The following is a 111089-nucleotide window of genomic DNA, read 5'->3' as shown; positions in this document are numbered from 1 at the left end:
GCTCCGGCGGTTCGGGCAGGGGCCGGTAGTCGCCCACGCCCACGGCCTGGGTGCCGCCCGCCAGGCTGAGCAGCGGGCGCACCAGCCGCTTGGACAGCGACAGCGCCACCGCGATGGCGCCGAAGGCCGCCAGCAGCAGGGCCAGCGTCAGAGTGATGCCGTACAGCTTGCGCAGGCCCAGCCGCGACAGCGCCAGCTCCTGGTAGTCGCGAAAGCCCTGCTGCACCAGATTGGCGTTGTGGGCGATCTGCTCGGGCACGGGCTGCAACAGCTGCAGCCAGCGCGGCTCGGACGCCGGTCCCAGCAGATTGTCGTAGCGGTCGGGACCCGTCAGCGGGATCACCACCCGCAGATGCAAGCCGCCCTCGGCGCCAGGCGTGACAGGGTCATCGGCTTCGGCGGCGGAATAGCCGCGCGCCAGCCGCAGCTGGTTCATGACCGTGGATGGCGGCATCGCCGGCAGCAACTGGCCGTACTGGCTGGTGGAGAACGCGACCATGCGCCCGCTGCCGGTGAAGACCATGGCTTCCTGCACGCCATTGGCCTCGCGCAGCCGCGTCAAGGCCAGCGTTACGCCGCTATCGGAGTTGCGGTTCAGCTCCACGGCCATGGAGCGCGCGCGGGCGTCCAGATCGGCCAGCAGCGAGTCCAGCGCGGCGCGGCCCAGGTTCAGGCCCGCTTCCAGCGCCGTGTCCACCCGCACGTTGAACCAGGATTCGATCGAGCGCGACATGAACTGCACCGACACGGTGTAGATCAGGGCGCCGGGCACCACGCCGATCAGGGCGAAGGCCAGGGAAAACCGGGCCGTGAGCCTCGCGCCGAACTGGCGCCGCCGGATCTGGCGGGCCAGCCGCACGGTCAGCGCCACCACCCAGACAAAGAGCGCCAGCGCGAAAATGCCGTTCAGCACCAGCAGCGTGTCGTAGTAGCGCGCAAAGCGCGAGGCATTGCCGGTGGACCACGCCAGCAGGCCCAGCAATGCCAGGCCGCTCGCGGCGCCAACCATCAGGGCCAGCCGAAGCAAAAGCCTCATGATGGGTCTTTCTCCTTGTCGCTGAGCACGAAGGTGAAGTCCAGCCAGGGCGTCGCCTGCACCCACGAACTGCTGTTCAAGGCGTTGACCTGGAAGGGCCGCGGCAACAGCGAAGTATCCAGGCGCAAGCGCAACTGGCCGCCGTAAAGCACGCCCGCGTCGAACTCGTCGGCGTCACCCACCGGCCAGTTGCGGATGTGGCGGATGACGCCCATGGCGTCGTCCAGGGAGGCGACCGGGAAGCTCAGCTCACCCACGCCGACCCGCCATTGCCGGGTCAGGGCGTTGTAGATGATGCGCCAGGTGCGGGAGGTGTCGACCAGGGATTTGTCGAACCACCACCAGCGCTCACGGTTGATATTGAGATCAGCTGTGAAGTAGAGCGGAACCCCGCGCTGGGCCGCGTCCCGCAGTTGCTGGTTCAGTTCGAACTCGATGTCCGCGTCGATTTCCAGCTTGCCGTCGCGCACCGCCGGGCGAACTTCGGAGACCTTGGGTTCGGCCCCATGCGCCTGCCCGCCCGGCACGAAGGAAAGCAAGGCAGATACGAGCAACAACCCGAGAAATAAGCGCGGAATAATGGACATACGGCACCAGAACTACGTCATGCCCCCTATTCTTGGCGATTCAGGACTGCTTGGCAAACAGGGCGTAGAAAAACCCATCGTGCTGGGCCGCAGGTGTTGCATCGACCGCAACAGGCAGCAATTGCCCGGGCGCCTCCAGGCGCTGCGCGTCGGGGTGGCGCTGCATGAACTCCAGCGCCTGGCGCGTACCCTCGATCGGGAAAATCGAGCAGGTCACGTAGAGCAGCCGGCCGCCGGGCGCCACGGTGCGCCAGAGCGCGTCCAGGATGCTGGCCTGCAGGGTGGCCGTGCGGCGCACGTCGTTCTCGCGCCGCAGCCAGCGGATGTCGGGGTGGCGGCGCACGATGCCCGAGGCCGTGCAGGGCACGTCGGCCAGCACGGCGTCGAATGGCTTGCCGTCCCACCAGGCATCCAGATCCGCGGCATCAGCCGCTTGCAACTGGACACGATCGCTTGCCAGGCCCAGCCGGTCCAGGTTCTGCCCGACGCGGGCCAGCCGGCCGGCGTCGGCATCCAGGGCCAGCAGGTCGATATCGGCCAGCTCCAGCAGATGGGCGGTCTTGCCGCCCGGGGCCGAGCAGGCGTCCAGCACCCGCATGCCGTCGGCGGGCGCCAGCAGCTCGGCCGCCAATTGCGCGCCGGCGTCCTGCACCGACCACCACCCCTCGGCGAAGCCGGGCAATTGCGTGACCGGCTTGGGCGTGGCCAGCACCAGGCCGGACTGGCCCACGGGCTCGGCCGCGAGGCCGGCGGCCTGGAAGGCGGCCAGCACCTGCTCGCGGCTGGCGCGGCGGCGGTTGACGCGCAGGGTCAGCGGCGCGGGCAGGTTGGCCGCGGCCAGGATCTCGCGCCATTCCTGCGGATAGGCCACGCTCAGCTGCTTGACCCACCAGCCGGGATGGTTCCATTGGGCTTCGGGACTGTTGGCGACCGCGGCTTCGAGCGCCGCGCGTTCCCGCAGGAAGCGGCGCAGGCAGGCGTTGAGCATGCCCTTGAAGGAGGCCAGGGCGCGGCTGCGGGACGCGGCCGTCACCGCCTGGTCCACCACCGTGTGCGCCGCGTAGACCGGCATGCCCGGCAGGGCCGCCGCGGCATCGCCCTCTTCCTTCAGCAGGGTCAGCGAGACCAGCAACAGGGATTCAAACAGCACGCTGGGATAGCGCTGCACCATCTCGCGGCCCACGGCGTCGGCCCAGCCCAGATAGCGCATCGCATGGAACGACACGGCCTGCGTGGCGGGCCGCAGGGACGATTCCACGTCGGCCAGCGCGTCGGTCAGGGAGCGGCCGTCCAGCACGCCCTCGACCACCTCCGCGCTGGAAAGCAGGACGGAGGACAGCGGAGGGGCCAGATTGGGGGAGTCGGAACGCGTGGACATGGTGCAAATTCAGGAGATAAGACCGCTATGGTAGCCGGACCTGGACGAACCGCGGCCGCCACGGCACACTGGCCCCAGCCACGGAGCCCCTCATGACCCTTGCCACCCTGCTGCTCTTCATCCTGGCCTCGGCCGTCACCATCATCACGCCAGGCCCCACCGTCCTGCTCGCCATGAACAACGGTTCGCGCCACGGCGTGCGCGCCGCCTGCTGGGGCATGGCCGGCGCGGTGCTGGCCGACCTGGTCCTGATCGCCGCGGTGGCCTCGGGCCTGGGCGTGGTGCTGGCGGCCTCCGAAATCGCATTCCAGCTCATCAAATGGGTGGGCGCGGCCTATCTGGCCTACCTGGGCTGGAAAATGCTGCGCTCGGACGCCGCGCTGGTCATGCCCGCCGCCCAGCCGGACGCCCGGCGTCCGGCCGGCCTGGCGCTGGGCCTGCGCAGCTTCGCCGTGGCGCTGACCAACCCCAAGGCGCTGCTGTTCATGTCCGCCTTCCTGCCCCAGTTCATCAATCCGGCCGCGCCCCTGCTGGCGCAGTACGCCGTGCTGGCCGGCGTCATGGCGCTGATGAACATCGCCGTGATGCTGGCCTATGCGGCGCTGGGCGCGCAAATGGTGCGCGCCTTCCAGGGCGCCGGCCTGCGCTGGCTGAACCGCGTCTGCGGGGGGCTGCTGATCGGGCTGGCCGGGACGCTGGCGCTGTATCGGCGCAGCGCGCCTTGAGCGGCATTCCGCTCAATAAGCAGCGGCGCACTGCCCTGCACCGACGGCATTAACCCGACGGTGCGACAGTACCTCAACCGGCTCGCGGATCTGATGTTCGTGTTGGCCCGCTACGTGAATCTGCAGCTGGGCGTGTCGGATGTGTACTGGAGCAGCAAGCATTCGCGGTAAGCGCGGCAGCAATTACCGACGAAGATGGAACGGTGTCTTTCATTTTTGGCGCCGAAACTCGCACTACTATGTCCGAAAAAGATCATCTCTCGCGGGGAGGATGGTACACATGGACATACAACTCAATGATCTCGCCGCATTCGTGCACATCGCGGATGCCGGGAATTTTTCCAAGGCATCCGAAGCATTCGGCATCCCTAGCTCGACCTTGTCGCGCCGGCTCGCCTACCTGGAACGGCAGCTAGGGGCGCCGCTGTTTCGGCGCACCACCCGCCGGCTGACGCTCACCGATTTCGGACAGGCATATCTCGACCGCTGCAAGCCGATTGTCGAAGGAATATATTCCGCGCATCGGCATCTGACGGATATGCACGAAGTCCCTGCGGGCAGGCTGCGCGTTTCGATGCCGGCGGGAATCGGCCAATTGATCCTGCCCACCGTCGCCAGCGAGTTTCGCTACAAATACCCCACTATCGAATGCGAAATCGACCTCAGCACCAGACCGGTCGATCCGATCGAGAATCCGTTCGATATCGTTTTCCGGCTGGGTGAACAGCCGGATTCGAGCCTCATCGGACGGCGGGTCGCCGAATTCAATTGCTTTCTTTTTGCGGCGCAGAGCTACGTATCCGCCCGTGGCGCACCCATCGCCGTCAGCGACTTGCGGCGCCATGAATGCCTGCGCTTCGGGATGAGCCGGTACGACTCGACCTGGATCCTCAATCGAGGCACGGTCACGGAATCGATTGGGGTGAACGGAAAGCTGTGCGCGAACAACTTCGGCCTGCTTGCCCGGTTTGCGGCGGCGGGGCTGGGCATAGCGCCTGTCCCCGTTCTGAAGGCCGTCGAGCCGCAGCTGCACGAAGCAGGCCTGGTACGCGTATTGCCCGAATGGGATTTCGGAATCGTTCCCTTGATTGCGCTGGTTCAGTCACGTCGGCTGCCCGCGAAGATCCGCGCATTCCTGGATTTTTTCGAACCGCGGCTCAAAAAGGCCTAGCGTTTCCGAAACCCAGCTCCTCGAACGGAGGCTCCAGCTTGCCCTGGGCAATCCAACGTTAGCCTGGAGCGGATTGCTGGCGGGCCTCGGCGCGCAGGCGCAAGTAAGTGGCGTAGCGCTCGCGATACTCCGCGCCATAGATGTCAGGCGAGCTTTCCCCACGAGAAAGCTCGTCCAAGCCGGATGCTCGCCATGCCTGCAAGTCCGCGACACGGTCCGCGCGGGTCAGTTCGCTGGGTTTGGGCGGCGGGACTTGGGTTTCTTCAGAGGCCGTCGCGCTGCTGGAAAAGATTCCAATGACGATGGCGGCCGCCGAAGCAAGAGAAAAGGTCTTGATGCGCATGGTGAAAGTCTCCGGTAAGCGGAAAGTTGCGGAATTGAATCGGCTTCGCTGAAGCCTTGAAGCCATTCTGCGCAACCACAGCTGACCTGAGCATGACCCGCAAATAACGTCGTTGTCAGGCGGCGCGGCCACGTCATTTTCGACGGGCCATTTCGGTTATCTCCATGTCAGCAAGGCGTCAGCGCCGGGACAGTGCGGGATCTATAGAGTGCTCTCATGCCGGCATTGGATGCAGCGCCGCTCCAGCCGCGCCTTGTGCGGGAGGCAGTCGCGTGCCGGCAACTCCACCTTTCCTGCGGGAGCCTGACAGTCATGGCGTACTCATCGAGATTCTTCACGCGGCGGCGCGCGATCGCGTCGGCATCTGCACTGGCCGCAGGGGCCGCCTTCGCCGCCTACCTGTGGTGGCAGGCGGACACCGGCGCGGTCGCACTGACCGAGCGGCCGCTGATCCCCGTGCGAACCGCCATGGTGGAGCAGCGCGCGGAGATGCCGATGCTGCACAGATCGCCGGGCGACGTCCGTTCGCTGCGCAGCGTCGATGTGCGCAGCCAGGTTGACGGCGTGCTGAACCAAATCGTGGCACAGGAAGGCATGACGGTGAAGGCGGGAGACGTCCTGGCCCGCATCGACGACCGGTTGATTGTGTCTGCGCTGGCGCAGGCGCGTGCGCAGCACGCCATGGCGGCCGCGCAATTGCGGGTGGCGCGGCTGGACCTGGCGCGCTATCGCAGCCTGCGCAAAGAGGAAGCGGTATCCGCCCAGGTGCTCGAACAGCAGGCGGCTCGCGTGAGCGAGCTGGACGCCTCCGCGCGCAATCTGGAGGCTGCGGTGCAAACCCAGCAAGTCCTCCTTTCGCACACGGAAATCCGTTCGCCATTGAACGGGCGGGTTGGTATCCAGATGCTGCATGCGGGCAATGTATTGCGTTCGGCCGAAGCGCAGGTGCTGTTCACGATTGTCCAGATGGATCCGATTTCGGTGGAGATTTCCCTGCCCCAGGCCCTGCTCCCGCGCATCCGCGAGGCGCTTGCTGGCGCATCCCCGGTGCCGGTGCAGGCCTACGCCAGCGATGGCGGCGAACTGCTGGCGCAGGGGCGGCTGGCCCTGGTGGACAACCAGGTCTCCACGGTCAGCGGCACCGTGCGCCTGAAGGCGCTGTTCGACAATCCACAGGCGCGGCTCTGGCCGGGGCAGTCGGTTGTGGCAACGGTGGCGCTGCAGGTCATGAACGACGTACAGGTGGTCCCGACCAGGGCAGTGCAGCGTGGCGAGGACGGCAGGTTCGTCTGGCGCGTCGACGACGCCACGACGCATCCGGTTCCCGTGCAGGTGCTGTACGGCACCGATGCGTGGACGGCGGTCGCGGGCGTGGACCAGGGCGCGTCCGTCGTGGTGGATGGCGCCTCGCGGCTCTACCCCGGGGCGCGGGTGCGCGCGGAAGCAGTGGATAGCGCGGCCGGCGAATCCCGCATGGCGGCCGCGGGCAAATCAAAGGCGGGCGGCGATGCAACGCGCTAGCCTCTATGCGTGGTGCATCGCGCACCCCGTGGGTACCGTGCTGCTGACACTCGCCACGGTGCTGCTGGGCGCTCTCGCCTATCTGCGGCTGCCCGTCGCGCCGTTGCCCGAAGTGGACTTCCCCACGATCCAGGTCGAGGCGCGGCTGCCGGGAGCCAGCGCCCAGACCATGGCGTCGTCGGTGGCCACGCCGCTGGAAGTGCAGTTCAGCGCAATTCCGGGCGTGACCGAAATGACGTCGTCCAGTTCCATCGGAGCCACCACACTGACGTTGCAGTTTTCGCTGGACAAGGACATCGATGTGGCTGCCCAGGAAATTCAGGCGGCTATCAATACCGCGGCGGGCCGGCTGCCGGCCGACCTTCCCAACCTGCCGACCTGGCGCAAGGTGAATCCGGCCGACAGCCCGGTCCTCATCCTCAGCGCCACCTCCGAGACCCTGTCGCTGACCGAACTGAGCGACCAGGTCGAGACGGTGCTGGCGCGCCAATTGAGCCAGGTGGAGGGCGTGGGCCAGATATCGCTGACCGGGCTGCGCCGGCCGGCGATACGGATACGCGCCAATCCGGAAGCCTTGGCGGCGACGCGCAGCACCTTGCAAGACGTGCGCGAGGCGATACAACGCAGCAGCGTGAACTTGCCCAAGGGCGCGTTGTTCAGTGCCGACCGGGTCGCGACGCTGGACGTGAACGATCAGTTGTTCGATGCCGCGGACTACGGCGCGCTGGTCATCGGCTACCGCGAGGGCGAGCCGGTGTTGCTGCGGGACGTGGCCACGGTAGAGCACGGCGCCGAGGATGACTACACCGCCGTCTGGCCTGATGGCAAACCCGGCGTGGTATTGCTCATCCGGCGCCAGCCCGGCGCCAACATCGTTGCCACGGCAGACCGGATCACCCGGGCGCTGCCCGCCCTGCAGGCGGCGCTGCCGGCGGACGTGGCGGTGGCGGTCTACAACGACCGCACCCGCACCATACGCTCGTCCCTGCACGAGGTACAGCTGGCCTTGGCCATCGCCATCGTCCTGGTGATTGGCGTCATGGCGGTGTTCCTGCGGCAGACTTCGGCCACGCTGATCGTGGCGGCGGTGCTGGGGGTGTCGCTGGTCGCGACTTTCGCGCTGATGTCCTTGGTCGGGTTCAGCCTGAACAATCTGACTCTGGTGGCGATCGTGGTGGCAGTGGGCTTCATCGTGGACGACGCCATCGTGGTCATCGAGAACATCCACCGCCATCTCGAAGCCGGCGCCGGCATGCGGGAGGCCGCCTTGAAAGGAACCCAGGAAATTGGCTTTACCGTCATGTCCATCAGCGTATCGTTGGTGGCGGCCTTCACCCCGCTGCTGTTCATGGAGGGGATAGTCGGCCGCCTGTTCAGCGAGTTCGCGCTGACCGCGACGGCCGCGATCATGATTTCCTTGATCGTCTGCCTGACGCTCGCCCCCACGCTGGCCAGCCTTTTCATGAAACCTCAGCATCACGGAGCCTCGCCCGGCCGGCCAAGCCGCTTGCTCGGGCTCTACACGCATGCGCTGGACTGGGTGCTGGCGCACCAGCGCATTACGCTGCTGGCGTTCCTGCTGACCGTACTTGCCAGCGTCGCCAGCTTCATGGCGATTCCGAAAGGCTTCTTCCCGCTGCAGGACACCGGGTTCATCGTGGGCGTGACGCGCGCGGCTTCCGATATTTCATACGAAAACATGGTGCAAAAGCACAAGCAGATAGAAGCCATCGTCCAGGCCGATCCGGACATCGTGGGCCTCAACCACGCGGTCGGCGGCGCCGCCACGCTAGGCAACGGTCGCATCTGGCTGGTACTGAACGACCCGGGCGACCGCGACGCCAGCGCCAGCGAAATCATCGACCGGCTACGGCCGCAGTTGGCGCAGATCCCCGGCATACAGGTATTCCTGCGCGCCGCCCAGGACATCAACATCGGCGCGGGCCAGCCGCGGGCCCAATATCTCTACGTAATGCGCGCGCAAGACAGCGCAAGACTGGCCGAGTGGGCGGAGAAGCTGACCAGCGCGATGCAGCGCGACCCGATCTTCCGCGATGCCTCGCACGATTTGCAGTGGGACGCGCAAATCACGCGGCTGACGCTGGACCGGACGGTCGCGGCGCGCTATGGATTCAGCGCCAGCGACGTGGACAATGCGCTGTACGACGCGTTCGGCCAGCGTCAGGTCAACCAGATCCAGACCGAGGCCAATCAATATTACGTGGTGCTGGAGATCGACCGCCACCAGCGCGGTACGGCTGAAAGCCTGGCGTACTTCCAACTGCGCTCGCCCCTGACCGGGGAGATGGTCCCGTTACTGAGCTTCGCGCAAATCGAAGAGCCAACAAGGGGGCCCGCTGTGATCGTGCACGATTCGCTGCTGCCCGCCGCCAACCTGTCTTTCAACCTGGCGCCCGGCGTCGCGCTAGGCGAGGCGGTGCAGCGGCTGGAACAGATCCGCGAGACGCTGGACATGCCCGCGAGCGTGACCGGTACCTTCCAGGGTGCGGCCCAGGCTTTCCAGGACTCGCTCGCCAGCCAGCCATGGCTGATCCTGGCGGCGCTGCTGGCTGTCTACATCATCCTGGGCGTACTTTACGAGAGCTTCGTGCATCCCCTGGCGATACTTTCCACGCTGCCGTCGGCCGGGCTCGGCGCCATCCTGTTCCTGTGGCTGTGGGGACTGGATTTCTCGGTAATGGCGCTGATCGGCCTGATCCTGCTGATCGGCATCGTCAAGAAGAACGGCATCCTGCTGGTCGACTTCGCCTTGCAGGCACAGCGCGAGCGCGGCCTGCCAGCGCGGCAAGCCATGCGCGAAGCCTGCCTGGTGCGGTTCCGTCCGATCATGATGACGACCCTGGCGGCTGCACTGGGCGCGGTGCCACTGATGCTGGCGTTCGGCACCGGCGCGGAGCTGCGCGAGCCGCTGGGCGTCGCCATTGTGGGCGGATTGGCCATCAGCCAGCTGCTGACCCTGCTGACCACGCCGGTGGTATTCCTGGCATTGAACCGCCTATTCCTGCGGGACAAGGGGCCAGTTCCATCGGCACCGCAAGCGTTGACAAAGAGCCGCCAAGCATGAGGAAGAGACACGTGAAAGCAGGCACCGCCATCGTCCTGGCGGCGTTCCTGGCCGGCTGCTCGGCCGTGGCTCCCGAGCCATCCGCCCAAGACCTGGGCCAACCCGCGGATGTACTGCTGGCGCAGGCCGGTATGCCGCTGCGCTGGTGGGACGGCTTCGAGGATGCGGCGCTGAACCACCTGCTTGAACAGGTGCTGGCGTCGAATCTCGACCTGGCGGTGGCGGCTGAACGTATCCGGGAACAACGCGCGCAGCGCCGGCTGGCCGGCGCTGCGCTGTTCCCGGCACTGGGCGCGGGAGCCAGTGCGCAACGCGCCTCTGGCCTAGAGCCCGCCTCCTGGTATGGCGCGGACCTGGCCTGGGAGATCGACCTGTTCGGACGGCTGCGGGCTCAGCGCGATGCCGCCGGGGCCCTGGCGCAGGCCACCGTGCATGACTACGAAGCCCTACGGCTGAGCTTGATGGCGGAGGTCGCCGTCGTCTACCTCCAGTTGCGCCTGGCGCAGCGGCAGGCGCAACTGGCGCAAAGAACGGGCGAGGTGCTCGGACGCACCAGCCAGCTTGTCGAGGCGCGACGACGCATGGGAATGGCGAACCGGCTCGACGCCGAGCGCATGCTGGCGGAGCACGAATCCACCCTGGCTGAAATCCCGGTGGCGCAGCAGCAGATCACCAGCGCCCGCTATGCACTGGCCTACCTGCTGGCGACCGACGTCGCGACGATCGATCGCCTGCTGGAACTTGGATCGGAACAACCGCGGGTGCCGCAACGGGTAGCGGCAAACGCCCTGTTGGCCATGCCCGCCGAGACGTTGCGCTGGCGGCCGGATGTCCGGGCCGCCGAGCGGCGCATGGCTGCCGCGGGGGGAGAGCTGGCGGCGGAACGGGCCGCGAGGTTTCCGCAGTTGACCCTGGGCGCGCTCGGAGGCTTCGAGCGGGGCGTCGGCAGTCCAGGATGGTCCCTCAGTCTGCAGCTCCTGCAGCCGCTGTTCGATTTCGGCGCAATCCGGGCCCGAGTGGAAAGCGCGGACGCCAGATTGGCGCAGAGCCGCCTGGCTTATGAGTCCGCTTTACGGTCGGCGTTCAGGGAGAGCCAGACCAGCATCCACGCCTACGGGCAATCCATGCTGCGCCAGGCGCGGCTGGACGCCGCCGCGGCAGCCGCCCAAACGGCGTCGGATCTGGCGCGCAGGCAATACGAGGAAGGCATGGTGTCGCTGCTCGAAGTCCTGGATGCGCAGCGCAGCGCCTATGACATCGAACGCACGCTTTCAAGCGCCACGATAGATGTGGCGCTACGCTGGGTGGACATCTACCGGACGCTGGGAGTGGCGAGCGGCATGCAAGGCGGGTAGGCGGGCTGAAGGTGGGCCAGGCGAAGGTTCGTCCGGGCTCGCGCCGGATCTAGGCAGCCAGCAGCTCGTCGTACACGGCCAGCGTCTGCCCGACGAATCTCTCGACGCCGAATTTGGCCACGCTCTTGGCGCGCGCTTCCCGGCCCATGGCCCGGAGCTGTTGCCTTTGCGGGATGATCCGGGCGAGGCATTGCGCGATGCCGCCAGGCGAGGATGGCTCCACGACCCAGCCATCGACGCCATGGTCGATGTTTTCAGGCAATCCCGCATAGCGGCTCACCATGACAGGTTTGCCCATTGCCATCATTTCCCGGCATGCGAAGGATATGGTCTCGATGCGGGTGGACAGGACGAAACCCAGGTCGAACGCGGCCACGAAAGGCCGAACATCGGACAAGAGGCCAGCGTAATAGACTTGGCCGGCCATGCCCAGCTCCATGATCCGGGCCTGCTGCTCGATGCTGGGCGGCAGTCCGGCTATCGCCACCAGCACCTGCCGCCGCAGTTGCGGCGGCAGCAACGAGACCCCCTCGACCATGTGCAGCCAGTTCTTGTAGTTGGCGGTGCCGGCGTTGCTGCCGATGATGAGGCGATCCTCGGTATCGACCGGCCAGGCGCGCCGCAAGGCCTCGCATTCCAACGCTGGGTAAGGCTGGTAGCGCCCCGTATCCACGCCATTCTTGACCGTGCTGATCGGGCAACGGGCATAGGGCGAGGCCAGCAGCTTGCGCGCCGAGTCGTCGCAGACCGCGATGACGTGGTCGGTCGCCATGTGGGCGCGCAGCAAGGGCCCCAGTCCGGAGATTTCGTGATTGTCGTGCTTGGTGTAGACCACTGGGGGCCGAGGCCCGCGCAGCCTCATCCTGGCGAGCATCACGCTGCGGTGATCCAGGGAACCATTCACGTGCACGATGTCGAATCTATCCGCCGCCATGATGTTCACCAGGTGCGAGACCACCGCGGGAGTGTTCCAGATGCGGCTGGAATATTCCACGGCCACATTCCGGCTCAAGTCCGCCACGTCCGTTTCGCTATACAGCCGGCTGGATGCCGGCACGGCCAAGGTCACATTATGATGAACCCCAAGGTGGCGGATAAGCGTGGCGAGATAAGTGGTGTGGCCGCCGCCGTCGCCCTTGTGGTAGTTGGTGTAGAGGATCTTCATGAGTGTCCGGCGCGGCGGCCGCCCCAGCGAGGCAGGGGCGCCGCAAAGTGTTCATGCGGTGCACTCTAGCCAGGGGCCGCTGACCTCAGCGTGACCCTTTCCTGACGCGAATATGTCTCCTGGCTGACGGAGCGGTTCCTGACAATGGCGTCAGTTTCGGGTCACGTTGGCGACGGCGGCGGCGGTCTACAGTGTCGCGGCGCATCCGCTCTGGGCGGATCGGCGGAAGACCATGCAGGCCCCGGCACAGGCGGCTGCCGCCATGGACAATTGCAAAGAAGCAGCGAGGGGAAAAAATGCGCCTGCTGGTAGTGGAAGACGAGCCGAAGACGGCCTCGTACATCAAGCGCGGGCTGACCGGCCTGGGCTATACCGTGGACGTGTCCGGCGATGGAGCGGAAGGCCTGTTCCTGGCCCTGGAGCATGACTACGACGGCATCATCCTGGACGTCATGCTGCCTGGCCAGGACGGCTATGCGGTCCTGGGGCTGCTGCGCGCGCGCAAGCAGACGCCGGTGCTGATGCTGTCTGCCCGCGGTTCCGTGGATGAACGGGTCAAAGGTCTGCGCCAGGGCGCGGACGATTATTTACCCAAGCCGTTCTCCTTCACCGAGCTGGTGGCGCGGATCCAGGCCCTGCTGCGGCGCCGGAGTGGCGCGGGCGGCGAGTCGACCCTGCTGCAGGCGGACGACCTGCAGGTCGACATGATGGCGCGGCGCGCCACCCGCGCCGGGCAGCGGCTGGACCTGACCGCCAAGGAGTTCGCGCTGCTCAGCCTGCTGGTGCGGCACCAGGGCGAGATCCTGTCCAAGCTGATGATCGCGGAACAGGTCTGGGACATGAATTTCGACAGCGACGCCAATGTGGTCGAAGTGGCCATGCGGCGCTTGCGCCTCAAGGTTGACGCTCCCTACGAGAAGAAGCTGCTGCATACCGTCAGAGGCATGGGTTATCTGCTCGAAAGCCGCAACGAATCCGCCGCCGAGCAGCCATGATTTCCTCCATATCGACGCGCTTGGCGCTGATGTTCGCCCTGTCGGTGGCGCTGATCGTCTCGGTATGCGCCGTCCTGCTGCAGGAGTCGCTCAGGCTCTCCCTGCAGCAGCAGATGCACAACGAACTCGAGCTGCGCCACTCGTTCCTGGATCCGCTGGTGATGTCGCGGCAATCTCCGGAGACATGGCATAAGGTTGTCTCCAAGCTCAGCGCCATGGCGCCGGACGACGGGCCCGACGCGCAGCACTGGATCGTAAGCGACGATCCCTTCTACAGCTATGGCGGCGCGGCGCCCGACGGCGTGACATGGAGCCAGGTGCCGGACGGATTTTCTATCTTGCCGGGCAATAGCGGCTGCTGTCCGCTGAACGTGCTCGTCACGACCATTCCCCCCGCAGGCAGCCGCCCGGCCGTGCGCTTGGTCGTCGCGCTGGATTCGACACCCTACATGAAGACGCTGGACGACTTCACCAACGTCTTGATCGCGATATCGATCGCAGGCGCCTTGTTGGTGGCTTTCCTGGGCTACGGCATCGCGCGGCTGGGACTTTTGCCTGTCAGGCGCTTGGGCGGACAGGCGCAAGGTCTGGCGCCGGGAAGTACCGGGCAGCGGCTGGGCATCGAGCAGCTTCCGGCGGAGATCAAGGACCTGGCCATTTCCTTCAATGGCGTGCTGGAGCGGCAGGAAGTGGCCTGGCGCCAGCTCGAGAGCTTCAATGCCGACGTCGCGCATGAACTGCGCACGCCACTGACCAACCTGATCGGCCAGACACAACTCGGACTGGCGGTGTGCAAGGACGAACACGAATTCAAGGAGCTGCTGCAGTCCAACATGGAGGAACTTGAACGGATGACCTCCATCGTCAACGACATGCTGTTCCTGTCACATGCGCAGGTCGGCCGGATGGCCATGGACATGGGCGACGTGTCGTTGCGGGATGAGGCGGCCAAGACCATGGAATATCTTGAGCCGCTGTTCGTGGAAAAAGAACTGACCGTCGCCCTTGAAGGCGACGCCCACGCCTGCGCGGACCGCCGATTGTTCCATCGGGCGCTGGCAAACCTGCTGGAAAACGCGGCCTGCTACACCGCCGCGCAAACCGGGATCCGCGTGGAACTGGAGGAAAAGGATGGACTCGCCTACGTTTCCGTCACCAATCAGGGCGCTCCCATCGCGCCACAGGTTCTGCCGCGTCTGTTCGAGCGCTTTTTCAGAGTGGAAACCGCGCGCAGCCACAGCGACAGGCATCACGGGCTGGGCCTGGCCATCGTGAAGGCCATCGCCTCGATCCACCAGGGCGACGTGTTCGTACGCAGCGAGGGTGGCGTCAATACTTTCGGGTTCTCGATGGCGTGCCGCCCCTCGATCGGCCAGGCAAATGGGGACGCAGCAATTCGACCGATGGCCGTCGCAACCCGGTAAAACGGTGCCCCTGCGATGCCGCGGCTACATCGGACGAGCGCGCCCCCACTTGACCTACGGCAATGCCGTATAATCAAAAATTCGCCTTCTTCGCCATCATGGTACGAAGGCCTGACCCCCAGGGACGCCCTAAGCAGGCGCCACCCGACTTTTGAAGAGCCATGAAGAATGCTGCCCCGACGGCGCGCGGCGCATCGTGGCAGGCGTCGCATATCAGCGAAGCACGCAACCGCGTGGGCCTGCCGCAAACGGATTTCGCTGAACTGCTGGGCGTGAGCGTACGCACGCTGCAAGATTGGGAGCAAGGACGGCGCACCCCCTCGGGCGCGGCGAAGACCCTGCTGCAGGTAGCCATGCTGCACCCCGAGACCTTGCGAGAACTGCCCCCCTGGCGCGCCAACGAACACGCTGAATCTTGAGGCCTGCCGCCCCGGCCTCCCCCGACACGAACAACACATCCGCCGCGCGACACGCTCGCCGCGCGATTTTTTGGTGAACGACATTGGAAATCCTCGAAACCTCCCGGCCTGGCAAGGGCCCCGGCAAGGCCAACAGCGCTGACGCGAACGCGGCGGCCGCCTCCACCCTGGCCGACACCATCGCCGCCGCCAACGCCGACGGCCGAACCCCGCGCGTGGGGTTCGTCTCCCTGGGCTGTCCCAAAGCCCTGGTCGACTCCGAACGCATCCTGACCCAACTGCGCACCGAAGGGTACGAAGTCACGCCCGAGTACAACGACGCGGACGTGGTCGTCGTCAATACCTGTGGCTTCATCGACAGCGCCAAGGCGGAATCGCTGGAGGCCATCGGCGAAGCCCTCGCCGAGAACGGCAAGGTCATCGTGACCGGCTGCATGGGCGTCGAGGAATCGGTGATCCGCGACGTGCACCCCAGCGTGCTGGCCGTGACCGGCCCGCAGCAATACGAAGAGGTGGTGCGCGCAGTGCACCAGGCCGCACCGCCCAAGAAGGACCACAACCCCTACCTGGACCTGGTGCCGCCGCAAGGCATCAAGCTCACGCCGCGCCACTACGCCTATCTGAAGATCTCGGAAGGCTGTAATCACCGCTGCAGCTTCTGCATCATCCCGTCGATGCGCGGCGACCTGGTCAGCCGACCGGTGGGCGACGTGCTGAGCGAGGCCGAGCGCCTGGTCAAGGCGGGCGTGAAGGAATTGCTGGTGATCTCGCAGGACACCAGCGCCTATGGCGTGGACGTGAAGTACCGCAGCGGCTTCTGGAACGGCCGCCCGGTGAAGACCCGCATGACCGAGCTCTGTATGGCCTTGTCCGAAATGGGCGTGTGGACGCGCCTGCACTACGTGTATCCGTACCCGCACGTGGACGAAGTCATTCCGCTGATGGCCGAAGGCAAGATCCTGCCCTACCTGGACATCCCGTTCCAGCACGCCAGCCCGCGCATCCTGAAGGCCATGAAGCGCCCCGCCTTCGAGGACAAGACCCTGGCCCGCATCAAGCGCTGGCGCGAGATCTGCCCGGACCTGACGATACGCTCGACCTTCATCGTCGGCTTCCCCGGCGAAACCGAGGAAGACTTCCAGTACCTGCTGGACTGGATGCAGGAAGCGCAGCTGGACCGCGTGGGCTGTTTCCAGTATTCGCCGGTGGAAGGAGCGCCTGCCAACCTGCTGGACAATCCGGTGCCGGACGAGGTCAAGCAAGAGCGCTGGGAACGCTTCATGGAACTGCAGCAATCGATCTCCGCCGCCCGCCTGGCCAGGAAGGTGGGCCGCGAGATCGACGTGCTGATCGACGAAGTGGACGAAGACGGCGCCGTGGGCCGCAGCAGCGCCGATGCGCCCGAGATCGACGGCTGTGTCTACGTCAGTTCCGACAAGCCGCTGAAGGCGGGCGACCTGGTGCGCGCCCGCGTCACCGATTCCGACGAATACGACCTCTGGGCCGACGCGATCTGAGCCCGGTCCCGCGCGCGGCGCCTGCCGCGCGCGCGGCTCAGGCTTCCAACAGCTTGAGCCCCGCCACCCCACCCACGATCAGCGCAATGCACAGCAGGCGCGCGGCGGACGGCGAATCCCCGAACAGCATGATCCCCAGCACGGTAATGCCCACGGACCCGATGCCGGTCCAGATGGCATACGCCGTGCCCGCGGGCAGCTGCTTCATCGCCAGCGTCAACAGGAAAACGCTGCCCAGCGCGGCGGCGATGCCGATCACGCTGGGCCACAAGCGCGTCCAGCCGTCCGCGTACTTCAAGGCCAGCGCCATCACGATTTCGACCGCGCTCGCGGCGACCAGAATCAACCAGGCCATCTCGGCCTCCTGCCAGGACTAGGGAACGGCTAGCGTAGAGGCTATAGTTACCCAGAGACAAGTACGCACCTTTAGGTAACTATGAAAAAAATGACCACGCTGTCGCCCGCAGGCGACGTGTTCGACGCCTCGTGCCCGTCGCGCCGCGCCCTGGAACTGATCGCAGGCAAGTGGGTTCCGCTGATCCTGCCCGCGCTGGAACACGGCCCCCTGCGCAACAACGAGCTGCTGCGCCGGCTGGACGGGATCTCGCAAAAGGTCATGACGCAGACGCTCAGGGAGCTGGAACGCCACGGCCTGGTGCTGCGCGAAGACCTGGGCACCGTGCCGCCGCACGTGAGCTACCGGCTGAGCGAACTGGGTCAGTCCCTGAACGTGGCCTTGATCGCGCTGGACCGCTGGGCCGAGACCCATCATGCGGCGCTGGACGCGGCGGCGCGCCGCCACGACGCGAGCCAATCCAGGCGCGGCGTTTCCGCACCCCGCGCGTAGCGGCCGGGCGCCCAGGCGCTTGTTGCGTAAACTATGGGCTTCCCGGAATCCCGTGACGCAATCTGTAACGGGAACAGGCATCACCCGAAGATCTATGACTCTGAAGAACATTTGCGTGTATTGCGGCTCGAACCCCGGCGCCCGACCGGATTACGTGGAACAGGCTCGCGTGCTGGCTCGCGAACTGGTGCGGCGCGATCTTGGACTGGTGTACGGCGGTTCGGTCGTGGGCATCATGGGCGTGGTGGCCAATGAAGTACTGGCCGGCGGCGGCCGCGTGATCGGCGTGATCCCGGAACTGCTGATGAAGAAGGAGCAGGCACACCGCGGCCTGACCGAACTGCATCTGGTGCAGAACATGCACGAGCGCAAGGCCATGATGATGGAAAAGGCCGACGGCTTCATCGCGCTGCCAGGCGGCGCGGGCACGCTGGAAGAGTTCTTCGAGGTCTGGACCTGGGCGCAATTGAACATGCACCAGAAGCCCTGCGGCCTGCTGAACATCGCCGGCTACTACGACGCGCTGGTCCAGTTCGTGGACCATGCGGTCGAGGAAGAATTCATCCGCCCCCAGCATCGCGACATGCTGGTGGTGGAAGAGGACCCTGCTTTGCTGCTGGACCGCTACGCCATGTACGAACCGCCCAATGTCTCGAAGTGGTTCGAACAGATCAAGGCCTGACGTCATCCCTCCACCAGACCACCACGGAAGCCCCGCAATGCCCACCCATGCGTTGACTCCCGCCAGCACCGAGTCCGTACTGCGCGACTACTTTCACGCCAAGGACGAGAACCGCCCGCACTACATGGCGCGCGCGTTCGCGCCGGACGCGGTGCTGAAGATGGCCTTGCGCACGCAGGCCATCGCCTTTCCGCCCGAGTCGCACGGCCTGGCCGCCATTGCCGACACGCTGGTGCGCAAGTTCGGCCAGACCTACGAAAACGTCTACACCTTCTACCTGGCGCGGCCCGAGGCAGGCGCGCGCCTGCCCGCCTACCAGTGCGACTGGATCGTGGGCATGACGGAAAAGGCCACGGGCAACGTCCGCGTGGGCTGTGGCCGCTATGACTGGGAGTTCCAGCCGGAGCCCTATCGCGCCAGCAATCTCGTCATCACCATCGAAACCATGGTAACGCTGCCCGCGCACGACACCGAAGCGGTGTTCGGCTGGCTGCTGGGGCTGGACTATCCCTGGACCAGCGCCGCCCGCGTCGTGGCCGGCGCGCCGCCGCTCGAAGGCCTGGCTCCCGTCGTGCACTATCTGCTGCACCCGAACGGCATCTAAGGGCCCGCGCAAGCCATCTTTCCGTATCAACAGGCTCTAGAGATCCGCGACTTGAAATACGACATCGCCGCTTTTGATTTCGATGGCACCCTGGCCGACACCATGCCATGGTTCAACTCCATCCTGAACACGGTGGCCGACAAATACGGCTTCCGCAAGATCGACGCTTCCGAACGCGACCAGCTGCGGCACCGCGACGCCGCCGAGATTCTCAAATTCCTCGGCATTCCGCTGTGGAAGCTGCCGGCCATCATGGCGCACGTGCGCACGCTGATGCAGGAGATCGATCCCAGCGTGCACCTGTTCGACGGCATCCCCGATGCGCTGGCGCGCCTGAAGACGAGCGGGCTGCGCCTGGCGGTGGTCAGCTCGAACTCCATCGAGAACGTGCAGCGCGTGCTGGGCGCGGAAACCGCCGCCCTGTTCGACGATTACGAATGCGGCACCGACCTGTTCGGCAAATCCGCCAAGATCGACCGCTTGCTCAAACAGCACGGCACCGCCCCCGAGCGCTTCCTGCTGGTGGGCGACGAAATGCGCGACATCGACGCCGCCCGCAAGGCCGGCGTGCGCATCGGTTCCGTCGCCTGGGGTTATAACCATGTCGAGGCACTGCGCGAACGCGGCCCCGACGAGCTGTTCCTGACCGTTGCCGACTTGCCAGCCGCGCTGGCCTGAACCTGGAACCCGAAGCCATGCACATCGATCCCGCCCATCTGGTCACCGACGCAGACGCCTTGCAGGCGCTGTATGGCGCATCCGGCGAAGCCTCCATCAAGAAGGAAGTGGATCACGTGCATCCGCACTACCGCGCCTTCATCGAGGCGGCGCCTTTCGCGGTGCTGGCCACCGCGGGCCCCGATGGCTTGGACGCTTCGCCGCGCGGCGATCCCGCCGGCTTCGTGGTGGTGGAGGACGACAAGACGCTGCTGCTGCCGGACCGCCGCGGCAACAACCGCATCGACAGCCTGCGCAACATCCTGGCCGATCCGCGGGTCGCGCTGCTGTTCCTGGTGCCAGGGGTGGGCGAGACCCTGCGGGTCAACGGCGCGGCACGCATCAGCGTGGACCCTGCGCTGCTGGCGCGCTTCGAGATGGACGGCAAGCTGCCGCGCTCGGTGCTGGTGGTGGACGTGCACACCGTGTACTTCCAGTGTTCGCGCGCCTTGCTGCGCGCCAAGCTATGGGATCCGGCGGCACAGGTGCCGCGCACCGCGCTGCCCAGCGTGGGCCGTATCTTGTCGGACCTGACGGCGGGCACCTTCGACGGCGTCACCTATGACCGCGAACTGCCTGCCCGCGTGGCCAGCACTTTGTATTGATGAAAGATCCCGGGGCCGCCTGGCCCCGGCGGGTTCAGGCCGGCTGCCAGCCCCGCACGAACACATCCACGGGCTGGCGCTTGCCGCCCGCTTTCTGCAGTTCCAACAGGCGTAGCACGCCGCTGCCAGTGGCGATATCGATGCCGGCAGCCTCGGCGCGCAGCACGCTGCCGGGCGCGGCCGTGGCGGCCTCATCCAGCGCCTGCGCGCGCCAGACCTTCACCGGGTCTGCCAGGCCGGGCAGGCGGATGCTGGCGCCCGGCACGGGATTGAAGGCGCGCACGCGGCGCGCCAGCAGTTCGGCAGGCTGGGTGCAGTCGAGCGCGCCCTCGGCCTTGTCGAGCTTGGCGGCATAGGTCACGCCCGCCTCCGGCTGCTTGCGCGGCGTCAGGCCACCCTGGGCCAGGGCCGCCAAGGCAGCGACGATGGCTTCCCCGCCCGCCAGCGCCAGCGCATCGTGCAGCTCGGCTGCGGTCGTGTCGCCGCCTATGGGCACCACGCGTTCCAGCAGCATGTCGCCGGTATCCAGTCCCTGGTCCATCTGCATGATGGTCACGCCGGTCTGCGCGTCGCCGGCTTCGATGGCGCGCTGGATGGGCGCGGCGCCGCGCCAGCGCGGCAGCAGGCTGGCATGGATGTTCAGGCAGCCCAGGCGCGGCAGGTCCAGCACCCACTGCGGCAGGATCAGGCCGTAGGCCGCCACCACCATCACGTCGGGCGCCACGCGTTGCAACAGGGCCTGGGCCTCGCTGGCTTCTTCGGGATAGCGGCCGTCCAGGCGCAGGCTGCGCGGCTGGGCGACCTCGATGCCGGCGTCCAACGCCGCCTGCTTGACCGGGCTGGGCGTCAACTTCAGCCCGCGCCCGGCCGGGCGGTCGGGCTGGGTCATGACCAGCGGGATCTCATGGCCGGCGGCGCGCAGGGCGTCAAAGGCGATACGGGCGAATTCCGGCGTGCCGGCAAAAACTAGGCGCATGGGAGAAGACCAGGGAGTGGAAAAAGACTTTAGGCGCGGAGCGCTTCGCGCTCGGCTTTCTTGAGCCTGGTCTTGATGCGGTTCTGCTTCAGGCTGGACAGGTATTCCACGAACACCTTGCCTTCCAGATGGTCGAGCTCGTGCTGCACGCACACGGCCAGCAGGCCGTCGGCTTCGAACTCGAAGGGCTTGCCGTCGATGTCCAACGCCTTGCAGCGGATGCGGGAGGCGCGCTCGACATCGTCATAGACGCCAGGCACGGACAGGCAACCCTCTTCGTAGATCTTGTAGTCGTCGCTGTGCCAGGTGATCTCGGGATTGATCAGGACCAGCAGCTGGTTGCTTTCCTCGGACACGTCGATCACGACGACGCGCTCATGCACGTCGACCTGGGTCGCGGCCAAGCCTACGCCCGGCGCGTCGTACATGGTCTCGGCCATGTCGCGCACCAGTTGGCGGATGCGGTCGTCGACCTCGGCGACCGGCTTGGCCTTTTTGTGCAAGCGCGGGTCCGGGTAGCGAAGAATAGGAAGTAAAGCCATTGCGGGGGAAATGCCAGTAGTCAGGTTTACATAAGAGTTTAATTCATTAGACTCTTGATTTCTAATAGTTTTCGGCTAATCCCGGGATTGGCCGGATTGCCATGTGCCCCGGGGTTTCCTGGCCGCGCCGCGCGGCAAATCAGTCCGCCCCGGCCCGCGACCGCGCGCCCCGCATGCGACACTCTCGCACCACCGACGCCCTTACGCGCCCGCCTCATGCCGCTCACGCAATCCCCCTCCGAACTGGCCGCCTGGTTGCGCCTGTCCCTGGAACCGAACATAGGCTCCGCCACCGCCTGCACACTGCTGGGCGCGCTCGGCCTGCCGGAACAGATCTATGCGCAACGGGCCACGGCGCTGTCGCGCCACTTGCCCGAGGCGCTGGCGCGGCAACTGGCCGCCCCGATGCCGGCGGAGATGGCAGCGCAGGTCGACAGCGCGCTGGAATGGGTGGCCGCGCCCGGCCGGCATATCCTGACGCTGGCCGATCCCACCTATCCGCAAAGCCTGCTCACCATCGCCGACCCGCCCATCCTGCTCTATGTGGCCGGCGACCCGGCCTTTCTACAGGGTCCCTCGCTGGCGGTGGTGGGCGCGCGCAATGCCACACCCGGCGGCCAGGAAAACGCCCGCGCCTTTGCCCGGCATCTGGCCGCGCACGGCTGGCGCGTGGTCAGCGGACTGGCGCTAGGCATCGACGGCGCGGCCCATGAAGGCGCGCTGGACGCCGGCCCCGAAGGCGCCGGCACGGTGGCGGTCATGGGCACCGGCATAGACCGCATCTACCCCGCCAAGCATCGCGACCTGGCGCACCGCATCGCGGCGCACGGCGCGCTGGTGTCGGAACTGCCGCTGGGCACGGGCGCGCTGCCGCAGCATTTCCCCAAGCGCAACCGCATCGTGGCGGGGCTGGCGCGCGGCGTGCTGGTGGTGGAAGCCGCCCGCCAGAGCGGATCGCTGATCACGGCCAGGCTGGCCGCCGAAGGCGGGCGCGAGGTCTTCGCCATTCCCGGATCCATCCATTCGCCGCTTTCGCGCGGCTGCCACGCGCTGATCCGCCAGGGGGCCAAGCTCGTGGAAACCGCCCGCGACATCACCGATGAGCTCGGCGGCGATCCGACGCCGGCCGCGCGCGCCCAGCCCCCTGCCGTGGAAACCTTGCCTGACCACCCCGTGCTCGACGCGCTGGGCTACGATCCGCTGCACCTGGACGCGATCCAGGCCCGCTGCGAAATGAACACCGCCGACCTGCAGACGCAGTTGGTCGAACTGGAGCTGCAAGGCCGTATCGTCCGGCTGGACGATGGCCGTTACCAGCGCATGAAATAGGGTTGTTCCCCTTGGACCGCCCCGCAAAACAGGGTCGGCGCTATGGCGCTAATATTGTGTAGATAGCGCCGCCGCCCTGCCGCGCCGCTTACCCCATCCCGAGACAGGAATAGACATGGCTTTGCCCTCCCGCGTGAAGATCGTCGAGGTGTCGCCCCGCGATGGCCTGCAGAACGAAAAGGAATTCGTGCCCACCGACATCAAGGTGGAACTGGTCAACCGCCTGGCGGCCGCAGGCTTCCCCAATGTGGAAGCCGCCTCGTTCGTGTCGCCCAAGTGGGTGCCGCAAATGGCCGACGGCGCGGAAGTCATGGCCCGCATCGAGCGCCGCCCCGGCACGATCTATTCCGTGCTGACGCCCAACATGAAGGGTTTCGAAGGGGCATTGGCCGCAGGCGCCGACGAGATCGTGATCTTCGGCGCGGCCAGCGAAGCCTTCTCGCAAAAGAACATCAACTGTTCCATCGCCGAATCGATCGCGCGCTTCGAACCCGTGGTGCAGGCTGCGCGCGCAGCGGGCATCCGTGTGCGCGGCAGCATCAGCTGCGCGCTGGGCTGTCCCTACCAGGGCGAAGTGCCGGTGGAAGCGGTGGTTGACGTGGTGCAGCGCTACCTGGCGATGCAGGTCGACGAGATCGACGTGGCCGACACCATCGGCGTCGGCACGCCCAAGCGCGTGCGCGAAGTGATGACGGCGGTAACGCGCGTGGCCGACCCGGCGCGCATCTCGGGCCACTTCCACGACACCTACGGGCAGGCGCTGGCCAATATCCTGGCGGCGCTGGAAACCGGCATCTCGATTTTCCATACCTCGGTGGCCGGCCTGGGCGGCTGCCCCTATGCCAAGGGCGCCACCGGCAACGTCGCCACCGAAGACGTGCTGTACATGCTGCGCGGCCTGGACATCGACACCGGCGTGGACTTCGACGCCGTGGTCGACATCGGCCAATGGATGTCGGCCCACCTGAACCGCAAGGGTTCGAGCCGGGCCGGCAACGCCATCGCCGCCAAACGGGCGGCATGACGGACCGCATGAACGCTTCCGCCAGTACGCCCTCGGCCGAGGAACACGCGGCGCTGCTGCGGACCATCGGTCCCCTGCCCTTGTCGGGCCAGGCCTGGCCCGACTGGGTGCGCATCCTGACCTGGGTCATCCTGGCGGTGCTGGGCGTGCAGGTGGTCACCACTGCCATCCGCGCCCCCTCGCAACCCTTCGACACCTTGCTGGCCGCCGTGGTGGCGCTGTGCTTCCTGGGGCTGCTGTTCGTGTCCTGGCATATGCAGACGTCCATCACCACCATCGACGAACGCGGCCTGCGCCAGACCTGGTTCACACGCCGCGAAGTCGCCTGGGAAGACGTGCGCTATGCGCGCTTCGTGCCGATGCTGTTTTCCAAGCGGCTGGTGGTGTTCACGCACCGCGGCCGGCCGATGATCTTCCAGGGCGGCACGCGGGAATTGCGCGCCGCGTTCGTGAAGATCGCCGAACTTTACCGGCGCGGCTGACGCCTCGGGATTCCGCGGGCCGGCAATCGATAGCCCGGCGCGCGAGACCCGTCAGCATCACCGTATCGGCAACGCGTACATCAGGCCACCCTGCGTCCATTGCGCATTCAGGCCGCGCTTGATCTTCAGGGGGCTGCCCTGGCCGACGTTACGCTCGAAGCTCTCGCCGTAGTTGCCCACCTGCTTGACGATGTTGTAGGCCCACTTCTCGTCCAGCCCCAGGTTGGCGCCGCTGCCGGGCGTGACGCCCAGGATGCGCTTGATGTTGGGGTTGGCGCCCTTGGCCTGTTCGTCCACGTTGGCGGACGACACGCCGTATTCCTCGGCCTCGATCATGGCCGACAGCGACCAGCGCACGATGTTCAGCCAGGCATCATCGCCCTGGCGCACGAACGGACCCAAGGGTTCCTTGGAGATGATTTCCGGCAGCACCACGTAGTCGTCGGGGTTCTGCAGCTTGGAGATGCGGATCGAGGCCAGACCCGAGGCGTCGGTGCTGAAGACGTCGCAACGGCCCGCGGCGAAGGCGTTGACCACCTCGTTGAAGGTCTCGATCACGACCGGCTTGTAGCTCACGTTGTTGGCGCGCGCCCAATCAGCCAGCGTGTTTTCGTTGGAGGTGCCGGTCTGCAGGCAGATGGTGGCGCCGTTGATCTCCTTGGCGCTCTTCACGCCCAGGGACTTGGGCACCAGGAAGCCCTGGCCATCATAGAAGTTGATGCCGGCGTGGATGATGCCCAGCGCGGTGTCGCGCTGCTGCGTCACGGTGGTGTTGCGCGTCAGCACGTCCACCTCGCCGGATTGCAGGGCGGTGAAGCGCTGCTGCGAATTCAGCGGCACCACCTTGATCTTGCTGGCGTCGCCGAAAACCGCGGCGGCAATGGCGCGGCACAGGTCCACGTCCAGCCCCTGCCACTTGCCCTGCGCGTCGGGCGCGGAGAAACCCGCGAAACCCGTGGTCGTGCCGCAAGCCACCGCGCCGCGCTGGCGCACCACATCCAGCGTGGCCGCTTGCGCGCCCTGCGCCGCTGCCGCCAGCAACGCCGCGCCGATCAACCCTTTTGCAATGTTCATGACCTCGTTTCCTGTTCTGCTTTGCGGGCGCGGGGGACGCGCCGAGGCAAGAAGCTTATAGACATGAAGCGCCCAAACCAAATAACGAGCGCTTATTTAGGTATGCGCGTCCCGGTGCACGAGCGCCGGGACGGACAGGCAAGAAAGCATAGCAACTGGCGCGACGGCGGCGGCTGCGCGCCGTCAAGCCGGCATCAGGCGGCCAGCGAAATCGAGACGGGTTCGTTGGCCTCGCAGGCGTCCAGCGCGCGGCCCAGCCGCACCATGCCCTGGGCGATCTGGCTTTCATTCATGGTGGCGAACGACATGCGCATGGCGTGCAGGTCGGCCTGCGCCGCGTCCGCGTAGAACGCCTTGCCCGGCACGTAGACGACCTCGTGCTCGATGGCATAGGGCAACAGGCGCGTGGCGTCGATCTCGCCGGTCAGGCGGGCCCAGAAGAACATGCCGCCCTCGGGCTTGCTGAAGGTGACGCGGCCATTGAGTTCGCGGGCCAGCGACTCCGCCATGGCGTCGCAGCGCAGGCCGTAGGCCGCGCGGATGCGCGGCACGTGTTCGCCATAGCGGCCGTTGGCCAGGTACTGGGCCACGACTTCCTGGATCCAGGCGGACGAAGCCATGTCGTCGGCCGCCTTGGCGCTGACGCAGCGGCGGCGGACCTCTGGCGGCGCCACCAGCCAGCCGATGCGCAGCGCGGGCGCCATGGTCTTGGACATGCTGGCCAGGTACACGGCCCAGTGGCGGGCTTCGCCCTCGGCCAGCGCGGCGATGGGCGGCACCGCCTCGCCAGCGAAACGCAGCTCGCTGTAGGGATCATCCTCGACGATCAAAAAGCGGTGCTTGACCGCCAGTTCCAGGAGCCGCAGGCGGCGCTCGCGCGTCAGGGTCGCGCCGCAGGGATTGGAGAACGATGCAACCACGCAGACCATCTTGGGCTTGATGCGGCCGGCCAGTTCATCCAGCGCGTCCACGTCAATGCCTTCGGGACCCGACTGCACCGTATGCACCGTTGCGCCGGTGTAACGCAGCGCCTGCACGGAATTCGGGAAAGCGGGCGATTCGATGATGGCGTGATCCCCCGGCTGCAGCATGACGCGGGTCAGCAGGGCCAGCGCCTGTTGCGAGCCGCCGGTCACGACCAGCTCGGTATCGGCGTTGCAGATCAGGCCGCGCTCGGCGGACAGGCGTGCCAGCTCGTGGCGCAGGCTGGCCTGGCCGTCGATGTTGGAATATTGCAGACAGGCGCCCAGGCGGGCCATGACCTGGGTCGACGCGATCGACAGGCCTTCCACATCGAACAGTTCCTGCGCGGGATAGCCGCCCGCCAGTGAAATGGTGCCCGGCCGCATTGCATACGGCATGAGCGATCGGATGGGGGAAGCGGGAGGATTCAGGAAAGGCGTGGCGAAAGCGTATTCAGGCGCTGCGGTAGACATGGCGGGAGACTGGAAAGGTGGGGAACCGTGACGCCCGCTGGGGCGGCGCCGGATGGCATAGAACATTGAAATATAAACAAATATCTTCAAATTCTAAGCCTGCCGATCAGACAGGGTCAACGACGCACGCGGGCGTTGTGGCGAAACGATCCGGCGCAGTCCTACACTATGGGACATCCCGTTCCTACCAGAGAGCTGAATGACCGCCGTAGACACCATGGCCGGGCGCCTTGCCCAGATCCAGCAACGCATCGCCGACGCCTGCGCGCGCGCCGGCCGCAGTCCGGACAGCGTGACGCTGCTGCCCGTCAGCAAGACCTTCGGCGTGGACACCATCCGCGAGGCCATGGCGCTGGGACTGACCCGCTACGGCGAGAACAAGACGCAGGAGATCCGCCAGAAAACCGCGGCGCTGGACGGCCTGGGCCTGCAATGGGTGCTGATCGGCCACCTGCAGACCAACAAGGCCCGCGACGCGGCGCGCGACGCGGCCGAAGTCCAGTCGCTGGACCGGGTGGAACTGGCCGAAGCCCTGCACCGCCGCCTGGCGAACGAAGGCCGGACCCTGGACGTGCTGGTACAGGTCAAGACCTCGTCCGAACCGAGCAAGTACGGCATGGATCCCGCCGACGTGTCCGCCTTCCTGCGCCGCATCGCCGCCGACTTCCCGACGCTGCGCGTGCAGGGCCTGATGACGCTGGCCGTGAATTCGCCGGACCCCGCCGAAGTGCGCGCCTGCTTCCGCGCCCTGCGCGAATTGCGCGACCGCCTGCGCCAGGAGAACCTGCCGGGCGTATCGCTGGAACGCCTGTCCATGGGCATGAGCGGGGACTTCGAGCTGGCGATCGAGGAAGGCTCCACCGAGGTGCGCATCGGCTCGGCGATCTTCGGCGTCCGCAGCTACCCCGATCCGCAATAAGCCGCTGAAAACAGGGCACAAAACATCTGCCGATTGCCGGGGACGCAAGGCATAATAACGGCGCATAACAGGCCCCCGCACACCCTGCGGCGCCGGCCCATACTCAATTCCGCACTTGGAGACACCCCATGCATAAGCACGCGAAACGCCTGTTGGCGCTAGCCGCCCTGTCCCTGGCCGCCGGCACGGCCGCCGCCCAGTCCTGGCCCGCCCAGCCGATCCGCTGGATCGTGCCTTACCCGGCCGGCGGCGGCACCGACGTCGTGGCGCGCACGGTGGCAAGCGGCCTGGAAAAGCCGCTGGGCCAGACCATCGTCGTCGAGAACCGGCCCGGCGCGGCCACCATCATCGGCGCCACCGCCATCGCTCAGGCAGAGGCCAACGGCTACATGGTCGGCACGGCCGACTCGGGCACGCTGGCCTTCAATCCGTCGCTGTACGCCAAGCTGTCCTACGATCCGTCCAAGTTCACCTACATCGGCGGCATCGCCAAGTTCCCGCTGCTGCTGGCCGTGAACGTCAACTCGCCGTTCAAGACGGTGGACGACGTGATCCAGGCCGCCAAGAAAGAGCCGGGCAAGTTGTCGGCGGCCTCCGCCGGCGCGGGCTCGCCGCATCACCTGGCGCTGGAACTGTTCAAGCAGCGCACCAACGCCAACGTGCTGCACGTACCCTACAAGGGCGCAGCTCCCGCCGTCCAGGATCTGCTGGGCGGACAGGTGGACCTGATGTTCATCGACCTGGCCTCGGGCCTGCCCAACGTCAAGGCCGGCAAGCTGCGCGTGTTGGCCGCGGCCACCCCGGAACGCGTCGCCGCGCTGCCGGATGTGCCCACCATGGCCGAGCAAGGCGTGCCGAACTTCACCGCCTATGCCTGGCAAGGCCTGGTCGGCCCGGCCGGCCTGCCGGAGCCCGTCGTCAAGAAGCTGGCTGCTGACCTGGAGGCCACGCTGAAGTCGCCCGCCGTGTCGCAGAAGATCCTGGACATGGGCGTCATCCCGATGCCGCTGTCCTCGCAGGAGTTCAAGGCCTACGCCGAACAGGAACGCGCCGCCTGGGCGGACGTGATCAAGAAGGCCGGCATCAAGCTGGAGTAGTCCTTCCGGCGCCTTGCCACAGCTGAAAAAAAAACCGCGGCCAGCAATGGCCGCGGTTTTTTCTTGCGGGTATCTTGCGTGGACTGCCAGCCTAGACCAGCACCCGCTCGATGCCGCCCGCGTTGGCGCGGCGCACGTACTCTTCCATCCAGCCTTCGCCCAGGATATGACGCGCCATCTCGACCACGATGTAGTCCGCGTCCATGCCGGTGTCGCCTTCATAGCGCGACAGGCCTTGCAGGCACGACGGGCAGGAAGTCAGCACCTTCACGTCGCCGGTGAAACCGTCGCTGCGCAGCGCGGCATCGCCCTTGAGCAGCTCTTCCTGCTTGCGGAAGCGCACCTGCGTGGAGATGTCGGGACGGCTGACGGCCAGCGTGCCCGATTCGCCGCAGCAACGATCGCTCTTGATGGCGTCGTCGCCGACCAGGGCGCGCACGGTCTTCATGGGCTCCTGCAGCTTCATGGGCGTGTGGCAGGGGTCGTGGTACATGTAGCGCACACCCTTGGCCCCTTCCAGCTTGATGCCCTTTTCCAGCAGGTATTCGTGGATGTCGATCAGGCGGCAGCCGGGGAAGATCTTGTCGAACTCGTAGCCCGCCAGCTGGTCGTAGCAGGTGCCACAGCTGACCACCACCGTCTTGATGTCCAGGTAGTTCAGCGTGTTGGCGACGCGGTGGAACAGCACCCGGTTGTCGGTGATGATCTGCTCGGCCTTGTCCGTCATGCCGTTGCCGCGCTGGGGATAGCCGCAGCACAGGTAGCCCGGCGGCAGCACGGTTTGCACGCCGGCGTGCCACAGCATGGCCTGCGTGGCCAGGCCCACCTGCGAGAACAGGCGCTCCGAGCCGCAGCCCGGGAAGTAGAACACCGCTTCCGTGTCGGCCGTGGTGGCCTTGGGATCGCGGATGATGGGCACGTAGTCCGCGTCCTCGATGTCCAACAGCTTGCGCGCCGCCTGCTTGGGCAGCCCGCCGGGCATCTTCTTGTTCACGAAGTGGATCACCTGCTCGCGCAGCGGCGGCTTGCCCACCGTGGCCGGAGGCGCGGCGGTCTGTTTCTTCACCAGGCCCGACAGCAAATCGTGCGCGGCGCGCTGGACCTTGTAGCCCACGCCCACCATCGCCTTGCGGGTGGCGTTGATGGTGGCCGGATCCTTGGCGTTCAGGAAGAACATGGCGCTGGCCGTGCCCGGATTGAACGACTTGCGGCCCATGCGGCGCAGCACGGCGCGCATGTTCATCGACACGTCGCCAAAGTCGATGTCGACCGGACAGGGGTTGTAGCACTTGTGGCAGACCGTGCAATGGTCGGCCACGTCCTCGAACTCTTCCCAGTGCTTGAGGCTGACGCCGCGCCGGGTCTGTTCTTCGTACAGGAAGGCCTCCACCAGCAGCGAGGTGGCCAGGATCTTGTTGCGCGGCGAATACAGCAGGTTGGCGCGCGGCACGTGGGTGGCGCACACCGGTTTGCACTTGCCGCAGCGCAGGCAGTCCTTGATGGATTCGGAGATCGCGCCGATGTCGCTTTGCTGCATGATGAGCGACTCGTGGCCCATCAAGTTGAAGCTGGGCGTCCAGGCGTGGCGCAGGTCCGCGCCGGGCATGAGCTTGCCGGCGTTGAAGTGGCCGTTGGGATCGACGCGGCGCTTGTAGTCCTGGAACGGCGCCAGTTCGGCCTCGGTCAGGAATTCATACTTGGTCAGGCCGATGCCGTGTTCGCCCGAGATCACGCCATCCAGGTCGCGGGCGATCTGCATGATGCGCTCGACGGCCTGGTGGGCCTCCTGCAGCATCTCGTAGTCGTCCGAGTTGACCGGGATGTTGGTGTGCACGTTGCCGTCGCCGGCGTGCATGTGCAGCGCCACGAACACACGGCTCTTGAGCACGCGGCCATGGATGGCGATCATCTCGTCGATGATCTTCTTGTAGGCCGCACCCGAGAACGTGCGCTGCAAGCCGGCCAGCACTTCGGTCTTCCAGGACAGGCGGATGGTGCGATCCTGCACCACGTCGAAGACGCACGCGCCCGGCTTCGCCGCGAGACGGTCCGACAAGGCCGGCTGCAATTCGCCCAGGCCCAGGCCATGCAGCTCGGGCAGCGCCTGCAACAACGGCAGGTCTAGGTTGTCCAGCAGCCACTGCCAACGCTGCCTGACGGCGGCCACCAGCTCCAGCGCCTGGCGGGTGCGCTCGGCCAGCATTTCGGCGCGGGTGGTATCGATGTCGGTGTCGTCGATCTTGCCGACCGGCAGCGGCGTGCACAGATAGGCGTCCAACTCGCCCAGCAGCTTGAGCTTGTTGCGGGTCGAGAGCTCGATGTTGATGCGTTCGATGTGATCCGTGTATTCGCCCATGCGCGGCAGCGGGATCACCACGTCTTCGTTGATCTTGAAGGCGTTGGTGTGGCGCGCGATGGCGGCGGTGCGCGAACGGTCCAGCCAGAACTTCTTGCGCGCCTCGGGGCTGACGGCCACGAAGCCTTCGCCATGGCGGGTATTGGCCAGGCGCACCACTTCGCTGGACGCCGCGGCCACGGCGTCTTCGTCGTCGCCGACGATGTCGCCGATCAGGACCATCTTGGGCAGCACGCCGCGCTTGCTCTTGGTGGCGTAGCCCACCGCGCGCAGATAGCGCTCGTCCAGGTGCTCAAGACCGGCCAGGATGGCGCCGCGGGCGCGGCCTTCGCCGTCCAGGTAGCCCTTGACCTCGACAATCGACGGAATCGCGTCGCGCGCCTGGCCGAAGAACTCCATACAGACGGTGCGCGTGTGGCGCGGCATGCGGTGCAGCACCCAGCGCGCCGACGTGATCAGGCCGTCGCAGCCTTCCTTCTGGATGCCGGGCAGGCCGGCCAGGAACTTGTCGGTAACGTCCTTGCCCAGGCCTTCCTTGCGGAACACGCGGCCGTGGATTTCCAGGGTTTCGGTCTTCAGCAGACGCTCGCCCGGCTTGCCGCGGCCGTCGAACCACTTGAGCTCGAAGCGCGCCACTTCCACATCATGGATCTTGCCCATGTTGTGTTCCAGGCGGCTGACTTCCAGCCAGTTGCCGTTCGGGTCGACCATGCGCCACCAGGCCAGGTTGTCCAGCGCGGTGCCCCACAGCACGGCCTTCTTGCCGCCCGCGTTCATGGCGATGTTGCCGCCCACACAGGAGGCCTCGGCCGAGGTCGGGTCGACGGCGAACACGAAGCCCGCGGCCTCGGCGGCCTCGGAGACGCGCTTGGTCACCACGCCGGCGCCGGCATGGATGACCGCCACGGGCTCGGTCAGCCCGGGCAGCAGACAGGACTCGACCTTGCCCAGCTTGTCGAATTTCTCGGTGTTGATCACCGCCGACTTCCAGGTCAGCGGAATGGCGCCGCCGGTATAGCCGGTGCCGCCGCCTCGCGGAATGATGGTCAGCCCCAGCTCGATACAGGCGGTGACCAGCGCCGCGATCTCGTCTTCCGAGTCCGGCGTCAGCACCACGAAGGGGTATTCCACGCGCCAGTCGGTAGCGTCGGTCACGTGCGAGACGCGCGACAGGCCGTCGAACTTGATGTTGTCGCGCGCGGTGATGCGGCCCAGCACTTTCTGCGCCTGCTTGCGCATCATGGCGGTCTGGTCGAACTCGCCTTCGAACGCGGCGATGGCCGAACGCGCCCGCGCCAGCAGGCCGACCACCTTTTCGTCACGGTGCGGATCGTGGCCAGCCTCGGCGGGCACGTCCGGTTCGCGGCGGCGGTCGATCTCGCCCAGGCGGTGATGCAGGGCTTCGATGAGCTGCTTGCGGCGCTTGGGATTGTCGAGCAGGTCGTCCTGCAGATAGGGATTGCGGCGCACCACCCAGATGTCGCCCAGCACTTCGTACAGCATGCGCGCGGAACGGCCAGTGCGGCGCTCGCCGCGCAGGTCGCTCAGCAGGCTCCAGGCGTCGTCGCCCAACAACCGGCCGACAATCTCGCGGTCGGAAAACGACGTGTAGTTGTACGGAATTTCGCGCAAGCGCGCGGGTGCTGCGGGCGGCATCGCCCCGTTCAAGATGTGGCTAGCGAGTGGGGCGTTCATGGCTGCAAGAGGGGGCCCTTAAAAACCTATTTTATGCCATGGGCTGAGTCTGTCCCCCAATACCCCTAGGGACACGCTCGAAACCCGGAAATGGTGGGGATTATGCGTCCCCAATTAATTGCGATCTTGGCGCTAGACCTGGCCGGGAAAAAACCACAGCAGGCCGGCCGTCATGACCAGATAGCGCAGGAATTTGCCGATGGCCATGTAGACGACGCAGGGCCAGAACGACAGCCGCAGCCACCCCGCCACCGCGCACAGCGGATCGCCCACGGCAGGCAGCCAGGACAGCAACAGGGCCGGCGGCCCCATGCGGTGGATCCAGTCGTGGGCCCGCTCGTTCCAGCGCCCGCGCATGCGTCCGCCTTCGGTCGCATCGGGATGCGGATGGGGATGGTGTTCCTTCCAGCGCTGCACCGCGCGTTCGGCCCCCAGGCCCATGGCGTAGCTGATGGCGCCGCCCACCGTGTTGCCCAAGGTCGCCACCAGGATGGCCGGCCAGAACATGTCCGGCGCCAGCTTGATGTAGCCGAACACGGCCGGCTCGGACCCCATGGGCAGCAGGGTCGCGGACACCAGCGAGACCGTGAAGATCGCGGACAGGCCGACCGAGGGCAGCGCCAGCATGCCCAGCATCCAATGCACAGCGGATAACAGACTTTCTTCCATAGTGGGGCGAGTGTAGCCGCGCACGGGTGCATAATCTGCCCCACTTCCCTACTTCTTGCCGCCAGCCGCTGTCCCATGTCCACTGACTACCTGAAACGCATCCTGACTTCCAAGGTTTACGACGTCGCGGTCGAATCGCCGCTGGAAAGGGCGCCGCTGCTGTCGCAGCGGATCTCGAACACGGTGCTGCTCAAGCGCGAGGATACGCAGGCGGTGTTCAGTTTCAAGCTGCGCGGGGCGTACAACAAGATGGCCAACCTGAGCCCGGCCGCGCGCAACCGCGGCGTCATCGCGGCCTCGGCCGGCAACCACGCCCAAGGCGTCGCGCTGGCGGCCAGCCGGCTGGGCTGCCGCGCGGTCATCGTCATGCCCACCACCAGCCCGCAGGTAAAGATCGACGCGGTGCGCCGCCTGGGCGGCGAAGTGGTGCTGGCCGGCGAGAGCTTTTCCGACGCCTACGCGCATGCGCAGATCCTGGAGAAGAAAGAGAAGCTGACCTTCGTCCATCCGTTCGATGATCCCGACGTCATCGCCGGCCAGGGCACCGTGGGCATGGAGATCCTGCGCCAGCATCCAGGTCCGATCGACGCCATCTTCGTCGCCATCGGCGGCGGCGGGCTGATCGCCGGCGTGGCCACCTACATCAAGCAACTGCGCCCGGAGATCAAGATCATCGGCGTGCAGACGGAAGATTCCGATGCCATGCTGCGCAGCGTGCGCGCGGGACGCCGTGTGCAGCTCACCGACGTGGGACTGTTCTCGGACGGCACGGCGGTCAAGATGGTGGGCGCGGAAACCTTCAAGCTCACTCGCCAGTATGTGGACGACTTCGTGGTGGTCAACACCGACGCAATCTGCGCGGCTATCAAGGACGTGTTCCAGGACACGCGCAGCGTGCTGGAACCGGCCGGCGCGATGGCGGTCGCGGGCGCCAAGCAGTACGCGGCCGAACACCACCTGAAGGGCAAGACGCTGGTGGCGATCGCCTGCGGCGCCAACATGAACTTCGACCGCCTGCGCTTCGTCGCCGAACGCGCCGAGGTCGGTGAAATGCGCGAAGCCGTGTTCGCCGTCACCATGCCCGAGCAGCGCGGCAGCTTCCGCCGCTTCTGTGAGCTGGTGGGCGAGCGCAGCGTGACCGAGTTCAACTACCGCATCTCCGACGCGGACCGCGCGCACGTCTTCGTCGGCATCCAGGTGTCCTCGGCGTCCGAGCCCGACAAGATCGCCGCGAACTTCCGCCGCCATGGCTTTGACACGCTGGACCTGACCCACGACGAAATGGCCAAGACCCACTTGCGCCATATGGTGGGCGGACGCTCGGCGCTGGCGCGCAACGAACTGCTGTACCGCTTCGAGTTCCCGGAACGCCCCGGCGCGCTGATGCGCTTCCTGAACGCCATGAATCCGGACTGGAACATCAGCCTGTTCCACTATCGCAACCAGGGCGCCGACTACGGCCGCATCCTGATCGGCATCCAGGTTCCTCCCGCGGATAAGAAACAGTTCCGCAGCTTCGTTGCGGAGCTGGGCTATCCCCACTGGAACGAAACCGACAACCCAGCCTACAAACTGTTCCTCTAAAGGAAAACGCCCCCACGCCTCACCCGCTACGCGGGCTTGCTGCCCCCCGAGGGGGCCCTTTTGCCTTGGGGCGGCCCGGCGGCAAAAGACCTGAAAACGAGAGGGCCTCCTTGCGGAGGCCCTTCCCTTCCCTGCTCTAGAAACGTCCGGCGGCAACCAGTAGGGGGGGTTCGCTGTCACTCGGCGGCCCACGGAGATGGGCCGCGCATTCAGCAAGGTCTGCCGGACGTCCTAGCGCTTAGAAACGGTGACGCACACCCACGGCGACAGCCGTGTCGGTCGCATCGCGCTGGAACGCGTAGTTGTCGCCGTAGGAGGCGTACGCGTACAGGTTGGTGCGCTTGGTGAAGTCGTAGGTGTAGCCCAGGCTGTAGACGTTGAACGTCGCGTCGTCGCCCGTCAGCTTGTCGTTGCTGGCGGTCGCACGCTGCCACGAACCGAAGACCGAGTGGCGGCCCAGCGGCACGGTGGCGCCGATCATGTACGAATTGGCGCGGAAGCCGTCAGCCAGCTTGAACGAGCCCAGGTTCTGCATGCCATCGGGCGTGGTGCCCATGTTCTGGCCGACGAACCAGCCGTCGCGGGTCTGGCCGAATGCCGCCGCAACCTTCACGACTTCGAAGTCATACGAACCACCCAGGATGTACTCCTGGATGCGCGCTTCGGACTTGCCGCCGGTCTGGCCGTTGGACGGGTTGAAGCGGTCATACGCCGCCGCCAGGTTCAGCGGGCCGTTGACGTACTGCACGCCCGCGGTCAGCACGCGGTTGTTGTTGCCGGTCTGGAAGCCGGTCTGCGAGCTGTCGCTGACCGTGTCATCGGCGCTGAACGAGTAGCCCACGCCCACCTTGAAGCCGCCCATGCTGGGGGTCTGGTACAGGACCATGTTGTCCAGGCGCATCGTGTTGGCGCTGCCGAACGTGGTACCCATGTTGGCGGTGTTGTAGCTGATCGAGAACGGGTCGATCGAACCGAAGTACTTGGAAGCCAGGTTGGTCTGGCGGCCAAATTCCAGGCGGCCCCAGGAATCGCTGTCCAGGCCCACGGTGGCCTGGCGCCCGAACAGGCGGCCGTTCTGCAGCGACTTGCCGTTCATGGGGCCGAAGCCGCCTTCCAGGGTGAACACGGCGCGCAGGCCGTCGCCCAGATCTTCAGTGCCGCGCAGGCCGAAACGCGAGCCGCTGCTCACGCCCTGCACGCCGCCGAAGCGGCTTTGCGAATTGCCGTCGAACTTGACCTTCTCGTAGCCAATACCGGCGTCGATCAAGCCGTACAGCGTCACGGAGTCTGCGGCTTGCGCAGCGCCGGCAAAACCAGCCAGCAGCGCGACAGCCAATAGCGTCTTCTTCATATAAGTCCCCAAAATGGCGAGATGAAAGGCAAACCGCAAACCCACCGCGCACAGGGCCGGGAATCTGCGTGCCGCTGCGAACAAGTTAGCGGCGCATGCACTGGAGTCAGTGTCCAGCTTGCGCCAATTCGAAGTAACCCGGATTTCGAAGAACTACTTTCCATGGTTGGGATAATGACGGCCTTCTTACTAGCTACTCTCTTTGGAAACCTGCATTAACGTATTGATATCAAATGCGAATCAAGGCTCGCAAAACATCCGGCGGGCTTTGGTTATTCTCCTGCCAGGCCTGAAAGACCAACAAGAGTTGTTGGGTGGTCCGGACAATTTTGATGCGCAAACGCGACACTATTGGCCATCAGGGCCATGCCTCCCGCGCAGAAAAAAGCCCCTCGGCGTCCGTAGGGGCGTTTCCTTGCTTGCGGAACGGCTTAACGGCCTTGGGGCGGATAGTCCAGTTCGCCAAAGCTGTACTCGCCGCGGGCCTTGGCCTCGGCCAGTTCCTGGCGCACTTGTTCGCGGGTCTTGCCGGCGGTCTGCGACACGGCAGCCTTGGGCGGGTAGTCCAGTTCGGCGGAGGTGACCTGGCCGGCAGCCTTGGCGCTTTGCAGTTCCTGCTGGACTTGTTCACGCGACAGGCTGGTGCGCTCCACGGTGGCAGGCGGGTAGTCCAGTTCACCAAACGTGACCTGGCCGGCGGTCTTGGCAGCTTGCAGTTCCTGCTGGACCTGTTCACGCGTCTTGCCATCGGCGTGAGCGGCGGACATACCCACCAGCGTTGCGGTAACCATGAGTGCGGTAGCTAGGGCTTTCATTGAGATGACTCCATCCTAAACCTTGCACATCGTCTTCTGCCAGGCTGGCAGGTGCGATATGACAATTTGATTGCTGGGACGAAGTATCTGGCGATTGCGACTTAGTAAAAACCCTTATTTTGGTGAACATATTTGCATGGATGGGACAATTAAGGGTTGCCAACGCCAGAATTTGCGCATTTTCTGCACATTGAATCGCGCGATCAAGCAACGGCAAGCCTTGCCGGCGTTCAGCCGCAAGCAAGCTGGGTAACGCAAGATGTGCCGGTGACCCGATGGAGGCACCGTTCAGCCCGGGGAAATAGACATTTCTACTGGCGGGACAATGATTCCATTTATCATACAAATCTGCCAGAAATGGAATTTTGAACTTCGAGGGCCCCATGGATATCCAGCTTAACGACATCGCTTTGTTTGTCGAAGTCGCCAAGCGCAAGAACTTCAGCCACGCGGCCGAAGCCTTGAATATTCCGACGTCCACGCTCTCGCGCCGCGTCAGTGAGCTGGAGCGCAGCATCGGCATGCGGCTGCTCAACCGCAGTACGCGCAAGATTGACCTGACCGAGGCCGGCGCCATCTATTTCGAGCGCTGCCGGCATATCGTGGAAGAAGCGCGTATTGCGCACGACCAGCTGCTGGACATGGCGGTGCAGCCCAAGGGGCGCCTGCGCATCTCGCTGCCGACCAGCCTGGCGCAGCTGTTCCTGCCCGCGGTCATCAGAGAATTCCGCGAGCAGCATCCGGACATCGAATGCGACTTCGACCTGAGCATGCGGCCGATCGATCCCATCAGCAATCCGTTCGACCTGATCCTGCGTTTCGGGCAGCAGCCGGATTCCAGCCTGATCTCCCGCAAGATCGTGCTGATGGCCCACCAGTTGTATGCCTCGCCCGAGTACCTGGCCCGCCACGGCGAACCGCGGGTGCCGGCGGACCTCAGCCACCACGAATGCCTGCGCCCCACCATGCGCGAGGATTCATCCTTCTGGATGCTGCATTCGGGCGACAAGGTGGAGCGCGTGCAGGTATCGGGCCGTCTGTCTGCCAACAATATCGGCATGCTCGGACGGTTGGCCGGACAAGGCCTGGGCATCACGCCGGTGTTGGTCTTCGACGCGATGGAACGCGCCATCAAACAGGCTGGCCTGGTGCGGGTGCTGCCGGAATGGAGCCTGACTCCCCTGCCGCTCTTTGCCCTGTTGCCTTCGCGCATGTTGCCGGCGAAGACCAAGGCGTTCCTGGACTTTATCCAGCCGCGTTTGTCGGACGCGTAACCTCTACGCAGCGCTGTCGGCGCTGTACTGACAGACGGTGTAGAGCGGCGTGCCGGTGGCGGCGACCTTGGCTGAACCGCCCAGGTCGGGCAGATCGATGATGGCGGCCGCCTCGACCACGTTGGCGCCCAGGCGCTGCAGCAACTTGATGGCGGCCAGCATGGTGCCGCCCGTGGCGATCAGGTCGTCCACCAGCAGGACGCGCTGGCCGGTGCGCACGGAGTCCGTGTGCATCTCGACCGACGCGTTGCCGTACTCGAGCGAGTATTCCTCGGCCACGGTGCGGAACGGCAGCTTGCCTTTCTTGCGCACGGGTACGAAACCCAGGTTGAGTTCGTAGGCCAGCACGCTGCCCACGATGAAGCCGCGCGCGTCCACGCCAGCCACCAGGTCCAGGCGCTGGCGCATGTAGCGGTAGACGAAAAGATCGATAAGCACCCGGAACGCGCGCGGATCCTGCAGCACGGGCGTGATGTCGCGGAATATGACACCGGGTTGGGGCCAGTCTGGAACGCTGCGGATGGTGCGCCGGATGTACTCGGCGTTGTCGGTCTGCATGGAAGACGGCCCTGAAGAATTGAAGCAAGGCGAACTATAACCTCGCAACCGCGCTTAAGCCAGGGTTGCCGTCCCCGATGACAATTCACATTGCTGTAGCCGGCCGCCCTGCAATACGTAGCGGCGATCGACCGACCCGGAGGGCAAGGCCGCGTGGGTGGCGAGCACCACGGTGCGTCCCCGCACGGCGCCTGTCAGGTCGGTGTAGAACGCCGCTTCGACCTCGGCATCCAGTCCCGCGGTCGGCTCGTCCAGCACGATGACCGCGGCCGGCGACAACAGCGCCCGCGCCAGGCACAGGCGCCGCGCTTGTCCCGCCGACAGCTGCGACCCCGTCTCGCCCGCCCAGGTATCCAGGCCATCGGGCAGGCCGCGCACGAAGTCGCCCAGCCTCGCCGCATCCAGCGCACGCCACAAGGCGGCGTCGTCCGCCGCGGGATCGCCGATGAGCAGGTTGGTGCGCAGGGTCCCCAGGAATACCGGAGCGTCTTGCGACAGCAGCGCGATGCGCCGGTGCCAATCGGCCTGCGCACAGTCCCGGGCATCGCAGCCGCCAAAACGCACCTGACCCGCCTGCGGATCCTCCAGGCGCAAAAGCAGGTGCAGCAAGGTCGACTTGCCCGCGCCGCTGGGGCCGACGATGGCGACCCGCTCGCCCGGCTCTACACGCAGGCTGACGCCATCAAGCACTAGCGGACTCGCACCCTGCACGCGCGCGGGATAGGCAAAGCGCACGCCATCCAATTCCAGCGCGCCGCTATCGGGCAGCGCGCGCGGTGCTGACGGGTCCTGCATGTCCGGCTCGCATTGCGTCACCTCGCGGATGCGCGCCGCCGCCGATATCGCCGAACCCATGCGCGACGCCCCTCGCATGATGGGGCCGGCCACCTCGAAAATTCCGATGACCGCCAGCAGCAGGCCCGCCAGCGCCGGACCTTCGATCCGCCCCGCCTCCAGTGTGTCCAGGCCGAACCAGAGCAAGGCCAGCACCGATGCGCCAGCCGCGGCCTGCAGGAAGAACTGCCCCCGGGCCGCCACCCGCGCCTGGCTGCGGCGCGCCAGCGCGCTGGCTGCGCACAGGCGCTCGAAATGCTCAGCCGTCTGCGCCTGCGCATGCAGGGCCACCATGTCCGCGTGTCCGTCCACCGCGTCCAGCGTCGCGGCCCGCAAGCCCGCCGCGCTTTCCTGGGCCGCCGCGCCCGGCTTGCGCGCGGCGCGCAGCAGCCACAGGGGCACCAGCACGCAAGCGATCAGCAAAGCCAGGGCCAGCGCCAGCGCGGCGGCAGGCACCCATGATCCCAGCACCGCGGTCAGCACCGCGCCCGCCAGGACGGCGGTGATCAAGGGCGCCAGCACGAACAGGAAGACCGTATCGAGGGCATCGACGTCGCCCGTCATGCGCGCCACCAGGTCGCCATCGCGATAGCGCGCCAGTTGCCGCGGCGTGAGCCGGATCAGCGCCGAGAAGACTTTCGCGCGCAGGTCCGCCAACAGGCGCAGCGTGGCCGAATGGCCCACCACACGGTCGGCATAGCGCGCGACGATACGCAGGAACGACAAGCCGCGCACCAGCGCCGAGGGCGCAAACAGATTGAACGCGCCGCCCGCCCCCGCCAGGGCCGCGCCGGTCAGGAACCAGCCCGACACGCCCAGCAGGCCCACGCCGGCGGCCACGGTGGCCAGCGCACAGAACAATGCGAGCAAAAGCCCGCTTTTACGGCGCGCATACAGCGGCAGGAGCAACAACAGATTCTTCATGTGTCTTCCACTTTCCCGCCAGCCACTCGCAGGGTCCGGCCCAGCCGGGCCGCCACCGCGGGCGCGTGCGTCGCCAGCAGCAAGGTGCGGCCAGCGGAGAATTCCAGGATCTCGTCCAGCACGCGAGCCTGCGTGGCCTCGTCCAGATGCGCCGTGGGTTCATCCAGCAGGATCAAGCCCGGATCGCGCAAGAACAGACGCGCCAGCGCGACGCGCTGCGCCTGGCCGCCGGACAGGCCATGCCCGCGGCCGCCAAGTTGCGTCGCCAGCCCTTGCGGCAAGGCCTGCGCAAACTCCAGCACACAGGCGCGGCGCGCAGCGGCCTGCACCTCGGCATCGGAAGCGTCGGGGCGGCCCAGGCGGATGCTGTCGGCGATGGAACCCGTCAGCAGCTGTGGCTTCTGTCCTATCAGCGCCACGCGCTGGCGCAGCGCCGCCTCGTCCCAATCGGCCAAGGGCAGGCCGTCGATGCGGATGTCGCCCAGGAACGGACGCAGACGCGCAATCGCCTCGACCAGAGAGGATTTTCCGATGCCGCTGGGGCCCATCAGCGCGGCATGCTCGCCCGGCGCCAGCGTCAGACAGGCTTGCGTAAGCACCGCCTGGCTGCGGCCCGGCGCGTCCAGATTCAAATCTGCGATGGCAAGGGCTGCGCCTGAGCCACGGCGTCCTGGGCCTGCGGCGGTCTCTGCAAGAGTGTGTGGGCCAGACGCGTCGCCAGCCAGGCCCTCGCCTTCCTGCGGCAAGCCATCGAACAGCAGTGAGATCTGCGAAACCGCCGCCAGCGCAGCCGCGCGGTCGTGGTAGTGCGCCGCGAACTGGCGCAGCGGCGCGTAGACTTCCGGCGCCATCAGCAGACAGAACAGTCCCGCCTGCAGGGTCAGCGGCGACCAGCGCAAGTCCAGGAATCCAAGGTAGGTCAGACCGATATAGACCGCCACCCCGGCCACGCCCAGCGCCGCGAAAAACTCCAGCACCGCCGACGAAAGAAAGGCGATGCGCAGCACCGACATCGTGCGCTGGCGCAGCGCGTCGCTGGCCGCCACGACGGACTCGGCTTCGGCCTGGGCGCGGCCGTAGAGCTTCAGCGTGGACAGGCCGCGCAGCCGGTCGGCAAAGAACCCCGACAGGCGGGCGAAGGCGCGCAGATGCCGGCGGCTGGCACCCTGGGCGCCCCAGCCCACCAGGGCCATGAACAAGGGAATCAAGGGCGCCGTGATCAGCAGGACCAGCCCCGCGATCACGTCCATCGGCAACAGCACCACGGAAAACGCCACGGGCAGCATGGCGGCCGCGGCCATGGCGGGCAGGTACTTGGCGAAGAACCCGTCCAGGGCTTCGACCTGGTCCACCACCGCGCTCGCCAGTTCACCCGACGCCTGCCCCCGGCTCCAGTACGGCCCCTTCTGCACCAGGCGCCTGAAGAGCGATAGCCGCACGTGGCGCTTGATGCGCTCGGCCGCATCCGCGCCCGCGCGCTCGCCTGCCCAGGTGATGCAGGCGCGCAGCAGCATGAGTCCGGCTATGGCCACGATGTCGCCCAGCAGTTCCTGCCGGGGCGCCTGCCTGACGATGGCCGCGTCGAGCACGCTGGCCAGCAGCCAGGCCTGCACCACCAGCAAGGCGCCGCTCACGAGGGGCGCGGCGCCCGCCAGCATCAGCGGCAGCCTGGCCGCCTTGGCGAGCGCCATCAACCACCGCGACTGGGCGCGCGGCGGTTTGTTCAGGGTTGCCGAGGGATCGTGCTCGAGGCTGCTAGTACCGCCGCTCACTCGTCGTTGCGGCTAGCGCGCGGATCATGGGTATGACCCTCGCGCAGCTCAAACCACATTGCGTTGAGGATGGCGAAGGCGCACGCCAGGCCCAGACCGAGTATCCACGAGAAATACCACATGGTGGAGGCTCCTTTTTCAGTATGAGTTGGGCGTGTCGCTCACCGATTCCTCGGTGACCTTGCCGCGCATGACGCGGTAGACCCAGGATGTGTAGAGCGTGATGAGGGGCAGGAAGATGGCAACCGCAATCACCATGATCCACAGCGTCAAGTGGCTGGACGAGCCGTCCCAGATGGTCAGGCCGGCCTTCGGATTCGACGACGACGGCATGATGAAGGGGAACAGCGAAAAGCCCACCGTCAGGATCACGCCGGCGATCGAAAGCGCGGACGCCAGGAACGCCAGCACGTTGGCGCGCACGGTCAGCAGCAATGCCACCAGCACGGCGCCGCCCACGCCCAGCGCGGGCGCGATCCACATCAGCGGCCACTTCGCGTAATTGGCCATCCAGGCGCCGTTCTGCACCGCCACCGTCTTGAGCATCGGATCGGACGGGCCTGCCATGTCCACCGCGCTGGTGATGACATGGCCGCCGACGCCGCCCGCCACCCAGAAGCCGCCGGCCGCGAACAGCGCCGCGGTCAGCAAGGCGCACAGCCTGCCCCAGTTGCGGGCCCGCGACGAGATCGGGTCTTCGGTGCGCCAGGCCAGCAGCACGGCGCCATGCATCGCCAGCATCACCACGCTGAGCACGCCGGCCAGCAGCGCGAACGGCATGAACAGCTGGTAGAAATGCCCTTGATAGATGGGGCGCAAGGTCACCGGATCGAAGGTGAATGGCACGCCCAGGACGATATTGCCCATGGCCACGCCGAACACCAGCGACGCCACCACGCCCGAAAAACAGAGCACGCCGTCCCAGCGGTTGCGCCAGCTCGTGCCCTCCATCTTGCTGCGGTACTTGAAACCCACCGGCCGCAGGATCAGCGCGATCAGCACCAGCATCATCGCCAGGTAGAAGCCTGAGAACGATGCCGCGTACAGCAAGGGCCAGGCGGCAAAAATGGCGCCGCCCGCCGTGATGAGCCAGACCTGGTTGCCTTCCCAGACCGGCCCCACCACGTTGATCACCACCCGGCGCTCGATGTCGGTCTTGGCGACCACCGGCAGCAGCGCGGCCACGCCCAGGTCAAAGCCGTCCATGACGGCGAAACCGATGAGCAAGGCGCCCAGCAGCACCCACCAGACCACGCGCAGGGTGCCGTAGTCAAAAGGAATAAGAGTATCCATCGCTGTCTCTCCCTCAGGCCCGCACGGCTGCGCGCACAGGATCGGCGGCGGCGGTGCCAAGCGCCGGCCCATCGGATTTCGGTCCCTTCCTCACGGCGTGCAGCATCACCTTCACGCCGATGATCAGCAGCACCGTGTACAGCACCAGGAATATCGTCAGGCTGATGGCCAGGTCGACGATGGTCAGGCCTGAAGCCGCGTAGTAGGTCGGCAGCACGCCTTCGATCACCCAGGGCTGGCGGCCGTACTCGGCCACGAACCAGCCGCTTTCGATGGCGACCCAGGGCAACGGCAGGCTCCACAGCGCCACCTTGAGCAGGCCGCGCCGGCTGTCCAGCCGTCCGCGCGAAGCCAGCCAGAAGGCCACGCCGAAGAACAGGATCAGGTACATGCCCACCGCCACCATGATGCGGAACGCCCAGAACAGCGGCGCGACGTTGGGCACGGTATCGACGGCGGCTTTCTTGATGTCGTCCTCGGTGACCTTGCTCATGTCGGGCTGGTAGCGCTTGACCAGAAGCGCGTAGCCCAGGTCGGGCCAGGTCTTGTCGAAGACCATGCGCGCATCCACGTCCTTGGGATTGGCGCGGATCTTCTGCAAGGCGTCATAGGCCACCATGCCGTCGCGGATACGGTTTTCCGCGCGCCGGATCAGGTCGTCGATGCCCAGCAGCGGCGTGGTGAGCGAGCGCGTGCCGATGATGCCCATGACGTAGGGGATCTCGATCGCGAAGTCGTTCTTGCGCTCGGCCTGGTTGGGGATGGCGATCAGGTTGAAGGACGCGGGGGCCGGCTCGGTGTGCCACATGGACTCGATGGCCGCGATCTTCATCTTCTGGTGTTCGGTGGTGAGGTAGCCGCTTTCGTCTCCCAGCACCACGACCGACAGCGCCGAGGCCAGGCCGAAGCTGGCGGCAACCGCCATCGAGCGCTTGGCCAGATCGATGTGGCGGCCCTTCAGCAGGTACCAGGCGCTGATCGACATGACGAACATGGCGCCCGCGACGTAGCCCGCGCTGACCGTGTGCACGAACTTGGCCTGGGCCACGGGATTGAAGACCACCGCGGCGAAGTCGGTCATCTCCATGCGCATGGTGTCGGGGTTGAAGATCGAACCGACCGGATTCTGCATCCAGCCGTTGGCGATCAGGATCCACAGCGCCGAGAAGTTGGTGCCGAACGCCACCAGCCAGGTCACCACCAGGTGGCTGACCTTGGACATGCGGTTCCAGCCAAAGAAGAACAGACCGACGAAGGTGGCTTCCAGGAAGAAGGCCATCAGCCCTTCGAGCGCCAGCGGCGCGCCGAAGATGTCGCCCACGTAATGGCTGTAGTAGGACCAGTTCATGCCGAACTGGAACTCCATGACGACGCCGGTCGCGACGCCCAATGCGAAGTTGATGCCGAAGAGCGTGCCCCAGAACATGGTCATCCGCTTCCAGATGGGGCGGCCGGTCATGACGTACACGCTTTCCATGATGGCCAGGATGAACGACAGGCCAAGCGTGAGGGGGACGAAGAGGAAGTGGTAGAGCGCGGTCGCGGCGAACTGGAATCGCGACAGATTTACGACGTCGAGATCAATCATTGGGTCGCTCCCAAGCAGTTGAGGTGCCGCGGCAACCGGCATGGTTCCCAGGCCGTCTCTCGCGCCATGTTACGAGCGTTGCATACAACTTCATAGAGGTTTCCTGAAAAATCGGGGCGGATCAAGGTCAGCCCTTGCCCCGCAATTTGCCGGCGAAACCCAGCACCTTCTGCACTTTCGAGCCGAGCTTCATCAGGTTCTGCAGGGTTTCTGGCGGCAGTCGTTGAACCTCATCGAACCATCCGGTAGACAGTTCGATGAGCTCCAGCATTTCGTTCATGCGTTGTTGCGCGTAGGCCTCATCGGGACCCGAGGGGGGTTCCAGCAGGGTGTCCCGCAGCAAGGTCAGCGTGGGATCGATTTCGCGCTTGCGTTTTTCTTCCATCAGGATGCGGAAGATCTCCCAGACGTCCTTGGGAGTTTCGAAGTAGTCGCGGCGGTCGCCGACTTGATGCATGAGCTTGACCAGGCGCCAGGACTGCAGCTCCTTCAGCCCCAGGCTGACGTTGGAGCGCGAGAAGCCTAGGGTCTCGGCGATGTCATCGGCATTCAACGGCTTGGGCGAGAGGAACAGCAGGGCGTAGATCTGGCCGACCGTGCGGTTCACCCCCCATCGGCTGCCCATTTCGCCGAAATGCAGGACGAAGCGTTCGTTTTGGGGGGACAGGGCCATGATCGAGCTACGCCGGCAGGGTCAGGGCCGCAGCCCCGGAGTGATAAATATCAGTTACACCGCTTTCAGAAAATTCTGAAATTTCCGAAATTATCGAACAAACCATGCGAAAGCGCAAACCACACCGGCAGCAGGGGGAAGATCTCAAGACAAGGTGCCGGGACAGCGACGACAGGCGTGGCCGGGCCGTTGGAATGGGTCTGGACGAACGCAAGCGGCCACCAGCCCATGGGCTGGTGGCCGCTTAAAGAGGGGAAAAGCGGAAGGGAAAAGCGGACTCAGCCGGCCTTGACGGACACCGCCGCCGAAACCCGCTTGGCCTTGGCCCGGGCCGCCGCCACGTCGTCGGCCACGGCCAGGCCCACGCCCATGCGGCGCTTGACGAAGGATTCGGGCTTGCCGAAGAGGCGGATGTCGGTACCGGGTTCGGCCAGCGCTTCGGCCACGTTGTGGAACGAGACCGCGGCGGCCTCGACGCCGCCGTAGATGACGCTGCTGGCGCCGGGCTGGCGCAGGCTGGTGTCCACCGGCAGCCCCAGGAACGCCCGGGCGTGCAGTTCGAATTCGTTCTGGACCTGGGTGATCATGGTGACCATGCCGGTGTCGTGCGGACGCGGGCTGACTTCCGAGAACCAGACCTGGTCGCCGGCCACGAACAGCTCCACGCCGAAGATACCCAGGCCGCCCAGGTTGGACGTGACCGCGAGCGCGATGTCCCGGGAACGCTGCAGCGCGGCGGGAGACATCGGGTGCGGCTGCCAGCTTTCCACGTAGTCGCCATCGACCTGCTTGTGGCCGATGGGTTCGCAGTAGCGGGTTTCGACCTGGCCGTCGGCGCCGCGGGCGCGCACGGTCAGCAGGGTGATTTCGTAGTCGAAGCGGATGAAGCCCTCGACGATGGCGCGCCCGCCGCCCACCCGGCCGCCCTCCTGGGCGTAGCGCCAGGCGGACTCGACGTCGTCGGCGCTCTTGATCACGGACTGGCCCTTGCCCGAGGAGGACATGACCGGCTTGATGACGCAGGGATAGCCGATGCCGCCGTCGATGGCCGCGCGCAGTTCTGCTTCGGTGTCGACAAAGCGATAGGGCGAGGTCGGCAGCCCCAGGGTCTCGGCAGCCAGCCGGCGGATGCCCTCGCGGTTCATGGTCAACTGGGCCGCGCGCGCGGTCGGCGTCACCCGGGCCACGCCCGCCTCTTCCAATTCCACCAGCAAATTGGTGGCAATGGCTTCGATTTCGGGGACAATAACGTGGGGCCGTTCCTGTTCGATGACCTTGCGCAGGGCCTGCGGGTCCGTCATCGAGACCACATGCGCCCGATGCGCCACCTGATGGCCCGGGGCATCGGCATACCGATCCACGGCAATGACTTCCACGCCCAGCCGCTGCAGGGCAATGATGACCTCTTTGCCCAATTCGCCGGACCCGAGCAGCATGACGCGGGTGGCCAAGGGGGACAGGGGCGTGCCAAGAACGGGGCTGGAAATGCTGGACATGGAGCGGGCCTGGAAAAAAGTTGGAAAGCCGTTGAAATGACCCGCCAGCATGCCATACGCCCTTTCCGGGGGCAAACCCGCATACTGATATTAAAATCCACGTATGACTGACCATCCCACAACATCGTCCGAGACCGCGCTGGCATCTGCGCGCAGAACGCTGCAGATCGAATGCCAGGGCCTGATGGACCTGTCGGCCCGGCTGGACGACAGCTTCACGCAGACCGTCGCGATGCTGCTGGCCTGCCGCGGGCGTGTGGTCGTCAGCGGCATCGGCAAGACCGGCCACGTCGCCCGCAAGATCGCGGCGACCCTGGCCTCGACCGGCACGCCGGCCTTTTTCGTGCACGCCGCCGAGGCTGTCCATGGCGATCTGGGCATGATCACCCAGGATGACGTCCTCATCGCAATTTCCTATTCCGGCTCCGGCCAGGAACTGCTGACGATTCTTCCCGTCGCCCGCCGCATGGGCGCCAAGCTGATCGCCATTACCGGCAACCCGCAGTCCGAATTGGCCCAGCTGGCCGACGTCCACCTGGACGCCAGCGTGGCCCAGGAAGCCTGCCCGCTGAATCTGGCGCCCACGGCCAGCACCACCGCCGCGCTGGCCCTGGGCGACGCCCTGGCCGTCGCCTGCCTGGAGGCCCGCGGCTTCGGCCCGCAGGATTTCGCCCGCTCGCACCCGGGCGGCGCGCTCGGCCGCCGCCTGCTGACCCACGTGCGCGACGTCATGCGCCAGGGCGACGCCCTGCCCATCGTCATGGCCGGCACCCCGGTATCGCAGGCGCTGGAGGTCATGTCCGCCAAAGGCATGGGCATGACCGTCGTGACCGACGCCCAGCGCCGCCCCGTAGGCATCTTCACCGACGGCGACCTGCGCCGCCTGATCGCCCGCCAAGGCGACATCCGCAGCCTGACCGTCGAATCCGGCATGACGCGTTCGCCGCGCAGCATCACCCCCGACGCGCTGGCCGTCGAGGCCGCCCAGCAAATGGACAAACAACGGCTCAACCACATGCTCGTGCTGGACAGCGACGGCGTTCTGCTCGGCGCCCTGCACATGCATGACCTGATGGCCGCCAAAGTGGTATGACTATGACTCCTTCTGTACCCATGACGCATCCGGCCGAAGCGCTGGTCCTGGCCCGCATCCCCGCAGGCGTGCGCGAACGCGCCGCCGCGGTACGCCTGATGGTGTTCGACGTGGACGGCGTGCTGACCGACGGCAGCCTCTATTACGGCGAAAACGGCGAGCTGCAAAAGCGCTTCAATGCGCTGGACGGCCACGGACTGCGCCTGCTGATGGAAGGCGGCCTGAAGGTTGCTTTGATGACCGGACGCTCCGGCCCCATCGTGGCGCGCCGTGCCGCCGAACTGGGCATCGCCGAGGTCATCCAGGGCGTCCGCGACAAAGGCGGCGCCCTGGCCGAACTTGCGCAGCGCTGCGGTGTCCAACTGAACCAGGCCGGCTACATGGGCGATGACGTCATCGACTTGCCGGCCCTGCAGCGCGCCGGCTTCGCGGCCAGCGTGCCGAACGCGCCGGGCTACGTCAGCCAGGCCGCCCACTGGGTCTCCACGCACACTGGCGGCAACGGCGCCGTGCGCGAATGCTGCGACCTGCTGCTGGCGGCCCAGGGACGCCTCGGCGCCTTCCTGGCGGCGCCGGGCCTGCTCGGCCCGGGCGCCATCCAATAATGACCGCCAGGACAACCCATACGCCCTTGCTGCAGACCCGATGAAAGAACGTTTTCCCTCCCTGATCGCGCTGTTCCTGCTGCTGGTGCTGGTCGCCAGCTCGTGGTGGGCGGCGGACTACGCGCAGCGGGCCATCCAGACGGATCCACCGCGCCGCATCACCCACGAAATGGACGCCTGGTCGCGCGACTTCGTCATGCTGCGCACCGACCCGAACGGCAAGCCCATCAACCGGCTCGAAGGCGTATACGCGGAACATTTCCCGGATGACGACTCCTATCATGTAACCTCGCCGCGCGCCGTGGGCCAGCGCGAGGACAACCCCATCACCGTGGCTATCTCCAAGACCGCCGTGATGGAACAAGGCGGCAAGCGCATCGTCATGAACGGCGACGCCCACGTGCGCCGTCAGCCCGACGCCAATAACGACCTGCTGGACGTGCGCAGCCAGCAGTTGATCATCCTGCCCGACGACGACGTGGTCTACACCGACCTGCCGGCGGAAGTCATCAAGGGCCGTTCGCGCATGAACGGCACGGGCATGCACTACAACAACAAGACGCGCCAACTGCAGGTTTCGGCATCGACCGATGTGGAAATTGCCGGATCCGAAGGCAAGCAGCAACGCCGGACCGAAATTCCCGCCAACAACACTGACCAGAAAAAACCATGACCGACCTCCGGATTCTCCTTGCCCCGACGACCCGCTTGCTCGGCGCCATCCTGCTGACGGCCTCGGCGCTGGCCCCGGCCCATGCCGCGGATCCGGCGCCCAAGGCAGCGACGCCGGCTGAAGAGCCCAGCACGCTGATCCTGTCGGACACCCTGCACTACGACGACGTGAAGAAAAAGAGCGTTTTCACGGGCAACGTCAACATGACGCGCGGCCTCATGACCCTGACGTCCGATGTGCTGGAAATGAACGAAGACGCGCAGGGCAACCAGTACGGCACGGCCACCGCCAACAAGGGCAAGATCGTGACCATCCGCCAGGAACGCCCGGAAACCTTCGAACTCATCGAAGGCACCGGCTTGCGCGCCGAATACGACGGCACCAAGAGCACCTTTGACCTGATCGGCCAGGCGGTCGTGACCCGCTTTGTCTGTGGAAAACCGTTCGACACGATTCGCGGCGAGCGGGTACGCTACAACGAGAAGACCGGCACCTACGAAGCCCACGGCGGCCCCAACTCCGCCGCAGCAGGCGGTCGGGTCCGTTCGGTGGCGGAACCGCGCGCCAAGTCGGACGCCGCCATCGCCGAATGCCGCAAGCAGCAGGCCGCCAAGAAGGGGCGTTGAACGCCTCCCATGCAACACCACACGCAGCCACGATGAACCAACCTTCAGTGCCGACTCCGGTAACCTCCGCGCCCTCGGGCGTCAAGCAGGGCAGCCTGCGCGCAACCGGTTTGCGCAAGACCTATAACGGCCGGACCGTGGTCCAGGACGTATCCCTGTCCGTGGTCAGCGGCGAAGTGGTCGGCCTGCTCGGCCCCAACGGCGCGGGCAAGACCACCAGCTTCTACATGATCGTGGGCCTGGTGCCCGCGGATGCGGGCCGCATCGAGATCGACGGTTCCGTCATCACCTCGATGCCGATCCACAAGCGCGCGCACATGGGCCTGTCCTACCTGCCCCAGGACGCTTCCGTGTTCCGCCGCCTGACGGTGGAACAGAACATCCGCGCCGTGCTGGAACTGCAATCGGGGCCGGATGGACGCCCGCTGTCCACGCCCAAGATCAACGAGCAGCTGGAATCGCTGCTGGAAGAGCTGCAGATCGGCCATATCCGCAGCAACGCCGCCATCTCCCTGTCGGGCGGCGAACGCCGCCGCGTGGAAATCGCACGCGCGCTAGCCACCAGCCCGCGCTTCATCCTGCTGGACGAACCCTTCGCCGGCGTGGACCCCATCGCCGTGATCGAGATCCAGCGCATCGTGCGTTTCCTGAAGGGCCGCGGCATCGGTGTGCTGATCACCGACCACAACGTACGCGAAACCCTGGGCATCTGCGACCGCGCTTACATCATCAGCGAAGGCCGCGTCCTGACCGACGGCCACCCCGATGAAATCGTGGGCGATCCCGCCGTGCGCCGGGTCTATCTGGGAGAGCATTTCCGCATGTAATGCGGTCCTGGGGAAGACCCCTAGGCGCCGCCTGCGCAAAGACGCATGCACCCTAGGGGCTCAGCCATAAAAATGCCATGAACTTGCGCTAGGTCAGCTTGTTTTATCGGCCCGAGTCTATACACTAGTACTAAACGAACCCGCTCAATCAAGGAGAACGCCTAACGAATCAGCCGCGCTTTTTGCGCACCCTTTTTTCCTCTTTTAGAAGGAGAGCACACTATGAACCTGAGCATCTGCGGTCGTCACCTCGACGTCACCCCGGCCATCCGGGAATATGTCATGAACAAACTGGCGCGAGTGCTGCGGCATTTCGATCACGTCATCGATACCCAGGTCATGCTCTCGGTAGAGCCCCTGCGGCATAGAGCCGAAATCACCATGCGTCTAAGCGGTAAGGACATTCATTGTGAAGCAACCGATGAAAACCTCTATGCAGCCATAGACCTTCTTGCTGACAAAGTCGACCGTCAGGTCATCAAGCACAAGGACAAGGTACGAAGTCACACGGCGGAGTCCGTGAAGCGGCAAGCGGCGAACCTTACGCCACCCCAGCAGTAACGCGCTTCATGAGCACTCGCACTGCGAGACTAGCTAAACAGCGATTCTAGAAATCCTGCCTAAGTCCCGGTGTCCCGCTAGACGCAACGTCCAGCTGGGGCATCGGCAAACTACCCTCCTGTAGCACCCCCTTCCTTCTTTGTCCCCCATTCCCGGCCTCGCCGGCGATTCCGTTTTCCCCAGTTTCCGACGCTTTCCCGAGGGCCAGCTCAGCCGCCAGGCGCAAGAATGCCCACAATCCACCGCTATCGGTCTATGCTGTCGCTCTTGCCGCCCCATGATGCGACCGAGCCCAGGACGCATCGCACAGGGCCGATTATTGCAGTGCGTCATATAACCATATAATGCCCCGATGAATCATTTGTCGCGCATCCTACCCGCCGGCAACGTCGTGCTCGATATGCTCGCAACGAGCAAGAAACGTGCGTTCGAACAGGCCGGTCTTCTCTTTGAAAACAATCATGGTCTGGCGCGCGCACTCGTGTTCGACAGCCTGTTCGCCCGGGAACGCCTGGGTTCCACCGCGCTCGGCCAGGGCGTGGCGGTGCCGCACGGCCGGGTGAAGGGCCTGGAGCAGGCCCTGGCGGCCTTCATCCGCCTGGCCCAGCCCATCACCTTCGATGCGCCTGACGGACAGCCCGTGTCGATGCTGCTCTGCCTGCTGGTGCCGGAAACGGCCACGCAGCAGCACCTGGACATCCTGGCCGAACTGGCGCAGCTCATGTCGAACAAGGCCTTGCGCGAAGCCCTGGCCACAGAGCCCGATCCGGCCGTCGTCCACAAGATGCTCACGACCGGCCAACTCTGAACTCCACGCGGAAGCGCTGCCATGCTCACGGTGCAGGAACTCGTCGACGACAACGCCGACAAAATCCCCTTTAACTGGATTTCCGGCCAGGGCGCCGCGGACCGCGCGATTCCCGACGACGGCATGTCGGCGGCGGACCTCGTCGGCCACTTGAACCTGATCCACCCGTCCCGCATCCAAGTGTTCGGACAGGAAGAGCTGGCGTACTACACCCGCTTCGACCTGCGCCGCCGCATGCACCACATGGACGAGCTGCTGATCGGCGGCGTGCCCGCGATCCTGCTGGCCGACGGGCTGACCCCGCCGCAAGACCTCATCGACCAGTGCGATCAGCATCAGGTGCCGCTCTTGTCCACGCCGGTGGCGGCCGCGCAGCTGATCGACCTGTTGCGCATCTACCTGGGCAAGAAGCTGGCGCCCACCACCACCGTGCATGGCGTGTTCCTGGACGTGCTGGGACTGGGCGTGCTGATCACCGGCGAGTCCGGCCTGGGCAAGAGCGAACTGGCGCTGGAACTGATCTCGCGCGGACACGGCCTGGTGGCCGACGATGCCGTGGAGTTCTCGCGCACGGCCCCCAACATGATCGAAGGCCACTGTCCGCAGCTGCTGCAGAACCTGCTGGAAGTGCGCGGCCTGGGCCTGCTCGACATCCGCACCATCTTCGGCGAGACCTCCGTGCGCCGCAAGATGCGCCTCAAGCTCATCGTGCACCTGGTGCGCGCCACCGCGCAGGACAAGTTCGAACGCCTGCCGCTGCAGGACATCACCCAAGACATGCTGGGCCTGCCGGTGCGCAAGGTCATGCTGCAAGTGGCCGCGGGCCGCAATCTGGCGGTGCTGGTCGAGGCCGCCGTGCGCAACACCATCCTGAAGCTGCGCGGCATCGACACGCTGGGCGAATTCATGGAACGCCAGGCCATGGCGATCCTGCAAAGCAGCAAGTAGGCGCGCGTCGGCCGGCGGCACCTTGAGCCTGTATGAAACCCTGGCCGCAGAGATCGCCAAGTCGATCCGCGACGGCGTGCTGCGCGCGGGCGACAAGCTGCCCTCCGTGCGCGACGCCTGCGCGGCGCGCGGACTCAGCCCGTCGACGGTGTTCCAGGCCTACTACCTGCTGGAAGCACGCGGCCTGATCCGGGCGCAGCCCCGCTCCGGCTATTACGTCAACGCCCCCGCCGCCTCCCTGCCGCCGGAACCCGGCGCCTCCAGTCCGGATGGCGAATCGACGGAACTCGCGATCAGCGAGCGCATCTTCGACATCCTCGGCTCGGTGCGCAACCGCGACGTGACGCCGTTGGGCTCCGCCTTCCCTTCTCCGCTATTGTTCCCGCTGGCGCGGCTGGCCCAGGCCATGGCCGCCCATCTCAAGCGCCAGGATCCGCTGGACACGGTGGAAGACCTGGCGCCGGGCAATCCGGGCCTGCGCCGCCAGATCGCGCTGCGCTACCTGATCGGCGGCATCAACGTGCCGGCCAGCGACATCGTTGTCACCAACGGCGCGCTGGAAGCGCTGAACCTCTGCCTGCAAGCGGTCACGCAACCCGGCGACACCGTCATGGTCGAAGCGCCCACGTTCTACGGCGCCTTGCAGGCGCTCGAACGCCAGGGATTGAAGGCGTTGGAAATACCGACCCATCCGCGCACCGGCATCGACCTGGACGCGATGCAGGCCGCCATCGAACGCCATGCGCCCCGGGCCTGCTGGCTGATGACGCAGTTCCAGAACCCGCTGGGCAGCCTGATGCCCGACGAAAAAAAGCGGCAGCTGGTCCAGCTGCTTGCAGGCCATGGCATTCCGCTGATCGAAGACGATGTGTACGGCGAACTGTATTTCGGCGCGGCGCGGCCGGTGCCCGCCAAGGCCTATGACAGCCAGGGGCTGGTGCTGCATTGCTCGTCGTTTTCGAAGTGCCTGGCGCCCGGCTACCGTATCGGCTGGGCCTCTGCCGGCCGCTACACGCAACGCGTGCAACGCCTGAAACTGTCATCGACGCTATCCGCATCCGGCCCCGCCCAGGGCGCGATTGCCGAGTACCTGGAGCAAGGCGGCTACGACCGCCACCTGCGCCGCCTGCGCGAAACGCTGCAGACGCAGCAGCAGCGCATGGCCGAGGCGATCGCCCGGGAATTCCCGGCCGGCACGCGCGTAACGCGCCCGCAAGGCGGGTTCTTCCTGTGGCTGGAGCTGCCGGCCGCCGTGGATGCGCTGGCGCTGCACCGCCTGGCGCTGGCGCGTGGCATCAGCGTGGCGCCGGGGCCGATCTTTTCGGCCAGCGGCCAGTTCGGCAGCGCGCTGCGCCTGAACTACGGGCACCCCTGGGACGCCGCTGCGCAGGCCGCCATCCGCGTACTGGGCGAGCTTGCGCGCGAGGCCTGCGCGCAAGCCTTGAAGGCGCGCTAGCCGCGCGTCAGTTCAACGTCGATGCCGCGCGCGCCCGCTTGACCTCCAGCGGGGTCACGCCGCCCGCCTCGTTGCCCCAGCTATTGCGGATGTACGTCACCAGCATCGCGATGTCGCTGTCGTTGAGCAGTTGCCCGAAGGGCGGCATGCCGTGCGGCCGCGGGTTCGCCGCCGTGGCCGGGGCGTAGCCGCCGTCCAGCACCATGCGGATGGCGTTGACGGGCGACGGCGCCGTCACGGTCGGATTGCCTGCCAGCGCGGGCCACGCCGTGCCGCTGCCTTCGCCTGCGGACTGATGGCATTGCACGCATTGCTGGCGGTAGATCTTGCCGCCCAGTTCCATGGCCGCCGGCGCGACAGCCGTCCGCGTGCGCTCTGTTGAAGCCGCCGTGGCGGGCAGGGATTTGATGTAGATGCCGATGGCCAGCGCGTCCGCGTCGGTCAGGTGCTGCGTACTGCCCAGCACCACCTCGGCCATGGGCCCGCTGGCGCTGGAATGCTTCGAAATGCCGGTCTTGAGCAAAGCTGCGATGTCTTCGGCGGACCATCTGCCCATGCCGGTTTCCATGTCGTTGGTAAGCGGCGGGGCGTACCAGTCCAGCACCGGGATCACGCCGCCGGCCAACGGGTCGGCCGAACGCAGCCCCCCCAAGCTGTTGCGCGGCGTATGGCAGGCGGCGCAATGCCCCAGCCCTTCGACCAAATAGCGGCCACGATTCCATGGCACTGATTGCCCCGCATCGGCCTCCTGCACGCCCGGCTTGAAGTACAGCGCGCGCCATGCGGCCAACAGCGCCCGCTGGTCATAGGGGAATTCCATCTCGGGCGGCCGGTTGGGCTGCTGCACGGGCGCGACGGTACGCAGATAGGCGTACAGCGCGTCGGAATCGGCGCGCGTCACGCGCGTGTATTCCGTGTAAGGGAAAGCGGGATACAGCAGCGTGCCGTCGCGGGACTTGCCGTTGTGCAGCGCCTGCCAGAAATCGTCCGCGGTCCACGCGCCTATGCCGGATTTCTCGTCGGGCGTGATGTTCGGGCCGTACACCGTGCCGAACGGCGTGGGGATAGGCGTGCCGCCCGCCAGCGCCTTGCCGCCCCGGCTGGTGTGGCAGGCCATGCAATTGCCGGCAAGCGCAAGGTAGCGTCCGCGCTCGACCAGCGTTGCGGCGTCGGCCGCGGCCGCGGCGGGACCCGTGCTGGCATCGTCGCGCGTGCCTAGCCAGTAGAGGCTGCCCACGGCGGCGATCACGAGCAGCAACAGGACGGACAGGACTTTCTTCATGAGCGACATCCGGCCTCTCCCTTACCGTTGCGCCTGGCTGCCGCATTCCGCGGGCAGGCGTATCGAACCCGCGGCTTCAGGCGCGTAAGGTTCCACGACGGGCTGCGAGGACAGCCACGCGGCCAGCGCGCCGATGTCCTGGGGAGTGAGTTTGTTGGAGATGTCGGCCATGCAGTCAGGCTCGGCCGCGCGGCGCAAGCCGTTCTTCCAGCTGCCGATCTGCGCACCGATGTAGTCGCGCGGCAGGCCGAGCAAGCCGGGAATGGCGGGCAGCACGCCGCCCAGGGCGGCGCCGTGACAGGCGGCACAGGCGGGCAGGCCGCGCGCGGCATCGCCGTCCAGGGCCAGCTTGCGCCCGGCCTCCAGGGTGGCGGCGGAGACCTCGGCGCGGGTCGGCGCGGGATACGGCACATGCTGCGAGGAGAAATACGCGGCGATCTCGCGCAGGTAGTCGTCGGGCAGGCCGGTCAGCAGGTGCGTCATGGGCCGGTACTGGCGCCGGTCGTCGCGGAAATTGAGCAGCTGGTGGTACAGGTATTCCTGGGGCTTGCCGGCCAGGCGCGGATAGTAGCCGTCGGCGCCGGCCCGGCCCTGCGCGCCATGGCAGGCCGTACAGGCGGCGACGCGGGCGTCCATGGTGTCCGGGCGCAGGGTTTCCTGGGGCGCGGGCTGTGCCGGCGCGGGCGCTGCCAGGAAGGCGGCAGCAGCCCCTAGTAGGGAAATTGCCCAAAAACGCGGCAGTGAAATACTACGAAAGGAAATGAAGGCTAACATCTAGGTCGAATTCCATTCCCCCGAAACGCATGACGGCGGGGCGCGTATGTGAATCTGTCGAGTATCCGGCCCCAAGCTTACGCCAGGGGAGCCAAAACGGTACAGGCGCAGATTGGCAGTTTACGGCCATATCAGATGTCATCCCGCCGGCATCGTCCTCGAAAAGCGTGCCACAATCATGTCCATGTTGAAAGTCGTCCTCGTCACCGGCATCTCTGGCTCAGGCAAGTCCGTCGCCCTGCGCATGCTTGAGGACGCGAGCTATACCTGCGTCGACAACCTGCCCGTACGGTTCCTGACCGAGTTCATCGCCAACGCCCGGGATGACGGCATGGAGCGCGTCGCGGTCGCCATCGACGTCCGCTCCCCCGGCGAACTGGCCGAACTGCCCGACGTGGTCACTGCCCTGCGCGCCATGGGCACCAGCCTGCGCGTGGTGTTCCTGGACGCCAGCACCGCGACGCTGGAACAGCGCTACTCCGAGTCCCGCCGCCGCCACCCCCTGACCGACCGCCTGCAGCGCGGCGGCACGGCCCCGTCGCTGACCGAGTGCATCGCGCTGGAACGCGAACTGCTTGCGCCGCTGCGCGAACAGGAACACGTCATCGACACCTCGGACCTGACGCCCGGCCAACTGCGCGTCTGGATCCGCGACCTGATCAAGGCCGACCGCGCACCGCTGGTGCTGACCTTCGAGTCCTTCGCTTATAAGCGCGGCGTGCCGCGCGACGCGGACCTGGTGTTCGACGTGCGTTGCCTGCCCAACCCCTACTACGACCGCGACCTGCGGCCGCTGACCGGCCGCGACGAACCCGTGGCCGCCTGGCTGTCGGGCTTCGATCTGGTGGGGCAGATGATCGACGACATCACCGGTTTCCTGAACCGTTGGCTGCCGCAATACACGCAAGACACCCGCAATTACCTCACGGTCGCCATCGGCTGCACAGGCGGCCAGCACCGTTCGGTATATGTGGTCGAACAGCTGGCGCTGCGCTTTGCCGACCACGACCCGCTGCTGGTGCGCCATCGCACCCAACTGCCTGACGAATCCGCATGACCCTGTCCCGCCCGACCCGCCTGTTCATGATGCTGCTGCTGGCCATTGCGGTGGCCGGCTGTTCCTCCACCGGCGGACGCAAGAAGGGCGGCGGGTACTACAAGGACGACGGGCCGGACGCGAATCCGCCTTCGAACCTGGACCAGGTGCCCGATGCGGTGCCCAGGATCGAACCCTACGCCAGCGGCGCGAACCGGCCTTATGTGGTGTTCGGCCAGCGCTATGTGCCGGACACCAGCGGCCAGCCCTACAAGAAGCGCGGCACCGCCTCGTGGTACGGCAAGAAGTTCCACGGCAATTCCACGTCCATCGGCGAGTCCTACGACATGTACGCCATGACGGCCGCCCACACCACGCTGCCGCTGCCGAGCTACGCCCGCGTCACCAGCATGGTCAACGGCAAGACCATCATCGTGCGGGTGAACGACCGCGGCCCGTTCCACAGCGACCGCATCATGGACCTGTCCTATGTCGCGGCGTACAAGCTGGGCATCATCGGTCCCGGCAGCGGCCAGGTGGTCGTGGAAGCCATTCCGCAGGACGAGATCCGGCGGCTGGCCTCGCAAGGCGCACCCGCCGCGCCCGAGCCCGAACCGTCGTCAGCGACAGGCTCGTCGCCGGTGCTGGCGCCGGTCGCCGCCGTGCCCGTGGCGCTCGCCGCCGAAGCCCTGCCTGGACCCGCCCCCGGCTCGGCCCCGGTGCGCCAGCCCGCCGCGGGCGGCATCGGCAGCGTCTATCTGCAAGTGGGCGCGTTCAGCCAGTCGGCCAATGCGCAATCGCTGGTCAGCCGCATCAACACGCAACTCGGCGCCGAAGGCGCGCCGCCCGCGTCGGTCGAACAGACGAACAACCTCTACCGGGTCAAGATCGGCCCCTACCCCGACCGGCAGAGCGCCTTGAACGCCGTGCCGCTGGTGTCGGACCGCATCGGCATCCTGCCCAGCATCGCCTCGCAGTAAGCCTCAAGCCCGGCGGGGCTGCCTGCCTACCAGGGCAATTCCGCCTGCCCGTCGCACACCCGGCGCGCGCTTGCGCTGCGGCTGCGGTAGAAATTGCCTTCGTGCGCCAGCAAGGCCTGCTTGCGCGGCAGCCCGCCGCCGAAGCCGGTCAGCGAGGTGTCCGCGCCGATGATCCGGTGACACGGAATAATGATGCTGATCGGATTGCGTCCGACCGCTCCGCCGACCGCCTGGGCGCCCTTGGGCCGCCCCACGGTGCGCGCCAGGGCGCCGTAACTGGTCAGCACGCCGAACTCCAGATCGCACAAGGCATGCCAGACCTGGTGCTGGAAAGTCGTGCCGACGGGATCCAGCGGCACCTCGAAAATACGGCGCTGCCCGGCAAACCATTCTTCCAGCTCACGGCGCGCCTGCTCCAGGATGGGATCGGATTGCGTGAGAATCCAGTCTTCCGCCGAAGGCAATAGTTCCTGGTCGCTGAACCAGGCGCCGCGCAGGCCCTTGGGGCTGGCGACCAGGCGCATGTCGCCCAGCGGCGTGGGGATATCGCGGTAGACCAGGCGTTCGTTGGGATCCGCAGGCTTGTTGGACACGACAGTCGAATACACCATGCCTTACTCCGCCGATTTCTTGCGGGCCAGGGCCCGGTTGTACAGCACGTCCCGCGGCATGCCGGAAACCTTGGCCGCCACGCGCGCGGCGTCGCGCAGCGACAGCGACTCCAGCAAGGCGTCCAGCAGCGCGTCGGTGCGCGGATCGGCTTCTTCATCCGCCTCCTGCTCGGCGGGCGCATGCGCGATCAGCACGAACTCGCCCTGCTCGCGGTGGGAGTCCGCGGCCAGCCAGGCCGCTCCCTCGCCCATCGGAAAGGTCGCGATCTCCTCGAAGCGCTTGGTCAGTTCGCGCGCCACGGTCAAGAGGCGGTCCGGACCGCACACTTCCAGCAGGTCGGCCAGCGTGGCCGCGAGCCGATGCGGCGATTCGAACATCACCACGGGCGCGGGCAAGGCACACCAAGTCCGCAGCCAGCGCTGGCGCGCGACCGTCTTGGGCGGCGGGAAGCCCGCGAAGGCATAGCCCGGGTTTTCATCCGTGGTGACGCCGCTGCCCATCAGCGCCGCGATGACGGCGCTGGGTCCCGGCACCGGCACCACGCCAAAGCCGGCTTCACGCGCGGCGCGCACGATGCGCGCGCCCGGATCGCTGACGGCAGGCGCGCCGGCGTCGGACACCAGCGCCACGCGCTGGCCCTGGGCCAGGCGCTCGCAGATGGCCTGGGCCGCGGCGGCTTCGTTGTGGCGGTGGGCGGCCATGAGCGGCGTACCCACGCCCCAGGCGTCCAGCAGGGCTCGGCTGGCGCGCGTGTCTTCCGCCGCGATCACGTCGGCCCGCTGCAAAGCGTGCCAGGCGCGCAGCCCCAGGTCGCCCAGGTTGCCGATCGGCGTCGCCACGACATATAGCGTCGAGGCAGGCCAATGCTGCCCCGCCACGCGTTCAGACACGCGGGACCAGGCATCTCCGGCAGGGGGAGGTGAGACATTTTGATTCATTGCAGCCTACAGACACGGGAAACCATGTCAGTGTAGCCGTCTATGCCCGCCACTTCCGGAGCGCCCATGACGGATGACACCTTGCGACTGGCCTGCGAACTGGCCCTGGCGGCCCGCCGCCGCGCCGCCAGGCGCCGGCGCCGATCCGCCCGCGCGGCGCCCGCGGATCGCCCGCCTCCGCGGCGCTCGCCCGCCCAACGCAAGGGCGACCACCACGAGGACGCCGCCCTGCGCCTGCTGCAGTCGCGGGGCCTGGTCCTGCTGGCGCGCAATCTGCAGACCCGCGCCGGCGAGATCGACCTGGCCATGCGTGAAGGCGACACCTTGGTGTTCGTCGAAGTCCGCGCGCGCGGCCCCAGCCGCTATGGCGGCGCCGCAGCCAGCATCGGCCCGGACAAGCAGGCCCGGCTGTCGCGCGCCGCAGCCTATTGGCTGCCGGAACTGGCCCGGCGCCACTGGCACGGCAGGCTGCCGGCGGCGCGCTTTGACGCGGTCGTCTTCGAGGCGGGCGATCCCCAATGGCTGCGCAACGCGTTCTGGCAGGCCGAAAGCCCACGCCTGCCCCGGTAACGACCTGCCTAACAGTCGTTACGCCTGGACAGAACCGCGCCACTGCCCCATGAGATAATCGCGCCCATGGATATGACCTCTCGTATGACGTCGCACTTTCGCGACGCCATGGCTGCGTGCGAACAAAGCATGCACGTCCTGGCCGAGCCGCTTGCGGTGGCGGTGGACGTGCTATTCGGCGCCCTGGCAAACAACGGCAAGATTCTGGCTTGCGGCAACGGCGGCTCGGCCGCCGACGCGCAGCATTTCATCGCCGAACTGGTGGGCCGCTTCGAACGCGAACGCCTGCCCCTGGCCGGCATCGCGCTCAATACCGACACCTCGATCCTCACCGCGGTGGGCAACGACTACGGCTTCGACGAAATCTACGAACGCCAGGTCAACGCCTTCGGCCAGGCCGGCGACGTACTGGTCGCCATATCCACCAGCGGCAATTCCCCCAACGTGGTGCGCGCCATGGAAGCCGCCAGCGCCCGCGAAATGCACGTGCTTGCCTTGACCGGCAAGGGCGGCGGCGTCATGGGGGAACTCATTACGCCGATGGACGTCCATCTATGTGTTCCCAGCGATCGCACGATGCGCATCCAGGAAGTCCATATTCTGCTGCTGCACGCGCTGTGCGACGGCATTGACGCTCTTCTGCTTGGAGACACCGAATGATTTCTGACGTCCGTACCGCAGCCCGCCCCTTGATGCTCGCCGCGGCGCTATCCACCGCCGCGCTCTCGCTGACGGCCTGCGCGCCCCTGATCGTGGGCGGCGCGGCCGCCACCACCGCGGTCGTCGTGACGGACCGCCGCACCTCCGGCATCCAGCTCGAAGACCAGAACATGGCGTTCAAGGCGCAAAGCCAGATTTCGCAGAAGCTGGGCGACACCGCCCGCGTCAATGCCATGGCCTATGGCGGCCACCTGCTGCTGACCGGCGACGTGCCCACCGAAGAAGCCAAGAACCAGGCCACCACCATCGCCCAAGGCGTGGAAAACGTCAAACAGGTCATCAACCAGTTGAACGTGGGCCCCATCGCCTCGTTCGGCACCCGCTCCAACGACACCTGGCTGACCTCCAAGGTCAAGACCGCCCTGCTCAACACCAAGTACGTGCCGTCCGGCACCATCGCGGTCACGACCGACCACAGCGTGGTCTACCTGATGGGCAAGGTGACGCAGGCCGAAGGCGAATACGCCGCCAACGCCACCGCGGACGTCGGCGGCGTGGCCAAGGTGGTTAAACTGTTCGAGACGATCAGCCGCGAGGAAGCCATCCGGCTGTCGAACACCGGTTCCAAGTCCAACACTTCCACGGAAACCAAAGCGCCCATCGAAAGCGGCGCCGGCACAGCCAGCGACAACGCGGCCGGCACCAGCAGTGGCGTAGAGGCCATGCCCATCAAATGAAGAAAGCCATCATCGCACTGGCCGTCCTGGTTGCGGTCGGCATCGGCGCCTGGTTCGTCATGCGCCCCGCCCAGACCGCGCCCGACGTCACCTTCACCACGCTGGAAGGCAAGACCTTCTCGATGCAGGACCTGCGCGGCAAGGTCGTGCTGGTCAAGTTCTGGGCCACCAGCTGCGTGACCTGCGTGAAGCAGATGCCGGAAACCATCTCGGCCTACAACGAGTACGCGCCCAAGGGCTACCAGGCCGTCGCGGTCGCCATGAACTACGACCCGCCCAACTTCGTCCTGAACTTCGCCGAAACGCGCAAGCTGCCGTTCCCGGTGGCCCTGGACACCAAGGGCGACATCGCGCGCGCCTTCGGCGACATCCGCCTGACGCCCACGGCCTTCCTGATTGACAAGCAGGGGCGCATCATCAAGCGCTACCTGGGCGAATACGACGTGGCGGAATTCCACGCCACCGTGGAAAAGGCCCTGGCGGCAGGCTGAGCCCCCGCCTAGCCGTCGCCGCGACAGACCGCCCCTGACCGGGCGGTTTTTTTCGCCCTGCCCCGGGACGAGCTACCTGCTCCCCAAAAAGAAAAGCCGCCCGATCGACGGGCGGCTTCGAAATCAGGCTGGGACGGACTCAGAACGCCGGAACCACGGCGCCCTTGTACTTGTCCAGGATGAACTTCTTCACCTCGGGCGTGTGCAGCGCCTGGACCAACTTCTTGATTCCCGGCGCGTCCTTGTTGTCCGTGCGGGTCACCAGAATGTTGGCATAGGGCGAATCGGCGCCCTCGATGAACAGCGCGTCCTTGGTCGGCACCAGGCCGGCTTCCAGGGCGTAGTTGGTGTTGATCAGCGCCAGGTCCACGTCATCGAGCGAGCGCGGCAGCATGGCGGCTTCCAGTTCGCGGAACTTCAGCTTCTTGGGGTTCTCGACCACGTCCGCGGCCGTCGCCAGGATGTTGGACGGATCCTTCAGCTTGATCACGCCCTGCTTCTGCAGCAGCACCAGCGCGCGGCCGCCGTTGGACGGATCATTCGGAATCGCCACCGTGGCGCCGTCCTTGAGCTCGGACAGGCTCTTGATCTTCTTGGAATAGCCGCCGAAGGGCTCGACGTGCACCAAGGCCACCGGCACCAGCGTGGCCTTGCGGTCCTTGTTGAAGGAATCCAGGTACGGCTTGTGCTGGAAGAAGTTGGCATCCAGCTGCTTGTCGGCCAATTGCAGGTTGGGCTGCACGTAGTCGCTGAACACCTTGATGTCGAGCTCCACGCCTTCCTTGGCCAACTGCGGCTTCACCACTTCCAGGATCTCGGCATGGGGGACCTGCGTCGCGCCCACCACGATTTTTTCGGCATGGGCGGCATTTGCCGCCACCAGGAACACCGACGCCGCCAAGGCGGACCGGACAAAGTTCAAACGCATGTGTTGCCTCTTTTATGGGTAAAAATCGGGGGCTGATGCCCCTGCCGGTGTGGCCCCGCCCCCTTTTGCGGGGCGAGCCGTTGCGAAATCGCCCCCAATTTACCTGAATGCCGGTTATTTGTCGGGCATATGAACATGGGTTTAAAGCATAAGAAACCTGTGGGTACTACAATCCGTCGTATGCTTGCGCTACCGCGTCCCGAACGCGTTTTTGTGCAGGCATTTTTTCTAACCACTCATACCTATATTTGCCGACTTAGCTGCCATGACCGACACCCCCGACCCTGCTGCCGTTTCGTCTCCTGCTGTCAAAGCTGCTGTGCTGTCTGAAGCACTGCCGTATATCCGACGATTTCACGGCAAGACCATCGTGGTCAAGTACGGCGGCAACGCCATGACGGAAGAGCGTCTGCAGCGCAGCTTCGCGCACGATGTCGTGCTGCTGAAGCTAGTGGGTCTGAACCCGGTGGTGGTGCACGGCGGCGGTCCGCAGATCGACGACGCGCTGCGCCGCATCGGCAAGCAAGGCACCTTCATCCAGGGCATGCGCGTCACCGACGCCGAGACCATGGAAGTGGTCGAATGGGTGCTGGGCGGCCAGGTCCAGCAGGACATCGTCATGATGATCAACGAGGTCGGCGGCAAGGCCGTGGGCCTGACCGGCAAGGACGGCGGACTGATCCAGGCCCAAAAGAAGCTGATGGCCAACAAGGACAATCCGTCCGAACCCATCGACATCGGCTTCGTCGGCGACATCACCATGGTCGAGCCTGCCGTGGTCAAGGCGCTGCAGGACGACCAGTTCATCCCCGTCATCTCGCCGATCGGTTATGGCGAGGACGGCACCGCCTACAACATCAACGCCGACGTCGTCGCCGGCAAGATGGCGGAAGTGCTGGGCGCTGAAAAACTGCTGATGCTGACCAACACCCCGGGCGTGCTGGACAAGGGCGGCAAGCTCTTGCGCAGCCTGTCGGCCCAGACCATCGACGAGCTGTTCGCCGACGGCACGATCTCCGGCGGCATGCTGCCCAAGATTTCGTCCGCGCTGGACGCCGCCAAGAACGGCGTGAACTCGGTGCACATCGTCGACGGCCGCGTGCCGCACTGCCTGCTGCTGGAAATCCTGACCGACCAGGGCGTGGGCACGATGATCAGCTCGCACTGATGCGGGCACAGCGTTACCTGCTGCGGCCGGCGCTGCGCGTGCGCCGCTCCCGCCGCACGGCCACGGGCGTTTCCGAACGCCTGTGGCTGTTCGACCTGGACAACACGCTGCACGACACCTCGCACGCCATCTTCCCCAAGATCGACCACGGCATGACCATGGCCGTGGCCGAGGCGCTGAATGTCGATATCGACACCGCCAACCGCCTGCGCTCGCAGTACTGGAAGCGCTACGGCGCCACCATGATAGGCATGGTCCGGCACCACGGCGTGGACCCCCACGAATTCCTGCACCGCAGCCACGATTTCGACGTCGGCCCGCTGGTGCGCTCGGAGAAGGCGCTGGCCTACAAGCTGAGCCGGCTGCCGGGCCGCAAGGTGCTGCTGACCAACGCGCCGCTGCACTATGCCCGCGCGGTGCTCGCGCGCCTTGGGATCCTGCGCCAGTTCGACAGCCTCTGGGCCATCGAGCACATGCGCCTGCATGGCGAGTTCCGGCCCAAGCCTTCGCCCGCCCTGCTGCGCCACGTGCTGGCCCGCGAAGGCGTGCAAGCGCGCAACGCGGTGCTGGTGGAAGACACGCTGGCCAATCTGCGCGGCGCGCGCCAGGCCGGCCTGCGCACCGTCCATGTGTATCACCCCGGCACGCCGTTCGCCCGCGGCCGTTCGCAGCGGCCGGCCTACGTCGACTTGCGGGTAAACTCCGTCAGTGATTTGCTGTTACGCCGACGCCCCCTGCGGGGATAGCGGCGCGCTCCTCCCCTCCCCCTTCACCGTCAAGCCTGCGCGAGAGCAGACCCTTCCATGGCGAGCAAACCCGGCGAGCGCAAGACCCAGATTCTGCAGACCCTGGCCGAGATGCTGGAGCAGCCGCACGCCGCACGCATCACCACGGCCGCGCTTGCCGCGCGCCTGGAAGTCTCCGAAGCCGCGCTGTACCGGCACTTCGCCAGCAAGGCACAGATGTTCGAAGGGCTGATCGAATTCATCGAAACCAGCATCTTCACGTTGGTGAACCAGATCGCCATCGCCGAACCCCATGGCCTGACGCAGGCCCACCAGACCGTCTCCATGCTGCTGACCTTCTCGGAACGCAACAAGGGCATGACGCGCGTGCTGACCGGCGACGCACTGGTCACGGAAGACAACCGCCTGCAGGAACGCATCAACCACATCAACGACCGCATCGAGGCGTCGTTGAAGCAATCGCTGCGCATCGCGGTCACCGATGGCGGCCTGCCGCCGCAGGCCAATGTGGCGGCGCACGCCAGCCTGCTGACGCATCTGGTGCTGGGCCGCTGGCTGCGTTATGCCCAAAGCGGCTGGCGCATCGCGCCCACGCTGCATCTGGACGAACAGCTGCGCCTGGCGCTGGGCTGAGCGGGCGGCCGGGTCATCTGCTCGCCGTGCCGATTAGCATCGCGGCACGATCTAATTAATTTCCCATCCGTCTCTATTTCAATAGATTTGCATTGTTATATGCAACAATCTCTGCTTGCCGGCGGCGCGGGGCGACGAGCATAATGCCCGTCAGAGGTTTTCTACAAGCCCAAATCTCCACAGGCTTGATCAGTATCAATACGGGTTTTCCGCAATGCCGTCACGATCATGCTGTAGCGTCGACACACCGATTTGACCTATCCCGTTGCTCGCGGGGCGGTGTGTCGGCAGTTTGACCTCAACCGGAGATGGATATGACCGCGCAAGCCGCCGTCCCTGCCTCGCAAGCCCCAAAGAAAACCAAAATTCCAATCGGACTCATTGCCGGCGTCCTAGTGATGATCGGCGTGCTGATGATGCCTTTGCCCGCCGACCTGCCCGTCGCGGGCCACCGGATGCTGGCCATCCTGGCATTCGCAGTGGTGGTCTGGATTACCGAAGCCGTGTCCTACGAAGCCAGCGCGATCATGATCACGACGCTGATGGCCTTCCTGCTGGGCACGGCTCCGACAATCAAAGACCCGCAAGTCATCTATGGCACCTCGGCCGCGATCAGCATGGCGCTGGCAGGCTTCTCGAACTCGGCGCTGGCGCTTGTCACCGGCGCCTTGTTCATTGCCGCTGCCATGACCTTCACCGGGCTGGACCGGCGCATCGCGCTGGTGACCCTGGCCAGAGTAGGCACCAGCACGCGCCGCATCCTGATCGGATGTATCGCCGTGACCATCGTGCTGAGCCTGGTCGTGCCCAGCGCCACCGCGCGCAGCGCGGCCGTGGTGCCCATCATGATGGGCGTCATCGCGGCCTTCGGCGTGGACAAGCGCTCCAACATCGCCGCCGGCATCATGATCATCGTGGCGCAAGCCACCAGCATCTGGAACGTCGGCATCCAGACCGCCGCCGCACAGAACCTGCTGACCGTCGGCTTCATGGAAAAGATGCTGGGCGAACGCGTGGCGTGGTCGGACTGGCTGATCGCCGGCGCCCCCTGGTCGCTGATCATGTCGGCCGTGCTGATCGCCGTCGTGCTCAAGCTGCTGCCGCCGGAAAGCGACAGCATCGCGGGAGGCAAGGAAGCCGTCGCGAAGTCGCTGCTTGAACTGGGCCCCATGACCGGCGCGCAAAAGCGCCTGATGGCCGTGTCGCTCATGCTGCTGCTGTTCTGGTCGACCGAAGGCAAGCTGCACAAGTTCGACACCACGTCCACCACCTACTTCGGCCTGGTCCTGCTGCTGCTGCCGCGCTTTGGCGTGATGACCTGGAAAGACGTGCAATCGCGCATCCCATGGGGCACCGTGATCGTGTTCGGCGTCGGCATCAGCCTGGGTACCGCCCTGCTGACGACCCAGGCCGGCCAATGGCTGGGCAACCAGGTCGTGGCGCACACCGGCCTGGATCACCTGGGACCGCTGGCCATCTTCGCGGTCCTGGCGGCCTTCCTCATCATCATCCACCTGGGGTTCGCCAGCGCCACCGCGCTGACCTCGGCCATGCTGCCGATCCTGATCTCGGTGCTGGCCACGCTGCCGGGCGACTTCAGCCGCCTGGGCATGACCATGCTGCTGGGCTTCGTCGTCAGCTACGGCTTCATCCTGCCCATCAACGCGCCGCAGAACATGGTGTGCCTGGGTACGGAAACCTTCAACGCCAAGCAGTTCGCCAAGGTCGGCATCATCGTCACCATCGTCGGCTACTTGCTGATGCTGCTGATGGGCATGACCTACTGGCGCTGGCTGGGCTGGCTGTAAGGAGGTCGCATCATGAAAATTTCGATCGCCCAAGCCAATGAATACGGCCGCCGCGTGCTGACGGCCCAGGGCGTGCCCGAGGACATCGCCCGCGACGTGGCCGAGCACCTGGTCGAGTCCGACCGGGTGGGCTACACCAGCCATGGCCTGTCCATCCTGACCAACTACCGGCGCGTGCTGTCCGAGGGCCTGGCCCAGGCCGACGGCCGGCCCGAACTGATCAACGATCGCGGCGCGATGCTGGCCTACGACGGCCACCACGGGCTGGGCCAGTATGTCGGCAAGGTCGTTATCGAGAAGGCCATCGAGCGCACCCAGGAGCACGGCCAGTGCATCCTGACCCTGCGCCACAGCCATCACCTGGGCCGCATGGGCCACTACGGGGAACTGGTGGCGGCCAAGGGCCTGATCCTGCTGGCCTTCACCAACGTGATCAACCGCTCGCCGACCGTGGCGCCTTTCGGCGGCGCGCAGGCGTGCCTGACCACCAACCCGCTGTGCTTCGCCGGCCCGCTGCCCGGCGGCCGTCCGCCGTTCCTGGTGGACATGGCCACCAGCTCGATCGCCGTCAACAAGGCGCGGGTGCTGGCCGCCAAGGGCGAGGAAGCCCCCCCGGGCTCGCTGATCGACGCCCAGGGCAACCCGACCACCGATCCCAACGCGCTGTTCACCGACCCGCCCGGCGCCCTGCTGCCGTTCGGCGGCCACAAGGGCTACGCGCTGGGCCTGGTGGCCGAGCTGCTGGCCGGCGTGCTGTCCGGCGGCGGCACGATCCAGCCGCAACATCCGCGCACTGGCGTAGCGACGAACAATATGTTCGCGCTGCTGCTGGATCCGCAGGTGGACTTCAATACTGACTGGCGGTCGATGGAGGTGGGCGCGTTCATCGACTACCTGCACGCCTGCAAGCCGCAACCGGGCGTCGAAGGCGTGCAGTATCCGGGCGAGTACGAAGCCCGCAACCGCGCGCTGAACGAGGATACGCTGACGTTTGATAGCCGGATCTGGGACGGTTTGACCAAGCTGGCCGTCGACCTTGGGGTGCCTGAGGCGTTGCCTTCTTGAGGTTCTGCTTGCTGACGGGCGTCGTAGGTTCTTAAGACGCCCGTCGCGTCGGTGACCCGCCATGCGCGGGGCAACGATTGCGGTCCGGAGCGTTCGCTCCGGACTGCCCCTTCGTCATCTTCGTCACCGCCTTCGGCGGTTCCTTCAGATTCCCTCGGGCTTATCGACGCCCCGCGCATGGCGGGCCACCGACGCGACGGGCTCGTTTAGCTGCAATCTGACGTCGGCTGGGGCGAATCGTGTGCTTGGCGTTCTGGCAACGGGTGGGGGTATGGCGAGGATCTTGCGGGGCTCGCCTCGGGCCGGCCGCGCGGGCGGCCTTCCGAGGCTTCCGCGGTGCCTTGCGGTTGAGGATGGCGCTGCGCGCGCGTGAGGCACCCGTCAGCATTTAACACCTCGAGGGCCGCTGCTCATGACTGAATGTCACCAGGCCGTTGATCATCGCCGACGCTAAGCCACGGTGCCGGATGGGGGGCGCGCGCGAGAAAGTCTTCAAGCGCAAACCGCTGCGTGCCGCGCGCCACCCATCACCGCCCCACCCACAGACGGCGATGACATCAGCAAACGACTGTCCGCATTCGCGACAGCGAACACCATCAAAATTCCAAAAATCACGTATGTCATTTCCGGCCGCCCGCGCGGCCGGAAATGACGGGCAGCAAAAGACTCGCCACCGTCCACGGCCCTAGCAGCGCACCAAGCCAAGACGGCGGCAGCCCGTCGCCGCGGGCGGCGTGGCGGCTCGCAACCTCGATGCGCCCGAGGGAATCTGAAGGGAAGGCCGTAGGCCTGGACGAAGATGACGACGGGGAAGTCCGGAGCGAACGCTCCGGACCGCAATCGTGGGCGCGAGCCGCCACGCCGCCCGCGACGACGGGCGACCTACGAAGAAGACCGAGCCTGCCCCAAGAATGCCCAGCAAACGGTCAAGATCAAGTCTTAGCCGACCGATGCCGACTAATACTCATCATGATCCCAAACGCAATCCCCATGGTGAACAAAGCCGTCCCCCCATAGCTCATGAACGGCAACGGCACCCCCACCACAGGCAGGATCCCCGTCACCATCCCCACGTTCACGAATACATAGATGAACAGCATCATCGTCAGCGCCCCGACAAGCAGCCTGCCGAACTGCGAAGACGCCCGCGACGCGATCGTCAATCCGCGCGCCATCATCAGCCCATACAGCACCAGGATCGCAATCCCGCCGTACAACCCGAACTCCTCGGCATACACCGCGAAGATGAAGTCGGTGGTGCGCTCGGGGATGAAGTCCAGGTGGGTCTGCGTGCCCTTCATGTAGCCCTTGCCGTACATCCCGCCCGAGCCCACCGCGATCATCGACTGGATCGTATGGAAGCCCTTGCCCAAGGGATCGGAACTGGGATTCAGCAGTGTGCACACCCGGTGCTTCTGGTAGTCATGCAGCACCACCCAGTCCACCTCGGGCTCGCAGAGCTGGTCTTCGTAATAGACCAGTGTGCCGATGCCGATGATGCCAGCCAGCATGACCGGCACCAGCAGCTTGAACGATAGGCCCGCGAAGTAGATCACGAAGAAGCCGGCGCCGAACACCAGCAGCGCCGTGCCCAGGTCAGGCTGCAGCACGATCAAGCCGAAGGGCGCGGCCAGCATGGCGGCGGCGGCCAGGAAGTCGCGGATGCGGACCGCGCCCTCGTGGCGCTGGAAGTACCAGGCCAGCATCATGGGCACGCCGATCTTCATCATCTCGGAGGGCTGGATGCGGGTCACGCCCAGGTTCAGCCAGCGGGTCGCGCCCTTGCTGGTTTCGCCGAAGAACTCCACGCCCAGCAGCAGCACCACCCCCACCACGTAAAACGGCAAGGCCAGCTTCATCAGCCACTTGGGCGGAATCAAGGCCATGATCCACATCGCGAAAAAAGCGATGATGAAATTACGCGACTGTTCGGCAAAGCGCCAGTCGGTGCCGCCCACCGCGGAATGCATGACCGTCATGCCGAGCGCGGCGAACATCAACAGGATCGCCAGCAGCGGCCAATCGAAGGCCGTGAACACGCGTAGCAGAATGAGGCCCAGGCGTTTCATTATTGGCGCACCACGTCGGAAGCGATTTCTTCGACCGAGGCCAGGGGGTCGGCGCGCTCGGGCCGCACGATCTTGTCCTGGCGGTCCTTGGCCAGCCAATAGTCGAACACCTTGCGCGCGACCGGCGCGGCGACGCTGGCGCCCCAGCCGGCGTTCTCGACGATCAGCGCGACCGCGATGCGGGGATGCTCAAGCGGCGCGAAGCCCATGAACAGGGCATGGTCGCGCAGGCGCTCGTCGATGGCGCTGGCGCGGTAGTGGCCGCCGCGCAGGCTGAACACCTGCGCGGTGCCGGTCTTGCCGGCCGCCTGGTAAGGCGTGTTGGCGAACGCGCGCCGCGCCGTACCGGCACGCACCACGTCCGCCATGGCGCTCTTGATCACGTCCACGTTGGCCTGCTTGAGGGGAATGCGGTAGTCGGGCGCGGACTCGGTCGGCTTGGCCACGCCGGTGCGCGGATCGCGCACCGCGTGCACCAGGTGCGGACGGCGGTACAGGCCGTTGTTGGCCAGCGTGGAGGTGCCTTGCGCCAGTTGCAGCAGCGTGAAGGCGTTATAGCCCTGACCCACCGCCACGGAAATGGTTTCGCCCGCGTACCAGCGCTGGCGGTCCTTGTCCTTGTAGGCCGAGCGCTTCCAGTCGGTCGAGGGCAGCACGCCGCGTTTTTCGCCTTCCAGGTCGATGCCGGTGATCTGGCCGAAGCCGAACTGCTTGGTGAAATCGTGCAGCGCGTTCACGCCGATCTCGGGGCCCAGCGAATAGAAGTAGGTGTCGGACGACACGACAATGGCCTTGTGCATGTCCGTCATGCCGTAGGCGGCACCGCCTGCGTTGCGGAACTTCTGGCCGCCGAATTCGTAGTAGCCGGGGTCGGAGATGCGGTCGGTGGCGCGGCGCTTGCCCAGTTCGAGCGCAGCCAGGGCCACGAAAGGCTTGTAGGTCGAACCGATGGGATAGGTGCCGTACAGTGGCCGGTTGATCAGCGGATGGTCCGGCGATTCGTTCAGCATGCGCCAGTTGTCCACGTCGATGCCGTCCACGAACAGGTTCGGGTCGAACGAAGGCTGCGAGACGAAGGCCAGCACCTCGCCCGTGTCGGGGTCGATGGCGACCAGCGCGCCGCGCTGACCCTCGAACGCCTGTTCGGCCACTTTCTGCAGGCCCATGTCGATCGACAGCATGATGTCGGAGCCGGGCACCGGATCAATGCGGCGCAGCGTGCGCATGGGCCGCCCGCCCGCGGTGACTTCGACTTCTTCCAGGCCGGTGCGGCCGTGCAGCTGCTCTTCCCAGGTTTTCTCGATGCCCTTCTTGCCTATGACCTCGGTGCCGCGGTAGTTGCCCAACTGGCCGGCGCGCTCCAGTTCTTCGTTGTCGCCTTCGGCGATGCGGCCGATATAGCCGACCACATGGCCCGCCGATGCGCCCTGCGGGTACTCGCGCACCCAGCGCGCGCGCAGCTCCACGCCCGGGAACTGAAAGGAATGCGCGGCAAACCACGCGGCCTCGGTTTCGTTGAGATTGTTGCGCAGCTGCAGGCTGGCGTAGCGGCTGGACTCGGCGGCGCGGCGCTTGAAGCGGCGTTGGTCGGCCGGGCTGATGTACACGACTTCGGTCAGGCGTTCGAACAGCTGGCTCAGGTTGCCGGCATGGGCGGGCACGACCTCCAGCGTATAGGTGCGGTAGTTGCGCGCCAGCACTTCGCCGTTGCGGTCCAGGATCTCGCCGCGCCGCGGCGGGATGGGCACGACCGCGATGCGGTTGCGGTCGGCGCGCTCGGACAGGCCTTCGTAGCGGTCGACCTGGAGATACCAGAACCGCCCGATCAGCACGCCGAAGCAGGCCAGCGCGAACAGCCCGCCCACCCAGGCGCGCAGGCGGAAACGCTGCTTCTGCTGCTGGCCGGTTTTCTTGAATTCAAACATGACGCTGCGCCGCCGTCAGGCGGAGGAAGACTCGGCGTCGTCGACACCGCGCTGCGGCAAGTGCAAGACCCAGCCCGCCAGCGGCCAGAGGGCGGCGGTCAGGAGCACGCTCACGCCCCAGTCCCAACCCGGCCACTTGCCGGCCAGCCACGCATGGATGATCTGGGTCACGAAGCGGGCGATGAAGAACACAGGCAGCATGTGCATCGCCTGGCTCCAGAGATCGAACCGCTGCAGCCGCCGATGCAGCACCACGGCGCCGTAGGCGACGAGCGTGTAGGACAGCGCGTGCTCGCCCAGCAGGCCGGCGTCATGCACATCCATCAGCAAGCCGAAGAAGAACGCGGTGAACAGGCCTACCCGGCGCGGCTCGTGCACGCACCAGAAGGCGATGATCAGCAGCAGCACGTCGGGTGCGCCCTGCCACAAGCGCCAGGGCAACAGGGACACCAGCCACGCCAGCAGCACCGTACCCCAAACGAACACGCCGTGCGCCGGGCCGGACAGGCGGTCGGGCTGCACATTGCTGGGGGTGCCCAGGCGGCGCCTGGCCTGCCCCGAAGATTGATTAGTCCGATCCACCGGAATCGACCTCCTGACGGTTGGACTCGGCACGCTCCACATCCACCTGCAAAACCAGGAAGTGGCGATAGCGTTCGGGATGAGCCAGCGGTTCGCAGACGGCGCGCGCGAAGCCGGAGGCGGTATCGCGTTCGACCGAGGTCACCTTGGCCACGGGCAAACCGGCCGGGAACAGGCCGCCGACGCCGCTGGTGACGATAGTATCGCCTTCCTTGATGTCGGCATTGGCTGCAAGGTAACGGACTTCCATTTTGCCTGGCGAATTGCCGCCGAACGCGATCAGGCGCAAGCCGTTGCGCAGCAACTGTACGGGAATGGATACCTGTTCGTCGGTGACCAGCGCGGCCTCGGCGGTCATCGGCGTAACACGCACGATCTGCCCGACCACGCCGCCTTCGTCGATCACCGGCATGCCTGGCGCCAGGCCGGCCTTGCTGCCCTTGTTGAACACCAGGCGCTGCGTGAACGCGTTGGTGGGTTCGTACATGACCTCGACCACCACGGCAGATTGCGCCACGGTGTCGGTCACGCCGAGCAGGCGGCGCAACTGCGCGTTCTCCGCGGCCAATTGGGCGCCGTGCGAGGTCACCTGGGCCAGTTCGATGCGCTGACGCTGCAGAGCTTCGTTTTCGCTACGGATGAGGTTGGCGGCGTTGACCCATTCGTTCACCTGTTGGACCAGGTCGCGCGGCGCCATGACGGCGCGCTGGAACGGATAGAGCGCCACGGATATCGCCTTGCGCGCCGGTTCCAGCATGCGCCATTGCGAATCCATGACAATCAGGGCCAAAGCAAGAATGACCAGAACGACCAGCCGCACCTCCGCAGGTGGGCCGCGCCTGAATAGGGGAGGAGTCCCTTGTCGTTGCATGAATCTCAGCCCGGACGCCCGCGCCCGCCGCTCCGGCAGCGGCCGGAGCCGTGAAAAAGAGGGGCTCCGGGCTGGCGGGCAAAATTAGTCGTTGATGAAGATGGCGCCCAGTTTCTCAAGGTGTTCCAGCGCCTCGCCACAACCGCGCACGACGCAGGTCAGGGGATCGTCGGCCACCACAACGGGCAGGCCAGTCTCTTCCTGCAACAGACGGTCCAGGTCACGCAGCAGCGCGCCACCGCCGGTCAGGGCGATGCCCTTGTCGGTGATGTCGGCACCCAGTTCGGGCGGCGTCTGTTCCAGCGCGATCTTCACGGCGGAGACAATCTGGTTCAGCGGATCCGTCAGCGATTCCAGGATCTCGTTGGACGAGACCGTGAAGCTGCGCGGCACGCCTTCGGCCAGATTGCGGCCCTTGACCTCGATCTCGCGGACTTCGGATCCCGGGAACGCCGAGCCGATTTCCTTCTTGATCAGTTCGGCGGTGGGTTCGCCGATCAGCATGCCGTAGTTGCGGCGGATGTAGTTGACGATGGCCTCGTCGAACTTGTCGCCGCCGACGCGCACCGAGCCCTTGTAGACCATGCCGCCCAGCGAAATGACCGCTACTTCGGTGGTGCCGCCGCCAATGTCGACCACCATGGAGCCGCTGGCGTCGGAGACGGCCAGGCCGGCGCCGATGGCCGCAGCCATGGGTTCTTCGATCAGGAAGACATGGGACGCGCCCGCGCCCAAGGCCGATTCACGGATGGCGCGGCGTTCGACCTGGGTGGAGCCGCAGGGCACGCAGACGATGATGCGCGGACTGGGCGCCAGCATGTTGCGGGGGTGCACCATGCGGATAAACTGCTTTAGCATCTGCTCGGTGACCGTGAAGTCGGCGATGACGCCGTCCTTCATGGGCCGGATGGCCTCTATATTGCCGGGAACTCGGCCAAGCATCTGCTTGGCTTCGCGGCCGACGGCCTGGATGATCTTCTTGCCGTGAGGCCCGCCTTCATGACGGATTGCGACCACGGAGGGTTCATCGAGCACGATGCCCTTGCCGCGGACGTAGATCAGTGTATTGGCGGTACCGAGATCGATCGCCATATCACTGGAAAAATAACTGCGCAGGAATCCGAACATGGGAGCTCAGCTAAATTCTGGGGGGAATGAGGTACATGCCGCGGGGCGTAGGGCCCGTAAAACAACGGGTCCGCCTGTCATCACGGCGATTAAACCGTGAATCATAACTTATAATTTCCCCGGAAATAGCGCATAAATGCAGGCTATTCAAGCTTTGTAACGGGTTTGGCATATGCATACTGCCCCGTCCCGCCCTTCGGCCTTCGCTTATCGATTTGCAATCCCCCATGGCGCTCAATGACACAGATGTGGCCCGCATTGCCCGGCTGGCCAGAATCGAACTGACCCCCGACCAGCGCACCCTCGCGCAGGCCGAACTCAACGGCATCCTTCACCTGATCGAACGGCTCCAGTCCGTCGACACCCAGGGGGTCGAACCCCTGGCCCACCCGCTGTCCGCCCACGAGGATATCGTGCTGCGCCTGCGGCAAGATGCCGTGACCGAACCCAGCTCGGAGGCCCGCCGGCAGGAACTGCTGGCCAACGCTCCCGATGCCCAGGAAGGCCTGTTCCTGGTTCCCAAGGTCCTGGATTAAGTCATGTCGAAACCCGCTCTGCACACCCAATTCAAGGGGATCGCCGCCCTGCGCGCGGCCCTTGCGCAACGCCAGATCAGCGCCGTCGAGCTCGCCCAAAGCGCCTTGACGGCCGCCGAAGCGGCCAGCAGCCTGAATTGCTTTTTACATATTGACGCCGAATTAACGCTGGCCCAGGCTCGCGCGGCCGACGCCGCGCTGGCTTCCGGCTCGGCCGGCCCGCTGGCCGGCATCCCGATCGCCCACAAGGACGCCTTCGTCACCCGCGGCTGGCGCACCACCGCCGGCAGCAAGATGCTCGAGGGCTACGTCAGCCCGTTCGACGCCACCGTCGTCGAACGCCTGGGCGAGGCCGGCGCCGTATCGCTCGGCAAACTGAACTGCGACGAATTCGCCATGGGTTCCGGCAACGAGAACTCCGCCTATGGCGCGGTGAAGAACCCCTGGGACCACGCCGCCGTGCCCGGCGGCTCCTCGGGCGGTTCGGCCGCCGCCGTGGCCGCCCGCCTGGTGGCCGCCGCCACCGGCACCGACACCGGCGGCTCGGTGCGCCAGCCCGCCGCCCTGTGCGGCGTCAGCGGCATCAAGCCCACCTACGGCACCGTGTCCCGCTACGGCATGGTGGCCTTCGGCTCCAGCCTGGACCAGGCCGGCCCGCTGGCCGAAAGCGCCCGCGACCTGCTCGAGCTGCTGGACGTCATCAGCGGCTTCGACCCGCGCGACGCCACCAGCCTGGAAAAATGCGATGCCGCCACGAACGCGCCCGGCCGCGTGCGGCGCGACTTCGAGGCCGCCCAAGGCCGCTTCGACGCCGCCGGCAGCCAGCCGCTAAAGGGCCTGCGCATCGGCGTGCCCGCCGAGTACTTCGGCGCCGGCCTGGCGCCCGACGTGGCCGCCGCGGTCGAAGCCGCGCTGGCCCAGTTCGAGGCGCTGGGCGCCGTGCGCGTGCCGGTGTCGCTGCCGCGCACCGAGCTGGCCATCCCCGCCTACTACGTCATCGCCCCCGCCGAAGCGTCCAGCAACCTGGCGCGCTACGACGGCGTGCGCTACGGCCATCGCGCCGCCCAGTACGGCGACCTGAACGAAATGATCAGCCGCTCGCGCGCCGAAGGCTTCGGCGACGAGGTCAAGCGCCGCATCCTGATCGGCACCTACGTGCTGTCCCACGGCTACTACGACGCCTATTACCTGCAGGCGCAGCGCCTGCGCCGGATGATCGCGCAGGACTTCCAGCGCGCCTATGCCGACCAGTGCGACGTGATCATGGGCCCGGTGACGCCCACCGTGGCCAAGAACATCGGCGACAACCGCGACGATCCCACGGCCGACTGGCTGGCCGACGTCTATACGCTGGGCGTGAGCCTGGCCGGACTGCCCGCCATGTCCATCCCCTGCGGCTTCGGCGGCGCGGGCGGAAACCGCCCGGTAGGCCTCCAGATCATCGGCAACTACTTCGACGAAGGCCGCCTGCTGGCCATCGCCGACCGCTACCAACAAGTGACGGACTGGCACACGCGTGCCCCGGTCCAGCAAGGCTGAAAAAATGAACTGGGAAATCGTCATCGGCCTGGAAACGCACACCCAGCTTTCCACGGACTCCAAGATTTTTTCGGGCAGCAGCACCCAATTCGGCGCCGCGCCCAACACCCACGCCAACGTGGTCGACCTGGCGCTGCCGGGCAGCCTGCCGGTCATGAACCGCGGCGCCGCCGAACGCGCCATCCGCTTCGGCCTGGCCGTGGGCGCCACCATCGCGCCGCGCTCGGTGTTCGCGCGCAAGAACTACTTCTACCCCGATCTGCCCAAGGGCTACCAGATCAGCCAGTACGAGCTGCCGGTGGTAGTGGGCGGCTCGCTGTCGTTCTTCGTGGGCGAGGAAGAGAAAACCGTCAACCTGACGCGCGCCCACCTGGAAGAAGACGCGGGCAAGTCCCTGCACGACGACTTCAACCTGGCCAACGGCGCCCCCGCCAGCGGCATCGACCTGAACCGCGCCGGCACGCCGCTCCTGGAAATCGTGACGGAACCGGAAATGCGTTCGGCCGCCGAGGCCGTGTCCTACGCCCGCGCCCTGCACAGCCTGGTCGTATGGCTGGGCATCTGCGACGGCAACATGCAGGAAGGCTCGTTCCGCTGCGACGCCAACGTGTCCGTGCGTCCCGTGGGCCAGAAGGAATTCGGCACCCGCACCGAAATCAAGAACGTCAATTCGTTCCGCTTCCTGGAACGCGCCATCGTCTATGAAGCGCGGCGCCAGATCGAGCTGATCGAGGACGGCGGCACGGTGGTCCAGGAAACCCGCCTGTACGACGCCGACCGCGACGAGACGCGCAGCATGCGCAGCAAGGAAGACGCGCACGACTACCGCTACTTCCCCGACCCCGACCTGCCCACGCTGGTGATCTCCAGCGCCTGGGTCGACGAGGTCCGCGCCGCCATGCCCGAACTGCCGGCCGCCCAGCGCGCCCGCTTCGAATCCGAGTACGGCCTGACCGCCTACGACGCCGCCCAGCTGACTGTCAGCCGCGACCTGGCCGCCTACTTCGAGGCCGTGGCCCACGCGCTACCGGCCGGCCAGGCCAAGCTGGCCGCCAACTGGGTCATGGGCGAAGTCTCCGCCGCCCTGAACAAGGACGAGAAGAGCATCTCCGACTCGCCGGTCCAGGCGCCGGCGCTGGCCGCGCTGATCGGCCGCATCATCGACGGCACCATCTCCAACAAGATCGCCCGCGAAGTCTTCGGCGCCATGTGGGCCGGCGAGAACGGCGGCCAGGCCGACGCCATCATCGATGCGCGCGGCCTCAAGCAGATCAGCGACACCGGCGCCATCGGCGCCATGATCGACGAGGTGCTGGCCGCCAACCCGGCCATCGTGGAAGAGTACCGGGCCGGCAAGCAGAAGGCGTTCAACTCGCTGGTGGGCCAGATCATGAAGGCCGGCCGCGGCAAGGCCAACCCGCAGCAGGTGAACGATTTGCTGAAGCAGAAGCTGGATAGCTGATCCGGTGCCGGGCGCGCGCCGCAATGGCCGCGCTCAGGCAGTATCAGACAAAACGAAGGGCCGCGGCATCTTGCCGCGGCCCTTCGTTTATCCAAGAATGATCTGGTCGATTTTGACTGGAGGCTTGGACATGAATTACCTCGAAATCAGCACCAGCGACCTGCTGCATCGGTTTTCCGACCACCTGCAAGCGGTCCGCGAGGGACAGCATTTCATCATTTCACTGGACGGCGTGTTCTGCGCCAGACTGACCCCAGTCCTGCCCACGACGTCGCTGGACGCGCATGATGCGCTTGAGGCGATGAAATGCTTCGCGTCAGCGCCGGCCGTCCCGCACGAAGTCATCCGTTCCTGGATCGAAGAAGGCCGGGAATGAATCCAATCCGCTTGATACTGGACGCATCGCTCGCCCTGGCCTGGCTGATTGGCCGCGCCGACGCGCGCGAATCACTGCTGGCCCGGCATCTGCTGGAAGTCGCCCACGGGTCTAAAAACACGGTGCCACTCATCTGGCACACCGAAGTCGCGAACGGCACGTTGCGCGCCGAACGCAGCCAACGCGTGTCGGCGGGCCAGCTGTTCTCGTTCAACCAGCTTATCGAACGGCTGCCCATCTTCCCGGATCCCGCTGGCCCGTCCTCCGGCATTGCCCGCAGCTATCAGCTGGCCCGCACGCACGGTTTGACCGTCTACGACGCCAGCTACCTGGAACTGGCCCAGAGGCACAACGCGTATCTGGCCACCTTTGATCGCAAGCTGGCGGATGCCGCCCGGGCCAGCGGCGTCGCCGTCTTCGGTCAACCTCATGGCATTGCCGAGCCGGCGGCAAGCTACGGCTAAAAGGGCGGCGCCGAGCCGCCCTGCTCCCTACGCTACGGGGGTTTACTTCACCCCGTACTTGGTCCGATACGCCAGCACCGCGTCGCGATGCTCGGCAAACGACGCGTCGTCCTGCAGCAAGGCCAGAATGTCCGACAGCGAGGCAATCGCCACCACCGGAATACCGTAGGTCTTGGCCACGTCCTGCACGGCGGAATGCGCCGACAGGGCGTCGTCCGGGCCCGCACGTTCCATGCGGTCCATGGCGATCAGCACGGCAGCCGGCTCGGCGCCCGCGGCGCGGATGATCTCCACCGATTCGCGCACCGACGTGCCTGCGGTGATCACGTCGTCAATGATGACGACCTTGCCCTTGAGCGGCGCGCCCACCAGGGTGCCGCCCTCGCCGTGATCCTTGGCTTCCTTGCGGTTGTACGCGAAAGGCACGTCGCCGCCCTGCATGCCCGGGTGGCCGGCCAGCGCGATGGCGGTCGCCGTGCCCAGCGGGATGCCCTTATAGGCCGGGCCGAACAGCATGTCGAATTTCACGCCCGAATCCAACAGGGCCTGGGCATAGAACTGCGCCAGCTTGCCAACCGAGCGTCCGCTGTTGAACAGTCCGGCGTTGAAGAAATAGGGACTGATACGGCCGGATTTGACCTTGAAGCTGCCGAAGCGCAGCACGCCTTCGTTCAAGGCGAAACGGACGAAATCAAGGGCGGTGGCGGAGGAATTGGCGGCGGGCATGCGTAAGAGTCCGGTGGATGGCAAACGCAGGCATTTTATCCGCTGTCGGGGCTATTCCCGGGCGGCTGCGCCGAGTCGGTTAAATTCCTGGCATTGCCCCGGCCCTCGCGGCCGCTCAACAGGAGTTTCGCTTTGCTGCGCATCACGTCGATCAATCTCAACGGCATCCGGTCCGCCTTCCGCAAGGGCCTGCAACCTTGGATGGAAAAGCATGCCGCCGACGTCCTGTGCCTGCAGGAAATCAAGGTATCCCACGACGACCTGACCGACGACCTGCGCCACCCTCCGGGCTACACCGGCCACTTCCACCATGCCGTGAAGAAGGGCTATAGCGGCGTCGGCATCTACCTGCGCGACGCGGCCGAGCGCGTCAACATCGGCCTGGGCTGCGAGGAATTCGACCCCGAAGGCCGCATCATCCGCGCCGACTGGAAGAACCTGTCGGTCATCAGCGCCTACCTGCCCTCGGGCTCCAGCGGCGACGAGCGCCAGCAGGCCAAGTACCGCTTCCTGGACCGCTTCGGCCCCTGGATCGACGCCCTGATGCACGAACACAAGACCACCGGCCGCGAGTTCATCATCTGCGGTGACTGGAACATCGCCCACAAGGAAATCGACCTGAAGAACTGGAAGGGCAACCTGAAGAATTCGGGCTTCCTGCCCGAAGAGCGTGCCTGGCTGACCGACGTATTCGACAAGCGTGGCTTCGTCGACGTGTTCCGCACCATCGACGACCGCCCGGACCAGTACACCTGGTGGAGCAACCGCGGCCAGGCCTGGGCCAAGAACGTGGGGTGGCGCATCGACTACCAGATCGCGACGCCAGGCATCGCCGCCCGCGCCCGCAACGTGGCCATCTACAAGGACGAGCGTTTTTCGGACCACGCGCCCCTGACGATCGACTACGACGCCACGCTCTAGGCAGCGTCCGCCGGTCCGCCCGTCACGTCACGTAGCGACGCGGCGGCCTCCCGGCGCAACCATTCCAGAAAAGCCCCCGCCCGCGGATCTTCCGAGCAGGGCCGGGGCGACAGCAGGAAATAGGCCGAGCCATCGCGGCCAAAGCCGAGAGGCGCCTCAAGCCGGCGATCCCTCACGGCATCGCACACCATCAGCGCCGAGCCTATCGCCACACCCAGTCCGGCAGCGGCCGCCTGCAAGCTCAGATAGAAATGCTCGTAGGCCGGCCCGGCGTGGCGAGGGGGCTTCGCACCCGCCGCCCGCGACCATTGCCGCCAGGCTTGCGGCCGCGTCGCGCTGCTGAGCGCCGCGGCACCGCCCCAATCTTCCGCCGCCGGGTTTGCACCGGCACCGCCGACCAGGCCTGGCCGGCACACCGGCCCGGTCCATTCCTCGCACACCCGCTCGGCATGCAGGGCGGCATCCCAATCGAAGTCGTTGCGGCGCAATGCCACGTCCACGCCCTGGGCCGCGAAATCCACCGGCCCGCCCGCCGCATACAAGTGCACCTGCACGCCGGGGTGGGCGCGCTGGAACGCCGGCAACCGCGGAATCAGCCACATCATGGCGATGGTGGGCTCGCAGGACAGCACCAGCGGCGCGTCCGCCGCCGGCTGACGCAGCTTGGCCAAGCCCGCCGTCAACTGCTCGAACAGGGCGCGGGTCACCTCGAACAGCTGCCTGCCCGCATCAGTCAGAAAAACAGCCCGATTTCGGCGTTCGAACAAAGCCAGGCCTAGGGCCTCCTCCAGCAGCCGGACCTGCCGGCTGACGGCGCCATGCGTCACATGCAGCTCTTCGGCCGCCTTGCCGAAGGCCTGATGGCGGGCAGCGGCATCGAAAACCCGCAAAGTGTTGAGCGGTGGCAGCTTCATGGTGAAAGGTGAATTTTTCTCACGGATATCCGGCATTAGAAATCGTTTTTCCGGCACGCGCCAGCGTCCCACAATGCTGGCTCCGCTTCCCAACCCGCCGCTTTCGCCATGACCGAACTCATTGCCGTCGCCCTCATCACCATCCTTGCCGTCATCAGCCCCGGCCCCGACTTCGCCATGGTCACGCGCTACAGCTACCTGTTCGGGCGGCGCACCGGACTGATCTGCGCGCTGGGTATCGCGCTGGGCGTGCAGGTGCACGTGTTCTATACGATGTTCGGCGTCAGCCTGTTGGCGCACTATGCGCAGCCGGTGCTGCAGGGCATCAAGCTGGCGGGCGCCTGCTATCTGGTCTACATGGGCTGGAAGACCTTCTTCAACCGCACGCAGGTCAACCGCGACCTGTCCGCGCGTCCGCCGATCTCGGGCTGGCAAGCGCTGTACAGCGGCTTTCTGACCAATGCGCTCAACCCCAAGACCACGCTATTCGTGGTCAGCACCTATACCCAGGTCGTCTCCCCCGGCACGCCGCTGCCCTGGCAGTTCGGCTATGGCCTGTTCATGTCCCTGGCGCACTGGATCTGGTTTGGCGTGGTGGCATGGTCGGTGTCGTCGCCGTTCCTGCGGAGGATGCTGCTGGACCATCAACTCGCGGCTGACCGGGTGGTGGGTGCCGTCCTGATGGCTCTGGGCGCCGCGTTGGCTGCCGCACAGTTGTAAACCTGCGGCCAGGACGTGACCAATGTCAAAAATATAATGGGGACGCATTAAAGCCAGACTAGCCTGCCAACGCGTCCGAATACCTTGGAAAGTGCTCGCAAGACATCCTCTCCGATGTATCCGCGCCTATGGAATGTCTATATATATAATTGGGGACGCATTATTTTCCCCTGAAAATTCAATAGGCTTTGTAGAAAACAGATTTTTTCTCGCAACTTTAAACCCTCTTCCGAATCAATGCGTCCCTTATAAATTAAAAGAAAAAGCGCTTTGATTTCAAGGTGATGGCGAAATTTTCAGCTTTGCGCAGGGCAACAATTTGCCCCTACAATTCCGCACCATACAGGTGCAATCGCGCACCAAAAAGAATTTTTCGCGCCCCAATCCGGCGCAGTCCGCACCTATTCGAAGCACCCCCAAGGAGATCATGTTGAAAGTGCAGAGTCTGGACGACTTCCTGCGTGGCGTCGCCGCGCGCGACCCGCAGCAGCCTGAGTTCATGCAAGCCGTCCAGGAGGTGATGCTGAGCCTGTGGCCTTTCATCGAAAAGCACCCCCACTACGCCGAGCATGCCGTGCTCGAGCGCCTGGTGGAGCCGGAACGCGTAATCCAGTTCCGCGTGTGCTGGACCGATGACCGCGGCCAGGCCCAAGTCAACCGCGCTTTCCGCATCCAGCACAGCTCGGCCATCGGCCCCTTCAAGGGCGGCATGCGCTTCCACCCCTCGGTGAACCTGTCCATCCTGAAATTCCTGGCCTTCGAACAGACCCTGAAGAACTCGCTCACCACGCTGCCCATGGGCGGCGGCAAGGGTGGTTCCGACTTCGATCCCAAGGGCAAGTCCGACGCTGAAGTCATGCGCTTCTGCCAGGCCCTGATGATCGAGCTGTACCGCCACCTGGGTCCGGACACCGACGTGCCGGCCGGCGACATCGGCGTGGGCGCGCGCGAAGTCGGCTTCATGGCCGGCATGATGAAGAAGCTGTCCAACTCGACCGCCAGCGTGTTCACCGGCAAGGGCCTGACCTTCGGCGGCAGCCTGATCCGCCCCGAAGCCACCGGCTACGGCACCGTGTACTTCGCTGAAGAAATGCTCAAGCGCGTGGGCAAGTCCTTCGACGGCCTGCGCGTGTCCGTGTCGGGCTCGGGCAACGTCGCCCAGTACGCGATCGAAAAAGCCATGGCACTGGGCGCCAAGGTCGTGACGATTTCCGATTCGAACGGCACCGTGGTGGACGAAGCCGGCTTCACGCACGAGAAGCTGGTGGCGCTGATGCACATCAAGAACGACCTGCGCGGCCGCCTGGACACCTATGCCCGCCAATTCGGCCTGACCTATGAAGCCGGCAAGCGTCCGTGGCATGTGCCGGTGGACGTGGCCCTGCCCTGCGCCACCCAGAACGAACTGGAACTGGCCGATGCGCAAACGCTGATCAAGAACGGCGTGCTGTGCGTCGCCGAAGGCGCCAACATGCCGGCCACGCTGGAAGCCGCCAAGGCCTTCATCGCGGCGCGCGTGCTGTACGCGCCGGGCAAGGCCAGCAACGCCGGCGGCGTGGCTGTGTCCGGCCTGGAAATGGCTCAGAACTCGGCCCGCCTGGCCTGGACGCGCGAGGAAGTCGACGCCCGCCTGCACGCCATCATGCGCGACATCCATGAAAACTGCGTGCGCCACGGCCATAGCGAGCGCGAGTACGTGAACTACCTGGACGGGGCCAACATCGCCGGCTTCGTGAAAGTGGCTGACGCGATGCGCCAGCAAGGGCTGTACTAGATCCCCCCCCGAAAGCGCTGCGCGCTTTCCCCCCCAGGGGGGCGCCGCTGCGGACCGGCAGAGCCCGGCTCCGCGCGGCCCCGATTGGGCGAGACCGGCCCAATGCGGGCGGTCTGCCTCTTATTGTCTGATTGGACGGGTCTGCCCCGATGGCGGGACTCTGCCTGAGCCGACCCCGGAGGCAGGCTTCGTCTTTCATGCAACCACACCCGCGCCCTCAGGCGCGGGCAGCGCGGAGCGCTCAGTGCTTCATCGTGCCGTGGTTCATGCTGCCGTGGTCCATGCCGGGATTGTGCGAGGCCGGCTTGACCTTGAATTGCACGGCGACTTCGCCGGCTTTTTCGAACTTCAGCGTGGCCGGGACCGTGCCGCCTTCGGCGAACGGGGCCTTCAGCTTGATGAACATGACGTGGTAGCCGCCCGGGCTGAGCTTGACCTCGGTGTCGGCCGGCAGCGCGATGCCGCCTTCCACTTGACGCATCTTCGAGACGCCGTTCTCGGTCTGCACCGTGTGCAGCTCGACGCGTTCCGCCGCGTCGGACGACACCGACAGCAGGCGGTCAGCGGCCTTGGCGTCGTTGTCGATGTCCATATACCCCGCGCCATTGGACTGGCCGGGCGCGGACGCGCGCACCCAGAGGTCGTCGACCTCGATCTGGCCAACCTTGTAGTCTTTCGCCCAGGCCGAACCGGCCGTGCACAGGCCCAGGGCGGCGACGACAGCGAACTTGCGGATGTTCATGGGTTGTTCTCCTAGGGGGTTAACGCCGCCTGACCAGGCTGCGGGCAGCTGACAGGACCGAATCCGTCAGGGCTTCCATCGCTTCGGAGTTTACCCGCCAATGCTGCCAATACAGCGGCACGTCCTCCCAGGCGCGGCCCCGAAGCAGCATCAGCTGACCTGCATCAAGGTGTTCCTGCACCAGCGGCAGCGGATTCATGGTCCAGCCCAGCCCGCCCAGCGTGGCCTGCACGAACGCGCGGGTGGACGGCACCCACCAGACCGGCGGCTGCCAAGGCGCGGGATCCGCGATCTTGTGCGCGAAGCGGGCCTGCAGCGCGTCCTTGCGGTTGAACACCAGCACCGGCGCCTGCGCCAGCGTCTGGGCGTTGACGCCCTGCGAGAAATAGCGCTTGTGGAAATCCGGCGTGCAGGTGGCGACGTAGCGCATGCTGCCCAGCGCATGGATACGGCAGCCCTGGACCGGCTCGGCCAGGGCGGTCACCGCGCCCAGCACCGAGCCATTGCGCAGCAGCGCCGCGGTGTGGTCCTGGTCTTCGGACTGCATGTCCAGCGTGGCGCGGGTGCGCGCCGAAAACTGCACCGCCGCGTCGACGAACCAGGTCTCCAGGCTGTCGTGATTGACCGCGACGGGGATGCTGGCATACGGCACGTCATCGTCCGCCACGCCCAAGCGGTCGAGCGCGTCGTGCTCCAGCAGCGCCGTCTGCTCGGCCAGCCGCACCAGCACCTGACCGTCCGCCGTGGCCACCGCCGGCACGGTGCGCTGGACCAGCAGACGGCCCATGCGGTCCTCCAGCGCCTTGATCCGTTGCGACACCGCGGACGGCGTGACGCTGAGCGACAGCGCCGCCCGCTCGAAACTGCCTTCCCGCACCACCGCGGCCAGGGCCCGCAAGTTGCCGTGATCGATTTTCATTGGATTAGTTTTACTTAAGATAGTGAAGGAAAATTAGCTTTATTTCATCATCCCCGCAAGCGAAAATGCCTTATTACCGGAGCGCCAAGAGCGCCCGGCGTTGTCATCCAAGCGCCGCCACAGGCGCAGCAGCACAGGTGCAGGTCATGTTCGCCACGTTGTCATCCCCCCTCTTCCTCTCTGCCTGGGCCAGCGGCACGGCCACCGGGCTGGGCCTGTTCGCCGTCGTCGGCGCCCAGAGCGCCTTCATCCTGCGCCAAGGGCTGATGCGGGCGCACCTGCTCAGCGTGGTCGCCATCTGCGCGCTGATCGACGCCATCTTCATCTTCGCCAGCGTCTCCGGCCTGCAGGCCCTCACCTCCTGGTTCCCCTGGCTGACGACCGCCGTGCTGTGGTTCGGCGTGGCCTTCCTGTCGTGGTACGCGCTGCAATCGGCGCGCCGCGCCTGGACCGCCACCGGCGGGCTGGCCGCCGCCCGCGACGTGGTGCCGTCGCGCCGCGCCGCCATGCTGGGCGCACTGGGCTTTTCGCTGCTGAATCCGCACTTCTGGCTGGACATGGTGGTGGTCGGCTCGCTGGCGCACGGCTTCGAGGACGCGCGCATGGCGTTCGCCGCCGGCGCCTTCACCGCCAGCCTGCTGTGGCTTGCGGTGCTCGGTATCGGCTCGCGCCTGTTCGCCCCGTTCTTCGCCAGCGCCTCGGCCTGGCGCGTCCTGGACGGCATCATCGCGCTGGTCATGGCTGCGCTGGCAGTCAGCCTGGCGTTGAAGGGCGTATAAGGACGTATAGAGGCATACCAGGGCGTTCAAGCTACGCCTGCAGCAGTTCCCCAGAACGGCCGCCCGGACTCCCCGGCGGCCGGTTTTCTTGCGGCGGCCGCCGCCTCCGGAGTCCTAGCATGTACAGCTCCACCTTCATCTTCGCCACCAAGCAGTTCGACGATGATTTCCACCGGCTGGACCAGGCCATCGCCGCCGCCGCCCGCGCCATTCCCGGCTATCTGGGCGAAGAAAGCTGGGCAGACGCCGCACGCGGCCTGATCTCCAACGTCTATTACTGGGAATCGCTGGAGGCGCTGGAGCAACTGATCCGGCACCCGGCCCACCAGCAGGCCAAGGCCGCACAATCGCGCTGGCTGGACGGCTATCGCGTGGAGATCTCCCAGGTGCTCAGGCGTTACGGCGAGGGGCTGGCGCCGCCGTCCTTATAATCAGCCGGTTGCCATTCTTTCGTCGGGCGCAACACCGGCCCGCCAGACGATCATGCGCGGTCCCTCACCCTCCAAAGATGTGCGCCTGCCGCCCCTGGCCGCCATCCAGGCCTTCGAAGCGGCCGCCCGCCTCGGCTCCTTCGAGCGCGCCAGCGAAGAACTCTTCGTCACCGCCAGCGCCATCGGCAAACGCATTGCCGCGCTGGAAGCCTTGCTGGACGTCACCCTCTTCATCCGCAGCAGCCGCGGCGCCACGCTGAGTTCGGCCGGGCGCGAATACCTGGACCAGGTCCGCACCGCGCTGGACCTGCTGTCGGACGCCTCCCTGCACAAGCGCGGCGAACCCAAGCTCGAACCCCTACGCGTCGTCTCCACCCCGACCTTCGCCCGCCAGGTGCTGATCCCCGCCCTGCCCGGCTTCACCGCCGCGCATCCCGAGGTAGAGCTGGAAATCATGCTGTCCATCCCCTACCTGGACATCATGCCGCCCAATGCCGACGTCTGGGTGCGCTTCGGCAGCGGCAAGTACCCCGGCTTGAACGCGCGCCAGTTGACGGCGGATCCGGTGTTCGCGGTCTGCGCGCCCGGTTACCGCGACCGGCACGGTCCCTTCGACCGGCCCGCCGATCTCGCGCGGGCGCAACTGCTGCGCTGCCCCATGGAGCCGTGGCGGCCCTGGCTCGCCGCCGCAGGGCTGGACTGGCCCGAGCCCTCGCGCGGCGTATGGCTGGTGGACCTGGGCATCATGCTGGCCGCCGCGCGCGCCGGCCAGGGCCTTGCGCTCACGCGGCGCGCGCTGGCCGCGGAATGGCTGGACGAGGGCAAGCTTGTTCGCGTCCTGGACATCGAAATTCCCGGCGAATCCCAGTACTACCTGTGCACCGAAACCTCGCGCCCGCCGGGCCAGGCGGTCCAATCGTTTTCCCTATGGCTGGAAGGCGTGTGCAAACAGGTCTCCCAATGGCCATGCGGCCCGCGAGCCGGTCAGGAATAAATTTCCAGGCCGGGGCGGAATGAAATTCCGCGCAGCCCGCCGCCGCGCTGGCTAGGATGCGGCCAATGCAACGTCCCGCCCCTGCCCGCCACGGCACGCAGCCACCTTCCCCTTCCAGGCCCCAGGCTGCGCGGCAGCGCATGACAGGCATCCTCGTGCGTCCGTACTAGGTATTTACGCGGAAAAACCCCGCCGGGTCAGTTTCGCGTAAGTGATTAGGCAGACAGTCACGACACGCCACACAGGAGAGCGCCGCAGCAACTGATTTCCGCCGCCCGGCGCCGGCACACGGTTTTCCACGCAGTTCTACCAATTACAACGGAGACATCCATGGATTTTCGTTTGAAGCTGCTCGCAGGAACCCTTGCATTTGCCGCAACGGCCGCGGTCCACGCCGCCGACCCCATCAAGATCGGCGTGGCCGGCCCCTACACCGGCGGCTCGTCCTCGATGGGCGTCAGCATGCGCGACGGCGTGCGCCTGGCCATTGAAGAAATCAACAAGAACGGCGGCGTCATGGGGCGCCAGCTGATCGCCGTGGAACGCGACGACGAAGCCAAGAACGAGCGTGGCGTGCAGATCGCGCAAGAGCTGATCAACAAGGAACAGGTGGCGGCCACCGTCGGCTACATCAATACGGGCGTGGCGCTGGCCTCGCAGCGCTTCTACCAGGACGCCAAGATCCCCGTGTTCAACAACGTCGCCACGGGCAGCGTGATCACGCACCAGTTCAAGGCGCCGGAATACCCGAACAACTACGTGTTCCGCAACGCGGCGCATGACAGCATCCAGGCCCCGATGATCGTGGAAGAAGCGGTGACCCGCCGCGGCTTCAAGAAGGTCGCGATCCTGGCCGACTCCACCAACTACGGCCAGCTCGGCCGCGAGGATCTGGAAAAGGCCCTGGACGCCAAGGGCATCAAGCCCGTGGCCGTGGAAAAGTTCAACATCAAGGACGTCGACATGACGGCCCAGCTGCTGAAGGCCAAAGCCGCCGGCGCCGAAGCCGTGCTGACCTACGGCATCGGCCCCGAACTGGCGCAGGTCGCCAACGGCATGACCAAGCTGGGCTGGAAGGTGCCGATCATCGGCAGCTGGACCTTGTCGATGGCCAACTACATCGACAACTCCGGCACCAACGGCGAAGGCGCGCGCATGCCGCAGACCTTCATCCAGGACCCGGACACGCCCAAGCGCAAGGCCTTCATCGACGCCTACCTGGCCAAGTTCAAGCCCAAGAACAACCGCATCGACTCGCCGGTGTCGGCCGCCCAGGGCTATGACTCGATCTATCTGCTGGCCGCGGCCTTCAAGCAGGCCAACTCCACCGACGGCCCGAAGGTCCGTGAGGCCCTCGAAAACCTGCAGGCGCCCGTCGAGGGCGTGGTGATGACCTACACCAAGCCCTTCAGCGCAGACAACCACGACGCGATCACGGTCAAGGAAGTGGTCATCGGCGAGGTCAAGGGCGGCCGCGTGATCAAGGCCAACTAAGGTCCCGCAGCGCATCCCGGCGGCGGCTGCCCGGCCGCCGCCAGCCGCGCCCTGTCATCCAGGGCGCGGGCTTGCCGCCGCCTGAAAACCGCGTTCTGCCCAAGGGGGTTGGGACGGAACCACAGCGCCACACGACACACACCATGATTCTTCTACAGCTCATCTATAGCGGTATCGCGCTGGGCATGATCTATGCCGTCATCGCGTTCGGATACCAACTCACGTTCGCCACGTCGGGCACTCTGAACTTCGGCCAGGGCGAAGCCCTGATGCTGGGCGCGCTGGTCGGCCTGACGCTGGTCGGCCTGGGCGTGAACTACTGGGTGATGATACCCATCGTCTGCATCTTCGGATTCGCGCAAGGCGCGCTGGTCGAACGCGTGGGCGTCAGGCCCGCCATCAAGACCCGCTCGGAATTCGGCTGGATCATGGCCACCATCGCGCTGGGCATCATCTTCAAGAACGTCGCCGAGAACATCTGGGGCCGCGACGACCTGCGCTTCCCCTCGCCGCTGCCGGAGGCGCCCATCCAGGTGCTGGGCGCCAACGTGCTGCCCATGGAGCTGCTGGTGGTGTTCGGCGCCCTGGCCATGATGCTGCTGGTGGAAGTCTTCAACCGCAAGTCCATCTACGGCAAGGCCTTCGTCGCCACGTCCAACGACCGCGACGCCGCCGGCCTGATGGGCATCAACACGGGCATGGTGATCACGTTTTCCTACGCGCTGTCCTCGTTGACGGCCGCGTTCGCCGGCGTGCTGGTCGCGCCCCTGACCCTGACTGGCGCCACCATGGGCGCGGTGCTGGGCCTGAAAGCCTTCGCCGTCGCCATCATCGGCGGCCTGTCCAGCGGGATGGGCGTGGTGGTGGGCGGGCTGATCCTGGGGATCGCCGAAACGACCACCGGTTTCTATCTTTCTACGGGGTACAAAGACGTGCCGGGATTGGTGCTGCTGCTGCTCGTTCTGACCTTCAAGCCCGCCGGCCTGTTCGGCAAGACCGCGATCAAGAAGGTGTAAGCGATGAAACCCTTGCACCTTTTGCTATCCATCGTGGCCGTGGCCTGCCTGGCCGCCGTGCCGCTGGGCGTGACCAACACGTACTACCTGCACCTCATCGAAACCATCATGATCTATTCGATCCTGCTGTTCGGGCTCGATATCGTGGTGGGCTATACCGGCCAGGTTTCGTTGGGCCATGCCGGCCTGTTCGGCATCGGCTCGTATGTCGCGGGCGTGCTGTTCTTCCACCTGCAGATGCCCATCTGGGTGATCCTGCCCGCCGCCATCCTGATCGCGGCGGCCTTTGGCGCGGTGCTGGCGCTGCCGGCGCTGCGCGTCACCGGACCCTATCTGGCGATGGTGACGCTGGCCTTCGGCACCATCATCCAGATCCTGATCAACGAGATGACCTTCATGACCGAAGGGCCCTTGGGCATCAAGATCCCGAAACCGTCCATCGCCGGGCACGTGCTGAACAAGAGCGAGTACTTCTGGCTGGTTGCCGCGCTGCTGGTGCTGTCGCTGATCGTGGTGCACCGCATCCTCAAGTCGCACCTGGGCCGCTCGTTCGAAGCCCTGCGCGACAGCCCCATCGCGTCGGACTGCATGGGCGTGTCGGTTTACCGGCACAAGGTGTTCGCCTTCGTGATCAGCGCCGGCTTCGCCGGCCTGGCCGGCGCGCTGTACTCGTACTCGGAACAATACATCTCGCCCAATACCTACAACTTCGAACTCACCATCCTGTTCCTGCTGGCCATCATCATGGGCGGCCGCAAGAGCCGCACGGGCGCGCTGCTGGGCGCCTCCATCATCGTGCTGCTGCCCAAGATGCTGGACGACATCTCGACCTTCAGGCTGATCGCGCTGGGCGTGGCGATCCTGGTGACCGTGGGCAGCGCCATCGCGATCTCCAAGGGCCGCACCGAACCGCGCCGCGTCGTCGTGCCGGTCGTCGGCACCATCCTGCTGGCCGTCTTCTCGTTCTGGCTGGAGGTGGTGACCGACTGGCGCCTGACGATCTTCGGCGCCATGATCCTGTTCGTCGTGTACTACCTGCCCGACGGCATCGTGGGCTTCGTGCGCAACCTGTTCTTCTCCAACCGCCGCGCCGCGCTGTCGGTCAAGTCGGATCTGGTGAAGGCGCAGGAAGCGGTGCCCGATGCGGCCAAGGGCAAGGGCGACACGCTGCTGGCGGCCAAGGGCGTACTGATGCAGTTCGGCGGCCTGAAGGCGCTGAACGAGGTCGACCTGACGGTCAAGCGCGGCACCATCCATGGCCTGATCGGACCCAACGGCTCCGGCAAGAGCACCATGATGAACGTGCTGACGGGCATCTATGTGCCGACCGCCGGCGCGGTGGAATTCTCGGGCAAGTCGCTGGTCGGCCTGGCACCGGCGGACATCGCGGAAGCCGGCATCGCGCGCACCTTCCAGAACGTGCAGCTGTTCGGCGAAATGACCGCCCTGGAGAACGTGCTGGTCGGCCTGCACCACACCTTCACCACGGGCCTGGCCGGCATCGCGCTGCGCACGTCCAAATGGAAAGGCGAGGAACAGGGCGCCCGCGCCCGCGCCATGGCGCTGCTGGAGTTCGTCGGCCTGGAATCCCTGGCCAGCGAGGAGGCGCGCAACCTGCCCTACGGCAAGCAGCGCCTGCTGGAAATCGCCCGCGCCCTGGCGCTGGATCCGCAACTGCTGCTGCTGGACGAACCCGCGGCCGGCCTGACCGCACCCGACATCGTCGAGCTGCTGGCCATCATCCGCAAGGTGCGCGACCACGGCATCACGCTGATCCTCATCGAGCACCACATGGACGTGGTGATGGGGGTGTGCGACACCGTGTCGGTGCTGGACTTCGGCCAGAAGATCGCCGAGGGCCTGCCCAACGAAGTGCAAAGCAACGCCAAGGTCATCGAGGCGTATCTGGGCGGCGCGCCCGCCTGACGCCAAGGGGACAACAAGATGCTATCGATCAAGAATCTGGAAGCGGGCTACGGCAAGGTGAAAGTGCTGCACGGCATCAGCATGGAAGTGCCGAAGGCCAAGGTGGTGACACTGATCGGCTCCAACGGCGCCGGCAAGACCACCACGATGCGGGCGCTGTCCGGCATGATCCGCCCCACCGCGGGCGAGGTCACGCTGAGCGGCAAGCGCATCGACGGGCTGGAATCCCACCGCATCGCGCGGCTGGGGCTGGCGCACTCGCCGGAAGGCCGGCGCGTGTTCCCGACGCTGTCGGTCACCGACAACCTGCTGTTGGGCGCTTTCCCGCGCCTGACGGGCAGTCGGCCGAAGGGCGACGTGCAGTCCGACCTGGGCCGCGCCATGGATTTGTTTCCTCGTCTGAAGGAGCGACGCGATCAGCTGGCCGGCACTTTGTCCGGCGGAGAGCAGCAGATGCTAGCCATGGCGCGCGCGGTGATGCTGAATCCCGAACTGGTGCTGCTGGACGAGCCTTCGATGGGGCTGGCGCCGATCCTGGTGGAAGAAGTTTTCCGGATCATTGCGCGGCTCAAGGACGAGGGCGTGACGATGCTGCTGGTGGAACAGTTTGCTGCGGCGGCGTTGAATGTGGCGGATTATGGGTATGTGCTGGAGAACGGGCGGATTTCCGTGCATGGGAGCGCGGATAAGTTGAAGCATGATCCAGCTGTTGTTGCGGCTTATTTGGGTGGGTCGCATTAGGGATGTGCTGCGCGGCGGGCGTTCTTTCTATTGACGCCTGCCACGTCGGGGACGCGCGCTGCGCGGGGCAACGATTGCGGTCCGGAGCCTTCGCTCCGGACTTCCCCGTCGTCATCGTCGTCCAGGCCTACGGCCTTCCCTTCCGATTCCCTCGGGCTTATCGACGCCCCGCGCAGTGCGCGTCCCCGACGCGGCAGGCTGTGCTGTTTGAATCTTCACGGGCGCTGGGGCGAGCTGTGTGCTTGGCGTTTTTTTCCGCATCGGGGTGTGGTGGCGTGTCTTGCGGGGCCCGCCCCAGGCCGGCCGCGCGGGCGGCCTTTTGGGGCTTACGCGGTGTCTTGCGTCACGTGATGGCGCTGCGCGCAATGGCTGCGACTGTGCCATCACGTCTGCTCTGCATCTGCACTTCAACTCCGGTGCTGGATGGGCGGCGCGCGCGAGATACTCTGCATGCGCAAGCCACCGCCCACCGCGCGCCGCCCATCACCGCCCCACCCCCAGGACGGTGATGCCATCAGAAAGCAGCTGCCTGCATTCGCGCCAGCGACTACCATCGAAATCTAAAAAATTACGTATGTCCTTTACGGCCGCCCGCGCGGCCGTAAAGGACGGGCAGCTCAAGACTCGACACTGACCACGGATCTAACGGCGCAGCGACCCAAGACGTACGTAGCCTGTCGTCGCGTGCGGCGTGGCGGCTCGCAACCTCGATGCGCCCGAGGGAATCCGAAGGAGTCGCCGAAGGCGAGGACGAGGATGACGACGGGGCAGTCCGGAGCGAACGCTCCGGACCGCAATCGTGGGCGCGAGCCGCCACGCCGCACGCGACGACAGGCGGCCTACGAACAAGGCCACCCGCCAATAGAACATCAACAACCCATCAACGATCAAACAATCGTCAACGTCACATCAATATTGCCCCGGGTAGCATTCGAATAAGGGCAAACGATATGCGCCGCAGCGACCAGCTTCTCGGCCTCGGCCCGCTCCATCCCCGGCAACGAAATCTTCAACTCGACTTCAATCCCAAACCCCGTAGGAATACCCCCGATCCCAACAGCGCCATCGATCGTCGCATTCGACGGCATCGCGATCTTGTCGCGGCCGGCGACGAATTTCATGGCGCCCATGAAGCACGCCGAATAGCCCACGGCGAACAGCTGTTCCGGATTGGTGCCGGCCGCGCCCGCGCCGCCCAGTTCCTTCGGCGTGGTCAGCTTGACGTTCAGGTTGCCGTCGTCCGTGGCGCCCGTGCCTTCACGGCCGCCGGTGACGTGCGCATGGGCGCGGTACAGCACTTTTTCGATAGACATGATGCGTTTCCTTGAATGGAAAGTGGTGGTTGGACTGCCAGGCCTGGCGGGAGCATCCCGCGGCGACCCTTACTAATTAAATAGTGCAATATTAAATAGCGCACTATTTATTGAACCTAGCAATAGCGGGCATGGCCCGCCACTTCAAAGACTTGCGCTCAGCTTCTCCCGCAGCGCATGCAGCGTTTTCATCATACCTTGCGCCTCTTCCAGCGAACATTGCGCGGCGCCCGCGATCGAATGCGGCACGGCTTCGGCCTGCGCGCGCAGTTCGCGGCCCTGGCGTGTCAGGCCGACGATCACCTGGCGCTCGTCTTCCACAGAGCGCTTGCGCGTCACCAGGCCCGCTGCTTCCAGCCGCTTGAGCAGCGGCGTCAGCGTAGCGGAATCCAGGAACAGGCGCTCGCCGATATCCGTCACCGTAATCTCGTCGCCCTCCCACAGCACCAGCATCACCAAGTACTGCGGATAGGTCAGGTCCAGCCCGCGCAGCAGCTTGCGATACACCTTGTTCATCGCCAGCGAAGTCGAGTACAGCGCGAAGCACAGCTGGCTGTCCAGCAGCAGCGGATTGAATGCGGCTTTGGCTTTGGATCGGGATTTCATTGCGCAATATTAAATAGCGCACTATTCATCGTCAAGGACTTTTTTGATCGCACAGCCGACGCCTCAGGCCGGCTCGCCCTCGGCTACGCTGCGATCCGACCCGTATTGTTTCAGGCCGTCCAGGTCCAGCACCCGGACCGCGCCGTATTCCACATTGAGCAGGCCGGCTTCCTCCAGCTTGCGCAGCGCCTGATTGGCGCGTTGCCGCGATACCCGGGCCAGATAGCCTACCTCTTCCTGGGTAATGGCCAGGCGCATGCCCATGCCGGGATACAGCAAAGGGTTGAAGAGCTCGGCCAAGCAGCGGGCCACGCGCGCATCCGGATCCAGCAGGCGGTCGTACTCCGCCTTGCCGATGAACTGCGCCACGCGCTCGTTCAATTGGTGGAGCAGATAGCGGTTGAATGGGATGCTGCTATCCAGCAGCCAATCGAACGTGGCGGCCGGCAGGCGCGCCACCACCGAATCCCGCAGCGCAACGATGTCGTACTTGCGGATCTCGCGCTTGAGCAGCGAGCCCTCGCCGATCCAGCCCCCCGCGGGCACGCCGGTCAGCGAAGCCACCTTGCCTTCGGCGTTGCCCACCGACACCTTGACCAGTCCCGCCAGCACCCCTATCCAAGCCTGTGCGAGTTCACCTTTGCGCTCTATGATCGAGCCGGCAACCACCTGCTGCACGGTAAGGTCCCGTTCGACGCGTTCTTGCTGATCGCGGCTGAGCACGCGAAACCACGCGGCGGCGAGTTGCAGGGAGTCGGCTAGCTGCATCGGGAATACCCTAAAAGTTCCTTGAATGTCGCGATGGTGACAGTTGGTAGCAACCCAACCTTATACCTTAACTCCTGCCGTAAATCTAAAACCAACTGGTCAAGCGCTTCATCGCCACCGCCGCTCTTGCGGACTGCTGGCCCGATGCGTCCAAACCGGAGGAGACATCGTGGCACATACATCGCCCGCATCTGCACGGATGCCGGCTGCGCTGGATACCTTTCCAGCGCTGCTGTTCACGCATGCCAGCGTTCGCGGGTCGCGGCCCGCCATACGCGAAAAAGATCTGGGGATCTGGCAAACCCTTACGTGGTCCGAAGTGGCGGAGCATGTCCGGCACGTCGCGCATGGCTTGGCCGCACTGGGCATCAAGCCCGGCATGCACGTGGCCGTCATCGGCGAGAACCGCCCGCGCCTGTACATGGCCATGATGGCCGCGCAGTCGCTGGGCGCGATCCCTGTGCCGCTCTATCAAGACGCCGTCGCCCAGGAAATGGTCTACGTGCTGCAGGACGCCGAGATCAGCGTGGCCATCGTCGAAGACCAGGAACAGGTCGACAAGATGCTCGAAGTCCTCGAGCAATGCCCTGCGCTCAAGCACGTGGTGTACGACGATCCGCGCGGCCTGCGCCACTACACCGATCCCATGCTTCGCTCGTATGAACAGCTGGAAGAGCTCGGCCGCGAGTACGCCGGCCAGCATCCGGACTTCTTCGAGCAAGCCGTCGCCGCCGTGCAGCCGCAAGACCCGGCCGCCATGTTCTACACCTCGGGCACCACCGGCAAGCCGAAGGGCGTGGTGCTCACGCACCATGCGCTGATCGACCGCGCGCGCGCCGTGTCCGAGATGGAAAAACTGACCGACCAGGAAGACGTGCTGGCCTATCTGCCGCCCGCCTGGATCGGCCAGAACATGTTCTCGTACACGCAGCTGCTGGTCACGGGCTTTACCGTGAACCATCCCGAATCGCCCGACACCGTGTCGATCGACATGCGCGACATCGGGCCGACCTATTACTTCGCGCCGCCGCGCGTGCTCGAAGGCCTGCTGACGCATGTGATGATCCGCATGGAAGACGCAGGACTGATCAAGCGCAAGCTGTTCGCCGCCTGCATGAAGCTCGCGCGCCGCGTAGGCACCAGGATCCTCGACGGCGAGCAAGTCGGCGCCTGGGACCGCATGCGCTACGCGCTGGGCAACGTGATGATCTACGGCCCGCTGCGCAACGCGCTGGGCATGAGCCGGGTGCGCGTGGCCTACACCGCGGGCGAGGCCATCGGCCCCGACCTGTTCGTGTTCTACCGGTCCATCGGCATCAACCTCAAGCAGCTCTACGGCTCGACCGAAACCTCGGTGTTCGTCTGCGTGCAGCCCGACGGCAAGGTGCGCGACGACACCGTGGGCCCGCCCGTCGAAGGCGTGGAGATCCGCGTGGCCGACAACGGCGAGATCCTGGTCAAGAGCCCCGGCCTGTTCAAGGAGTACTACCGCAACCCCGAGGCGACTGCCGAGGCGCGCAGCGCCGACGGCTGGTTCCACACGGGCGATGCGGGCTATCTGGACACCGACGGTCAGCTGAAGATCATCGACCGCGCCAAGGACGTGGGCAAGCTCGCCAACGGCAGCCTGTTCGCGCCCAAGTACATCGAGAACAAGCTCAAGTTCTTCCAGCACATCAAGGAAGCGGTCGCCTTCGGCGCCAACCGCGAAGATGTGTGCGCCTTCATCAACATCGACCTGGAAGCCGTGGGCAACTGGGCCGAGCGCCGCGGCATGCCCTATGCCGGCTACACCGACCTGGCTTCCAAGGACGAGGTCTACCAGCTGATCGCGGAATGCGTGGAACAGGTCAACGCCGATCTGGCCACCGATCCCAAGCTGTCGGCCTCGCAGATCGGCCGCTTCCTCATCCTGCACAAGGAACTGGATCCCGACGACGACGAACTGACCCGCACGCGCAAGGTGCGCCGCGCGTTCATCGCGCAGAAGTACGGCGTGCTGATCGACGCGCTCTTTGGCGGCAAGCAGTCGCAATTCATCGAAACCGAAGTGAAGTTCGAAGACGGACGCACCGGCAAGATCTCGGCGGACCTGAAGATCCGCCCGGTCAAGACGTTTCCCGCCATAACCGCCAAGGCCGCGTAGAGATCATGAGCAACAACGACCGCGACCAGCGCATCGGCGACGTCATGCTGGACATGCAGAACATCTCCCTGTCCTTTGGCGGCGTGAAGGCGCTGACGGACATTTCCTTCAACGTGCGCGAACACGAGATCCGCGCCATCATCGGCCCCAACGGCGCCGGCAAGAGCTCAATGCTCAACGTCATCAACGGCGTCTACACGCCGCAGCAAGGCGGCATCGCCTTCCGCGGCGAGCGTTTCTCGCGCATGAACCCGCGCCGCGCCGCCGAAATGGGCATCGCCCGCACGTTCCAGAACCTGGCGCTGTTCAAGGGCATGAGCGTGCTGGACAACATCATGACCGGCCGCAACCTGCGCATGAAGTGCGGGCTGCTGGCGCAGGCCTTCCGCCTGGGCCCGGCCGAGCGCGAAGAGATCAAGCACCGCGAGTTCGTCGAGAACATCGTCGACTTCCTGGAAATCCAGGCCTACCGCAAGACGCCCGTGGGCCGCCTGCCCTATGGCCTGCAAAAGCGCGTGGACCTGGGCCGCGCGCTGGCGATGGAGCCGCGCCTGCTGTTGCTGGACGAACCCATGGCCGGCATGAACATCGAAGAGAAGCAGGACATGAGCCGCTTCATCCTGGATGTGAACGACGAGTTCGGCACCACCATCGTGCTGATCGAGCACGACATGGGCGTGGTCATGGACATCTCGGACCGCGTCGTGGTGCTGGACTACGGCAAGAAGATCGGCGACGGCAAGCCGGACGAGGTTCGTGCAAACGAAGACGTGATCCGCGCCTACCTCGGCGTGTCGCACTAAGGCGGACAGACATGGGATTTTTTCTAGAGACCTTATTCGGCGGCCTGATGAGCGGCATGCTGTACGCGCTGATCGGCCTGGGCTTCGTGCTGATCTTCAAGGCGTCGGGCGTCTTCAACTTCGCGCAGGGCGCGATGGTGCTGGTCGCTGCGCTGTCCATGGCCCGCTTCTCGGAGTGGCTGCCGCGCTGGTTCGGCTTTGACAACATGATCCTGGCCAACGTGCTGGCCTTCATCGTCAGCGCCATCGTGATGTTCCTGCTGGCGGTCGCCATCGAGCGCTTCGTGCTGCGCCACCTGGTCAACCAGGAGGCCACCACCCTGCTGATGGCGACGCTGGGCATCAGCTACTTCCTGGATGGCCTGGGCCAGATCACGTTCGGCAGCTCGGTGTACTCCATCAACGTGGGCATGCCCAAGGATCCGCTGATGATTCTGGAATCCGTCTTCGAAGGCGGGTTGCTGATCAACCTGGAAGACCTGACGGCGGCGGTGATCGCCGCCCTGCTGGTGGCCGCGCTGGCGCTGTTCTTCCAGTACACCTCGACCGGCCGCGCCCTGCGCGCGGTGGCCGACGACCACCAGGCCGCGCAATCCATCGGCATTCCGCTGAACCGCATCTGGGTGATCGTCTGGAGCGTGGCGGGGCTGGTGGCGCTGGTGGCGGGGATCATCTGGGGCTCGAAGTTCGGCGTGCAGTTCACGCTGTCCACCGCGGCGCTGCGGGCGCTGCCGGTGGTGATCCTGGGCGGCCTGACCTCGGTGCCGGGCGCCATTCTGGGCGGCCTGATCATCGGCGTCGGCGAAAAGCTGTCCGAGGTCTATCTGGGGTCGCTGGTAGGCGGCGGTATCGAAATCTGGTTCGCCTATGTGCTGGCGCTGGTGTTCCTGCTGTTCCGTCCGCAAGGGCTGTTCGGCGAGAAGATCATCGACCGTGTCTGAGCCCACAGGCCCTCTAGGATAAAAACATGTTCTATCGCGAAAACGGCCAATTCAAGACCAGCTATCGCGCTGACCAGCAGATCTTCCCGATCCGCCAGGACCGCATCTTCATCTGGCTGCTGCTGGCGGTGGCGTTCGTCGCCATCCCGGCCATGGCCAGCGACTATCTGCTGCGCGCCATCCTGATTCCGTTCCTGATCCTGGCGCTGGCCGCCGTGGGCCTGAACATCCTGGTGGGTTATTGCGGCCAGATCTCGCTGGGCACCGGCGCCTTCATGGCGGTGGGCGCCTATGCGGCCTGGAACTTCGGCGTGCGCTTTCCCGGCATGCCGCTGGTCGTCCAGATCCTGCTGGGAGGGTTCTTCGCCACCATCGTGGGCGTGATCTTCGGCATACCCAGCCTGCGCATCCGCGGCCTGTATCTGGCGGTGGCGACGCTGGCCGCGCAGTTCTTCGTGGACTGGGCGTTCCTGCGCATCCCCTTCTTCACCAACTACTCGTCGTCCGGCAACGTGTCTGTGCCGCCGCTGACGGCCTTCGGCCTGCCGGTGCAGAGCGCGCTGGAAAAGTATCTGTTCGTGCTGATCCTGGTGGTCGTCTTCAGCCTGCTGGCCAAGAACCTGGTGCGCGGCGCCATCGGCCGGCAGTGGATGGCGATCCGCGACATGGACGTGGCGGCTTCCGTCATCGGCATCCGCCCCATGTACGCCAAGCTCACGGCCTTCGCGGTCAGCTCGTTCATCGTCGGCGTGGCCGGGGCCTTGTGGGGCTACATCCACCTGGGCTCCTGGGAACCGCTGGCGTTCGACCTGACGCGCTCGTTCCAGCTGCTGTTCATGGTGATCATCGGCGGGCTGGGCTCCATCATCGGCAGCTTCTTCGGCGCGGCGTTCATTGTGCTGGTGCCGGTGGCGCTGTCCAACATCCCGCATGCGCTGGGCATCCCGCTGTCGGTGGACACAGCGGCGCACATCGAACACATGGTGTTCGGCGCGCTGATCGTGTTCTTCCTGATTGCCGAACCGCACGGGCTGGCCAGGCTGTGGAGCATCGGCAAGGAGAAGCTGCGCATCTGGCCGTTCCCCCATTGATTTCGCATTGATTTCCGCGGTCCGCGGCGGCACAAGCGCGACGGACCCGCCCTGAATACCCGGCTCAAGACCGGGCCAATCCCGGTGTCCCAGGGTTACTGACCCAAGCACCACGCAGGAGGTAAATGGAGATGAAGCGTCTTAACCTGAAGTTGGCGGCAGCTTTGATGGCCGCAGCCGGCGCCGCAGGCGCCGTGGCCACGCCGGCGATGGCGGCGGAAGAGCAGTTCGTTCCGTTGCTGGTGTATCGCACCGGGTCCTTCGCCCCCTTGGGCATTCCCTGGGCCGACGGCAAGCTGGACTACCTGAAGCTGGTCAACGAACGCGATGGCGGCGTCAACGGCGTCAAGATCACGTACGAAGAGTGCGAAACCGCCTACGCCACCGACCGCGGCGTGGAATGCTACGAGCGTCTGAAGGGCAAGGGCACGGGCGCATCGGGCTTCGACACCCAGTCCACCGGCATCACTTTCGCCGTCAGCGACAAGGCCATGGTCGACAAGGTGCCGGTCGAAACGATGGGCTACGGCCTGTCGCAATCTGTCGACGGCAGCGTGTTCGAATGGAACTTCCCGCTGCTGGGCACGTACTGGACCGCCGCTGACGTGATGATCCAGGACATCGCCAAGAAAGAAGGCGGCATGGACAAGCTCAAGGGCAAGAAGATCGCCCTGGTCTACCACGACTCGCCGTATGGCAAGGAGCCGATCCCCCTGCTGCAGAAGCGCGCGGCCAAGGAAGGCTTCGAGCTGGTGCTCTATCCCGTGACCGCCCCCGGCGTGGAACAGAAGTCCACCTGGCTGCAGATCCGCCAGGCGCGCCCCAACTACGTGCTGCTGTGGAGCGCCGGCATCATGACGCCGACCGCGATCCGCGAAGCCCAGGCCAGCGGCTATCCGCGAGACAAGATGTACGCCATCTGGTGGGCCGGCTCCGAAGGCGACGTGAAGGACCTGGGCGATGTCGCCAAGGGCTACAACGCCATCACCGTGCACAACAGCGGCGCCGAGCACGACAAGGTCTACGACGACCTGAAGAAGTTCGTCTACGACAAGGGCCAGGGCTCGGACAAGACCGGCAAGACCACGCTGGGCACCATCGCCCACACCCGCGGCATGATGATCTCGATGCTGCAGGTGGAAGCGATCCGCGCCGCGCAGGAGAAGTACGGCAAGGGCAAGGCGCTGACGCCCGAGCAGGTCCGCTGGGGCTTCGAGAACCTGAACCTGACGCAGGAAAAGCTGGACAAGCTGGGCTTCGGCCAGATCATGCGTCCGGTCAAGACCTCGTGCAGCAACCACAAGGGCGACGACTGGGCCCGCATCGTGCAGTGGGACGGCGCGAAATTCAAGGTGGTCTCCGACTGGTATCAGTCGGACAAGACCATCCTGGACCCGATGGTCAAGGAAGGCGCAGCGAAGTACGCCAAGGAAAAGAACATCACGCCCCGCGTTTGCGAGAACTGATGTGAACCGGCCGCCGGTCCCGGATAACGGGGCCGGCGGCCACCAAGCCGCAGGAACAGCCATGACCGCTGCAACGACTTCCGCAGTACCCGCAGACACCCCCAAGGTGCTGCTCGACGTGAACGGCATCGAGGTGATCTACAACCACGTGATCCTGGTGCTCAAGGGCGTTTCCCTGCAAGTGCCGGAAGGCAAGATCGTGGCCTTGCTGGGCGCCAACGGCGCAGGCAAGACCACGACGTTGCGCGCCATTTCGAACCTGCTCAAGGGCGAGCGCGGCGACGTCACCAAGGGCCATATCCAGTACCGCGACCAGCGCATCGAAAAGCTGTCGCCGGCGGAATTGGTCAAGCGCGGCGTGGTGCAGGTGATGGAGGGCCGGCATTGCTTTGCCCACCTGACCATCGAGGAAAACCTGCTGACCGGCGCCTATACGCGCAGCATGAGCCGCGGCGATACCGCGGCGGCGCTGGAACGCGTCTACCAGTACTTCCCGCGCCTGAAGCAGCGCCGTACCAGCCAGTCCGGCTACACCTCGGGCGGTGAACAGCAGATGACCGCCATTGGCCGCGCGCTGATGGCCAACCCCAACATGATCTTGCTGGACGAGCCTTCCATGGGCCTGGCGCCGCAGATCGTCGAGGAAATCTTCGAGATCGTGCGCGACCTGAACCAGCGCGAACGCGTCAGCTTCCTGCTCGCGGAGCAGAACACCAACATTGCGCTGCGCTATGCCGACTACGGCTACATCCTCGAAAACGGCCGCGTGATGATGGACGGGGCCGCATCGGACCTCGCCCAGAACGAGGACGTGAAGGAGTTCTACCTGGGCATATCCAGCGGCGAACGCAAGAGTTTCCGCGACAACAAGTTCTACCGCCGGCGCAAGCGCTGGCTGGCGTGATTCCTGGCATACGAGAGGGTGTGATCCCATGTCCGAGTTTTTCGATGTTCTGGAAACCAGAGCGCCCGAGCAACGCGAGCGCGAGCTGATGGCCGCCCTGCCCGGCGCGATCGCCCGGGCCGTTGCGCGGGCGCCGGCCATCGCCGAGCAGCTGCGCGGCATCGACCCCGCCACCATCACGTCGCGAGCGGCGCTGGCGAGCCTGCCGGTGCTGCGCAAGCACGAACTGCTGGAACGCCAGCAGCACAGCCGTGACGATGCGGCAGCGCCTGCCGGGCCGCAAAAGGCCTTCGGCGGCTTCTCCGCCATCGGCTGGGGCGAGGCGATGCGCGTGTTCGCGTCCCCCGGCCCCATCTATGAGCCGGAAAGCGCGCGCGGCGACTATTGGCGCTTTGCCCGCGCCCTGCACGCCGCGGGATTCCGCGCCGGCGAGCTGGCCTACAACTGCTTTTCCTATCACTTCACGCCTGCGGGCTCCATGATGGAAACCGCGGCGCACGCCGTGGGCTGCACCGTGTTTCCGGGCGGCACCGGGCAGACCGAGCAACAGGTGCGCGCGATCCAGGATCTGGCGCCCACCGGTTATACCGGCACGCCCAGCTTCCTCAAGATCATCCTTGAGAAAGCCGACGAGCTGGGCGTGAAGCTGGATTCGCTGCGCCGCGCGCTGGTGTCCGGCGAAGCCTTCCCGCCGTCCCTGCGCGACTGGCTGGCCGCGCGCGGCATCGACGGCTACCAGGCCTACGGCAGCGCCGACCTGGGCATGGTCGCGTTTGAAACGCCGGCGCGCGAGGGCCTGGTGCTGGGCGAGGACATCATCGTCGATATCGTGCGCCCCGGCACCGGCGAACCCCTGCCTGATGGGGAAGTGGGCGAGGTCGTGGTCACGACCTTGAACCCGGACTATCCGCTGGTGCGCTTCGGCACCGGCGACCTGTCCGCGGTCATGCCCGGCATTTCGCCTTGCGGGCGCACCAACACCCGCATCAAGGGCTGGATGGGGCGCGCGGACCAGACCACCAAGGTGCGCGGCATGTTCGTGCATCCGTCGCAGGTGGCCGACGTGGCGCGCCGCCATCCCGAGATCCTGCGCGCGCGGCTGGTGATCAGCGGCAGCACGGGTTCCGACCGCATGGTGCTCAAAGTGGAATCGCGCGTTCGCAGCGAAGAGCTGGGCAAGCGCATCGCGGAGTCGGTGCGCGACGTGACCAAGCTGCGCAGCGACGTGGAATGGGTGGATGCGGACGGCCTGCCGAACGACGGCAAGGTCATCGACGATATCCGCACCTACGAGTAAGCGGGACGGCTCGCGGCCTCACGCGGCCGCGAGCAGCGCCAGCACGCCCTTGGCCAGCATGGCCACGGCCACCGCGCCGGCAAACAGCGCAAAGCTCTGCTGCAAGCGCCGCGGGGGAAAGCGGTCAGCCACCTTGCGCCCGCCCAGCATGCCCAACACCGCCGCCGCCGTAAAAGGCGCGGCGATGCGCCAGTCCAGGTGCCCACCCGCCGCCGCGGCCGCGACGCCGCTGGCGGACACCAACGCGATCACCGCCAGCGAAGTGCCCACGATGGCCTGCATGGTCAGGTCGGTAGCGCGCCGCAGCGCGGGCACGATGACGAAGCCGCCCCCCACGCCCAAAAGGCCGGACAGAAATCCCGCGATCAGCCCCGCGCCCGTCAAGGCGCGCGCGCAGGGCGCGGTCCAGCGCAGCCGGCCGGTGCTGGCATTGAGCTGGCAGGGCGGCGTGCGCGGCGCAGCCTGCGCCGCCGGCTTGTTGCCCTGGTTCCACATGCGCCACGCCACCATGCCCAGCACGCCGGCGAAGATGATGGCCAGCGGCGCGTTGGGCAGGCGCCGCGCCGCCCACAGGCCCAGCGGCGACACGACGATGCCGGTAACAGCCATGAAGCCCGCCGCGCGATAGCGGACCTGCCCTTTGCGCAGCCCCAGCGCCGCGCCCAGCGCGGCCGACAGCCCCACCGCCAGCAAGGCGATGGGCGCGGCCTGCGACACCTGCAGATGCAGGCCGAAGACCAGCAGAGGCACCGCCATGATGGCGCCGCCCGCGCCGGTCAGCCCGAGTATCAGGCCCACGCACGCCCCCAGCGCCGCGCTGGCGGCCAGCACCGTATCGATCATGGAGGCGCTCAGTTACCCAGCGGGCGGGCCAGCCACTCGCGGCCCTTGAGCATGCCGTTCCAGTAGATCCAGGGCAGCAGCGTGGCCTTGAGGAACCAGGCGCTCTTGCGCGGCACGGTCGGGTCCAGCGGAAAGGTGGGCAGCAGCTTGCCGCCGTAGCCGAACTCGGCCAGCACGATGCGGCCGCGCTCCACCGTCAGCGGGCAGGAGCCGTAGCCGTCGTACTTGACCGGCATGGCGTGGCCTTCGCGCAGCGCCAGCAGGTTCTCTGCCACCGTGACGATCTGCTTGCGCGCGGCCGCGGCGGTCTTGGCATTGCTGGTGCAGATGCCGTCACCCAATCCGAACACATTGCCATAGCGCGGATGCAGCAGCGTGGCGGGGTCCACCTCGCACCAGCCGGTGGCGTCCGCCAGCGCGCTGTTCCGCAAGAAATCGTGCGGAACCTGCGGCGGCACCGCGTGCAGCATGTCGAAGGATTTCTCCACGCGCGTCACCACGCCGTCGGCGTTCTTGAGATCGAACCAGGCCTTGCGCGCCGCGCCGTCCACCGCCACCAGCGCCGAATTGAAAGCCAGCGCGATGCCGTAGCTTTCGACATAGCGCATCAGCGGCGGAACAAACGTCGGCACGCCGAACAGCGCCGCGCCGGCCAAGTCGAACTCCACGTCGATGCGGTCCAGCACGCCGGTGCGCTTCCAGTGGTCGCAGGCCAGGTACATGGCCTTCTGCGGCGCCCCGGCGCATTTGATGGGCATGGCAGGCTGCGTGAACAGCGCCTGCCCGCCCTTCAGTCCGCGCACCAGCTCCCAGGTATAGGGCGCCAGGTCATAGCGGTAATTGGAGCTGACGCCGTTCTTGCCCAGCGTGTCGGCCAAGCCCTCGATCTTGTCCCATGCCAGGCGCAGGCCGGGGCAGACGATCAGTTGCTGGTAGCTCACCGCCCGGCCGTCGGACAGCAGCACGCGGTTGGCCTCGGGTTCGAATCCAGCCGCGGCCGCTTGCAGCCAGGTGGCGCGCCTGGGCATGACGGCGCGGGTCGGCCGCACGGTCTTGGCGATGTCGAAGGCGCCGCCGCCTACCAGCGTCCAGGCCGGCTGGTAGTAGTGCTTGTCGCTGGGTTCGATGACGCCGATCCGCAGGTCCGGACGGCGGCGCAGCAGGCTGGCGGTGACGCCTATGCCCGCCGATCCGCCGCCCACCACCACCACATCGAAATCGCGCTGCGCCTCTGCTGTCGGCATGCTTGTCTCCTTGCCGGTCTACCGGCTTTTGAATTTTTCCAAAACTGAAAATATTGCCATGCCTGCCGCCATGGCGGCCACGAAGATCAAGGCCTCGGGCACGCCGGCCGCCGCAGCCACCAGCGCCGGCCCCGGGCAGAAGCCGGCCAGGCCCCACCCCGCGCCGAACGCCAGGCTGCCCACGGCCAGGCGCAAGTCCACCTGCGTGGCGGCGGGCCAGCGCAGCGGTTCGCCCGACAGGCTGACGCGGCGGCGGCGCAAGAACGCAAAGCCCGCCGCCGTGACCAGCACGGCGCCGCCCATGACGAAGGCCAGCGACGGATCCCAGGCGCCGGCCAGGTCCAGGAAGCCCAGCACCTTGGCCGGATTGGCCATGCCGGAAATGATGAGGCCCAGCCCGAAGACCAGGCCCGACGCGAAGGCGATCAATGCAACCATGTCAGAGTCCCCCCAGATGGCGGGTGGCGTAGACCACGGCGAAACCCGCGGCCATGAACAAGGCGGTCGCGCTGAGCGAGCGGCGCGATCCGCGCGACACGCCGCAGACGCCGTGGCCGCTGGTGCAGCCCGAGGCATAGCGCGTGCCGATGCCGACCAGCAGGCCCGCCACGATCAGGCGCGTCGTGCCGGCCTCCACCACGACGGGAGGCAAGGCGCTGCCCAGGCGGTACAGCCAGGGCGATGCGAACAAGCCGATCAGAAAGGCCAGCCGCCACATGCCGCCGCGCTCGGGCTGAAACAGGCCGCCCAGGATGCCGCTGATGCCCGCGATGCGCCCCGCGCCCGCCATCAGCAGCACGGCGGCCGCGCCGATCAGCAGGCCGCCCGCGCCCGCGGACCAGGGAGTGAAGGCGGACCAGTCCAGGTTCACTTGAGTGACTCCATCGCGCGGCCGCAGTACAAACTGGATAACGTCTTCATGACCTGGCTGACTTCGAAACTGGCCATCTGGTAGTAGACGTATTTGCCCTCGCGCCGCGTTGCGACCAGGCCTTCATCGCGCAGCACGCCCAGTTGCTGGGACAGCGTGGGCTGGTGGATGCCGGTCAGCGATTCGAGTTCGCTCACATTGCGTTCGTTCTGGACCAGTTGGCACAGCAGCAGCAGGCGGTCTTCGTTGGCCAGGGCCTTGAGCAGGGCGCAGGCCTGGGAGGCGGATTCGCGCAAGACGGCGACTTCGCACTCGGTAAGGGCGTCGTTCATTTGATGCGTATCAATCGGCGTGGGAGAGTTTGATCATTATATTGACCAATATAATATCCAACAATATTATTGAAATACATATAGTGTTTCATCGTGCAGCGACTCGCTGCGACGCGAGCGTCCATGTTTCCCCAGATCCAGGCTTTCTTCGATTCCGTCACCGCGACGGTCACCTATGTTGTGCATGAACCCGCGCCGGGCCGCGCCTGCGCCATCATCGACTCGGTACTGGACTACGACCCCAAGTCCGGCCGCAGCAGCACTGCAAGCGCCGATCAGGTGGCGGACTACGTGCGCCAGCACGGCCTGAAGACCGAATGGCTGCTGGAAACCCATGCCCATGCCGATCACCTGTCGGCGGCGCCCTACCTGCAGCGGCAGCTCGGCGGGGTCATCGCCATCGGCCAGAGCATCCAGACCGTGCAGGGCGTGTTCAAGAAGATCTTCAACCTGGAGCCGGAATTCCAGCTGGACGGCTCGCAGTTCGGCCATCTGTTCGCCGACGGCGAGACCTTTCGCATCGGCGCGCTGACGGCGCAGGCCATCCACGTGCCCGGCCACACGCCGGCCGACATGGCCTACCTGATCGGCGACGCGGCCTTCGTCGGCGACACGCTGTTCATGCCGGACGTGGGCACGGCGCGCTGCGACTTCCCCGGCGGCGATGCCCATCAGCTATACCGTTCCATCCAGCGTCTGTTGAGCCTGCCCGCCGACACGCGGCTGCACATGTGCCACGACTACCCGCCCGCCGGCCGCGTAGCGTCCTGGCAGACCACGGTGGCCGAACAGCGCCGCGCCAACATCCACGTGCGCGACGGGATCGGCGAGGACGACTTCGTGGCCATGCGCACGCGGCGCGACGCCACCCTCTCCATGCCCACCCTGATCCTGCCCGCCATCCAGGTGAACATCCGCGCCGGCCACTTCCCGCCGCCCGAGGACAACGGCGTACGCTACCTGAAGATCCCGGTCGACGCGCTCTGAACGCGGGGCGGCAAGCGCCGCGGTCCGGGCTTGCGCACCCGGGGCTTATCCCGCAAGATCGTCCGATCGCAGAATTGCCGATCAGACGGATCCCCCATGTTTGCAGAAGCCGAAGCCGACCCCAGCCTGTCCAAGGAAGAATTCAAGCCGCTGGAAGCGAAGCTGCGCGTCGCCTTGCTGAACGCGCAGTACCAGCGCCTGCAGAAGGCCGACAAGACGCTGCTGGTGGTCATCGCCGGCATAGACGGCGCCGGCAAGGGCGCCACCGTCAACCTGCTGAACGAATGGATGGATCCGCGCCACATCAAGACGCTGGCCTACGGGCCGCGCGAAGGCGCCGCGCTGGAGCGTCCGCCGTTCTGGCGCTACTGGAACGACCTGCCGCCCAAGGGCAGCACCGGCATCGTGTTCGGCTCCTGGTACGCGCCGCTGCTGCTCGAGGCGACGCGCAAGAAGCCTGACCAGA

The 111089-nt window shown here is 66.0% G+C and carries 109 protein-coding genes and 1 pseudogene (2 of these 110 only partly in view); 66 read left to right on the top strand and 44 right to left on the bottom strand.

Annotation, left to right across the window (positions count from 1 at the left end):
* The 3 genes in view from FOC84_RS14745 to rsmB are tightly spaced (at most 40 nt apart) and all read right to left on the bottom strand, a layout consistent with a single transcriptional unit that may run on beyond the window.
* On the bottom strand, positions 1–1036 hold the 5' end (the start) of the coding sequence (locus tag FOC84_RS14745; protein WP_173145055.1) for a sensor histidine kinase. Its footprint begins 1280 nt before the window's first position; 1036 of the gene's 2316 nt are visible here — the first part of the coding sequence; the start codon lies at positions 1034–1036; the stop codon falls past the left edge of the window.
* The gene (locus tag FOC84_RS14740) at positions 1033–1623 is read right to left on the bottom strand and encodes a DUF4390 domain-containing protein (protein WP_173145054.1); all 591 of its coding nucleotides are present in this window, start codon (positions 1621–1623) and stop codon (positions 1033–1035) included. Before FOC84_RS14740 ends, FOC84_RS14745 begins: the two co-directional genes overlap by 4 nt.
* A 40-nt stretch (positions 1624–1663) precedes the next feature.
* A complete protein-coding gene (gene rsmB, locus FOC84_RS14735; RefSeq protein WP_173145053.1) occupies positions 1664–3001 on the bottom strand; it encodes a 16S rRNA (cytosine(967)-C(5))-methyltransferase RsmB in 1338 nt (445 codons plus the stop codon).
* A 92-nt stretch (positions 3002–3093) separates the two neighbouring features.
* On the opposite strand from rsmB, the gene FOC84_RS14730 reads away from it, so the two are divergent.
* From FOC84_RS14730 to FOC84_RS14720, 3 genes and pseudogenes are all read left to right on the top strand, one after another.
* A complete protein-coding gene (locus FOC84_RS14730; protein WP_173145052.1) occupies positions 3094–3726 on the top strand; it encodes a LysE family translocator in 633 nt (210 codons plus the stop codon).
* Positions 3727–3777: 51 nt separating this feature from the next.
* Positions 3778–3897, top strand: a pseudogene (locus FOC84_RS14725) (cob(I)yrinic acid a,c-diamide adenosyltransferase); the annotation flags it as partial.
* 109 nt (positions 3898–4006) lie between these two features.
* Positions 4007–4897 carry a LysR family transcriptional regulator gene (locus FOC84_RS14720; protein WP_173145051.1) on the top strand — a complete coding sequence of 297 codons (891 nt, stop codon included), beginning with the start codon at positions 4007–4009 and terminating at the stop codon, positions 4895–4897.
* A gap of 58 nt (positions 4898–4955) precedes the next feature.
* On the opposite strand, the gene FOC84_RS14715 is transcribed toward FOC84_RS14720, so the two are convergent.
* Positions 4956–5240, bottom strand: coding sequence for a DUF4148 domain-containing protein (locus tag FOC84_RS14715; RefSeq protein WP_173145050.1), 285 nt, complete (start codon positions 5238–5240; stop codon positions 4956–4958).
* Positions 5241–5552: 312 nt separating this feature from the next.
* Here FOC84_RS14715 and FOC84_RS14710 point away from each other — a divergent pair, with 312 nt between their 5' ends.
* From FOC84_RS14710 to FOC84_RS14700, 3 genes are read left to right on the top strand one after another with little or no spacing between them, the layout of a single operon-like run.
* Positions 5553–6761, top strand: coding sequence for an efflux RND transporter periplasmic adaptor subunit (locus tag FOC84_RS14710; RefSeq protein WP_217278794.1), 1209 nt, complete (start codon positions 5553–5555; stop codon positions 6759–6761).
* Positions 6748–9846: an efflux RND transporter permease subunit gene (locus FOC84_RS14705; RefSeq protein WP_173145049.1), complete on the top strand. Its 3099-nt coding sequence runs from the start codon at positions 6748–6750 to the stop codon at positions 9844–9846. Before FOC84_RS14710 ends, FOC84_RS14705 begins: the two co-directional genes overlap by 14 nt.
* A gap of 11 nt (positions 9847–9857) precedes the next feature.
* Positions 9858–11201 (top strand): efflux transporter outer membrane subunit, encoded by a 1344-nt coding sequence (locus tag FOC84_RS14700; RefSeq protein ID WP_173145048.1) that lies wholly within the window; start codon positions 9858–9860, stop codon positions 11199–11201.
* A 49-nt stretch (positions 11202–11250) separates the two neighbouring features.
* Here FOC84_RS14700 and FOC84_RS14695 read toward each other — a convergent pair whose 3' ends face one another.
* Positions 11251–12366: a glycosyltransferase family 4 protein gene (locus FOC84_RS14695; RefSeq protein ID WP_173145047.1), complete on the bottom strand. Its 1116-nt coding sequence runs from the start codon at positions 12364–12366 to the stop codon at positions 11251–11253.
* A gap of 296 nt (positions 12367–12662) precedes the next feature.
* Here FOC84_RS14695 and FOC84_RS14690 point away from each other — a divergent pair, with 296 nt between their 5' ends.
* From FOC84_RS14690 to rimO, 4 genes are all read left to right on the top strand, one after another.
* A complete protein-coding gene (locus FOC84_RS14690; protein WP_173145046.1) occupies positions 12663–13361 on the top strand; it encodes a heavy metal response regulator transcription factor in 699 nt (232 codons plus the stop codon).
* Positions 13358–14785: a heavy metal sensor histidine kinase gene (locus FOC84_RS14685; RefSeq protein ID WP_173145045.1), complete on the top strand. Its 1428-nt coding sequence runs from the start codon at positions 13358–13360 to the stop codon at positions 14783–14785. The genes FOC84_RS14690 and FOC84_RS14685 overlap by 4 nt, the downstream gene beginning before the upstream one ends.
* A gap of 161 nt (positions 14786–14946) precedes the next feature.
* Positions 14947–15204, top strand: coding sequence for a helix-turn-helix domain-containing protein (locus tag FOC84_RS14680; protein ID WP_173145044.1), 258 nt, complete (start codon positions 14947–14949; stop codon positions 15202–15204).
* Positions 15205–15383: 179 nt separating this feature from the next.
* Positions 15384–16721 carry a 30S ribosomal protein S12 methylthiotransferase RimO gene (gene rimO, locus FOC84_RS14675; RefSeq protein ID WP_173150157.1) on the top strand — a complete coding sequence of 446 codons (1338 nt, stop codon included), beginning with the start codon at positions 15384–15386 and terminating at the stop codon, positions 16719–16721.
* Positions 16722–16758: 37 nt separating this feature from the next.
* On the opposite strand, the gene FOC84_RS14670 is transcribed toward rimO, so the two are convergent.
* Positions 16759–17076 (bottom strand): DMT family transporter, encoded by a 318-nt coding sequence (locus FOC84_RS14670; RefSeq protein WP_173145043.1) that lies wholly within the window; start codon positions 17074–17076, stop codon positions 16759–16761.
* A gap of 81 nt (positions 17077–17157) precedes the next feature.
* Here FOC84_RS14670 and FOC84_RS14665 point away from each other — a divergent pair, with 81 nt between their 5' ends.
* From FOC84_RS14665 to FOC84_RS14645, 5 genes are all read left to right on the top strand, one after another.
* On the top strand, positions 17158–17568 hold the full coding sequence (locus tag FOC84_RS14665) for a winged helix-turn-helix transcriptional regulator (protein WP_173145042.1): 411 nt from the start codon (positions 17158–17160) through the stop codon (positions 17566–17568).
* Positions 17569–17662: 94 nt separating this feature from the next.
* On the top strand, positions 17663–18250 hold the full coding sequence (locus FOC84_RS14660; RefSeq protein ID WP_173145041.1) for a TIGR00730 family Rossman fold protein: 588 nt from the start codon (positions 17663–17665) through the stop codon (positions 18248–18250).
* 37 nt (positions 18251–18287) lie between these two features.
* The gene (locus tag FOC84_RS14655) at positions 18288–18854 is read left to right on the top strand and encodes a hypothetical protein (protein ID WP_173145040.1); all 567 of its coding nucleotides are present in this window, start codon (positions 18288–18290) and stop codon (positions 18852–18854) included.
* Between the two features lie 51 nt (positions 18855–18905).
* Positions 18906–19532, top strand: a complete 627-nt coding sequence (locus FOC84_RS14650; protein ID WP_173145039.1) for an HAD hydrolase-like protein — start codon at positions 18906–18908, stop codon at positions 19530–19532.
* 17 nt (positions 19533–19549) lie between these two features.
* The gene (locus tag FOC84_RS14645) at positions 19550–20176 is read left to right on the top strand and encodes a pyridoxamine 5'-phosphate oxidase family protein (protein WP_173145038.1); all 627 of its coding nucleotides are present in this window, start codon (positions 19550–19552) and stop codon (positions 20174–20176) included.
* A gap of 34 nt (positions 20177–20210) precedes the next feature.
* Here the strand turns inward: FOC84_RS14645 and fmt are convergent, their stop codons facing one another.
* Together fmt and def are read right to left on the bottom strand one after the other, a co-directional pair.
* On the bottom strand, positions 20211–21152 hold the full coding sequence (fmt, locus tag FOC84_RS14640; RefSeq protein ID WP_173145037.1) for a methionyl-tRNA formyltransferase: 942 nt from the start codon (positions 21150–21152) through the stop codon (positions 20211–20213).
* A 29-nt stretch (positions 21153–21181) separates the two neighbouring features.
* Complete coding sequence (gene def / locus FOC84_RS14635) at positions 21182–21694, bottom strand: peptide deformylase (RefSeq protein ID WP_173145036.1); 513 nt, start codon at positions 21692–21694, stop codon at positions 21182–21184.
* A 216-nt stretch (positions 21695–21910) separates the two neighbouring features.
* On the opposite strand from def, the gene dprA reads away from it, so the two are divergent.
* The 3 genes from dprA (at position 21911) to FOC84_RS14620 (ending at position 24529) form a co-directional block, all read left to right on the top strand.
* A complete protein-coding gene (gene dprA, locus FOC84_RS14630) occupies positions 21911–23023 on the top strand; it encodes a DNA-processing protein DprA (protein ID WP_173145035.1) in 1113 nt (370 codons plus the stop codon).
* Between the two features lie 115 nt (positions 23024–23138).
* Positions 23139–24047, top strand: coding sequence for a hydroxymethylglutaryl-CoA lyase (locus tag FOC84_RS14625; protein ID WP_173145034.1), 909 nt, complete (start codon positions 23139–23141; stop codon positions 24045–24047).
* 8 nt (positions 24048–24055) lie between these two features.
* On the top strand, positions 24056–24529 hold the full coding sequence (locus tag FOC84_RS14620) for a hypothetical protein (RefSeq protein ID WP_173145033.1): 474 nt from the start codon (positions 24056–24058) through the stop codon (positions 24527–24529).
* 57 nt (positions 24530–24586) lie between these two features.
* On the opposite strand, the gene FOC84_RS14615 is transcribed toward FOC84_RS14620, so the two are convergent.
* Positions 24587–25603 (bottom strand): amino acid ABC transporter substrate-binding protein, encoded by a 1017-nt coding sequence (locus FOC84_RS14615; RefSeq protein WP_173145032.1) that lies wholly within the window; start codon positions 25601–25603, stop codon positions 24587–24589.
* A gap of 194 nt (positions 25604–25797) precedes the next feature.
* A complete protein-coding gene (locus tag FOC84_RS14610; RefSeq protein ID WP_173145031.1) occupies positions 25798–27039 on the bottom strand; it encodes a PLP-dependent aminotransferase family protein in 1242 nt (413 codons plus the stop codon).
* 199 nt (positions 27040–27238) lie between these two features.
* Between FOC84_RS14610 and FOC84_RS14605 the strand changes: the two genes are divergently transcribed.
* Positions 27239–27958, top strand: a complete 720-nt coding sequence (locus tag FOC84_RS14605) for a YggS family pyridoxal phosphate-dependent enzyme (protein WP_173145030.1) — start codon at positions 27239–27241, stop codon at positions 27956–27958.
* A gap of 128 nt (positions 27959–28086) precedes the next feature.
* The gene (locus FOC84_RS14600) at positions 28087–29055 is read left to right on the top strand and encodes a Bug family tripartite tricarboxylate transporter substrate binding protein (RefSeq protein ID WP_173145029.1); all 969 of its coding nucleotides are present in this window, start codon (positions 28087–28089) and stop codon (positions 29053–29055) included.
* Between the two features lie 91 nt (positions 29056–29146).
* Here the strand turns inward: FOC84_RS14600 and FOC84_RS14595 are convergent, their stop codons facing one another.
* Complete coding sequence (locus FOC84_RS14595; protein WP_173145028.1) at positions 29147–33106, bottom strand: DUF3683 domain-containing protein; 3960 nt, start codon at positions 33104–33106, stop codon at positions 29147–29149.
* Between the two features lie 132 nt (positions 33107–33238).
* A complete protein-coding gene (locus FOC84_RS14590) occupies positions 33239–33775 on the bottom strand; it encodes a YqaA family protein (RefSeq protein WP_173145027.1) in 537 nt (178 codons plus the stop codon).
* 75 nt (positions 33776–33850) lie between these two features.
* Here FOC84_RS14590 and ilvA point away from each other — a divergent pair, with 75 nt between their 5' ends.
* Positions 33851–35359 carry a threonine ammonia-lyase, biosynthetic gene (gene ilvA / locus FOC84_RS14585; protein WP_173145026.1) on the top strand — a complete coding sequence of 503 codons (1509 nt, stop codon included), beginning with the start codon at positions 33851–33853 and terminating at the stop codon, positions 35357–35359.
* A 238-nt stretch (positions 35360–35597) separates the two neighbouring features.
* Here the strand turns inward: ilvA and FOC84_RS14580 are convergent, their stop codons facing one another.
* Together FOC84_RS14580 and FOC84_RS14575 are read right to left on the bottom strand one after the other, a co-directional pair.
* Positions 35598–36710 (bottom strand): porin, encoded by a 1113-nt coding sequence (locus tag FOC84_RS14580; protein WP_173145025.1) that lies wholly within the window; start codon positions 36708–36710, stop codon positions 35598–35600.
* A 431-nt stretch (positions 36711–37141) separates the two neighbouring features.
* Complete coding sequence (locus FOC84_RS14575) at positions 37142–37525, bottom strand: DUF4148 domain-containing protein (RefSeq protein ID WP_173145024.1); 384 nt, start codon at positions 37523–37525, stop codon at positions 37142–37144.
* 383 nt (positions 37526–37908) lie between these two features.
* Between FOC84_RS14575 and FOC84_RS14570 the strand changes: the two genes are divergently transcribed.
* On the top strand, positions 37909–38799 hold the full coding sequence (locus FOC84_RS14570; protein WP_173145023.1) for a LysR family transcriptional regulator: 891 nt from the start codon (positions 37909–37911) through the stop codon (positions 38797–38799).
* Between the two features lie 3 nt (positions 38800–38802).
* On the opposite strand, the gene FOC84_RS14565 is transcribed toward FOC84_RS14570, so the two are convergent.
* The 8 genes from FOC84_RS14565 to purT form a co-directional block, all read right to left on the bottom strand.
* Positions 38803–39357 carry an adenine phosphoribosyltransferase gene (locus FOC84_RS14565; RefSeq protein ID WP_173145022.1) on the bottom strand — a complete coding sequence of 185 codons (555 nt, stop codon included), beginning with the start codon at positions 39355–39357 and terminating at the stop codon, positions 38803–38805.
* 54 nt (positions 39358–39411) lie between these two features.
* On the bottom strand, positions 39412–41115 hold the full coding sequence (cydC, locus tag FOC84_RS14560) for a thiol reductant ABC exporter subunit CydC (RefSeq protein WP_173145021.1): 1704 nt from the start codon (positions 41113–41115) through the stop codon (positions 39412–39414).
* On the bottom strand, positions 41112–42887 hold the full coding sequence (gene cydD / locus FOC84_RS14555) for a thiol reductant ABC exporter subunit CydD (protein WP_173145020.1): 1776 nt from the start codon (positions 42885–42887) through the stop codon (positions 41112–41114). Before cydD ends, cydC begins: the two co-directional genes overlap by 4 nt.
* Complete coding sequence (cydX, locus tag FOC84_RS14550; protein ID WP_042796116.1) at positions 42884–43009, bottom strand: cytochrome bd-I oxidase subunit CydX; 126 nt, start codon at positions 43007–43009, stop codon at positions 42884–42886. Before cydX ends, cydD begins: the two co-directional genes overlap by 4 nt.
* A 16-nt stretch (positions 43010–43025) precedes the next feature.
* Positions 43026–44180, bottom strand: a complete 1155-nt coding sequence (gene cydB, locus FOC84_RS14545; RefSeq protein WP_173145019.1) for a cytochrome d ubiquinol oxidase subunit II — start codon at positions 44178–44180, stop codon at positions 43026–43028.
* Between the two features lie 13 nt (positions 44181–44193).
* Positions 44194–45768 carry a cytochrome ubiquinol oxidase subunit I gene (locus tag FOC84_RS14540; protein WP_173145018.1) on the bottom strand — a complete coding sequence of 525 codons (1575 nt, stop codon included), beginning with the start codon at positions 45766–45768 and terminating at the stop codon, positions 44194–44196.
* A gap of 127 nt (positions 45769–45895) precedes the next feature.
* Positions 45896–46441, bottom strand: coding sequence for a GbsR/MarR family transcriptional regulator (locus FOC84_RS14535; protein WP_173145017.1), 546 nt, complete (start codon positions 46439–46441; stop codon positions 45896–45898).
* A 278-nt stretch (positions 46442–46719) separates the two neighbouring features.
* Entirely contained in the window at positions 46720–47937 is a 1218-nt protein-coding gene (gene purT, locus FOC84_RS14530) for a formate-dependent phosphoribosylglycinamide formyltransferase (RefSeq protein WP_173145016.1), read from the bottom strand.
* Positions 47938–48040: 103 nt separating this feature from the next.
* Here purT and FOC84_RS14525 point away from each other — a divergent pair, with 103 nt between their 5' ends.
* The 9 genes from FOC84_RS14525 (at position 48041) to FOC84_RS14485 (ending at position 55534) form a co-directional block, all read left to right on the top strand.
* Positions 48041–49030: a KpsF/GutQ family sugar-phosphate isomerase gene (locus FOC84_RS14525; protein ID WP_173145015.1), complete on the top strand. Its 990-nt coding sequence runs from the start codon at positions 48041–48043 to the stop codon at positions 49028–49030.
* Positions 49027–49635 carry a KdsC family phosphatase gene (locus tag FOC84_RS14520; RefSeq protein WP_173145014.1) on the top strand — a complete coding sequence of 203 codons (609 nt, stop codon included), beginning with the start codon at positions 49027–49029 and terminating at the stop codon, positions 49633–49635. Before FOC84_RS14525 ends, FOC84_RS14520 begins: the two co-directional genes overlap by 4 nt.
* A 40-nt stretch (positions 49636–49675) precedes the next feature.
* On the top strand, positions 49676–50308 hold the full coding sequence (lptC, locus tag FOC84_RS14515; protein ID WP_088143233.1) for an LPS export ABC transporter periplasmic protein LptC: 633 nt from the start codon (positions 49676–49678) through the stop codon (positions 50306–50308).
* Positions 50305–50934, top strand: a complete 630-nt coding sequence (gene lptA / locus FOC84_RS14510) for a lipopolysaccharide transport periplasmic protein LptA (protein WP_173145013.1) — start codon at positions 50305–50307, stop codon at positions 50932–50934. The genes lptC and lptA overlap by 4 nt, the downstream gene beginning before the upstream one ends.
* 32 nt (positions 50935–50966) lie before the next feature.
* Entirely contained in the window at positions 50967–51761 is a 795-nt protein-coding gene (lptB, locus tag FOC84_RS14505; RefSeq protein WP_173145012.1) for an LPS export ABC transporter ATP-binding protein, read from the top strand.
* A gap of 222 nt (positions 51762–51983) precedes the next feature.
* Positions 51984–52322 (top strand): ribosome hibernation-promoting factor, HPF/YfiA family, encoded by a 339-nt coding sequence (gene hpf, locus FOC84_RS14500; RefSeq protein ID WP_013396726.1) that lies wholly within the window; start codon positions 51984–51986, stop codon positions 52320–52322.
* A 352-nt stretch (positions 52323–52674) separates the two neighbouring features.
* A complete protein-coding gene (locus FOC84_RS14495; protein WP_006389881.1) occupies positions 52675–53130 on the top strand; it encodes a PTS sugar transporter subunit IIA in 456 nt (151 codons plus the stop codon).
* Between the two features lie 21 nt (positions 53131–53151).
* Positions 53152–54078 carry an HPr(Ser) kinase/phosphatase gene (gene hprK / locus FOC84_RS14490; RefSeq protein WP_013396727.1) on the top strand — a complete coding sequence of 309 codons (927 nt, stop codon included), beginning with the start codon at positions 53152–53154 and terminating at the stop codon, positions 54076–54078.
* 22 nt (positions 54079–54100) lie between these two features.
* Positions 54101–55534, top strand: a complete 1434-nt coding sequence (locus FOC84_RS14485) for a PLP-dependent aminotransferase family protein (RefSeq protein WP_173145011.1) — start codon at positions 54101–54103, stop codon at positions 55532–55534.
* Positions 55535–55541: 7 nt separating this feature from the next.
* Here the strand turns inward: FOC84_RS14485 and FOC84_RS14480 are convergent, their stop codons facing one another.
* A complete protein-coding gene (locus tag FOC84_RS14480) occupies positions 55542–56825 on the bottom strand; it encodes a c-type cytochrome (protein ID WP_173145010.1) in 1284 nt (427 codons plus the stop codon).
* Between the two features lie 12 nt (positions 56826–56837).
* Positions 56838–57590, bottom strand: coding sequence for a c-type cytochrome (locus FOC84_RS14475; RefSeq protein WP_173145009.1), 753 nt, complete (start codon positions 57588–57590; stop codon positions 56838–56840).
* Positions 57591–57774: 184 nt separating this feature from the next.
* Here FOC84_RS14475 and rapZ point away from each other — a divergent pair, with 184 nt between their 5' ends.
* Both rapZ and FOC84_RS14465 read left to right on the top strand, forming a co-directional pair.
* Positions 57775–58647 carry an RNase adapter RapZ gene (gene rapZ / locus FOC84_RS14470; protein ID WP_173145008.1) on the top strand — a complete coding sequence of 291 codons (873 nt, stop codon included), beginning with the start codon at positions 57775–57777 and terminating at the stop codon, positions 58645–58647.
* Positions 58644–59606 carry a septal ring lytic transglycosylase RlpA family protein gene (locus FOC84_RS14465; RefSeq protein ID WP_173145007.1) on the top strand — a complete coding sequence of 321 codons (963 nt, stop codon included), beginning with the start codon at positions 58644–58646 and terminating at the stop codon, positions 59604–59606. Before rapZ ends, FOC84_RS14465 begins: the two co-directional genes overlap by 4 nt.
* A 26-nt stretch (positions 59607–59632) precedes the next feature.
* Here FOC84_RS14465 and FOC84_RS14460 read toward each other — a convergent pair whose 3' ends face one another.
* Both FOC84_RS14460 and rsmI read right to left on the bottom strand, forming a co-directional pair.
* Positions 59633–60217: a methylated-DNA--[protein]-cysteine S-methyltransferase gene (locus FOC84_RS14460; protein WP_173145006.1), complete on the bottom strand. Its 585-nt coding sequence runs from the start codon at positions 60215–60217 to the stop codon at positions 59633–59635.
* Positions 60218–60220: 3 nt separating this feature from the next.
* Positions 60221–61156, bottom strand: a complete 936-nt coding sequence (rsmI, locus tag FOC84_RS14455) for a 16S rRNA (cytidine(1402)-2'-O)-methyltransferase (protein WP_173145005.1) — start codon at positions 61154–61156, stop codon at positions 60221–60223.
* A gap of 66 nt (positions 61157–61222) precedes the next feature.
* Here rsmI and FOC84_RS14450 point away from each other — a divergent pair, with 66 nt between their 5' ends.
* From FOC84_RS14450 to FOC84_RS14435, 4 genes are all read left to right on the top strand, one after another.
* Positions 61223–61726: a YraN family protein gene (locus FOC84_RS14450; RefSeq protein WP_173145004.1), complete on the top strand. Its 504-nt coding sequence runs from the start codon at positions 61223–61225 to the stop codon at positions 61724–61726.
* Between the two features lie 66 nt (positions 61727–61792).
* The gene (locus FOC84_RS14445) at positions 61793–62386 is read left to right on the top strand and encodes a phosphoheptose isomerase (protein WP_173145003.1); all 594 of its coding nucleotides are present in this window, start codon (positions 61793–61795) and stop codon (positions 62384–62386) included.
* Positions 62383–63123 carry a BON domain-containing protein gene (locus FOC84_RS14440; protein WP_173145002.1) on the top strand — a complete coding sequence of 247 codons (741 nt, stop codon included), beginning with the start codon at positions 62383–62385 and terminating at the stop codon, positions 63121–63123. The genes FOC84_RS14445 and FOC84_RS14440 overlap by 4 nt, the downstream gene beginning before the upstream one ends.
* Positions 63120–63614, top strand: a complete 495-nt coding sequence (locus FOC84_RS14435; RefSeq protein WP_173145001.1) for a peroxiredoxin family protein — start codon at positions 63120–63122, stop codon at positions 63612–63614. Before FOC84_RS14440 ends, FOC84_RS14435 begins: the two co-directional genes overlap by 4 nt.
* A 139-nt stretch (positions 63615–63753) precedes the next feature.
* Here FOC84_RS14435 and FOC84_RS14430 read toward each other — a convergent pair whose 3' ends face one another.
* Complete coding sequence (locus FOC84_RS14430; protein ID WP_173145000.1) at positions 63754–64542, bottom strand: MetQ/NlpA family ABC transporter substrate-binding protein; 789 nt, start codon at positions 64540–64542, stop codon at positions 63754–63756.
* 265 nt (positions 64543–64807) lie between these two features.
* Between FOC84_RS14430 and argB the strand changes: the two genes are divergently transcribed.
* The 5 genes from argB to FOC84_RS14405 all read left to right on the top strand — a co-directional run bounded on the left by argB (position 64808) and on the right by FOC84_RS14405 (position 69962).
* A complete protein-coding gene (argB, locus tag FOC84_RS14425; protein ID WP_013396740.1) occupies positions 64808–65710 on the top strand; it encodes an acetylglutamate kinase in 903 nt (300 codons plus the stop codon).
* On the top strand, positions 65710–66456 hold the full coding sequence (locus FOC84_RS14420; RefSeq protein ID WP_173144999.1) for a pyrimidine 5'-nucleotidase: 747 nt from the start codon (positions 65710–65712) through the stop codon (positions 66454–66456). Before argB ends, FOC84_RS14420 begins: the two co-directional genes overlap by 1 nt.
* 57 nt (positions 66457–66513) lie before the next feature.
* Entirely contained in the window at positions 66514–67089 is a 576-nt protein-coding gene (gene slmA / locus FOC84_RS14415) for a nucleoid occlusion factor SlmA (protein WP_173144998.1), read from the top strand.
* A gap of 314 nt (positions 67090–67403) precedes the next feature.
* Entirely contained in the window at positions 67404–68897 is a 1494-nt protein-coding gene (locus tag FOC84_RS14410; RefSeq protein ID WP_173144997.1) for a DASS family sodium-coupled anion symporter, read from the top strand.
* Positions 68898–68909: 12 nt separating this feature from the next.
* Positions 68910–69962: an Ldh family oxidoreductase gene (locus FOC84_RS14405; protein ID WP_173144996.1), complete on the top strand. Its 1053-nt coding sequence runs from the start codon at positions 68910–68912 to the stop codon at positions 69960–69962.
* A gap of 932 nt (positions 69963–70894) precedes the next feature.
* Here the strand turns inward: FOC84_RS14405 and rodA are convergent.
* The 5 genes from rodA to FOC84_RS14380 all read right to left on the bottom strand — a co-directional run bounded on the left by rodA (position 70895) and on the right by FOC84_RS14380 (position 76537).
* Positions 70895–72031, bottom strand: coding sequence for a rod shape-determining protein RodA (gene rodA / locus FOC84_RS14400; RefSeq protein WP_173144995.1), 1137 nt, complete (start codon positions 72029–72031; stop codon positions 70895–70897).
* Positions 72031–73956: a penicillin-binding protein 2 gene (gene mrdA, locus FOC84_RS14395; protein WP_173144994.1), complete on the bottom strand. Its 1926-nt coding sequence runs from the start codon at positions 73954–73956 to the stop codon at positions 72031–72033. The genes rodA and mrdA overlap by 1 nt, the downstream gene beginning before the upstream one ends.
* Positions 73957–73971: 15 nt before the next feature.
* Positions 73972–74538, bottom strand: a complete 567-nt coding sequence (gene mreD / locus FOC84_RS14390; RefSeq protein ID WP_173144993.1) for a rod shape-determining protein MreD — start codon at positions 74536–74538, stop codon at positions 73972–73974.
* Positions 74525–75409, bottom strand: a complete 885-nt coding sequence (mreC, locus tag FOC84_RS14385; protein WP_173144992.1) for a rod shape-determining protein MreC — start codon at positions 75407–75409, stop codon at positions 74525–74527. Before mreC ends, mreD begins: the two co-directional genes overlap by 14 nt.
* An 84-nt stretch (positions 75410–75493) precedes the next feature.
* Positions 75494–76537 (bottom strand): rod shape-determining protein, encoded by a 1044-nt coding sequence (locus FOC84_RS14380; protein WP_173144991.1) that lies wholly within the window; start codon positions 76535–76537, stop codon positions 75494–75496.
* Between the two features lie 227 nt (positions 76538–76764).
* Here FOC84_RS14380 and gatC point away from each other — a divergent pair, with 227 nt between their 5' ends.
* The 5 genes from gatC (at position 76765) to FOC84_RS14355 (ending at position 80914) form a co-directional block, all read left to right on the top strand.
* A complete protein-coding gene (gene gatC / locus FOC84_RS14375) occupies positions 76765–77073 on the top strand; it encodes an Asp-tRNA(Asn)/Glu-tRNA(Gln) amidotransferase subunit GatC (protein ID WP_173150155.1) in 309 nt (102 codons plus the stop codon).
* Between the two features lie 3 nt (positions 77074–77076).
* On the top strand, positions 77077–78612 hold the full coding sequence (gene gatA, locus FOC84_RS14370) for an Asp-tRNA(Asn)/Glu-tRNA(Gln) amidotransferase subunit GatA (protein ID WP_173144990.1): 1536 nt from the start codon (positions 77077–77079) through the stop codon (positions 78610–78612).
* A 4-nt stretch (positions 78613–78616) separates the two neighbouring features.
* Positions 78617–80074: an Asp-tRNA(Asn)/Glu-tRNA(Gln) amidotransferase subunit GatB gene (gatB, locus tag FOC84_RS14365; RefSeq protein WP_173144989.1), complete on the top strand. Its 1458-nt coding sequence runs from the start codon at positions 78617–78619 to the stop codon at positions 80072–80074.
* A 130-nt stretch (positions 80075–80204) separates the two neighbouring features.
* Positions 80205–80450 (top strand): type II toxin-antitoxin system Phd/YefM family antitoxin, encoded by a 246-nt coding sequence (locus FOC84_RS14360; RefSeq protein WP_173144988.1) that lies wholly within the window; start codon positions 80205–80207, stop codon positions 80448–80450.
* Positions 80447–80914: a type II toxin-antitoxin system VapC family toxin gene (locus tag FOC84_RS14355; protein ID WP_173144987.1), complete on the top strand. Its 468-nt coding sequence runs from the start codon at positions 80447–80449 to the stop codon at positions 80912–80914. The genes FOC84_RS14360 and FOC84_RS14355 overlap by 4 nt, the downstream gene beginning before the upstream one ends.
* Before the next feature lie 42 nt (positions 80915–80956).
* On the opposite strand, the gene pyrE is transcribed toward FOC84_RS14355, so the two are convergent.
* Complete coding sequence (pyrE, locus tag FOC84_RS14350) at positions 80957–81640, bottom strand: orotate phosphoribosyltransferase (protein WP_173144986.1); 684 nt, start codon at positions 81638–81640, stop codon at positions 80957–80959.
* Positions 81641–81772: 132 nt separating this feature from the next.
* Between pyrE and FOC84_RS14345 the strand changes: the two genes are divergently transcribed.
* Entirely contained in the window at positions 81773–82561 is a 789-nt protein-coding gene (locus tag FOC84_RS14345; protein WP_173144985.1) for an exodeoxyribonuclease III, read from the top strand.
* On the opposite strand, the gene FOC84_RS14340 is transcribed toward FOC84_RS14345, so the two are convergent.
* The gene (locus FOC84_RS14340; protein WP_173144984.1) at positions 82558–83475 is read right to left on the bottom strand and encodes a LysR substrate-binding domain-containing protein; all 918 of its coding nucleotides are present in this window, start codon (positions 83473–83475) and stop codon (positions 82558–82560) included. The genes FOC84_RS14345 and FOC84_RS14340 overlap by 4 nt on opposite strands.
* Positions 83476–83583: 108 nt before the next feature.
* Between FOC84_RS14340 and FOC84_RS14335 the strand changes: the two genes are divergently transcribed.
* The gene (locus tag FOC84_RS14335; protein WP_173144983.1) at positions 83584–84195 is read left to right on the top strand and encodes a LysE family translocator; all 612 of its coding nucleotides are present in this window, start codon (positions 83584–83586) and stop codon (positions 84193–84195) included.
* A 427-nt stretch (positions 84196–84622) separates the two neighbouring features.
* A complete protein-coding gene (gdhA, locus tag FOC84_RS14330) occupies positions 84623–85969 on the top strand; it encodes an NADP-specific glutamate dehydrogenase (RefSeq protein WP_173144982.1) in 1347 nt (448 codons plus the stop codon).
* 241 nt (positions 85970–86210) lie between these two features.
* Here the strand turns inward: gdhA and FOC84_RS14325 are convergent, their stop codons facing one another.
* Entirely contained in the window at positions 86211–86711 is a 501-nt protein-coding gene (locus FOC84_RS14325) for a copper chaperone PCu(A)C (protein WP_173144981.1), read from the bottom strand.
* A gap of 19 nt (positions 86712–86730) precedes the next feature.
* Positions 86731–87630 (bottom strand): LysR family transcriptional regulator ArgP, encoded by a 900-nt coding sequence (locus tag FOC84_RS14320; RefSeq protein WP_173144980.1) that lies wholly within the window; start codon positions 87628–87630, stop codon positions 86731–86733.
* 146 nt (positions 87631–87776) lie between these two features.
* On the opposite strand from FOC84_RS14320, the gene FOC84_RS14315 reads away from it, so the two are divergent.
* The 7 genes from FOC84_RS14315 (at position 87777) to FOC84_RS14285 (ending at position 95011) form a co-directional block, all read left to right on the top strand.
* The gene (locus FOC84_RS14315) at positions 87777–88409 is read left to right on the top strand and encodes a LysE/ArgO family amino acid transporter (RefSeq protein ID WP_173144979.1); all 633 of its coding nucleotides are present in this window, start codon (positions 87777–87779) and stop codon (positions 88407–88409) included.
* Positions 88410–88528: 119 nt separating this feature from the next.
* The gene (locus FOC84_RS14310) at positions 88529–88840 is read left to right on the top strand and encodes an antibiotic biosynthesis monooxygenase family protein (RefSeq protein WP_173144978.1); all 312 of its coding nucleotides are present in this window, start codon (positions 88529–88531) and stop codon (positions 88838–88840) included.
* A 52-nt stretch (positions 88841–88892) separates the two neighbouring features.
* Positions 88893–89834 (top strand): LysR substrate-binding domain-containing protein, encoded by a 942-nt coding sequence (locus FOC84_RS14305; protein ID WP_173144977.1) that lies wholly within the window; start codon positions 88893–88895, stop codon positions 89832–89834.
* Between the two features lie 330 nt (positions 89835–90164).
* Positions 90165–91328 carry an ABC transporter substrate-binding protein gene (locus FOC84_RS14300; protein WP_173144976.1) on the top strand — a complete coding sequence of 388 codons (1164 nt, stop codon included), beginning with the start codon at positions 90165–90167 and terminating at the stop codon, positions 91326–91328.
* A gap of 143 nt (positions 91329–91471) precedes the next feature.
* Positions 91472–92344, top strand: a complete 873-nt coding sequence (locus tag FOC84_RS14295; protein ID WP_054456919.1) for a branched-chain amino acid ABC transporter permease — start codon at positions 91472–91474, stop codon at positions 92342–92344.
* Positions 92345–92347: 3 nt separating this feature from the next.
* Positions 92348–94270 (top strand): branched-chain amino acid ABC transporter ATP-binding protein/permease, encoded by a 1923-nt coding sequence (locus FOC84_RS14290; RefSeq protein ID WP_173144975.1) that lies wholly within the window; start codon positions 92348–92350, stop codon positions 94268–94270.
* An 18-nt stretch (positions 94271–94288) separates the two neighbouring features.
* A complete protein-coding gene (locus FOC84_RS14285; protein WP_013396767.1) occupies positions 94289–95011 on the top strand; it encodes an ABC transporter ATP-binding protein in 723 nt (240 codons plus the stop codon).
* A gap of 887 nt (positions 95012–95898) precedes the next feature.
* Here FOC84_RS14285 and FOC84_RS14280 read toward each other — a convergent pair.
* From FOC84_RS14280 to FOC84_RS14270, 3 genes are all read right to left on the bottom strand, one after another.
* Complete coding sequence (locus FOC84_RS14280; protein ID WP_173144974.1) at positions 95899–96324, bottom strand: organic hydroperoxide resistance protein; 426 nt, start codon at positions 96322–96324, stop codon at positions 95899–95901.
* A gap of 144 nt (positions 96325–96468) precedes the next feature.
* Positions 96469–96930: a MarR family winged helix-turn-helix transcriptional regulator gene (locus tag FOC84_RS14275; RefSeq protein WP_173144973.1), complete on the bottom strand. Its 462-nt coding sequence runs from the start codon at positions 96928–96930 to the stop codon at positions 96469–96471.
* Positions 96931–96993: 63 nt separating this feature from the next.
* Entirely contained in the window at positions 96994–97698 is a 705-nt protein-coding gene (locus tag FOC84_RS14270; protein WP_173144972.1) for a Crp/Fnr family transcriptional regulator, read from the bottom strand.
* Positions 97699–97867: 169 nt separating this feature from the next.
* On the opposite strand from FOC84_RS14270, the gene FOC84_RS14265 reads away from it, so the two are divergent.
* From FOC84_RS14265 to FOC84_RS14235, 7 genes are all read left to right on the top strand, one after another.
* The gene (locus FOC84_RS14265; protein WP_173144971.1) at positions 97868–99844 is read left to right on the top strand and encodes an AMP-dependent synthetase/ligase; all 1977 of its coding nucleotides are present in this window, start codon (positions 97868–97870) and stop codon (positions 99842–99844) included.
* A gap of 5 nt (positions 99845–99849) precedes the next feature.
* Positions 99850–100647 (top strand): ABC transporter ATP-binding protein, encoded by a 798-nt coding sequence (locus FOC84_RS14260; protein WP_173144970.1) that lies wholly within the window; start codon positions 99850–99852, stop codon positions 100645–100647.
* Positions 100648–100658: 11 nt separating this feature from the next.
* Positions 100659–101588, top strand: a complete 930-nt coding sequence (locus FOC84_RS14255; protein WP_173144969.1) for a branched-chain amino acid ABC transporter permease — start codon at positions 100659–100661, stop codon at positions 101586–101588.
* 26 nt (positions 101589–101614) lie between these two features.
* Positions 101615–102679, top strand: a complete 1065-nt coding sequence (locus FOC84_RS14250; protein WP_173144968.1) for a branched-chain amino acid ABC transporter permease — start codon at positions 101615–101617, stop codon at positions 102677–102679.
* Between the two features lie 125 nt (positions 102680–102804).
* Positions 102805–104145 (top strand): ABC transporter substrate-binding protein, encoded by a 1341-nt coding sequence (locus FOC84_RS14245; RefSeq protein WP_173144967.1) that lies wholly within the window; start codon positions 102805–102807, stop codon positions 104143–104145.
* Between the two features lie 61 nt (positions 104146–104206).
* Positions 104207–105049 carry an ABC transporter ATP-binding protein gene (locus FOC84_RS14240; RefSeq protein WP_173144966.1) on the top strand — a complete coding sequence of 281 codons (843 nt, stop codon included), beginning with the start codon at positions 104207–104209 and terminating at the stop codon, positions 105047–105049.
* Between the two features lie 28 nt (positions 105050–105077).
* Entirely contained in the window at positions 105078–106346 is a 1269-nt protein-coding gene (locus FOC84_RS14235; protein ID WP_173144965.1) for a phenylacetate--CoA ligase family protein, read from the top strand.
* 18 nt (positions 106347–106364) lie between these two features.
* Here the strand turns inward: FOC84_RS14235 and FOC84_RS14230 are convergent, their stop codons facing one another.
* The 5 genes from FOC84_RS14230 to FOC84_RS14210 are packed head-to-tail and all read right to left on the bottom strand — an operon-like array spanning position 106365 to position 109636.
* A complete protein-coding gene (locus tag FOC84_RS14230; protein ID WP_173144964.1) occupies positions 106365–107189 on the bottom strand; it encodes a sulfite exporter TauE/SafE family protein in 825 nt (274 codons plus the stop codon).
* Between the two features lie 8 nt (positions 107190–107197).
* Positions 107198–108433, bottom strand: coding sequence for an NAD(P)/FAD-dependent oxidoreductase (locus FOC84_RS14225; protein WP_173144963.1), 1236 nt, complete (start codon positions 108431–108433; stop codon positions 107198–107200).
* An 18-nt stretch (positions 108434–108451) separates the two neighbouring features.
* Entirely contained in the window at positions 108452–108871 is a 420-nt protein-coding gene (locus tag FOC84_RS14220; protein WP_173144962.1) for a DUF6691 family protein, read from the bottom strand.
* 1 nt (position 108872) lies between these two features.
* Positions 108873–109304 (bottom strand): YeeE/YedE family protein, encoded by a 432-nt coding sequence (locus FOC84_RS14215; protein WP_173144961.1) that lies wholly within the window; start codon positions 109302–109304, stop codon positions 108873–108875.
* Positions 109301–109636, bottom strand: a complete 336-nt coding sequence (locus FOC84_RS14210) for an ArsR/SmtB family transcription factor (protein ID WP_173144960.1) — start codon at positions 109634–109636, stop codon at positions 109301–109303. Before FOC84_RS14210 ends, FOC84_RS14215 begins: the two co-directional genes overlap by 4 nt.
* Positions 109637–109759: 123 nt before the next feature.
* Between FOC84_RS14210 and FOC84_RS14205 the strand changes: the two genes are divergently transcribed.
* Together FOC84_RS14205 and pap are read left to right on the top strand one after the other, a co-directional pair.
* A complete protein-coding gene (locus tag FOC84_RS14205; protein ID WP_173144959.1) occupies positions 109760–110623 on the top strand; it encodes an MBL fold metallo-hydrolase in 864 nt (287 codons plus the stop codon).
* A gap of 96 nt (positions 110624–110719) precedes the next feature.
* Positions 110720–111089, top strand: the beginning of a protein-coding gene (gene pap / locus FOC84_RS14200) for a polyphosphate:AMP phosphotransferase (RefSeq protein WP_173144958.1). Its footprint extends 1097 nt past the window's final position; only the first 370 of its 1467 coding nucleotides appear in the window; its start codon is at positions 110720–110722; its stop codon lies beyond the right edge, outside the window.

The organism is Achromobacter pestifer (assembly GCF_013267355.1).
In the GTDB taxonomy this organism is placed as follows: Bacteria; Pseudomonadota; Gammaproteobacteria; order Burkholderiales; family Burkholderiaceae_B; genus Achromobacter; species Achromobacter pestifer_A.
This window is presented reverse-complemented; position numbering and strand designations above follow the sequence as displayed.

What these genes read in the sequence shown, in the direction of transcription:
- FOC84_RS14670 (WP_173145043.1), bottom strand. Translation starts at nt 17,076, where the DNA reads ATGGCCTGGTTGATTCTGGTCGCCGCGAGCGCGGTCGAAATCGTGATG.
- argB (WP_013396740.1), top strand. Translation starts at nt 64,808, where the DNA reads ATGACCGACACCCCCGACCCTGCTGCCGTTTCGTCTCCTGCTGTCAAA.
- FOC84_RS14255 (WP_173144969.1), top strand. Translation starts at nt 100,659, where the DNA reads ATGGGATTTTTTCTAGAGACCTTATTCGGCGGCCTGATGAGCGGCATG.
- FOC84_RS14315 (WP_173144979.1), top strand. Translation starts at nt 87,777, where the DNA reads ATGTTCGCCACGTTGTCATCCCCCCTCTTCCTCTCTGCCTGGGCCAGC.
- cydB (WP_173145019.1), bottom strand. Translation starts at nt 44,180, where the DNA reads ATGGATACTCTTATTCCTTTTGACTACGGCACCCTGCGCGTGGTCTGG.
- FOC84_RS14295 (WP_054456919.1), top strand. Translation starts at nt 91,472, where the DNA reads ATGATTCTTCTACAGCTCATCTATAGCGGTATCGCGCTGGGCATGATC.
- FOC84_RS14565 (WP_173145022.1), bottom strand. Translation starts at nt 39,357, where the DNA reads ATGCAGACCGACAACGCCGAGTACATCCGGCGCACCATCCGCAGCGTT.
- FOC84_RS14335 (WP_173144983.1), top strand. Translation starts at nt 83,584, where the DNA reads ATGACCGAACTCATTGCCGTCGCCCTCATCACCATCCTTGCCGTCATC.
- FOC84_RS14680 (WP_173145044.1), top strand. Translation starts at nt 14,947, where the DNA reads ATGAAGAATGCTGCCCCGACGGCGCGCGGCGCATCGTGGCAGGCGTCG.
- hprK (WP_013396727.1), top strand. Translation starts at nt 53,152, where the DNA reads ATGCTCACGGTGCAGGAACTCGTCGACGACAACGCCGACAAAATCCCC.
- FOC84_RS14645 (WP_173145038.1), top strand. Translation starts at nt 19,550, where the DNA reads ATGCACATCGATCCCGCCCATCTGGTCACCGACGCAGACGCCTTGCAG.
- FOC84_RS14310 (WP_173144978.1), top strand. Translation starts at nt 88,529, where the DNA reads ATGTACAGCTCCACCTTCATCTTCGCCACCAAGCAGTTCGACGATGAT.
- FOC84_RS14580 (WP_173145025.1), bottom strand. Translation starts at nt 36,710, where the DNA reads ATGAAGAAGACGCTATTGGCTGTCGCGCTGCTGGCTGGTTTTGCCGGC.
- FOC84_RS14435 (WP_173145001.1), top strand. Translation starts at nt 63,120, where the DNA reads ATGAAGAAAGCCATCATCGCACTGGCCGTCCTGGTTGCGGTCGGCATC.
- cydC (WP_173145021.1), bottom strand. Translation starts at nt 41,115, where the DNA reads ATGAAGAATCTGTTGTTGCTCCTGCCGCTGTATGCGCGCCGTAAAAGC.
- lptB (WP_173145012.1), top strand. Translation starts at nt 50,967, where the DNA reads ATGAACCAACCTTCAGTGCCGACTCCGGTAACCTCCGCGCCCTCGGGC.
- rapZ (WP_173145008.1), top strand. Translation starts at nt 57,775, where the DNA reads ATGTTGAAAGTCGTCCTCGTCACCGGCATCTCTGGCTCAGGCAAGTCC.
- FOC84_RS14695 (WP_173145047.1), bottom strand. Translation starts at nt 12,366, where the DNA reads ATGAAGATCCTCTACACCAACTACCACAAGGGCGACGGCGGCGGCCAC.
- FOC84_RS14235 (WP_173144965.1), top strand. Translation starts at nt 105,078, where the DNA reads ATGTCCGAGTTTTTCGATGTTCTGGAAACCAGAGCGCCCGAGCAACGC.
- FOC84_RS14480 (WP_173145010.1), bottom strand. Translation starts at nt 56,825, where the DNA reads ATGTCGCTCATGAAGAAAGTCCTGTCCGTCCTGTTGCTGCTCGTGATC.
- lptA (WP_173145013.1), top strand. Translation starts at nt 50,305, where the DNA reads ATGACCGACCTCCGGATTCTCCTTGCCCCGACGACCCGCTTGCTCGGC.
- purT (WP_173145016.1), bottom strand. Translation starts at nt 47,937, where the DNA reads ATGTCCAGCATTTCCAGCCCCGTTCTTGGCACGCCCCTGTCCCCCTTG.
- gdhA (WP_173144982.1), top strand. Translation starts at nt 84,623, where the DNA reads ATGTTGAAAGTGCAGAGTCTGGACGACTTCCTGCGTGGCGTCGCCGCG.
- FOC84_RS14685 (WP_173145045.1), top strand. Translation starts at nt 13,358, where the DNA reads ATGATTTCCTCCATATCGACGCGCTTGGCGCTGATGTTCGCCCTGTCG.
- FOC84_RS14520 (WP_173145014.1), top strand. Translation starts at nt 49,027, where the DNA reads ATGACTATGACTCCTTCTGTACCCATGACGCATCCGGCCGAAGCGCTG.
- FOC84_RS14280 (WP_173144974.1), bottom strand. Translation starts at nt 96,324, where the DNA reads ATGTCTATCGAAAAAGTGCTGTACCGCGCCCATGCGCACGTCACCGGC.
- FOC84_RS14205 (WP_173144959.1), top strand. Translation starts at nt 109,760, where the DNA reads ATGTTTCCCCAGATCCAGGCTTTCTTCGATTCCGTCACCGCGACGGTC.
- ilvA (WP_173145026.1), top strand. Translation starts at nt 33,851, where the DNA reads ATGTCCACTGACTACCTGAAACGCATCCTGACTTCCAAGGTTTACGAC.
- FOC84_RS14430 (WP_173145000.1), bottom strand. Translation starts at nt 64,542, where the DNA reads ATGCGTTTGAACTTTGTCCGGTCCGCCTTGGCGGCGTCGGTGTTCCTG.
- FOC84_RS14355 (WP_173144987.1), top strand. Translation starts at nt 80,447, where the DNA reads ATGAATCCAATCCGCTTGATACTGGACGCATCGCTCGCCCTGGCCTGG.
- lptC (WP_088143233.1), top strand. Translation starts at nt 49,676, where the DNA reads ATGAAAGAACGTTTTCCCTCCCTGATCGCGCTGTTCCTGCTGCTGGTG.
- FOC84_RS14290 (WP_173144975.1), top strand. Translation starts at nt 92,348, where the DNA reads ATGAAACCCTTGCACCTTTTGCTATCCATCGTGGCCGTGGCCTGCCTG.
- FOC84_RS14590 (WP_173145027.1), bottom strand. Translation starts at nt 33,775, where the DNA reads ATGGAAGAAAGTCTGTTATCCGCTGTGCATTGGATGCTGGGCATGCTG.
- FOC84_RS14620 (WP_173145033.1), top strand. Translation starts at nt 24,056, where the DNA reads ATGAACGCTTCCGCCAGTACGCCCTCGGCCGAGGAACACGCGGCGCTG.
- FOC84_RS14475 (WP_173145009.1), bottom strand. Translation starts at nt 57,590, where the DNA reads ATGTTAGCCTTCATTTCCTTTCGTAGTATTTCACTGCCGCGTTTTTGG.
- FOC84_RS14220 (WP_173144962.1), bottom strand. Translation starts at nt 108,871, where the DNA reads ATGGTTGCATTGATCGCCTTCGCGTCGGGCCTGGTCTTCGGGCTGGGC.
- FOC84_RS14320 (WP_173144980.1), bottom strand. Translation starts at nt 87,630, where the DNA reads ATGAAAATCGATCACGGCAACTTGCGGGCCCTGGCCGCGGTGGTGCGG.
- gatA (WP_173144990.1), top strand. Translation starts at nt 77,077, where the DNA reads ATGTCGAAACCCGCTCTGCACACCCAATTCAAGGGGATCGCCGCCCTG.
- FOC84_RS14300 (WP_173144976.1), top strand. Translation starts at nt 90,165, where the DNA reads ATGGATTTTCGTTTGAAGCTGCTCGCAGGAACCCTTGCATTTGCCGCA.
- FOC84_RS14240 (WP_173144966.1), top strand. Translation starts at nt 104,207, where the DNA reads ATGACCGCTGCAACGACTTCCGCAGTACCCGCAGACACCCCCAAGGTG.
- FOC84_RS14465 (WP_173145007.1), top strand. Translation starts at nt 58,644, where the DNA reads ATGACCCTGTCCCGCCCGACCCGCCTGTTCATGATGCTGCTGCTGGCC.
- FOC84_RS14325 (WP_173144981.1), bottom strand. Translation starts at nt 86,711, where the DNA reads ATGAACATCCGCAAGTTCGCTGTCGTCGCCGCCCTGGGCCTGTGCACG.
- FOC84_RS14445 (WP_173145003.1), top strand. Translation starts at nt 61,793, where the DNA reads ATGGATATGACCTCTCGTATGACGTCGCACTTTCGCGACGCCATGGCT.
- FOC84_RS14690 (WP_173145046.1), top strand. Translation starts at nt 12,663, where the DNA reads ATGCGCCTGCTGGTAGTGGAAGACGAGCCGAAGACGGCCTCGTACATC.
- FOC84_RS14270 (WP_173144972.1), bottom strand. Translation starts at nt 97,698, where the DNA reads ATGCAGCTAGCCGACTCCCTGCAACTCGCCGCCGCGTGGTTTCGCGTG.
- FOC84_RS14705 (WP_173145049.1), top strand. Translation starts at nt 6,748, where the DNA reads ATGCAACGCGCTAGCCTCTATGCGTGGTGCATCGCGCACCCCGTGGGT.
- FOC84_RS14405 (WP_173144996.1), top strand. Translation starts at nt 68,910, where the DNA reads ATGAAAATTTCGATCGCCCAAGCCAATGAATACGGCCGCCGCGTGCTG.
- cydX (WP_042796116.1), bottom strand. Translation starts at nt 43,009, where the DNA reads ATGTGGTATTTCTCGTGGATACTCGGTCTGGGCCTGGCGTGCGCCTTC.
- FOC84_RS14460 (WP_173145006.1), bottom strand. Translation starts at nt 60,217, where the DNA reads ATGGTGTATTCGACTGTCGTGTCCAACAAGCCTGCGGATCCCAACGAA.
- FOC84_RS14655 (WP_173145040.1), top strand. Translation starts at nt 18,288, where the DNA reads ATGCCCACCCATGCGTTGACTCCCGCCAGCACCGAGTCCGTACTGCGC.
- FOC84_RS14275 (WP_173144973.1), bottom strand. Translation starts at nt 96,930, where the DNA reads ATGAAATCCCGATCCAAAGCCAAAGCCGCATTCAATCCGCTGCTGCTG.
- FOC84_RS14715 (WP_173145050.1), bottom strand. Translation starts at nt 5,240, where the DNA reads ATGCGCATCAAGACCTTTTCTCTTGCTTCGGCGGCCGCCATCGTCATT.
- FOC84_RS14710 (WP_217278794.1), top strand. Translation starts at nt 5,553, where the DNA reads ATGGCGTACTCATCGAGATTCTTCACGCGGCGGCGCGCGATCGCGTCG.
- FOC84_RS14450 (WP_173145004.1), top strand. Translation starts at nt 61,223, where the DNA reads ATGACGGATGACACCTTGCGACTGGCCTGCGAACTGGCCCTGGCGGCC.
- FOC84_RS14665 (WP_173145042.1), top strand. Translation starts at nt 17,158, where the DNA reads ATGAAAAAAATGACCACGCTGTCGCCCGCAGGCGACGTGTTCGACGCC.
- FOC84_RS14210 (WP_173144960.1), bottom strand. Translation starts at nt 109,636, where the DNA reads ATGAACGACGCCCTTACCGAGTGCGAAGTCGCCGTCTTGCGCGAATCC.
- FOC84_RS14595 (WP_173145028.1), bottom strand. Translation starts at nt 33,106, where the DNA reads ATGAACGCCCCACTCGCTAGCCACATCTTGAACGGGGCGATGCCGCCC.
- rsmI (WP_173145005.1), bottom strand. Translation starts at nt 61,156, where the DNA reads ATGAATCAAAATGTCTCACCTCCCCCTGCCGGAGATGCCTGGTCCCGC.
- FOC84_RS14305 (WP_173144977.1), top strand. Translation starts at nt 88,893, where the DNA reads ATGCGCGGTCCCTCACCCTCCAAAGATGTGCGCCTGCCGCCCCTGGCC.
- FOC84_RS14570 (WP_173145023.1), top strand. Translation starts at nt 37,909, where the DNA reads ATGGATATCCAGCTTAACGACATCGCTTTGTTTGTCGAAGTCGCCAAG.
- mreC (WP_173144992.1), bottom strand. Translation starts at nt 75,409, where the DNA reads ATGCAACGACAAGGGACTCCTCCCCTATTCAGGCGCGGCCCACCTGCG.
- rsmB (WP_173145053.1), bottom strand. Translation starts at nt 3,001, where the DNA reads ATGTCCACGCGTTCCGACTCCCCCAATCTGGCCCCTCCGCTGTCCTCC.
- FOC84_RS14720 (WP_173145051.1), top strand. Translation starts at nt 4,007, where the DNA reads ATGGACATACAACTCAATGATCTCGCCGCATTCGTGCACATCGCGGAT.
- fmt (WP_173145037.1), bottom strand. Translation starts at nt 21,152, where the DNA reads ATGCGCCTAGTTTTTGCCGGCACGCCGGAATTCGCCCGTATCGCCTTT.
- FOC84_RS14615 (WP_173145032.1), bottom strand. Translation starts at nt 25,603, where the DNA reads ATGAACATTGCAAAAGGGTTGATCGGCGCGGCGTTGCTGGCGGCAGCG.
- FOC84_RS14260 (WP_173144970.1), top strand. Translation starts at nt 99,850, where the DNA reads ATGAGCAACAACGACCGCGACCAGCGCATCGGCGACGTCATGCTGGAC.
- FOC84_RS14575 (WP_173145024.1), bottom strand. Translation starts at nt 37,525, where the DNA reads ATGAAAGCCCTAGCTACCGCACTCATGGTTACCGCAACGCTGGTGGGT.
- FOC84_RS14250 (WP_173144968.1), top strand. Translation starts at nt 101,615, where the DNA reads ATGTTCTATCGCGAAAACGGCCAATTCAAGACCAGCTATCGCGCTGAC.
- rodA (WP_173144995.1), bottom strand. Translation starts at nt 72,031, where the DNA reads ATGAAACGCCTGGGCCTCATTCTGCTACGCGTGTTCACGGCCTTCGAT.
- FOC84_RS14410 (WP_173144997.1), top strand. Translation starts at nt 67,404, where the DNA reads ATGACCGCGCAAGCCGCCGTCCCTGCCTCGCAAGCCCCAAAGAAAACC.
- FOC84_RS14740 (WP_173145054.1), bottom strand. Translation starts at nt 1,623, where the DNA reads ATGTCCATTATTCCGCGCTTATTTCTCGGGTTGTTGCTCGTATCTGCC.
- gatC (WP_173150155.1), top strand. Translation starts at nt 76,765, where the DNA reads ATGGCGCTCAATGACACAGATGTGGCCCGCATTGCCCGGCTGGCCAGA.
- FOC84_RS14285 (WP_013396767.1), top strand. Translation starts at nt 94,289, where the DNA reads ATGCTATCGATCAAGAATCTGGAAGCGGGCTACGGCAAGGTGAAAGTG.
- FOC84_RS14605 (WP_173145030.1), top strand. Translation starts at nt 27,239, where the DNA reads ATGACCGCCGTAGACACCATGGCCGGGCGCCTTGCCCAGATCCAGCAA.
- hpf (WP_013396726.1), top strand. Translation starts at nt 51,984, where the DNA reads ATGAACCTGAGCATCTGCGGTCGTCACCTCGACGTCACCCCGGCCATC.
- FOC84_RS14340 (WP_173144984.1), bottom strand. Translation starts at nt 83,475, where the DNA reads ATGAAGCTGCCACCGCTCAACACTTTGCGGGTTTTCGATGCCGCTGCC.
- FOC84_RS14610 (WP_173145031.1), bottom strand. Translation starts at nt 27,039, where the DNA reads ATGTCTACCGCAGCGCCTGAATACGCTTTCGCCACGCCTTTCCTGAAT.
- slmA (WP_173144998.1), top strand. Translation starts at nt 66,514, where the DNA reads ATGGCGAGCAAACCCGGCGAGCGCAAGACCCAGATTCTGCAGACCCTG.
- FOC84_RS14625 (WP_173145034.1), top strand. Translation starts at nt 23,139, where the DNA reads ATGGCTTTGCCCTCCCGCGTGAAGATCGTCGAGGTGTCGCCCCGCGAT.
- mrdA (WP_173144994.1), bottom strand. Translation starts at nt 73,956, where the DNA reads ATGTTTGAATTCAAGAAAACCGGCCAGCAGCAGAAGCAGCGTTTCCGC.
- pyrE (WP_173144986.1), bottom strand. Translation starts at nt 81,640, where the DNA reads ATGCCCGCCGCCAATTCCTCCGCCACCGCCCTTGATTTCGTCCGTTTC.
- dprA (WP_173145035.1), top strand. Translation starts at nt 21,911, where the DNA reads ATGCCGCTCACGCAATCCCCCTCCGAACTGGCCGCCTGGTTGCGCCTG.
- def (WP_173145036.1), bottom strand. Translation starts at nt 21,694, where the DNA reads ATGGCTTTACTTCCTATTCTTCGCTACCCGGACCCGCGCTTGCACAAA.
- FOC84_RS14380 (WP_173144991.1), bottom strand. Translation starts at nt 76,537, where the DNA reads ATGTTCGGATTCCTGCGCAGTTATTTTTCCAGTGATATGGCGATCGAT.
- FOC84_RS14360 (WP_173144988.1), top strand. Translation starts at nt 80,205, where the DNA reads ATGAATTACCTCGAAATCAGCACCAGCGACCTGCTGCATCGGTTTTCC.
- FOC84_RS14730 (WP_173145052.1), top strand. Translation starts at nt 3,094, where the DNA reads ATGACCCTTGCCACCCTGCTGCTCTTCATCCTGGCCTCGGCCGTCACC.
- FOC84_RS14660 (WP_173145041.1), top strand. Translation starts at nt 17,663, where the DNA reads ATGACTCTGAAGAACATTTGCGTGTATTGCGGCTCGAACCCCGGCGCC.
- FOC84_RS14245 (WP_173144967.1), top strand. Translation starts at nt 102,805, where the DNA reads ATGGAGATGAAGCGTCTTAACCTGAAGTTGGCGGCAGCTTTGATGGCC.
- FOC84_RS14495 (WP_006389881.1), top strand. Translation starts at nt 52,675, where the DNA reads ATGAATCATTTGTCGCGCATCCTACCCGCCGGCAACGTCGTGCTCGAT.
- FOC84_RS14535 (WP_173145017.1), bottom strand. Translation starts at nt 46,441, where the DNA reads ATGGCCCTGTCCCCCCAAAACGAACGCTTCGTCCTGCATTTCGGCGAA.
- FOC84_RS14440 (WP_173145002.1), top strand. Translation starts at nt 62,383, where the DNA reads ATGATTTCTGACGTCCGTACCGCAGCCCGCCCCTTGATGCTCGCCGCG.
- FOC84_RS14525 (WP_173145015.1), top strand. Translation starts at nt 48,041, where the DNA reads ATGACTGACCATCCCACAACATCGTCCGAGACCGCGCTGGCATCTGCG.
- FOC84_RS14230 (WP_173144964.1), bottom strand. Translation starts at nt 107,189, where the DNA reads ATGATCGATACGGTGCTGGCCGCCAGCGCGGCGCTGGGGGCGTGCGTG.
- FOC84_RS14225 (WP_173144963.1), bottom strand. Translation starts at nt 108,433, where the DNA reads ATGCCGACAGCAGAGGCGCAGCGCGATTTCGATGTGGTGGTGGTGGGC.
- FOC84_RS14420 (WP_173144999.1), top strand. Translation starts at nt 65,710, where the DNA reads ATGCGGGCACAGCGTTACCTGCTGCGGCCGGCGCTGCGCGTGCGCCGC.
- gatB (WP_173144989.1), top strand. Translation starts at nt 78,617, where the DNA reads ATGAACTGGGAAATCGTCATCGGCCTGGAAACGCACACCCAGCTTTCC.
- FOC84_RS14540 (WP_173145018.1), bottom strand. Translation starts at nt 45,768, where the DNA reads ATGATTGATCTCGACGTCGTAAATCTGTCGCGATTCCAGTTCGCCGCG.
- FOC84_RS14600 (WP_173145029.1), top strand. Translation starts at nt 28,087, where the DNA reads ATGCATAAGCACGCGAAACGCCTGTTGGCGCTAGCCGCCCTGTCCCTG.